The organism is Tenacibaculum sp. IMCC1 (assembly GCF_054906355.1).
The window spans coordinates 2,135,415-2,250,757 of sequence record NZ_CM142818.1; the positions used below are offsets into that span (position 1 = coordinate 2,135,415).

101 protein-coding genes, 1 tRNA gene and 2 pseudogenes (2 of these 104 cut by a window edge) are annotated in these 115,343 nt (G+C 31.2%); 50 read left to right on the forward strand and 54 right to left on the reverse strand.

Annotated elements, in window-relative coordinates; genetic code table 11:
• The 5 genes from moaA to ACXIHB_RS10010 all read left to right on the forward strand — a co-directional run.
• On the forward strand, positions 1–613 hold the 3' portion of the coding sequence (moaA, locus tag ACXIHB_RS09990) for a GTP 3',8-cyclase MoaA (RefSeq protein ID WP_462098161.1). 377 nt of this gene lie to the left of the window's left edge; only the last 613 of its 990 coding nucleotides appear in the window; its start codon lies off the left edge, out of view; its stop codon occupies positions 611–613.
• A gap of 60 nt (positions 614–673) precedes the next feature.
• On the forward strand, positions 674–1,870 hold the full coding sequence (locus tag ACXIHB_RS09995; protein ID WP_437823522.1) for a molybdopterin molybdotransferase MoeA: 1,197 nt from the start codon (positions 674–676) through the stop codon (positions 1,868–1,870).
• 34 nt (positions 1,871–1,904) lie between these two features.
• Entirely contained in the window at positions 1,905–2,144 is a 240-nt protein-coding gene (locus ACXIHB_RS10000; protein WP_317039771.1) for a four helix bundle protein, read from the forward strand.
• 143 nt (positions 2,145–2,287) lie between these two features.
• Complete coding sequence (gene moaC, locus ACXIHB_RS10005; RefSeq protein ID WP_239178276.1) at positions 2,288–2,764, forward strand: cyclic pyranopterin monophosphate synthase MoaC; 477 nt, start codon at positions 2,288–2,290, stop codon at positions 2,762–2,764.
• Positions 2,757–3,875 carry an NTP transferase domain-containing protein gene (locus ACXIHB_RS10010; protein ID WP_462098162.1) on the forward strand — a complete coding sequence of 373 codons (1,119 nt, stop codon included), beginning with the start codon at positions 2,757–2,759 and terminating at the stop codon, positions 3,873–3,875. The genes moaC and ACXIHB_RS10010 overlap by 8 nt, the downstream gene beginning before the upstream one ends.
• A gap of 99 nt (positions 3,876–3,974) precedes the next feature.
• Here the strand turns inward: ACXIHB_RS10010 and katG are convergent, their stop codons facing one another.
• Complete coding sequence (katG, locus tag ACXIHB_RS10015; protein WP_462098163.1) at positions 3,975–6,257, reverse strand: catalase/peroxidase HPI; 2,283 nt, start codon at positions 6,255–6,257, stop codon at positions 3,975–3,977.
• A 327-nt stretch (positions 6,258–6,584) separates the two neighbouring features.
• Between katG and ACXIHB_RS10020 the strand changes: the two genes are divergently transcribed.
• On the forward strand, positions 6,585–7,853 hold the full coding sequence (locus tag ACXIHB_RS10020; RefSeq protein WP_462098164.1) for a tyrosine-type recombinase/integrase: 1,269 nt from the start codon (positions 6,585–6,587) through the stop codon (positions 7,851–7,853).
• Between the two features lie 628 nt (positions 7,854–8,481).
• Here ACXIHB_RS10020 and ACXIHB_RS10025 read toward each other — a convergent pair.
• The 15 genes from ACXIHB_RS10025 to ACXIHB_RS10095 form a co-directional block, all read right to left on the reverse strand.
• On the reverse strand, positions 8,482–9,114 hold the full coding sequence (locus ACXIHB_RS10025; RefSeq protein WP_462098165.1) for a hypothetical protein: 633 nt from the start codon (positions 9,112–9,114) through the stop codon (positions 8,482–8,484).
• Entirely contained in the window at positions 9,101–10,681 is a 1,581-nt protein-coding gene (locus ACXIHB_RS10030; protein WP_462098166.1) for a hypothetical protein, read from the reverse strand. The genes ACXIHB_RS10025 and ACXIHB_RS10030 overlap by 14 nt, the downstream gene beginning before the upstream one ends.
• A gap of 149 nt (positions 10,682–10,830) precedes the next feature.
• Positions 10,831–11,007 (reverse strand): hypothetical protein, encoded by a 177-nt coding sequence (locus ACXIHB_RS10035; RefSeq protein WP_462098167.1) that lies wholly within the window; start codon positions 11,005–11,007, stop codon positions 10,831–10,833.
• Between the two features lie 80 nt (positions 11,008–11,087).
• On the reverse strand, positions 11,088–11,276 hold the full coding sequence (locus tag ACXIHB_RS10040) for a hypothetical protein (RefSeq protein WP_462098168.1): 189 nt from the start codon (positions 11,274–11,276) through the stop codon (positions 11,088–11,090).
• A gap of 144 nt (positions 11,277–11,420) precedes the next feature.
• Entirely contained in the window at positions 11,421–11,771 is a 351-nt protein-coding gene (locus ACXIHB_RS10045; protein WP_462098169.1) for a hypothetical protein, read from the reverse strand.
• A gap of 40 nt (positions 11,772–11,811) precedes the next feature.
• Complete coding sequence (locus ACXIHB_RS10050) at positions 11,812–12,531, reverse strand: imm11 family protein (protein WP_462098170.1); 720 nt, start codon at positions 12,529–12,531, stop codon at positions 11,812–11,814.
• Between the two features lie 71 nt (positions 12,532–12,602).
• On the reverse strand, positions 12,603–13,112 hold the full coding sequence (locus ACXIHB_RS10055) for a hypothetical protein (protein WP_462098171.1): 510 nt from the start codon (positions 13,110–13,112) through the stop codon (positions 12,603–12,605).
• Between the two features lie 3 nt (positions 13,113–13,115).
• Positions 13,116–13,247 carry a hypothetical protein gene (locus ACXIHB_RS10060; protein ID WP_462098172.1) on the reverse strand — a complete coding sequence of 44 codons (132 nt, stop codon included), beginning with the start codon at positions 13,245–13,247 and terminating at the stop codon, positions 13,116–13,118.
• A gap of 119 nt (positions 13,248–13,366) precedes the next feature.
• Entirely contained in the window at positions 13,367–14,086 is a 720-nt protein-coding gene (locus tag ACXIHB_RS10065) for an imm11 family protein (protein ID WP_462098173.1), read from the reverse strand.
• Between the two features lie 41 nt (positions 14,087–14,127).
• Complete coding sequence (locus tag ACXIHB_RS10070) at positions 14,128–16,095, reverse strand: AHH domain-containing protein (RefSeq protein ID WP_462098174.1); 1,968 nt, start codon at positions 16,093–16,095, stop codon at positions 14,128–14,130.
• A gap of 286 nt (positions 16,096–16,381) precedes the next feature.
• The gene (locus ACXIHB_RS10075; protein ID WP_125068567.1) at positions 16,382–17,005 is read right to left on the reverse strand and encodes a JAB domain-containing protein; all 624 of its coding nucleotides are present in this window, start codon (positions 17,003–17,005) and stop codon (positions 16,382–16,384) included.
• A gap of 86 nt (positions 17,006–17,091) precedes the next feature.
• Positions 17,092–17,721: a hypothetical protein gene (locus ACXIHB_RS10080; protein ID WP_462098175.1), complete on the reverse strand. Its 630-nt coding sequence runs from the start codon at positions 17,719–17,721 to the stop codon at positions 17,092–17,094.
• Positions 17,722–18,062: 341 nt separating this feature from the next.
• A complete protein-coding gene (locus ACXIHB_RS10085; RefSeq protein ID WP_462098176.1) occupies positions 18,063–18,944 on the reverse strand; it encodes an IS3 family transposase in 882 nt (293 codons plus the stop codon).
• Positions 18,941–19,360: a hypothetical protein gene (locus ACXIHB_RS10090; RefSeq protein ID WP_462098177.1), complete on the reverse strand. Its 420-nt coding sequence runs from the start codon at positions 19,358–19,360 to the stop codon at positions 18,941–18,943. Before ACXIHB_RS10090 ends, ACXIHB_RS10085 begins: the two co-directional genes overlap by 4 nt.
• A gap of 11 nt (positions 19,361–19,371) precedes the next feature.
• The gene (locus ACXIHB_RS10095; RefSeq protein WP_462098178.1) at positions 19,372–19,596 is read right to left on the reverse strand and encodes a hypothetical protein; all 225 of its coding nucleotides are present in this window, start codon (positions 19,594–19,596) and stop codon (positions 19,372–19,374) included.
• A 111-nt stretch (positions 19,597–19,707) separates the two neighbouring features.
• Here ACXIHB_RS10095 and ACXIHB_RS10100 point away from each other — a divergent pair, with 111 nt between their 5' ends.
• A complete protein-coding gene (locus ACXIHB_RS10100; RefSeq protein WP_462098179.1) occupies positions 19,708–20,406 on the forward strand; it encodes a S24 family peptidase in 699 nt (232 codons plus the stop codon).
• A gap of 136 nt (positions 20,407–20,542) precedes the next feature.
• On the opposite strand, the gene ACXIHB_RS10105 is transcribed toward ACXIHB_RS10100, so the two are convergent.
• Positions 20,543–20,626 (reverse strand) — tRNA-Leu (locus tag ACXIHB_RS10105).
• Between the two features lie 111 nt (positions 20,627–20,737).
• Here ACXIHB_RS10105 and ACXIHB_RS10110 point away from each other — a divergent pair.
• From ACXIHB_RS10110 to pth, 3 genes are all read left to right on the forward strand, one after another.
• Positions 20,738–21,679: a ribose-phosphate pyrophosphokinase gene (locus tag ACXIHB_RS10110; protein ID WP_462098180.1), complete on the forward strand. Its 942-nt coding sequence runs from the start codon at positions 20,738–20,740 to the stop codon at positions 21,677–21,679.
• A gap of 21 nt (positions 21,680–21,700) precedes the next feature.
• Positions 21,701–22,276, forward strand: a complete 576-nt coding sequence (locus tag ACXIHB_RS10115) for a 50S ribosomal protein L25/general stress protein Ctc (protein WP_173359005.1) — start codon at positions 21,701–21,703, stop codon at positions 22,274–22,276.
• Positions 22,277–22,344: 68 nt separating this feature from the next.
• A complete protein-coding gene (pth, locus tag ACXIHB_RS10120) occupies positions 22,345–22,980 on the forward strand; it encodes an aminoacyl-tRNA hydrolase (protein WP_436411295.1) in 636 nt (211 codons plus the stop codon).
• Positions 22,981–23,011: 31 nt separating this feature from the next.
• Here pth and ACXIHB_RS10125 read toward each other — a convergent pair whose 3' ends face one another.
• Positions 23,012–23,461, reverse strand: a complete 450-nt coding sequence (locus tag ACXIHB_RS10125) for a 6-pyruvoyl trahydropterin synthase family protein (RefSeq protein ID WP_462098181.1) — start codon at positions 23,459–23,461, stop codon at positions 23,012–23,014.
• An 815-nt stretch (positions 23,462–24,276) separates the two neighbouring features.
• The gene (locus ACXIHB_RS10130; RefSeq protein WP_462098182.1) at positions 24,277–24,651 is read right to left on the reverse strand and encodes a lipocalin family protein; all 375 of its coding nucleotides are present in this window, start codon (positions 24,649–24,651) and stop codon (positions 24,277–24,279) included.
• A 154-nt stretch (positions 24,652–24,805) separates the two neighbouring features.
• Here ACXIHB_RS10130 and ACXIHB_RS10135 point away from each other — a divergent pair, with 154 nt between their 5' ends.
• Complete coding sequence (locus ACXIHB_RS10135) at positions 24,806–25,675, forward strand: AraC family transcriptional regulator (protein ID WP_462098183.1); 870 nt, start codon at positions 24,806–24,808, stop codon at positions 25,673–25,675.
• Positions 25,676–25,941: 266 nt separating this feature from the next.
• Positions 25,942–26,811 carry a sterol desaturase family protein gene (locus tag ACXIHB_RS10140; protein ID WP_462098184.1) on the forward strand — a complete coding sequence of 290 codons (870 nt, stop codon included), beginning with the start codon at positions 25,942–25,944 and terminating at the stop codon, positions 26,809–26,811.
• A 73-nt stretch (positions 26,812–26,884) separates the two neighbouring features.
• Here ACXIHB_RS10140 and ACXIHB_RS10145 read toward each other — a convergent pair whose 3' ends face one another.
• The 3 genes from ACXIHB_RS10145 to ACXIHB_RS10155 all read right to left on the reverse strand — a co-directional run bounded on the left by ACXIHB_RS10145 (position 26,885) and on the right by ACXIHB_RS10155 (position 29,460).
• Entirely contained in the window at positions 26,885–27,652 is a 768-nt protein-coding gene (locus ACXIHB_RS10145; RefSeq protein ID WP_167712630.1) for an enoyl-CoA hydratase/isomerase family protein, read from the reverse strand.
• A 24-nt stretch (positions 27,653–27,676) separates the two neighbouring features.
• The gene (locus ACXIHB_RS10150) at positions 27,677–29,011 is read right to left on the reverse strand and encodes an MATE family efflux transporter (protein WP_462098185.1); all 1,335 of its coding nucleotides are present in this window, start codon (positions 29,009–29,011) and stop codon (positions 27,677–27,679) included.
• Positions 29,012–29,082: 71 nt separating this feature from the next.
• Positions 29,083–29,460, reverse strand: coding sequence for a Fur family transcriptional regulator (locus tag ACXIHB_RS10155; RefSeq protein ID WP_159488636.1), 378 nt, complete (start codon positions 29,458–29,460; stop codon positions 29,083–29,085).
• Positions 29,461–29,539: 79 nt separating this feature from the next.
• Here ACXIHB_RS10155 and ACXIHB_RS10160 point away from each other — a divergent pair, with 79 nt between their 5' ends.
• Both ACXIHB_RS10160 and folE read left to right on the forward strand, forming a co-directional pair.
• Positions 29,540–29,941: a MerC domain-containing protein gene (locus tag ACXIHB_RS10160; RefSeq protein ID WP_173359012.1), complete on the forward strand. Its 402-nt coding sequence runs from the start codon at positions 29,540–29,542 to the stop codon at positions 29,939–29,941.
• 12 nt (positions 29,942–29,953) lie between these two features.
• Complete coding sequence (gene folE / locus ACXIHB_RS10165; RefSeq protein ID WP_462098186.1) at positions 29,954–30,613, forward strand: GTP cyclohydrolase I FolE; 660 nt, start codon at positions 29,954–29,956, stop codon at positions 30,611–30,613.
• An 8-nt stretch (positions 30,614–30,621) separates the two neighbouring features.
• Here folE and mutS read toward each other — a convergent pair whose 3' ends face one another.
• Positions 30,622–33,231, reverse strand: coding sequence for a DNA mismatch repair protein MutS (gene mutS, locus ACXIHB_RS10170; RefSeq protein ID WP_159611140.1), 2,610 nt, complete (start codon positions 33,229–33,231; stop codon positions 30,622–30,624).
• 104 nt (positions 33,232–33,335) lie between these two features.
• On the opposite strand from mutS, the gene ACXIHB_RS10175 reads away from it, so the two are divergent.
• From ACXIHB_RS10175 to ACXIHB_RS10205, 7 genes are all read left to right on the forward strand, one after another.
• Complete coding sequence (locus ACXIHB_RS10175) at positions 33,336–33,866, forward strand: RNA methyltransferase (protein WP_159488644.1); 531 nt, start codon at positions 33,336–33,338, stop codon at positions 33,864–33,866.
• 232 nt (positions 33,867–34,098) lie between these two features.
• Positions 34,099–34,227 carry a hypothetical protein gene (locus ACXIHB_RS10180; protein ID WP_462098187.1) on the forward strand — a complete coding sequence of 43 codons (129 nt, stop codon included), beginning with the start codon at positions 34,099–34,101 and terminating at the stop codon, positions 34,225–34,227.
• A gap of 84 nt (positions 34,228–34,311) precedes the next feature.
• On the forward strand, positions 34,312–36,171 hold the full coding sequence (locus ACXIHB_RS10185) for a tetratricopeptide repeat-containing sensor histidine kinase (RefSeq protein ID WP_462098188.1): 1,860 nt from the start codon (positions 34,312–34,314) through the stop codon (positions 36,169–36,171).
• The gene (locus tag ACXIHB_RS10190; protein ID WP_159488648.1) at positions 36,140–36,817 is read left to right on the forward strand and encodes a response regulator; all 678 of its coding nucleotides are present in this window, start codon (positions 36,140–36,142) and stop codon (positions 36,815–36,817) included. Before ACXIHB_RS10185 ends, ACXIHB_RS10190 begins: the two co-directional genes overlap by 32 nt.
• 711 nt (positions 36,818–37,528) lie before the next feature.
• Entirely contained in the window at positions 37,529–39,013 is a 1,485-nt protein-coding gene (glpK, locus tag ACXIHB_RS10195) for a glycerol kinase GlpK (protein WP_462098189.1), read from the forward strand.
• An 11-nt stretch (positions 39,014–39,024) separates the two neighbouring features.
• On the forward strand, positions 39,025–39,579 hold the full coding sequence (locus ACXIHB_RS10200; protein ID WP_253055604.1) for a pyridoxamine 5'-phosphate oxidase family protein: 555 nt from the start codon (positions 39,025–39,027) through the stop codon (positions 39,577–39,579).
• A 100-nt stretch (positions 39,580–39,679) separates the two neighbouring features.
• Positions 39,680–39,814: a hypothetical protein gene (locus ACXIHB_RS10205; RefSeq protein ID WP_255724753.1), complete on the forward strand. Its 135-nt coding sequence runs from the start codon at positions 39,680–39,682 to the stop codon at positions 39,812–39,814.
• 84 nt (positions 39,815–39,898) lie between these two features.
• On the opposite strand, the gene ACXIHB_RS10210 is transcribed toward ACXIHB_RS10205, so the two are convergent.
• On the reverse strand, positions 39,899–41,077 hold the full coding sequence (locus tag ACXIHB_RS10210) for an acyl-CoA dehydrogenase family protein (RefSeq protein ID WP_047788017.1): 1,179 nt from the start codon (positions 41,075–41,077) through the stop codon (positions 39,899–39,901).
• Positions 41,078–41,188: 111 nt separating this feature from the next.
• Here ACXIHB_RS10210 and rnpA point away from each other — a divergent pair, with 111 nt between their 5' ends.
• The 4 genes from rnpA (at position 41,189) to purD (ending at position 46,368) form a co-directional block, all read left to right on the forward strand.
• Positions 41,189–41,608 carry a ribonuclease P protein component gene (gene rnpA, locus ACXIHB_RS10215; protein ID WP_239178283.1) on the forward strand — a complete coding sequence of 140 codons (420 nt, stop codon included), beginning with the start codon at positions 41,189–41,191 and terminating at the stop codon, positions 41,606–41,608.
• Positions 41,598–43,223, forward strand: coding sequence for a S41 family peptidase (locus tag ACXIHB_RS10220; RefSeq protein WP_462098190.1), 1,626 nt, complete (start codon positions 41,598–41,600; stop codon positions 43,221–43,223). Before rnpA ends, ACXIHB_RS10220 begins: the two co-directional genes overlap by 11 nt.
• A gap of 40 nt (positions 43,224–43,263) precedes the next feature.
• Positions 43,264–44,943 carry a DUF6909 family protein gene (locus tag ACXIHB_RS10225; RefSeq protein WP_047788019.1) on the forward strand — a complete coding sequence of 560 codons (1,680 nt, stop codon included), beginning with the start codon at positions 43,264–43,266 and terminating at the stop codon, positions 44,941–44,943.
• 150 nt (positions 44,944–45,093) lie between these two features.
• Complete coding sequence (purD, locus tag ACXIHB_RS10230) at positions 45,094–46,368, forward strand: phosphoribosylamine--glycine ligase (RefSeq protein WP_462098191.1); 1,275 nt, start codon at positions 45,094–45,096, stop codon at positions 46,366–46,368.
• A gap of 39 nt (positions 46,369–46,407) precedes the next feature.
• Here the strand turns inward: purD and ACXIHB_RS10235 are convergent, their stop codons facing one another.
• Together ACXIHB_RS10235 and ACXIHB_RS10240 are read right to left on the reverse strand one after the other, a co-directional pair.
• On the reverse strand, positions 46,408–47,454 hold the full coding sequence (locus ACXIHB_RS10235; RefSeq protein ID WP_173359021.1) for a sensor histidine kinase: 1,047 nt from the start codon (positions 47,452–47,454) through the stop codon (positions 46,408–46,410).
• A gap of 145 nt (positions 47,455–47,599) precedes the next feature.
• Positions 47,600–48,298, reverse strand: coding sequence for a response regulator transcription factor (locus ACXIHB_RS10240; protein WP_047788022.1), 699 nt, complete (start codon positions 48,296–48,298; stop codon positions 47,600–47,602).
• Positions 48,299–48,470: 172 nt separating this feature from the next.
• Here ACXIHB_RS10240 and ACXIHB_RS10245 point away from each other — a divergent pair, with 172 nt between their 5' ends.
• The 3 genes and pseudogenes from ACXIHB_RS10245 to ACXIHB_RS10255 all read left to right on the forward strand — a co-directional run bounded on the left by ACXIHB_RS10245 (position 48,471) and on the right by ACXIHB_RS10255 (position 52,259).
• Entirely contained in the window at positions 48,471–50,228 is a 1,758-nt protein-coding gene (locus tag ACXIHB_RS10245; protein ID WP_462098192.1) for a DUF4153 domain-containing protein, read from the forward strand.
• A pseudogene (locus ACXIHB_RS10250) lies at positions 50,218–50,580 on the forward strand (3'-5' exonuclease family protein); the annotation flags it as partial. The gene ACXIHB_RS10245 and the pseudogene ACXIHB_RS10250, both read left to right, overlap by 11 nt.
• 65 nt (positions 50,581–50,645) lie before the next feature.
• Entirely contained in the window at positions 50,646–52,259 is a 1,614-nt protein-coding gene (locus ACXIHB_RS10255) for a recombinase family protein (RefSeq protein ID WP_159611158.1), read from the forward strand.
• Positions 52,260–52,362: 103 nt separating this feature from the next.
• Here ACXIHB_RS10255 and ACXIHB_RS10260 read toward each other — a convergent pair whose 3' ends face one another.
• The 3 genes from ACXIHB_RS10260 to ACXIHB_RS10270 form a co-directional block, all read right to left on the reverse strand.
• Positions 52,363–53,613, reverse strand: a complete 1,251-nt coding sequence (locus ACXIHB_RS10260) for a hypothetical protein (RefSeq protein WP_159611160.1) — start codon at positions 53,611–53,613, stop codon at positions 52,363–52,365.
• 64 nt (positions 53,614–53,677) lie between these two features.
• Positions 53,678–53,836 (reverse strand): hypothetical protein, encoded by a 159-nt coding sequence (locus tag ACXIHB_RS10265; RefSeq protein WP_159611162.1) that lies wholly within the window; start codon positions 53,834–53,836, stop codon positions 53,678–53,680.
• Between the two features lie 75 nt (positions 53,837–53,911).
• Positions 53,912–54,085: a hypothetical protein gene (locus ACXIHB_RS10270; protein WP_201284724.1), complete on the reverse strand. Its 174-nt coding sequence runs from the start codon at positions 54,083–54,085 to the stop codon at positions 53,912–53,914.
• 195 nt (positions 54,086–54,280) lie between these two features.
• On the opposite strand from ACXIHB_RS10270, the gene ACXIHB_RS10275 reads away from it, so the two are divergent.
• Genes ACXIHB_RS10275 through ACXIHB_RS10285 form a run of 3 tightly spaced genes read left to right on the forward strand, consistent with a single transcriptional unit; the run spans position 54,281 to position 56,076 of the window.
• Positions 54,281–54,964 carry an RNA polymerase subunit sigma gene (locus tag ACXIHB_RS10275; protein WP_159611164.1) on the forward strand — a complete coding sequence of 228 codons (684 nt, stop codon included), beginning with the start codon at positions 54,281–54,283 and terminating at the stop codon, positions 54,962–54,964.
• On the forward strand, positions 54,951–55,295 hold the full coding sequence (locus ACXIHB_RS10280) for a hypothetical protein (protein ID WP_159611166.1): 345 nt from the start codon (positions 54,951–54,953) through the stop codon (positions 55,293–55,295). The genes ACXIHB_RS10275 and ACXIHB_RS10280 overlap by 14 nt, the downstream gene beginning before the upstream one ends.
• Positions 55,285–56,076: an ImmA/IrrE family metallo-endopeptidase gene (locus ACXIHB_RS10285; protein WP_159611168.1), complete on the forward strand. Its 792-nt coding sequence runs from the start codon at positions 55,285–55,287 to the stop codon at positions 56,074–56,076. The genes ACXIHB_RS10280 and ACXIHB_RS10285 overlap by 11 nt, the downstream gene beginning before the upstream one ends.
• 17 nt (positions 56,077–56,093) lie before the next feature.
• Here the strand turns inward: ACXIHB_RS10285 and ACXIHB_RS10290 are convergent, their stop codons facing one another.
• Positions 56,094–56,336 (reverse strand): helix-turn-helix domain-containing protein, encoded by a 243-nt coding sequence (locus tag ACXIHB_RS10290; RefSeq protein ID WP_159611170.1) that lies wholly within the window; start codon positions 56,334–56,336, stop codon positions 56,094–56,096.
• 104 nt (positions 56,337–56,440) lie between these two features.
• On the opposite strand from ACXIHB_RS10290, the gene ACXIHB_RS10295 reads away from it, so the two are divergent.
• Positions 56,441–57,145: a hypothetical protein gene (locus ACXIHB_RS10295; RefSeq protein ID WP_159611172.1), complete on the forward strand. Its 705-nt coding sequence runs from the start codon at positions 56,441–56,443 to the stop codon at positions 57,143–57,145.
• Positions 57,146–57,366: 221 nt separating this feature from the next.
• On the opposite strand, the gene ACXIHB_RS10300 is transcribed toward ACXIHB_RS10295, so the two are convergent.
• The gene (locus ACXIHB_RS10300) at positions 57,367–58,752 is read right to left on the reverse strand and encodes a hypothetical protein (RefSeq protein WP_462098193.1); all 1,386 of its coding nucleotides are present in this window, start codon (positions 58,750–58,752) and stop codon (positions 57,367–57,369) included.
• 511 nt (positions 58,753–59,263) lie between these two features.
• Positions 59,264–59,854: a recombinase family protein gene (locus ACXIHB_RS10305; RefSeq protein WP_159616568.1), complete on the reverse strand. Its 591-nt coding sequence runs from the start codon at positions 59,852–59,854 to the stop codon at positions 59,264–59,266.
• Between the two features lie 39 nt (positions 59,855–59,893).
• Here ACXIHB_RS10305 and ACXIHB_RS10310 point away from each other — a divergent pair.
• A pseudogene (locus ACXIHB_RS10310) lies at positions 59,894–60,253 on the forward strand (ribonuclease H-like domain-containing protein); the annotation flags it as partial.
• A 7-nt stretch (positions 60,254–60,260) separates the two neighbouring features.
• Here ACXIHB_RS10310 and ACXIHB_RS10315 read toward each other — a convergent pair.
• From ACXIHB_RS10315 to ACXIHB_RS10330, 4 genes are all read right to left on the reverse strand, one after another.
• On the reverse strand, positions 60,261–62,123 hold the full coding sequence (locus ACXIHB_RS10315) for an ABC-F family ATP-binding cassette domain-containing protein (RefSeq protein ID WP_462098194.1): 1,863 nt from the start codon (positions 62,121–62,123) through the stop codon (positions 60,261–60,263).
• A gap of 75 nt (positions 62,124–62,198) precedes the next feature.
• Positions 62,199–66,446, reverse strand: coding sequence for a GEVED domain-containing protein (locus ACXIHB_RS10320; RefSeq protein ID WP_462098195.1), 4,248 nt, complete (start codon positions 66,444–66,446; stop codon positions 62,199–62,201).
• Between the two features lie 240 nt (positions 66,447–66,686).
• Positions 66,687–70,175 (reverse strand): M4 family metallopeptidase, encoded by a 3,489-nt coding sequence (locus tag ACXIHB_RS10325; protein WP_462098196.1) that lies wholly within the window; start codon positions 70,173–70,175, stop codon positions 66,687–66,689.
• Positions 70,176–70,242: 67 nt separating this feature from the next.
• Positions 70,243–72,939: a GEVED domain-containing protein gene (locus tag ACXIHB_RS10330; protein WP_462098197.1), complete on the reverse strand. Its 2,697-nt coding sequence runs from the start codon at positions 72,937–72,939 to the stop codon at positions 70,243–70,245.
• Between the two features lie 305 nt (positions 72,940–73,244).
• Here ACXIHB_RS10330 and ACXIHB_RS10335 point away from each other — a divergent pair, with 305 nt between their 5' ends.
• Genes ACXIHB_RS10335 through ACXIHB_RS10360 form a run of 6 tightly spaced genes read left to right on the forward strand, consistent with a single transcriptional unit; the run spans position 73,245 to position 80,053 of the window.
• Positions 73,245–74,906, forward strand: coding sequence for an ABC transporter ATP-binding protein (locus tag ACXIHB_RS10335; protein WP_159488671.1), 1,662 nt, complete (start codon positions 73,245–73,247; stop codon positions 74,904–74,906).
• Between the two features lie 57 nt (positions 74,907–74,963).
• Complete coding sequence (locus ACXIHB_RS10340) at positions 74,964–75,980, forward strand: sugar phosphate nucleotidyltransferase (protein ID WP_047788030.1); 1,017 nt, start codon at positions 74,964–74,966, stop codon at positions 75,978–75,980.
• Positions 75,958–76,956, forward strand: a complete 999-nt coding sequence (locus ACXIHB_RS10345) for a tetratricopeptide repeat protein (protein ID WP_462098198.1) — start codon at positions 75,958–75,960, stop codon at positions 76,954–76,956. Before ACXIHB_RS10340 ends, ACXIHB_RS10345 begins: the two co-directional genes overlap by 23 nt.
• A gap of 20 nt (positions 76,957–76,976) precedes the next feature.
• Positions 76,977–77,744, forward strand: a complete 768-nt coding sequence (locus tag ACXIHB_RS10350; RefSeq protein WP_047788031.1) for a lipoprotein insertase outer membrane protein LolB1 — start codon at positions 76,977–76,979, stop codon at positions 77,742–77,744.
• 2 nt (positions 77,745–77,746) lie between these two features.
• On the forward strand, positions 77,747–78,964 hold the full coding sequence (locus tag ACXIHB_RS10355) for a murein hydrolase activator EnvC family protein (protein WP_172644825.1): 1,218 nt from the start codon (positions 77,747–77,749) through the stop codon (positions 78,962–78,964).
• 54 nt (positions 78,965–79,018) lie between these two features.
• Positions 79,019–80,053 carry an AI-2E family transporter gene (locus tag ACXIHB_RS10360; protein ID WP_073182341.1) on the forward strand — a complete coding sequence of 345 codons (1,035 nt, stop codon included), beginning with the start codon at positions 79,019–79,021 and terminating at the stop codon, positions 80,051–80,053.
• A 6-nt stretch (positions 80,054–80,059) separates the two neighbouring features.
• Here the strand turns inward: ACXIHB_RS10360 and ACXIHB_RS10365 are convergent, their stop codons facing one another.
• The gene (locus tag ACXIHB_RS10365) at positions 80,060–80,572 is read right to left on the reverse strand and encodes an acyl-CoA thioesterase (RefSeq protein ID WP_047788033.1); all 513 of its coding nucleotides are present in this window, start codon (positions 80,570–80,572) and stop codon (positions 80,060–80,062) included.
• A gap of 59 nt (positions 80,573–80,631) precedes the next feature.
• On the reverse strand, positions 80,632–81,522 hold the full coding sequence (locus ACXIHB_RS10370; protein ID WP_462098199.1) for an HU domain-containing protein: 891 nt from the start codon (positions 81,520–81,522) through the stop codon (positions 80,632–80,634).
• A 95-nt stretch (positions 81,523–81,617) separates the two neighbouring features.
• On the opposite strand from ACXIHB_RS10370, the gene dprA reads away from it, so the two are divergent.
• Both dprA and ACXIHB_RS10380 read left to right on the forward strand, forming a co-directional pair.
• Positions 81,618–82,715 carry a DNA-processing protein DprA gene (gene dprA / locus ACXIHB_RS10375; RefSeq protein WP_159488673.1) on the forward strand — a complete coding sequence of 366 codons (1,098 nt, stop codon included), beginning with the start codon at positions 81,618–81,620 and terminating at the stop codon, positions 82,713–82,715.
• Positions 82,716–82,727: 12 nt separating this feature from the next.
• On the forward strand, positions 82,728–83,813 hold the full coding sequence (locus tag ACXIHB_RS10380) for a hypothetical protein (RefSeq protein WP_047788036.1): 1,086 nt from the start codon (positions 82,728–82,730) through the stop codon (positions 83,811–83,813).
• On the opposite strand, the gene ACXIHB_RS10385 is transcribed toward ACXIHB_RS10380, so the two are convergent.
• The 8 genes from ACXIHB_RS10385 to ACXIHB_RS10420 form a co-directional block, all read right to left on the reverse strand.
• A complete protein-coding gene (locus ACXIHB_RS10385) occupies positions 83,810–84,670 on the reverse strand; it encodes a DMT family transporter (RefSeq protein WP_173359033.1) in 861 nt (286 codons plus the stop codon). The two genes, ACXIHB_RS10380 and ACXIHB_RS10385, sit on opposite strands and share 4 nt — an antisense overlap.
• Before the next feature lie 521 nt (positions 84,671–85,191).
• A complete protein-coding gene (gene mfd / locus ACXIHB_RS10390) occupies positions 85,192–88,566 on the reverse strand; it encodes a transcription-repair coupling factor (protein ID WP_462098200.1) in 3,375 nt (1,124 codons plus the stop codon).
• 85 nt (positions 88,567–88,651) lie between these two features.
• Positions 88,652–89,923, reverse strand: a complete 1,272-nt coding sequence (locus ACXIHB_RS10395) for a DUF6161 domain-containing protein (RefSeq protein ID WP_462098201.1) — start codon at positions 89,921–89,923, stop codon at positions 88,652–88,654.
• 72 nt (positions 89,924–89,995) lie between these two features.
• Positions 89,996–90,334, reverse strand: coding sequence for a hypothetical protein (locus ACXIHB_RS10400; protein WP_462098202.1), 339 nt, complete (start codon positions 90,332–90,334; stop codon positions 89,996–89,998).
• A gap of 448 nt (positions 90,335–90,782) precedes the next feature.
• Positions 90,783–91,070: a GIY-YIG nuclease family protein gene (locus tag ACXIHB_RS10405; RefSeq protein WP_462098203.1), complete on the reverse strand. Its 288-nt coding sequence runs from the start codon at positions 91,068–91,070 to the stop codon at positions 90,783–90,785.
• A 150-nt stretch (positions 91,071–91,220) separates the two neighbouring features.
• A complete protein-coding gene (locus ACXIHB_RS10410) occupies positions 91,221–92,450 on the reverse strand; it encodes an RNA methylase (RefSeq protein ID WP_462098204.1) in 1,230 nt (409 codons plus the stop codon).
• Between the two features lie 244 nt (positions 92,451–92,694).
• The gene (locus ACXIHB_RS10415) at positions 92,695–96,264 is read right to left on the reverse strand and encodes a hypothetical protein (protein WP_462098205.1); all 3,570 of its coding nucleotides are present in this window, start codon (positions 96,262–96,264) and stop codon (positions 92,695–92,697) included.
• A 367-nt stretch (positions 96,265–96,631) separates the two neighbouring features.
• A complete protein-coding gene (locus ACXIHB_RS10420) occupies positions 96,632–97,129 on the reverse strand; it encodes a nuclear transport factor 2 family protein (RefSeq protein ID WP_437823548.1) in 498 nt (165 codons plus the stop codon).
• A gap of 404 nt (positions 97,130–97,533) precedes the next feature.
• On the opposite strand from ACXIHB_RS10420, the gene ACXIHB_RS10425 reads away from it, so the two are divergent.
• Both ACXIHB_RS10425 and ACXIHB_RS10430 read left to right on the forward strand, forming a co-directional pair.
• A complete protein-coding gene (locus ACXIHB_RS10425; protein WP_047788045.1) occupies positions 97,534–97,968 on the forward strand; it encodes a tellurite resistance TerB family protein in 435 nt (144 codons plus the stop codon).
• A gap of 56 nt (positions 97,969–98,024) precedes the next feature.
• On the forward strand, positions 98,025–98,618 hold the full coding sequence (locus ACXIHB_RS10430) for a transporter family protein (RefSeq protein ID WP_047788046.1): 594 nt from the start codon (positions 98,025–98,027) through the stop codon (positions 98,616–98,618).
• Between the two features lie 52 nt (positions 98,619–98,670).
• Here the strand turns inward: ACXIHB_RS10430 and gltX are convergent, their stop codons facing one another.
• The 3 genes from gltX to ACXIHB_RS10445 form a co-directional block, all read right to left on the reverse strand.
• Positions 98,671–100,188: a glutamate--tRNA ligase gene (gene gltX / locus ACXIHB_RS10435; protein WP_073182349.1), complete on the reverse strand. Its 1,518-nt coding sequence runs from the start codon at positions 100,186–100,188 to the stop codon at positions 98,671–98,673.
• 354 nt (positions 100,189–100,542) lie between these two features.
• Entirely contained in the window at positions 100,543–101,388 is an 846-nt protein-coding gene (locus ACXIHB_RS10440; protein WP_159610584.1) for a hypothetical protein, read from the reverse strand.
• 129 nt (positions 101,389–101,517) lie between these two features.
• On the reverse strand, positions 101,518–101,751 hold the full coding sequence (locus tag ACXIHB_RS10445; RefSeq protein ID WP_047788049.1) for a hypothetical protein: 234 nt from the start codon (positions 101,749–101,751) through the stop codon (positions 101,518–101,520).
• 200 nt (positions 101,752–101,951) lie between these two features.
• Here ACXIHB_RS10445 and ACXIHB_RS10450 point away from each other — a divergent pair, with 200 nt between their 5' ends.
• From ACXIHB_RS10450 to ACXIHB_RS10465, 4 genes are all read left to right on the forward strand, one after another.
• Positions 101,952–105,245: a DUF4175 family protein gene (locus tag ACXIHB_RS10450; protein WP_462098206.1), complete on the forward strand. Its 3,294-nt coding sequence runs from the start codon at positions 101,952–101,954 to the stop codon at positions 105,243–105,245.
• 87 nt (positions 105,246–105,332) lie between these two features.
• Entirely contained in the window at positions 105,333–105,749 is a 417-nt protein-coding gene (gene ybeY, locus ACXIHB_RS10455) for an rRNA maturation RNase YbeY (protein WP_253679261.1), read from the forward strand.
• A 30-nt stretch (positions 105,750–105,779) separates the two neighbouring features.
• Positions 105,780–107,657: a tRNA uridine-5-carboxymethylaminomethyl(34) synthesis enzyme MnmG gene (gene mnmG / locus ACXIHB_RS10460; RefSeq protein ID WP_462098207.1), complete on the forward strand. Its 1,878-nt coding sequence runs from the start codon at positions 105,780–105,782 to the stop codon at positions 107,655–107,657.
• 61 nt (positions 107,658–107,718) lie between these two features.
• Positions 107,719–108,612 carry a class I SAM-dependent methyltransferase gene (locus ACXIHB_RS10465; protein WP_462098208.1) on the forward strand — a complete coding sequence of 298 codons (894 nt, stop codon included), beginning with the start codon at positions 107,719–107,721 and terminating at the stop codon, positions 108,610–108,612.
• A gap of 143 nt (positions 108,613–108,755) precedes the next feature.
• Here the strand turns inward: ACXIHB_RS10465 and ACXIHB_RS10470 are convergent, their stop codons facing one another.
• The gene (locus ACXIHB_RS10470; protein WP_167712598.1) at positions 108,756–109,154 is read right to left on the reverse strand and encodes a DoxX family protein; all 399 of its coding nucleotides are present in this window, start codon (positions 109,152–109,154) and stop codon (positions 108,756–108,758) included.
• 132 nt (positions 109,155–109,286) lie between these two features.
• Between ACXIHB_RS10470 and ACXIHB_RS10475 the strand changes: the two genes are divergently transcribed.
• Both ACXIHB_RS10475 and ACXIHB_RS10480 read left to right on the forward strand, forming a co-directional pair.
• Positions 109,287–110,213 carry an SPFH domain-containing protein gene (locus ACXIHB_RS10475; RefSeq protein WP_047788054.1) on the forward strand — a complete coding sequence of 309 codons (927 nt, stop codon included), beginning with the start codon at positions 109,287–109,289 and terminating at the stop codon, positions 110,211–110,213.
• 2 nt (positions 110,214–110,215) lie between these two features.
• Positions 110,216–110,533, forward strand: coding sequence for a heavy metal-binding domain-containing protein (locus ACXIHB_RS10480; RefSeq protein WP_167712597.1), 318 nt, complete (start codon positions 110,216–110,218; stop codon positions 110,531–110,533).
• A gap of 64 nt (positions 110,534–110,597) precedes the next feature.
• Here the strand turns inward: ACXIHB_RS10480 and ACXIHB_RS10485 are convergent, their stop codons facing one another.
• The 4 genes from ACXIHB_RS10485 to rnr form a co-directional block, all read right to left on the reverse strand.
• The gene (locus ACXIHB_RS10485; RefSeq protein ID WP_047788056.1) at positions 110,598–110,789 is read right to left on the reverse strand and encodes a Sec-independent protein translocase subunit TatA/TatB; all 192 of its coding nucleotides are present in this window, start codon (positions 110,787–110,789) and stop codon (positions 110,598–110,600) included.
• Positions 110,790–110,822: 33 nt separating this feature from the next.
• On the reverse strand, positions 110,823–111,500 hold the full coding sequence (locus ACXIHB_RS10490) for a head GIN domain-containing protein (protein WP_239178306.1): 678 nt from the start codon (positions 111,498–111,500) through the stop codon (positions 110,823–110,825).
• Between the two features lie 78 nt (positions 111,501–111,578).
• Positions 111,579–112,199 carry a hypothetical protein gene (locus ACXIHB_RS10495; RefSeq protein ID WP_159488701.1) on the reverse strand — a complete coding sequence of 207 codons (621 nt, stop codon included), beginning with the start codon at positions 112,197–112,199 and terminating at the stop codon, positions 111,579–111,581.
• 19 nt (positions 112,200–112,218) lie between these two features.
• Complete coding sequence (gene rnr / locus ACXIHB_RS10500) at positions 112,219–114,414, reverse strand: ribonuclease R (protein WP_462098209.1); 2,196 nt, start codon at positions 114,412–114,414, stop codon at positions 112,219–112,221.
• Between the two features lie 116 nt (positions 114,415–114,530).
• Between rnr and ACXIHB_RS10505 the strand changes: the two genes are divergently transcribed.
• Positions 114,531–115,343: the 5' portion of a diacylglycerol/lipid kinase family protein gene (locus tag ACXIHB_RS10505; RefSeq protein ID WP_462098210.1), read on the forward strand. It continues 99 nt past the right edge of the window; the window shows 813 of its 912 coding nt (coding positions 1–813); the start codon lies at positions 114,531–114,533; its stop codon lies beyond the right edge, outside the window.

The window sequence follows — 115,343 nt, forward strand, 5'->3', positions numbered from 1 at the left end:
ACACCCTGAAAAGTTTGCTAAAATTACCCGTAGAGATGTTTTCCCAGAAGTATATAAAACCTTTGAGTTATTAGAAAAAAGTTCGTTGAATTTAAAACTGAATGTAGTTGTTCAGTCTGGATTTAACACTGATGAAATTAACAATTTTGTGCAGCTTACTAAAGACAAGGATATTGCAGTTCGTTTTATTGAAGAAATGCCTTTTAATGGTAGAGGACAACGAAATGCAGAAGAGGTTTGGAACTACCACAAAATCTTAGATGAAATCCAGTCTCAGTTCACTGTAACTAAGCTCCCCTCAAAAAAATCATCTACTTCTAGAAATTTTTCAATAGAAAATCATAAAGGAACTATAGGGATAATCCCTGCATTCACTCGTACTATTTGTAATGATTGCAACCGAATTAGGATTACCTCAACAGGAACTTTTAAAAATTGCCTGTTTGATGATGGCGTTTTCAACCTACGTGACTTTATTAGAAATGGTGCAAGCAATGAAGATTTAAAAGCCTTGTTTTTATCATTGATAAAAGAAAAGCCTAAAAATGGTTTTGTTGCTGAGGCAAATAGAATAGAAAACGTAACCGAAAGTATGAGTACTATTGGAGGATAATGTCAATTAGATAATTTGAAATTGTAACAATTAAACTTTTTAACAGTTACACTTTAACATATGATTACAGTAAAAGAAGCCAAACATATAATTTTAGAAAACACACAAGATTTCGGAATTGAAGAAATTCCTTTTTTAGAAGCTGTCGGAAGAGTTTTAAAGGAAGATATTGTTGCCGACAGAGATTTTCCTCCATTCAACCGAGTGGCAATGGATGGTATTGCTATCAATCATCGTTTTTTTGAGCACGGTGTTCGCGATTTTAAAATTGAAGGAGTCCAAGCTGCTGGAAGTCCACAACAAACACTGGATAATGCCGCCAACTGTTATGAGGTTATGACAGGAGCTGTATTACCTAACAATACTGACACGGTAATTCGCTATGAAGATGTTGATATTAATACGTTAGTCGCTACTATAACTATTGATGAAATTAAAGAAGGACAAAACATACATACACAGGGTTCTGATAAAAGTGAAGGTACAATTCTAATAAAAAAGAACACTATAATTTCTGCTGCTGAAATAGGGGTTTTAGCTACTGTAGGTAAAGCCACTGTTAAAGTTGCCAAACAACCTAAAGTAATGATTGTTTCTACAGGTGATGAATTGGTTGATGTAAATGAATATCCGTTAGACCACCAAATTCGTAGAAGCAATGTATACACATTAGTTTCCTTATTGAACGATTTAAAAATCCCAGCAGATACAGCTCATATTACTGATGAAAAACAAATTTTAAAAGAAAATATAGCGTCTTTTCTACAAGAATATGACGTGCTTTTATTTAGTGGTGCTGTTAGTAAAGGTAAGTTTGATTTTTTACCTGAAGTTTTAGATGGATTGGGTGTTAAAAAATTATTCCACAGAGTTTCGCAACGACCAGGGAAGCCATTTTGGTTCGGCACTACAGACAACTGCAACGTGTTTGCTTTTCCTGGAAATCCAGTTTCAACCTTTGTAAATTGTTTGGTCTATTTTTATCCTTGGTATTATAAATCTATAGGTGTACAACAAGAAAAACAAACAGCAACTTTAGCAAAAAACATTACTTTTAAACCTAATCTAAGCTGTTTTTTACAAGTAAAATTAACCTCGGAAAACGGACAAGTATATGCAACTCCAATACAAGGAAATGGTTCTGGTGATTTAGCTAGTTTGGTTGAAGCTGATAGTTTTATTGAACTTCCAAAAACTGAAGAGATAGAATTTAAAAAAGGAAGTGTTTTTCCGATACTAACGTATCGGGGTTTTTAATTATTAATGTTTAGTTTTGAGTTAAAAATTTAAAATGAAGGAAAGTATTGTTCAAGGCAAGAGTTTTCAATTCTCTTTAAAAATAATTTCTCTGTACAAAAAACTACAACAAGAAAAAGAGTTTATAATTTCAAAACAGCTTTTAAGAAGTGGAACTTCAATAGGAGCAAATATAGAAGAGGCTTTAGCTGGTCAAAGTAAGAGAGACTTTATTTCTAAAATGTCTATTTCTTCAAAAGAAGCTAGAGAAACTAATATTGGTTACGTTTATTAAAAGAAAGTGACTTAACAAATATTGATATTACAGATATACTTTCGGACATTCACGAGCTAATTAGGCTATTAACAGCAATTGTAAAAACATCACAACAGAGTTTAACTAAAAATTAAAAACTCAACATTTAAAATTTATACAGAGTGAGCAACTTTTCCCACATAAACGAACAAAATCAACCTAAGATGGTAAATGTTTCTGATAAAAAAATCACGAAACGTATAGCCATTGCTAAAGCTACTATGTTTTTAGGTTCAGAAATTGTGAGTCATTTTAAAAATGATGAACTCATCACTAAAAAAGGACCTGTTTTTCAAACCGCTATCATTGCTGGAATTCAAGCAGTAAAAAAAACCTCTGATATTATTCCAATGTGTCATCCTTTGTTAATCAATGGAGTGGATATTGACATCAATATTGTAGACGATGAGTATGTAGTGGTTTTTTGTAAAGTAACCATTGAAGGAAAAACAGGAGTAGAAATGGAAGCGCTTACAGGAGCTTCTGCAACTTGTTTAACCATTTACGATATGTGTAAAGCAATCAGTCAAAAAATGGTGATTCAAGAAGTGAAGTTAGTAGAAAAAACAGGCGGAAAATCAGATATAAAAAATGGATAAAAAACATACTAAACATACAAATCTAGTTAAGAAGTATAATGATAATTTTGCGCCTAATGAAGTAGCTATCTTAGGAACCAAATGTGGAATTATTGCTGATTTGGTTCATAAAGTTTCTGCAAAATTATCACAATACAATTTAGGATATTTTGATGCTTCACATGCTAAAGATGTCGAACAAAATACGTTAGCTGAATATACCTTTCATCATGAAGGAAATTTACAAATAAACACTTCTTCACCTGTAAACAAGTACGAACAACGTTTACAGTTTTACAATCACGATTTTGTCTTTATTAATGGAAATCATTACGAAGGGGCGAAACAAATTTTGATTTTAGATGATGAGAAAGAAGCTTCTGTAAAAAAAAGGTTAGATCAATTAACAAACATTCAGTTTATAGTTAAGTTGAATAAAAACTCAAGATATTTTGATTGTTTGTTAGAACGTTTTCCAAACATCAAAAATAGCACCTCTTATACGATTAATGAGATTGATAAAATATCTAATCATATACATAATCTCATTAAAGAAAATATTGCTCCTGTAAAAGGGTTGGTTTTAATAGGCGGGAAAAGTACTCGAATGGGTCGTGACAAATCGGAATTATTGTACTATAAAAAGCCTCAAAAAGAACATGTAAAAGAGTTACTAGAAAACAACAATTTAGAAACTTTTTACTCTGTAAGAGATTTATCTACCTCTCCAGAAACGACAAATGAAATTCACGATACCTTTTTAAATCTAGGACCTTTTGGAGGTATTTGTTCTGCTTTTCAAAAAAATCCAAACTCAGCATGGTTGGTAATGGCTACAGATATTCCATTTGTAAATAATGAGCTTATTCAATTATTATTACAAAAAAGAAATCCATCTAAAATAGCAACTACAGTTAAAGGAAAAAACAAAGAATTTCCTGAACCTTTAATCACAATATACGAACCAAAAGCTTACGGAAAATTATTAGCCTATTTAGCACAAGGTTATTCGTGTCCTCGTAAAATGTTAATTAATTCTGATGTTGAAATTATTGAGGTTGATGATAATTTAATTAGAAACATCAACACTCCAGAAGATTATAAAGAAGCTATAAAAGAGGTTAACTCTTAAAAGCTACAAACAAAATTAGATTTAATAAGAAAACCTATACCAGAAACATCTTGGTATAGGTTTATATATTTATAATATTTCCTTCTTGTACTGTATTATTTAAGACTTCAAATCAAACCTATCTAGGTTCATCACCTTAACCCAAGCTGCAATAAAATCTTTTGCAAACTTTTCTTTTGCATCATTACTCGCATATACCTCAGCTAAAGCTCTTAATTCAGAATTAGATCCAAAAATTAAATCTGCTCTAGTTGCTGTCCATTTTACCTCATTTGTAACTCTATCTTTTCCTTCAAAAATTAATTGTTCTTCAGAGATAGGCTCCCAATACGTATTCATATCCAACAGATTTATAAAGAAGTCGTTTGTCAACACTCCTAGTTGGGTTGTAAAAACTCCTTTTTTTGAACTATCATAATTTGCATTTAAAGCTCGCATACCACCAACCAACACCGTCATTTCAGGAGCTGTTAGAGTTAATAATTGTGCTTTATCAACTAACAATTCTTCTGGTTTAAGTGTGTATTTCTTTTTTTGATAGTTTCTAAAACCATCAGCCATTGGTTCTAAAACAGCAAAAGATTTTACATCGGTTTGTTCTTGCGTAGCATCCATTCTACCAGGATTAAAAGGAACTTTTATTGAAAACCCTGCTCTTTCTGCTGCCTTTTCTACTGCTGCGGATCCTCCTAAAACAATTAGATCAGCCATGGAAACTTTTTTCTCCTTTAACGATTCATTGAATTTATTTTGAATTTTCTCATAAACTGCCAACACCTTTTTTAATTGCGCTGGATTATTACTTTCCCAATTAACTTGTGGTTCTAAACGAATACGAGCTCCATTTGCTCCTCCTCTTCTGTCAGAACCTCTATAAGAAGATGCTGAAGCCCAAGCTGTTTCTATTAACTGATTATAAGGAATTCCCGAATTTAAAATTTCTTTTTTAAGAGAATTGATATCTGCTTCGGTTATCAGTTTATGAGTACGTATAGGAATAGGATCTTGCCAAATAAATTCTTCTTGTGGAATATCTGATCCTAAGTATGTTGTTTTAGGCCCCATATCTCTGTGGGTTAATTTAAACCATGCACGAGCAAAGGCTTTATCAAAAGATAATGGGTCTTCTAAAAACTTCTCACAAACTTTCTTATATTCAGAGTCAAACTTTAAAGCTAAATCTGAAGTTAACATCGTAGGTCTATGTCTCTTATTTTTATCAAAAGCATCTGGAAAAACCTCTCCAACGTCTTTTGCTACCCATTGATGTGCTCCTGCAGGACTCTTGGTTAGTTCCCATTCATTATCAAATAACGTATTTAAAAAAGCATGACTCCAACGAGTAGGCGTAGGCGTCCAAATAACTTCTAACCCAGAAGTAATAGCGTCTTTCCCTTTTCCTAATTTGTAGCTACTTTTCCATCCTAATCCTTGTTCTTCAATGCCAGCAGCCTCTGGTGAAGGTCCTACGTTATCAGCTGATCCTGCTCCATGAGTTTTTCCGAAGGTATGTCCCCCTGCTATTAAAGCAACTGTTTCTTCATCATTCATTCCCATTCTACCAAATGAAATACGTATGTTTTTTGCTGATGCTACTGGGTCTGGGGTTCCATCTGGACCTTCAGGGTTTACATAAATCAATCCCATTTGTACAGCTGCTAGAGGGTTTTCTACTTCTAAATCTAGCTCTCCATCCTCATTTAACCTTCTGCTTTCTAACCAGCCTGATTCAGAACCCCAATACACATCCTCTTGTGGTACCCAAACATCTTCTCTTCCTCCTGCAAACCCTATAGTTTTTAATCCCATAGACTCTATAGCTACATTTCCTGTTAAAATCATCAAATCAGCCCAAGAAATTTTCTTGCCGTACTTTTGTTTAATAGGCCATAACAATCTTCTAGCTTTATCTAGGTTAGCATTATCTGGCCAACTATTTTGTGGAGCAAAACGCTGAATTCCCATACGGGTTCCTCCTCTACCATCTCCTGTACGGTATGTTCCGGCGCTATGCCACGCCATACGAATAAATAAAGGTCCGTAGTGTCCGTAATCAGCAGGCCACCAATCTTGAGAATCTGTCATTAACTTAGTTAGGTCTGCCTTTAACGCTACATAATCTAGCTTATTAAATTCATCAGCATAATTAAATTCTTCACCCATCGGATTCGATAATTCCGAGTTTTGTGCAAGTACATCCAAATCTAACTTATTGGGCCACCAATCTTTGTTTGACTTAGTTTCTTTTAACTGTTCTTTTTTGTGTCCTTTGTCAAAACCAAAAGGACATCCTCCCTTTTCTTTTTCTTCTCCATGGTTTTGTTTACCACTGCAAGAAAAAAGCAAAGAAGCTGTTACTACGCTTAAGATTATTTTTTTCATTATAAATTATTAATTGATTTTCAGCAAATCTATATTTGAAATAATTATGTTTTTTAGATTTTAAATAGAAATAATTTATATTAATGTAGTTTAGATTTATTTTTGAGCAAGTGGTAATTCTCTACTTTTAAATTAGGCGCATAAAAAAAGCACACTATTTTTTAAAAAAATAGTGTGCTTTTGTACCAAAGGTGGGACTCGAACCCACACGCCCTTGCGAGCATCGGATTTTGAATATAACGTTTTTCGTTTTTAGAACAAAGTTCAAGAGTCTTAAAAAATCAATTATAAATATGTTTATCAGTCATTTATAAATTAAAAATATAAATGATGAAAAATTTTATTTTCTTTGACAAAGAAAAAGTACCTACAAAAGCACCTGTAATTTCAATAAAAAAAATGTTTTCTGAACCTAAACTTTATATCCCAAAGATTAAAGGAACTAATAAACCTAATATAAATAAGCCATGGTATATATGGTATTATTATAGAAATCCATTCACTGGGGCTATGGATAAAATAATTGAAAAAAGAGGTCTGAATAGGATTAAAACTATAACAGAAAGAAAAATAATAGGTAATGCATTAAAGAAAGCTAGACTCCGTTTGCTTCAAGAAGGTTATAGCCCTTTTGAAGAAAAACAGGAAGAAATTTTGGACAAGAAAAGCTATACTATATCAGAAGCTTTAGAGTTAGCTTTAAACGAAAAAAATAAAGTTTGGGCTGAAAAAACAAGATATGGAAACTCTAGCATGTATAACATCTTTGTTAAGTGGATAACAGAAAAAAATCTTGCCAATAAAGATATAGACCAACTTACTAAAAGACATATTATAATCTTTTTAAACCACATCTCAGACACTTCATCTAACACAACTAGAAATAACTTTAAAAGGCTTATTTCTTCTTTATTGTCTCAATTAGTGGCTGATGATATTTTAAGCTATAACTTTGTTAAAGATATTCCATCATTAAAAGCTAAGCCTGAAAAAAATCAACCTTTCACAATACAACAATTAGAAGCAATAAAAAACTATCTTGTAAAAAATGATAAATATCTTTATCAATACATGAAATTTGTCATTTATGCTCTAATGCGAACAGTTGAAATTTGTAGATTGAAAGTAAAAGATATTGATTTACAGAACAACACTATATTATTTGCAGAGACAAAAACAGAAAGGGCAAATATTCTGATAATTGAACCTTTAAAAGAGGTTTTTCAAAAAATGAATTTAGAAAATTATAATGCTGATGATTTTTTATTTACCAAAAAAGAAATCCCAGGGAAATGGGATGTAAAAAAAGAGTCTTCTAAAAATGAGTTTTTTAGTAGACGCTTTAAGAAGTTAAAAGATGACATAGGAGAAGAAATTAACCTAAATGATAACCATAGTATTTATTCTGCAAGACATACAGCTGCAAAAATACTATTTACTTCTTTTAAGAAACAGGGATTAACTGACTTGCAGGCAAAACATAGGTTAATGACTATAACAAGGCATAAATCATTAAGTGGATTAGAAAATTATTTAAGAGATATTGGAGCTTCTTTACCTGACGATTATACAGAAAACTATAGTATTAAGTTTTAAATATGTTCTTTTATTGTTTTTTGTTTTTTCTGATGATAATAGTATATGCTACCATTGACAACAATACTAAAACTAATAAAACTGAAGACAAGTAAATATAGCTTATGACATAATATGTATCACGTATATTTATAACTAAGTTTTTATCAAAAAATAAGCTTAGTAATAACAAAACTATTGGTAATAATAATATTTTATATTGTTTATTCATATCTTACTTAATTTAAAAAAATGAAATCCTGTAATAATCTGCAAAAAAAGCTTGTTTAAGATTAAACTCTTCATTTATTATTAAGTTTGGTATTGTTTTTTCCAAATACTTCGAAGGAAATACATTGTAGTTTAAGAATTAATTTATTATTCCTTCTACCTCGTTGTTTATATCTAAAATATAATATACTTTTCTTGTCCCTAAATCCTCTTTCAACTCAACTATATCATAAAACGGGGTATAAAAAAACGTAGTTAATACTTTCTTTTTGATTTCAAAATCTTATTTAGATCTTTTATAAAGGAAAAAAAACCATATAAAAAAAATAATACAAAGATTATAATTGGTATAATTTGTTTTGATGTAAGTGTAAAATATACATCAGCAATATTTATGTCTATTTCCATGCTTTTTAGTTTAAGGAAAACAATAATAGTCGTCTAAGAATAACGCGTTAAAAACTGTAAACCTTCCTTTGTTTACAGCCTCGTTACATAAGTCTGGTATTATTTTTTCTGCAATATTTGTAGAAATTTTACTATAATTTGTATGTGTAGTTAAGTAGTCTTCAATTTTAATTATTAATTGAGTAAAATCCTCTCTATTTTCATCAATTTTACCATTATTTCTTTTCCATGTATAAGAACTTGGTAAAGTTAGGTTATCAAAAGAGACATCTACATCGATTATATAATAATAATATACTGGGCATAAAGTACTAAAAACAAAACAAACTGGGTAATATTTAAGTTTTTCTTTGAAAAAAAAACCACTGTATTGTATATTATGTGCTCTGTCACCCATATGAAAATTACTTATATTTCTCAGTTTTATATTATAAATAGTATTCAATTCAGAAACGAGATAATCTCCGAAATCTATCTTTTCTATCATCGATAAATTATTGACTAAGTTTTTATTTTCTTTTGTGTCAATATATTTCTCATTTATACTATTATCCTCGTTATAAAAGTTAATTCCTTTAGGATAAAACTGATATATAATATCTAATATTTCTTGATAATTCATTTTATAGTTAATTACAATCATCTGTATTAAAATTAACTCCTCCAATGCTAAAACCACTTGATTTATAATCTGTTATTTTCGAAACCAAATGATGGCTAGGTCTTATTCTAACTCTTGCTCCTGGTATATGCACAGGGTATAATCTTATTAACTCTTGTTCAAAATATCTTTCTACATCTCCCACATTAGTCCAAGGTCTAGATTTAATATAATCTTTAGTGTTATCCATAGCTTCTTGTAGAGCAATTGCGCTTATCTCAGCCAGAACATTGGACTTGAAAACATTGTTAAACCTGTCAAGATATGGAGCTCCAAATTCAATAGCATTATCATATCGTATGTATTCTTTAATTTTCCCATCTGTACTTAGAACTATAAACTTTATACCCTTGACATATGAGTATTGATAATTTCCAACTTTTGTAAAATTAAAACTTTTACAACTTGGAGGAACACTCTCTTCAACATATTCTTCAAAAGTACTTACAAGCCCATTAATCAAATAATCAACTCCTTTCTTTGCAAAAATTCTAGCTTCTATAGTGCTATTGACAACTAAAAAATCTTTAACAGCTTTAACTTCTTCACTCTCTTTATTATTAAATGCCCAAACAAAGCTTTCATAATTTAAACCTAAGCTAAATCCAAACTCTAAATTCAACATTGCTTCAAATTTTGAGAAATCTGAAAACCCCTTCTGTATTAAGTAGTTATTGATTGTATTGGTAATATTACTATTAGATGTATAGTACGATTTAACTCCTTCAGCAGCTAAATTTAAAGTACCACTTACAAATTGCTTTAACTCTTGTGTATATGGAGTAGTATCTGGTGCGGTTACAATACCTCCATCTGCTCCTCCTCCTGAACTTCCTCCCTCTGAAGGATCTGTTGGATTAATAATTACACCATCATCATTCCCCCCATTATCACATTCTCCGTATTCTAAATCAATAACATATTCATAACTTGTAGCGTTACAAGTGCCTGGTGCATGATTAAATCCAAAAGAGCACTCCCAGTAAGTAGTTCCTCCTGTTAAACAGTCAGCGTCTTTAGCAAAAACTAAATTGCTTGTATTAAACAAATTATTATTTACTAAAAATACTTTTCCTATAAAATAAGAAGATGGATTGACTCTCCACTCATTAGAAGGTATGTATTTTAAAATATGTGACTTGTAAATTTCATTATTGCCATTAACGTATACAACTAAATTATAAATAGAATCATCATTGTTATTCGTTAATACTCTAAAGGTATAGGTACTAAAACCGTCTTTTTTTATTCTTGTTATATTATTGGTAAGTACTATGGTATCTGATGAGTTAGAGGTATTCTTTTGTGAAATAGTAGAATGACTCTGGTTCACATCAAAAAAGAGAGAAAATTTTTTAAAAGATGAATTTTGGATTATTTTCTTTTTAAATTCATCTAAAGGAATATGAGTAACTGTTTGTTCTTGTTGAATTTCTTTTAAAAGTACTTTATCTTCCTCTTGCTCACAATTCCATAGCAACAACGAAACCCCGAACAGGAAAACGCTTATTTTTAAAAGGTTAGCAATTTGTTTCTTTCTTTTTTTCATTATATATACATTTAAATTAGTTACAATTTTTAAGGCTTTCAAACTAGGTTACAAAACAGCTTGTAAAACTAAAAAAAGAAAGAAAAAGAACAATGTGGTTTTATGTAAGGTTTATACGGTTTTAGCTTTTTGTTCATAAGCGAATCTTTCTATTCCAGCGGGTATTCACTATCAATTAGAGAATCATGTTTTTGTTTAAAATTAGATAAGTCTTTCTGAGAAATTTCCATTGATTTTTTGAAAACAAAATATCTACTACTGTTTGTTTGTGCAATTAATAAATATCCATTCAATAAGAAAACTATTAAAACAATAACTTTTTTCATATACTCTCTTTTTTAATATATTTAATAAGGGAGTTGTCTATTTTGAGAAACTCCCTTTATTAACATGCAAATTATAAAATTTAATAAATTACCTCTACTCTGTCCAGCTCACTTACCTCTATAAACTCCATACCTGTAAAACCGCTTTCTTCAATGGCATTTTTTAACCTTTCGGATACAAAGTAACCTCCAGGTGGTGCATTAACGATTCTAAACATATCTTCAGTAGCCTTACTTAAATCTAAATAAACTTTTTTTTCAAGTAACATTAACTTATCTTTTCGTAATCTTTCTTTTTCAGAAACATATTCATCATAATCGTTTACCGAAACAGGTTGTTGAGCACTTGAATTATCCCAATCTCCTAATTTTTTAGAATAAAACTCACTTTTCGAAAAGTCTACATACTCTGATTACTTTGTGTTATTTATAAGAAATAAATTGTACTTATCTATTAATTGTTTGTTTTGCCAAGTGTTTATTTTCCAGTGTTGGTAATCTACTATTTTAAAGTCTTTTATAAAGTTTAAAAAAACATCATCAATCACTAAAAATGTAGTTCGAATGAATGCTACATCTAATAGAGAAACTTGTTTTGCCTTTTTTTCAAGATAGGGTTCCGGTAATGTAAAGTCAAAATCAATTTTTCCTTCCCAAGGAATAAAATCTTGTTGGATATCTCCGTGGTTTCCTGTTTGACTTTGAGGCTTTACACCGACCTCTTTTCTATCTCTACTTGTTGATATTAAGTTATAATATTTCATCTTTTATGGATAATTAATTATATCTGCTATCTAATATAAATTAAGCTTTACCATATATTTTTTCTCTCTCAGTAGTAAGCCATTCATTTAAACTGATTCCAATAGGCATAAATTCAATACCTGTACACTGTGCAGTTTCTATTTCTTTTTTTAATTTTTCAGAAACCATATATTTTACTCCTCCCTCAACATCTAAAAGAGCAAAAAAGTCCATTATTTTATCTGCTCTTATTTTTATTTTCTCTATAGAAATACCATTAGGGTATCCTTCTTTTTCTATCTCTTCTTTGTACTTTTTAAACTCAAATACATTTTTTACATCAAGCTCCATTAAATTATCAAAATAATTAGTTTTAAAAATAACGGATTTTTTAAAGTCTATCATATCCATATTAATCTCATACATATTTAAAACCCAATAATCATTTATTAACTTATTTTTATAATAAACAGGAGATTTAAAAAATTGCATTCCTGATTTTCTGCTACTTTCTAAAATTTGCTTTAGTTTTCCTGAAACTAAAAGTTTTTTGGTAAATCCCATTATTGGTGCGCTTATGAAATCAGTAAGTTTTGAACCTTTCTTTAAAATAGCATTAGAGGTTATAGGTGAAAAATCTAATTTTTTAAAGAAATTTTGGTCATAATCTATAAATAATGGGTCGTCCCAAACATTACAATTATGCTGAGCCTCTTCTACTTGTTGATAATTACCTGTTTCTTTCTTGTTTAAAGAATGTCTAATTGAGTAGTATTTCATGTTATCTAAAATCTTTTAATTAAAAAATAGGCTAAGAATGAAACTTCACACTTAGCCCTTAATAAAAAGTTTTAATAATTAACTTCTAATCTATTATCCAACTCAGTTATTTCTTTAAATTTCATTCCTGTAAAACCATTTTCTTCTATGGCTTCTTTTAAACGTTGAGAAACATAATAACCACTTCCTCCAACGATTTGAGGGGTATCAGTTATCCTAATCGAATCTTCAGAGGATTCAGAAAAATTAATTTTAAGACTATGACATTTGAGTATTAATTTTTGATTTCTTAATTGTTCTCTTTTTTCCAAAAAATCTTTATAACTCGAAACAATAATATCTTTTCCTACCCATTTATAATCTTTTATATTGGCAGTATAAAAAATACTATTGGCATAATCAATGTACTTTTCTTGACTTGGATATGAGAGATGAAATAATTGATATTTATTTATTACTTCTTTTCCGAAATGTATTTTCATATTCCATAGTTGAAAATTACCAACTTCATATTTCTTTAAAAAATTAACAAAATCTTTATCTAAAATTAAAAACTTATTTGAATTTATAGTAGTACTCAAATATCATGTTAATTTTGCTTTTCTTTCTAAAACAGGTTCTGGAGTGATTAATCCTTCTATTATGTTATCTTCATAATTTATATTTCTAATTGAACCATACGTTTTGGCTGTTTCACTTTGAGGGAATTTACCCACTTCTTTACGGTTTATACCCAGTAATATTTCATAATGTTAAGGGTATTGTATTAAGTTGGCTATTTGTCCAGAGTTTAAAGTCCTTATATTATTTGCAAATCCAAAAACAAAATAAAGTATTATTTTCTAATACTTCCATCAGGTCGCATTTGTGGCACACGACCATAAACTTTTTTTCGTAAACCATTTGAACCAAACCAATCATTTAAACTAACCTCAATTGGTTTAAATTCAATACCTGTTATTTCTTGCTTTTCTATTTCGTTTTTTAGCTTTTCAGATGCAATACCTAAACTTGCTCCTTCAAAATTTCGAAGAAAGAAATAGTCTAAATTCATACTCTCAATAAATGAGATATTTTTTAGAAAAAGTATTTTAGGATATTTCATTGTTTCGGCCATATTTAAAAATTCTTCTTTATTAGAAACTCTTTTCAAATAACTTTGAATGGGTTTCCTGTTTTCATCTCTGTCTTTTAGTAAAAGGTCTGTATTTTTAAAATCTATAAAATCATATGGAACATCATAAATATGGGTTTGCCAATAATTTTCAATTTTCTTGTCTTTATGAATTATATATGTTGAAAAAAACTGAATTCCAAAGCAATTAAATTGTTCCAATATAGTTTTAAGTTTCTCGCTAATTATCATTGAACCATAAGAGAAACCCATACCTGCATTTTCAATTAAATCTGTTAATTTTGCTTTTGCATACAAATCCAGATTGGATAGAATGGGGTTAATTTCAATTTTTGTAAATGGAAATCTATCAATAAAATCAGGGTTATCCCAAATATGACAATTATGAACTACCTCTTTTACTTGAGGTAGTTTTCCCATAATTTTTTCATTTAGGCTATTATGCATTGAAAAATATTTTATCATGGTAATACTAAATCATTTAAATGTGAATTTGGGTTACTAATTACCCAATCTCTTATATCTCCAATTAAATCACTAACAAAATTATATGCCTCATCAACAGTTGCATTAGGGTTTAAAGATAGAAAATTATCTAGCTTTGATTTAACTAAGTTAGTATATGTAGGATGATTTGGTTGGTTTCTCCATGAAGCAACAGCGATTCCATTTAAGGCTTCATTCATATGAAAGGCATGTTTAGAATTTGCGGCTTTTTGAATTATATTATGATTTCTAATGGATTCAGCCCATGGCATAATATGATGAGCTTGTAAGGCGGAATCGGTAATTCCTAACACTTTTCGTAACGTTCCTCTACTTCCAAACTCTACACCATTGGCAGTAATTTTCCATACCAATTTAACCCTAGTTCCTATAGTGCTAGCTTTTACAATTTTTAACCCGTACTTGGTAGCAACACTTCCGTAACCCACTACAGGGATTGCACTTGCAAAACTTAAGGTTGCGTTTACTCCGTCTCCTTCAATTGCATAAAGTGCTCCATTAGTTAAATCTGCTATTTCTCCTACAACGGGTACTAAACCAAAAACGTCTAAACTAATATGAACTACATCTTTTGTAGCTTCCCAAAATACTTTGGTTTTTGACCAATTAGGATTTAAAGCCCTTAACGTAGCCATTTTAAAGATGAAATGTTGTACAATAGGATCTGTATTCTCCATACTAGAAATATCAACATCCATGTATTGATTAACAGATTCTAAAAAACTATGGTCTAACTCATTAGATATTTTATTTTGGTTAAAGGCTTCAAAAACAAAAGATAAAGCGTTATTATCAACATTTGATTCTAAACTAATGATATCAGTAATTTCTTTAGTAAAACTTTGAGCTTCAGAAAAATTATTGTTAGCTCTTAGAAAATCTTTAACAGCTTTAACTTCTTCGCTTTCTTTATTATTAAATGCCCAAACAAAACTTTGGGGATTTAAACCTAAACTAAATCCAAACTCCAAATTCAACATTGCTTCGAATTTTGAAAAGTCTGAAAACCCCTTTTGTATTAGGTAGTTATTAATAGTATTGTAAATATTACTATTTGAAGTATAATAGGATTTCACACCTTCCGTAGCTAAATTCAAAGTACCACTTACAAATTGTTTTAAGTCTGTGGTGTATGGAGTGGTATCTATAAGAACAGTAGTGGTAGAAGAGTCTCCACCAGAGGTAGAAGTAGGTTCACCATCTGTGGTAGAGCTAGAATCATTATCTCCTCCTGGGGCAATCCATTCACAGGTACTAGAAGTTGTTACCCATTCGTAATAATAGCCAGTACCTCCATTTATTATACAATCAGAACTCTCTCCTCTACATAAGTCTCCACCACAACATCCTACTTTTACTTGTGTTTGAGAGTCTATACATACGAGTTGTTGTGTTTTAGCCTGTGTATTTATAATTTGTGAGGTATCAAAATCAATCGGTTTGATAATTACTTCTTTTGAACTAAAATCATTAAAATTCATATTAGATTTTTCTTGGCTAGAAAAACCGTAAGAAACAATATAGGTGTTATACCCTCCTTGATTGTTTGATGATAATAGTAGGTTTTCGAGAGTATTGTTGTTCCTATCAATAAGAAAAGTATAAGAATGTTGTGTTCCGTCAGATGATTCAACATATTTAGAAAAACTAGTATCGATATAAAAATCTTGATAATTGGCTACTGATTTAGCCTTTAAATTCTTTTCATACTTTTTTGATTTTTTAAGGATTTCTTTTACTTTTTCATTTTTAGAAATTTGTTCTGAATTTAATGTAGTTATCTTAAAGTTTGTAGTAGAAGAATGTTGTTCTGGCAGTGAGGATATTTCGTCACTTTCACAGCTCGATAGCAACAGCGAAACCCCGAACAGGAAAACGCCTAGTTTTAAAAGGTTAGCAATTTGTTTCTTTCTTTTTTTCATGATATATACATTTAAATTAGTTACAATTTTTAAGGCTTTCAAACTAGGTTACAAAACAGCTTTGTAAAACTAAAAAAAGAAAGGAAAAAGCAATGTGCTTTTCCGCAATTTAAATTGTGGATTTATGCAATATTTGTACGATTTTAGTACGAAATATTATGAAAAAAAGATGTTTTTGAGCAGAAAAGTTATAAGATAAGATTATAATGTAAAGCGGTAAACTTGTAGATAATTTAAATGTTTTCTATGTAAATAAGCTTAATTATTGGTAATAAAGAAAGAGTTTTTACACTCTTTTTACTCGTAGTTTTTTAACTTCTTCAATAGTTAAACCAGTAGCAAAAACAATCGTTTCATTATCGACTCCTTTTCTTTTTAACTGTTTAGCTATTTCAATATTTCTATTCTTTTCAATTATTTTTGACATTTCCTTTTTTATCTGTTCTTCTAAAACATATTTAGGAACATACCTTTTGCTTTTTTCTAATTCCTCTAAAAGACCTATATTTTTAAAACTCATATAACTCTTATCAGAGATAATCAAATGGTCTATTACATGGGTATTAACTATAATACCTACTTGTATCAATCTATCGGTTAAATTCTTATCGTTGTCCGATGGTGTTAACTCTCCGCTAGGGTGGTTATGACATAACACAATTTTTACAGCTCTTTTTTGTAAAGCAAGACTAAAGACCTCCATAGGCTCTACCAAGGTTGCATTGACAGTCCCTAAACTTATGAGCTCTATAAAAAGAATACGGTTGTTGTTTTCCAATCCTATAATCCAAAAATGTTCTCTGTTTTGGTCTATCTTACTTTCACGGAGTAATACTTTTTGCATGATTCCGTAAATATCATCTGAATTTAGAATTTTTATTTTTTCCGCTTCTGTCAATTTTATATCCATAAAAACAAAAGTAAGGTTTTATTTTATTAACTCTTAGTACAAAAAAATCCCGCAAAACGATTGTAAATCATCTTGCGGAATATATCCTAAAATTCCACCTCTTTCGGCATCACATTTTCTGTAACGACTTCTTCAGACACAATCGGGTCGAGTTTCCCTGAATAAATATTGTACTTCAACTCATCGAGTGGTTTATCTTGGTAACGGTTTTTATCCGTGTAAATAAAGTTTGTTTTGTAATGGTTTGTTTTCTCGGTAAAGAAAATACAATCCCCGTCAAAGCCGCTTTTAGCACCACCACGCATTTTACCGTCTGCCGTTTGTTGGAAGATGATAAAAAACAATTTCCCGTCATACTTCTTTCGTAAGTCTTTATCGATTTCAAATTTGCTATCCAGTTCCTTTAACTTAGCAAAACTATCAATCACAATCACATCGTTTTTTCTAATCAGCTTGTCTAATTGGTCTAGGTTTTCAATATCAGGATTGGACAAGTTTCGTTCTGCCACCTCGTTAAAATACATATCTGCTTTGTCCCAATACAAGGCACTTTCAGGGTGCTCTTCCATAGAAGCATGACCGACCTTGTATTTTTGAGCTAGTACATTGATAAACTTAAACGCAAAGTGTGTTTTACTTGAACCTCGTTTCCCTGCTAGGGTAATCACTAAACTTTCTTTGGTTTTTATCTCTAGCTTCCCTAAAAAGCTTGCCAATACAGCATCCTCAATTTGGTAATACTCAAAGGTTCTATGTCGTAGTTGCTTTCGTTTATAAGCTACCGAGTTTGTATTGAGATTCCCTGGTACTTTGTTTTTGGGTCGTGACTCTGATACTTTTTTGACGGGTCTGTTTAAAGCAGGTATTTTCGTTGGTTTTGGGCTTGCTTTTTGACTGGTTTTTACTAGTGCTTTGTAAAACTTGGGTTCTTTGTTCGTGTCTACTTGTAAGAGATAATCTGTGTCGTCCTAAAATAAGTTTACACATTTTTATGTTAATCCTAGTATAAGTTTACAACTTGTTTTTAATCCTAAAATACCTTTACAGTATTTATTTTTTAATAATAATTTTTCCATTTTCTATCTCCTTTCTTTAATTGATTTGAATGTACCTTCTCTGGTACTAAATTTCCTATACTCATATGAGGTCTTTCATTGTTATATAAATTAATTACTTGTTCTAATAATCCTTTAGCTTCTTTGAATGTATCTATCTCATAGCAGCTTAAATACTCTTCTTTTAATATTCCATTGACACGCTCGGCTATGGCGTTCTCCAGTGGATCTCCATTTTCTGTCATGCTAATTTGTATCTGATAATCCTGTAATAGCTTTACATACTTATAACTACAATACTGAACACCTCTGTCTGAATGATGTATTAAATATCTATTAGCATTCTTATCAAGAGATGATAAAGCCATTTGAAGTGCCTTGATAGAGTGTTCTGCCTCTAAAGTCTCAGACAATTCATAACCTACTATTTTGCGACTATAAGCGTCTGTTATTAGATGGATATACAAATAGGTATTAGCAATCTTCCAATAAGTAATATCACTAACATAAAGCTCATTAGGGCTAACAGGTACAAAATCTTTTATTAGGTTAGAGTACTTCTTTAACCAATGGTGTGATTGCGTTGTTTTAACTAATCTTTTGCGCCTACGAATTAATAATCCATAAGTTGAAAGTAAATCAAACAAAGCATCTCTACCCATTTTTATTTGATGTTCTAGCATAAAACCTTCTAACAATACATAAAGCTTTCTTGTACCTATTCTTGGATGATGTGCTCTAATTTTGATAACTTCTTGTACAACTAACTCATGCCATAACTCTGTATCTAAGCTACGATTTAGATGTTGATAATATGCCTGTCTTGTAACACCAAACAATCGGCATATTCGATTCAATCCTATATTTGTATGCGTCATTCTCATTTTATAGATCGTTTGGTATAGTACTTTTTTCTAATATCAATTTTGTATGCTTCTTCAGCAATTTCTATCATGGTTTGCAAACCTTCAACTTGAAGTTTACTCTCCGTTAAAGCTTTTTTAAGCTCTGCTATTTCTAACTGAGCATGCTTACCTGGTAAAGTTGTAGAGACTTCTCTATTTAACATAGTATCAAATTTTGAAGTATCTAATTTACGCCACTTAACAGGTATCTCATACCCTAAAGCTCGCATCCATCGTAATATGTAACCATGCTCTTGTTCCAATCCTGTATGCTTTTTCCAAATAGCTTTTTTGGTTAAATTACTTCGTAGATATTCATCTACTATTAATTTTCGTTCTGCCTTGCTAAAATCTTTGGGCTTTTTAAATCCTGAAATATCTTTACGTTTTTCCATAAATCTACAGTCTAAAACTGTAAACCTATTTTAGGACAAGACACTTCTTCATTATGCTTTTTCTTCAATAATTGATAAAAATATTCTTCATCATATTTATGCTTTTCATTCTTTTTTGTAGGCTTTTCTTTTGGTTTTACATTATCATTTATAATAACAGACAAAAACAACTCTCTTTCGGAAGCTGTTAGTTTTCCGAAGTGCTGCATCGTTAATGTCAAGTTATTTTGTAGCATATATTAATTAAATGACGAGTTTTCACGCATTTATACCTTTTTTTTTGTAAATTCGTCGAAATTCAGAGCGTAAATATAACGATGATTTTCGCTTATTTAAAATTTATAACGATGATTTTCGCTTCTTCAAAACAAAGATTAAAGCATTATCTTGATACTAAAGGTATTAGTAAAGCTAAATTTTACAGAGATACTGGTATTAAAAGAGGTTTTCTTGATTCTGACAAATTAAATAGCTCAATCTCTGACACCTTTTTAGCAACAATTACAGATGTCTATAAAGATTTAAACTTATCGTGGTTGATAGCTGAGACAGGTAAAATGGAAGTAAACAGTACTGATGCTAAATGGATAGAATATGGACAGTTTAAATTAGTTCCATTAATAAGTAAAAGGGCTAGAGCTGGTTTTTTATCTGGTTGGGAAGACGACGAATATATAGAAGAACTACCTAAAATTCCATGGGAAGTGGATAGAGAATATAAAGGAAACTATCTTACATTTGAAGTTGTTGGAGATAGTATGGAGTGTGATAACCCAAGAGAAAGTATATTAGAAGGTGATTTACTTTTGGGGAGAGAAATAAGAAATGAATATTGGACAAGTAAACTACACATTCATAAATGGGATTTTATCATTGTTCATAAAACTGAAGGAATTCTAGTAAAAAGAATTATTGAACATGATGTTTCAAATGGTAAATTGATACTAAAAAGTCTTAATCCCTACTATGAAGACCAAACAGTTTACATGAATGACTTAACGGGAATATTTAATATTGTAGATATAAAACGTTCAAGAAGAAGATAATTTACTATAATTAAAGTATTTGAATTAAGTTTTAAAATAAAGAAGAGTACCTTTAAAAGTACCTGTTATTACAAAAAAGATATAAAAAAAAACAATTACAAAAATGCTGACTAACACTTATATAATTGATTTTTAGTACCAAAGGTGGGACTCGAACCCACACGCCCTTGCGAGCATCGGATTTTGAATCCGACGTGTCTACCAATTCCACCACTTTGGCTTTTGGTGAGTGCAAATCTATAAAATATTTCATTTAAAATATCTTTTAAACTCTTAAAATAGTTTTATTTTTGCCTCAACAACAACACTAACTAAAAATATTTTTTTGTAAATGGCTACAAATCAATTAAGCCCAAAAATCTTTGCGTGTTCACAAAGTATTGAACTAGCAGAGGAAATTGCCAGTGCCTACGGAACCAAACTAGGAAATGTAATTACCACACATTTTAGTGATGGTGAATTCCAACCAGCTTTTGAAGAATCAATCAGAGGAAGAAGAGTTTTCATCGTTGGATCAACCTTTCCTTCTACTGATAACTTAATGGAAATGTTATTAATGTGTGATGCTGCAAAACGTGCATCGGCAAGACATATTACCGCTGTAATGCCTTATTTTGGTTGGGCTCGTCAAGACAGAAAAGACAAGCCTCGTGTAGCAATTGGCGCTAAATTAGTGGCTAAATTATTAGAAACTGCAGGAGCAACTAGAATTATGACCATGGATTTACATGCTGATCAAATTCAAGGTTTCTTTGAAAAGCCAGTAGATCATTTATATGCTTCTACAATTTTTTTACCATATGTTAAAAGTTTAATGCTTGATAATTTAACGATTGCTTCTCCTGATATGGGAGGTTCAAAAAGAGCTTATGCTTATTCCAAATACTTGGAAAGTGATGTTGTTATTTGCTACAAGCAGCGTCAAAAAGCCAATGTAATTGCTCATATGGAACTCATTGGTGAAGTAGAAGGTAAAAATGTAATTCTTGTTGATGACATGATTGATACAGGAGGAACACTTACAAAGGCAGCCGATTTAATGATGGAACGTGGTGCAAAAAGTGTACGTGCTATTTGTACACACCCAATTCTTTCAGGAAATGCCTACGAAAGAATTCAAAATTCACAGTTGACAGAGCTAATCGTTTCAGATACAATTCCTTTAAAAAAGAGTATTTCTAAAATAAAAGTTGTATCTTGCGCCGCTTTATTTGCTGATGTGATGCATAAAGTTCAAGACAATACATCTATTAGCGATAAGTTTTTAATGTAAATAAATTTAATAAACAAAGTAATGAAATCAATTACAATCAAAGGATCTCAAAGAGAAAGCGTAGGTAAAAAAGCAACAAAAGCCTTACGTAATGCTGGAAAGGTTCCTTGCGTATTATACGGAGGAGACAAGCCTGTTCACTTTTCAGCTGACGAAAAATCGTTCAAGCCATTAGTATATACTCCAGACGTATTTACTGCTACGATTGAATTAGATGGTGTAACATATAGCGCTGTATTACAAGACATACAGTTTCACCCAGTAAATGATAGCATTTTACACGTAGACTTTTACCAATTATTTGAAGACAAGGCTGTGACTATGGATATTCCTGTACGTTTAGTAGGATCTTCTAAAGGTGTTATGGTAGGTGGTGCTTTACGTCACAACTTACGTAAATTAAAAGTAAAAGCATTACCAGCTAACTTACCAGATTTTATTGAAGCTAATATTACTGAGTTAGAAATTGGTAATAAATTATATGTTACTGAGTTAAAGAATGACAACTATACGTTATTACACCCAGATAACACAGTGGTTGCTCAAGTTCGTATGTCTCGTAACGCCGCTAAAGCAGCAGCTGAGGCTGAAGCATAGACTGCAAAACAATAATCATACAAAAGCGTTACCATGTGTAGCGCTTTTTTTATTTTTGATGTATGATTATTACACCTTTTTTTAAACAATTATTTGGTTTTTCTACAAAACAATTAACAGATAAAGAAGACGATTCTATGAAGAAATTTTTAATTGTAGGCTTAGGTAATATTGGCGAAAAATATGACAATACACGTCACAATATAGGTTTTAAAATCGCAGATGCTTTTGTTAAAGAGCATGAAGGCTCTTTTGAAACCGAAAAGTTAGGAGATATAGCTAAACTTAAAATTAAGGGTAAAACAGTACTTGTTTTAAAGCCTAATACTTATATGAATTTAAGTGGTAAAGCGGTTAAATACTGGATGCAAAAAGAAAACATTCAAGTTGAAAACTTGTTAATTATTACTGATGACCTAAATATTGATTTTGGAAAAATTCGTATCAAAGGAAAAGGAAGTTCTGGCGGACATAACGGTCTAAAAGACATCCAAGATAAGTTTAATACAGGTGCTTATCCTCGTTTTCGCTTCGGTGTAGGAGCTGAATATAGTAAAGGTCGTCAAGTAGATTACGTTTTAGGCAAATGGAATCCTGATGAGGAAAGCGCAATGATTGAACGTATTCCTTTTTCTGTAAAAGCGGTTACTTCTTTTATTACAGCTGGTTTAGCTAATACCATGAATGAATTTAACGGAAAATAGTTAAGTTTTACACCGTTAACTTATTCAAAAATTAATTATCAGAAGCATACCATTCAGCAAAACTAGTATCTGTTTCTTGTAGCTTAATGCCGTGTAATTTTATGTTTTCCGGAAGTCTACTTTGAATTTTCTTAGCAAAATCAATCACCATCATTTCGCTTGTTGGTTGATAATCTACTAAAATAACATGATGCCCACGGTCTTTTAACTCTTTGGCTAACTCTACATGGGGAGTATTCTTATTGAATACCGTAGCATGGTCAAACACATCGACAATCTCTTCTTTTACAATCTTCTTTAAATCTCCAAAATCAATTACCATTCCGTACTTCACATTGGATGTATCAGTAATTGGAGAGCCTATCACTGTAACCGAAAGCTTGTAACTATGCCCATGAACATTTTTACACTTTCCATCATAACCATACAACGCATGTCCAGTTTCAAAAGTAAACTGCTTGGTAATTCGAATCTTACTCATAAATATCTATCTCTAAAGTGAAATAAACTTAAAAAATTACTTCTCTTTTAACCTGCCTTAAATGACAACTAAAGATGTGTATTGACTCTTATTTTCTTTTAAACTTTTTGTTTGCTCTGTATTTATTAAAAAAATAAACTACAGCTACACCCGCCGCTAAAATGGCAAATAAATAATCTCCACCCATAATATTTTACTTTTATTCGCCGAAAGTACGAATTTGATTTTAAATGTTATTATTTTTTCACTCTCTAGAGAATAAAATCTTTAAAAATTAACACCTAACTCCAATTCAAGGTTAAATTCTTTATTTAATACATTAGAATTGATAAAATGCTGTTTGTAATTTATACCTAAAACTATACCTAGCTCTTCCCAAGGAATTAACCTTATTCCTTGTTTAGATTCAAGCCCAATTAAGAGTTTGGATTTTTTTTCGTTATTCAGACCCCTAGTTGTTTCATATCCAAAAGGAACATTTATACCAACACCTACATAAATACCTTTGTAAAATTTAATAAACCCATCTAAACCAGCTCCTAATAAAAACTGATTAAAGCTTTTATACCCCTTACTCTTTAAAAGGTTGGGTTTTAATTGATAGTTATTGAATGAAAATACAGTTGGAATTATAAAATCCTCCTCTGTATCTAAAACTCAGAGTACTTTATTTTAAATCCTTTATAGTGTTTACTAAAAACAGTATTGTAAGAAAGTATATGAATTGTTCTTGGGGCTTTTTTATTACTTATGCTAGGGTTTTGAGCATGAACGAAGCTAACAAAAAAAATTAACCAAAATAAGCAGCGCATATTTTATTGTTTTTTATAGTGAAAAATAATGTAGTTTAATTCTTTAGTGTTGTACTTTATAGTTAAAAAATCTGAGGTAATTTGTAATACAGTAGCATCTAAAATTTCATTATTGTCTACTATCAGAGATATTTTAGTCTCCCCGTTTAGTCTCCAAGTTCCTTTATCATGATATCCTTCAGAGAAGGCTTCAAAAAACATGTCAGTTTTAAATAAGATATAATCATTACTCTCTTTTAAAGAAGGTTGATGCACTTCACCAAATACCTCATAGTTTTGAATGCGCCATTTTCCAATTAATTTATATTTTAGACTTTTTTGAGAAAAAAGAGATAGAGATATTAAAAACAAGATGACAAGTAAAACAATTCGATACATATTACAAGTGGTTATTAAATTCCAGGTAAAAGTATAAGGCAAGTAAAATGTGAGTTTGTTTATTTAAGACAATAATTTTTTTTTACCTTTTGTCTTAAATAGACAAGCTATAAAGTAAGAACCTATTGTAATTTTGATGGATAAAGCATCACAAATGAAAAACTCAACACAAATAGAGCGATATAATAAGTTGTTAGATTTTTTAGAAAAGCGTTTTAAAACATCAATTCACACACATGAAATAGAAGATGTTTCCTTTTACTCTTATCGAAATATTAATAGAATATTTTTAGCGTTACAACATGAAACTATTGGTCAATTTCTTAAAAGAAGAAAACTAGAAAAAGCTGCACAATATTTAAAATTTTCAGATATTGAAATTTCAGATATTGCCCTAGAAGTTGGGTATAGTGATGTGGCAGCTTTTAGTAAAGCTTTTAAAAAACATTTTCGCTGTACACCTTCTAGCTTTAAAAGCTCTTATACATTTCAACAAAAAATTACGAATCAAATTTTAGAAGAACCTAATAAAAAAAATGATTCTTTATTACAGTTTGAAATTGAAATTATACCACCATTTCAAATGTTGTATTTACAATATCAAGGAGCTTATGAAGATGTAAAAGGGATTGAAAGAACATGGAAACAGCTTTTAAAGTATGCTGATAAGCATGATTTATTAACTGATAAAACTATTATTGTTGGTGAAATTTTGGATGATGATGAAATAACAGAGTTTGTTAATTGTAGGTATAATGCAGGGATTATACTTACAGAAGCACAAAAAATTGAAGTTAAAGGAATGTTTAAAGTTAAAGAAGTTACTTCTCAAAAATATGCCAAGTTTGTTCATAAAGGTAGTCATGAAAGCTGTTTTGAAACATACAATACAATTTATGCACATTGGATGTATGATGTCAAATTAGAGTTTGCGGACGCACCAATTTTAGAGTTTTATTTAAATGACGATAAAAATACTCCTCAAGAAGAATTAATAACAGAAATTTACATTCCTATTGTTTAACGCAAAACCAACAAATAAAAATTAATATTTTTTCTTTGAAATTTATACTTCCTCTTTGTCCTAAATAAACAAACACACCTACATTTTCCAGCCTACTTTTGTGTTATTAAACAAATAAAACACATGAAAAGTTACAAATTACACAAGTATTGGCACATAGATTCTTACCTTCTTCTGGGATTGTATAATTGGCTTTTCTCAAGGAAACAATTCTATTTTGGTTTTCTTGTCCTATTCCTAAATACATAATTAAAAAAAGTTAAGAAATGAGTTTTGCTAAATTAATATCACTTTTTGAAGAGTCTACAATCATGTTGTATATCGGTTACTTTTTTTTATTTAATACAAGTTTAATAGTATTGGAAATAATTATTGATGTGCTGTTTAGAAAAAAGAGAAAATGGAAAGATACCTTAGCCAATATATCTATTTTTTTTATAAATCAACTTATAGAAAAAACAATTATAGGATCGATTGGTGTAATTTGTTTAATGCCTTTTCATTGGATAACACCAATAACGATTCCTAGTAATGTATATACATGGATCCTGGCTTTTATTATAGCAGATGTAACGTATTATTGGATGCATCGTTTAGAGCATGAACATCGAATATTATGGGCTAGCCATAGTGTTCACCATTCTTCAGAAGATTATAACTTAACTATTTCTATGCGATTAAGTATTGTAGAAGGATTGTTTGAATGGGCTTTTTTAATACCGATGGTACTAATAGGTTTTTCACCATTTCAGGCTATTGTAGGATTAATATTAGTCGCACAATTTCAAACATGGATTCATACGGAGCGAATTGGTAAGTTAGGGTGGTTAGATGAAATATTCAACACACCATCCAATCATAGAGTACATCATGGATCTAACCGAAAATATTTAGATAAAAATTACGGAGGTGTTTTTATTATATGGGATAAACTTTTTGGAACATTTCAAAGAGAACAAGAAAAAGTAGTTTATGGGCTTACAAAGAATATAAAAACTAACAACCCTATTAAAATTAATTTTATAGAATATATTAATATTTACAAAGAAGTAAAAAGGTGCAAAACACTAAAACATAAGCTAAAAATAATTTTTGGAAACCTAATTTGGAAGCCTGATTATTTTAAAAGTAAATAAGTTCAGCTTAAGCTTACTATATATTTGGAACGGTATTAGTTAGTTTAAAGTTTATACCTAATACCGTACTTTTTTACTTCTTAAATTTTTCTAAGGCTTTTTTGGTAAACTCAGATAAAACAAGCTTTCCAGAAGTCTCTGCACGTTCTATTAACAGTTCTTCCCAGTGCTCGGTTCCAATCCACAACGCTCTTTTCATTTCAACCAATGCTTCTGGGTTATACGAAGCTAATTTTTCTGATAATATTTCAACCTCTTTATCTAATTCACTTTGTGTTTCAAAAACACGCGCATACAACCCTTTTTCTTTCGCCCAATACGCATTTTTCCAGCTCGTTGCATCTAAGGTTAACTCTGCCAATCCGCTTACGCTTATTTTGCGTTCTACGGCAGGTGCAATTACAAACGGACCAATACCTATCGTAAACTCAGAAAGTTTAATAGAAGCGTGCTCTGTAGCTAATACATAATCACAAGCAGCTGCTAATCCAACTCCACCGCCCACAGTTTTTCCTTGTACTCTACCAACAACTAGCTTCGAACAACGACGCATCGCATTAATTACATTGGCAAACCCTGAGAAAAAAGCTTTCCCATCTTCTAAATTATCAATTGCTACCAATTCATCAAAAGAAGCTCCAGCACAAAAAGCTCGTTCTCCTTCTGATTTTAGTACAATTACTGAAACTTCATTATTAATTGAAAGCTTATCAAATTCATTTGCTAAACGTTCTAATAACACACTTGGAAAGGAGTTACTTGCTGGATGCCCAAATTCAACCGTAGCAATCTTATTTTCAATATGTGTATATAAACTTCCGTTTTCTCTAGTTGTAGTCATTTGTTTATTGTTGTTTGCTCAAAATTACGTTTTTTGAGCAAGTGGTAAAAACTTTCTTCTGAACTTTATAATTAATGGAGTTCCTCTAGCAATCATCCACAGGAAAAAAGCAATCCAAATAGCATACAGTTTATAATCTAGTGAATCAAAAAATAATAAGGTTGGGACGAATACGAATCCTGTTGCTAATAATAAAACGTTTCGTAAGTACTTCATTTCTCCCATACCTTTAAACATTCCGTCATAAATAAAAGCGATAGAACATACAGGTTGCATGAGTAAAATAATCCAAAAAGTATTGTAAAATTGTTTTAAAACCTCAGGTTCTTTCGTGAATATTTTTCCTATAAATTGATATAAAACAAAACCTACAACTGTGAGTAAGAGTCCGAAAAGGAATCCGTATGTAATTAATCGATTTCCTAACATGACTAAGGTTTTATATGCTTTTGCTCCTAATAATTTTCCTGATAATATATTTCCTGCAGAAGAGTAGCCGTCAATCATAAAAGCGCCCATAAGCCATAAATTGAAACCAATCGTATAAGCTGCGATATAAGCGTCGCCATAATCAGTAGCATAGGAAGTACCAAAATATAAAGCAACATTTAACGCTATAGTTCGCACAAATAAATTTAAAACCATGTTTATAAACTTTGGTATTTCAGCATTAAGAGGCAGGCTGAACCTTAATGGAATATCTGTCTTCTTTAACAATAATACCACCGAAATTATTGCCATAGTAGCTTGTGCTACAACACTTGCATAGGCTGCACCTTGAATATGCATTGCAGGAATCAAGCCTTCTATTCCATATACCAATACAACATCCAACCCTATATTAATAAACGTACCTATGAGTGCTATTACCATCGGATAATACGTGTTTTGCAACCCTCTAAACGTACCAAAAACAGCAATCGTAAAAAGCGTAAACGGGAATCCGAAAACACGAATTTTGTAATACGAAACAGAATAGTCTAAAATGGTTCCTGAAGCATTATACAACTCAAAAATTTCTTTTGCAAAAGGGTAACTGATTCCTAAAATAAGCGCACTTACTCCTAACACAATAACAATAGCTTGTGCTGGTAGGTTTTTTATTTCGTCAAGTTTATCAGCTCCTAAATATTGAGAAACGATAGAAGAAATTCCGCTACGTGTTTGCCCAAATACCCAAATTAACATGGATAAAAAAGCCCCTACAATACCAATCGCAGCAATACTTTCGGTAGCATTGTGCTCAATGTTACCTACGATGGCTAAATCTGTGGTAGAAAGTAACGGTTCAGCAACACCTGCAATTAATGCAGGCATTGCTAATTTATTTATGTGTTTAAAACTAATGTTGTGTTGCATAATAGTTAACAAAAATAACTATTATTGAAGTTGGAAAATGAAATTGCAGTGTATTGTTTTATTAATGTTATTTAAGAGCAAATCTCACATTTACCTGTTAAAAAAACAGTAGCACTCTCTATGATATGATTTTCAACCTGAGGAATTGAAATATCAACTGATAAACATGTTACTTTTTTGCAGTCAGTACATTGAAAATGAGGATGTATATCATTATGATGATGCGAAGAACAACTAGTACATTTAGCATACCATTTTACACCTTCTTTCCCCATAAAAGAATGTATAACGCCATCGTTTTCCAGACGATCCAAAACTCTATAAACCGTAGTTTTATTCATTTCGTCATTTAATTTGCTTACTAAATCAACAGCAGCAATTGCTGAGACTCCAGACTCAAATAAGCTTAATAATTTTTTTACTGCTTTTGTTTTCCTAATAACTCCCATAAAACTAATTAATGCAACGTTGTTGCAATTAAAAAAATAACGTACTTTTGCTTTTCAAAATACTAAATTAAGAAAATCAATGGTACTCAAACAAAAATCAGATACATTAGGAGCTTTGTCGAGCGGTCTATGTTTGGTACATTGCGTATTTACACCTTTTCTGTTTGTTATACAATCTCATGCTACTTGTTGTAGTCATGAAGCAGTTCCTTTTTGGTGGAAAAGTATAGACGTTTTATTTCTAGTCATTTCATTTTTTGCTATTCAAAAATCCGTTCAAACTACTTCAAAAAAATGGATGCAGTATGCTCTTTGGATTACGTTTTTGATTTTGTTTATAATCATTTTAAACGAATATACACAAGCCATGAAATTACCTGAAGAAAGTATTTATGTACCATCATTAGGTTTAGTGTTTCTACATATATATAATAGAAAGTATTGTCAATGTGCAAACAACACTTGTTGCGCTAATAATTAAATAGTTTAAGTAATGAACAAGCATGATTACATAGGTGATAATCACATTTTAACAAATATTAAAACACCTTTAACACCAAACGCTTTTGATAAATCAGACGAAGAAAAGATTGTAAATATTCAAGGTCATTTTGCAAAAATAATGGAGGAGCTCGGTTTGGATTTGACAGATGATAGTTTGTCTGGGACACCTTATCGTTTTGCTAAAATGTATGTTAAAGAGTTGTTTTATGGATTGAACCCAGCTAATAAACCCAAAGCTTCTACTTTTGATAATAAATACGGTTATAGTAAAATGTTAGTGGAACAAAACATTACTATCGATTCTTCATGTGAACACCATTTTCTTCCTATTAGTGGCTATGCACATATTGGTTATATTCCAAAAAATAGGGTTATCGGGCTTTCGAAAATTAATCGTTTAGTAGATTATTATTCACACAGACCACAGGTACAAGAGCGATTATGTTTACAAATCTTAACAGATTTACAAGAAACTTTGGAAACGGAAGATGTAATTGTACTGATGAATGCAAAGCACCTATGTGTTTCTTCTCGCGGAATTAAAGACAAGAATAGTTACACAACAACTATTGAGTACGGAGGAAGTTTTAATGATTTAGCTTTTCGTAATGAGTTTTTTAAAATTTGTGAGTTTGAAAATAGAGAATAATTAACCTATTACTTCTTCGTTAACATTCGTTTTATTTCATTCAGCTTCATTAAAGCTTCAATAGGTGTTAGTGTATCGATGTTTGTAGTTAAAATTTCTTCTCGAATATCTTCTAACAACGGATCATCTAACTGAAAAAAGCTCATTTGCATATCTTCATGCTGTGCTTCTTTCAGGGTTTCTTTTACCTCCTTGTGTGAATGTGAGTTTTCTAACTCTTTTAGAATTTTGTTTGCTCTATGAATTACCATACTTGGCATTCCTGCTAATTTCGCCACGTGAATTCCAAAACTATGATTACTTCCTCCAGCTACTAACTTACGTAAGAAAATAATACTATTATCTAGCTCTTTTACCGATACATTAAAGTTCTTAATACGTTCAAACGTGGAAGTCATTTCGTTTAACTCGTGATAATGCGTTGCAAATAGTGTTTTTGCTTTCGATGGGTGTTCGTGTAAGTATTCCGAAATTGCCCAAGCAATAGAAATTCCGTCATAGGTAGATGTTCCTCTTCCAATTTCATCTAACAACACCAAACTACGATCAGAAATGTTATTTAAGATCGATGCGGTTTCATTCATTTCAACCATGAATGTCGACTCTCCCATCGAAATATTATCACTCGCACCTACTCTTGTAAAAATCTTATCCACCATACCTATTCGAGCATTTTGAGCAGGAACGTAACTTCCCATTTGTGCCAATAATACAATCAATGCTGTTTGACGTAAAATTGCTGATTTACCCGACATGTTAGGACCTGTGATCATGATAATTTGTTGCTGATTACGGTTCAGCACCACATCGTTCGCTATGTATTCTTCGCCTATTGGTAATTGTTTTTCAATAACCGGGTGGCGACCATTTTTGATTTCAATATCGGTACTATCGTCCATTAAAGGGCGCACATAATTATTCTCGGTAGCTAAGGTTGCGAAAGATTGCAACACATCAATCTTAGCTACATTTTGTGCATTTTGCTGTACTGGTTGTACAAAGCCTATAATGTACTGTACTAACTTGGCAAAAATCTCCGTTTCTAATTGCTGAATTTTCTCTTCTGCTCCTAAAATTTTTGCTTCGTATTCTTTTAATTCTTCAGTAATGTAACGCTCTGCATTCACTAAAGTTTGCTTACGAATCCACTCTTCAGGAACTTTATCTTTATGCGTATTTCTAACTTCAATATAGTATCCAAAAACATTATTAAACGCAATTTTTAAACTCGGAATCCCTGTACGTTCCGTTTCACGAGCTAGCATCGTATCTAAATACTCTTTTCCAGAGTTTGAAATGTTACGTAATTCATCTAACTCTTCTGAAACTCCGTTTGCAATCGCATTTCCTTTATTTATATTTACAGGGGCTTCTTCTAAAACAGTCTCGGTAATTTTATCAATTAATTCATCACAAGTATTAATTTTTTCTCCTAATAACCTAACGGCAGCGTTTTCGCTGCTTTCTGCGGATTCTTTTATCGGAAGAATCGCTTTTAACGAATTTTTCAACAAGATGACCTCTCTTGGAGATACTTTACCCGTAGCAACTTTCGATATCAATCGTTCGATATCAGAAATTTGTTTTAATTGGTAGGTTACAGTTTCAGAAAAAGTATCGTTATCAATTAAAAACTTTACTAATTCGTGTCGCTGCTGAATTTGGTCTAAATCTTTTAACGGAAGGGCTAACCAACGTTTTAACAAACGCCCTCCCATTGGAGAAATCGTTTTATCAATTACATCTAGTAACGAAACCGAGTTCACCGAATTCCCACCGTATAACTCTAAGTTTTTTACGGTAAAGCGATCCATCCACACATAATTATCTTCCGCAATTCTGCTAATAGATTGTATGTGTTCTATTTTGTTGTGTTGTGTTTCCGATAAATAGTACATGGCCGCACCACCTGCCACAATTCCATATTCTAACTCTTCAACTCCAAATCCTTTTAACGTTTTTACCTTAAAATGATTTCGAAGTAATTCATCACCATATTCTTTTTGAAACACCCAATCATCCAAATAAAAAGCATGAAAACGATTGGTAAAAGCTTCTAAAAATCGCTGCTTATACTTCTTTTCTACCAAAACTTCACTTGGTGTAAAGTTTTGTAAAAGCTTATCTATGTATTCTTCATTTCCTTGTGCTATGAGGAATTCTCCAGTAGACACATCTAAAAACGAAACCCCTAATAGCTTTTTCCCAAAATGAACTGCTGCTAAAAAGTTATTCGACTTCGATTGTAATACCTCATCGTTCAACGCAACTCCAGGAGTTACCAATTCCGTCACTCCCCGTTTCACAATCTTCTTAGTCATTTTTGGATCTTCTAACTGATCACAAATAGCAACACGCAATCCAGATTTTACTAATTTAGGCAAATACGTATTTAAAGAATGGTGCGGAAACCCTGCCAATGCTGTTTCACTTTCGCTGCCACTTCCTCTTTTGGTTAAAATAATACCTAAAACTTCTGACGCTTTTACAGCATCTTCTCCAAAGGTTTCATAAAAATCGCCTACTCTAAATAATAACATCGCATCCGGATATTTTGCCTTGATTCCGTTATACTGCTGCATTAATGGAGTTACCTTTTTTGCCTTTGTTTTTGCCAAGTTTCTAGATTTTTTGGGTTAGTTTTGCGAAGATAGAAAAGTTTAGAGTTTCTTTTGTTTCAAGTTATCCACAACTTTAAACTTTTGAACCTGAAAACCACTTTATGAGAAAATTAAAAAACAGCGAACTAGGCAGGAAAACAGTTGAAGAGTTTAAGCAAACTAACAAAACTCCCATCATTGTAGTATTGGATAATATTCGTAGTTTGAATAACGTAGGTTCTGTTTTTAGAACTTCGGATGCTTTTTTGATTGAAAAAATTTACTTGTGTGGTATCACTGCTACGCCCCCTAACAAAGAAATTCATAAAACTGCTTTAGGTGCCACTGAATCTGTAGATTGGGAATATGTTGAAAATACTATAGACTTGGTTGAAAAATTACAAGCAGAAAACGTAAAGGTCTTATCTATAGAACAAGCAGAAAATAGTACAATGTTAGATACTTTTACTCCTGAAATTGACCAAAAATACGCAGTAGTGTTTGGAAATGAAGTAAAAGGTGTACAACAAAAGGTTGTTTCTGCTTCTGATGTTTGTATTGAAATTCCGCAATTAGGAACCAAACACTCGTTAAATATTTCGGTAAGTTGTGGTGTGGTGTTATGGGATTTGTTTACCAAAATGAAAAAGTAATGTCATTATTAGCAACAATAATAACTAAGTAATTTACTTAATTAGAGTTCATAATTCAAAGATTACTTCACTTTAACCTGTCTTTAGCGACAGTCGAAAGATTCGTAATGACAATATCATTCTTTTAAAGTAGAGTGTTAAATTTTTGAATTTATCCTAAAAACCTACTATATTAGGCACTTGATTACCCCATCCCCCAAGAGTTATTTTGTAATTAAAAACCCTATTTAATATGGAAAACAAGTACTTAAAAGAAACAGCAATGAATTTATGCCCTGGTGGAGATACTGAAATTACTGAAGGAGGTAGTGATACAGGAGGAACTGGTGGAGGAGGAACAGGAAGTCAAGGAGGAGATTAAGTTTAGCTCTTTTCTTAATTTAACAAATATTATACTTAACTTAAAAACCATTACTTTTGAAAAGTAATGGTTTTATTTATAACTATGAAAAGCTTACTCTGTATTATCCTACTCTACTCTTCTTTTATTTTTCCCCAAGAAAGTAAAGAATATCTTTCTAAAAGAGATACACTAATAGAAACAGGAAGACAGGCTTATTTTGACAATAAACTTCTTTTGTTAAAAACAGTTACAAAACAAGTTGACTCATTATATCAAAAAACGAACGACTCTATTTTGTTGGCTAAGTATTTTCATTTTAAAGCTCTGCAAAGTAAACTTGCTTATACTAATGACAGTGCTTTTTACTATTATCACCTTTCAAAAGACATCTCTAAAAAGATACATGATTCTTTAGCAGTTGGAAGGCGTTTATTAAGTTTAGCTATTTTGCAAAAAGAGGCAAAAGATTTTTTAGGTAGTGAAGTAAGTTTAGTTGAAGCCTTACAATATTTAGAACCCATTAACTCAAACATATATTTAGAAATTGTTTATAATAATTTAGGAATTGTTTCTGAAGAATTAAAACAACAAAGTGAGGCTTTATCAAACTATAATAAAGCTCTAATCCATAATAAAGAAAATAAAAATAATGGTGGTTATTTATACATTATTAATAATCTGGGCTTTTTTTACCAAAACCAAAACCAACATAAAAAAGCAATTACTTATTTTAACAAAGGTTTATCTCAAGATAGTATCAAAGAAAAGTTTCCTGTTCAATACGCTTTATTATTAGAAAATTTAGCGTTCAGTAATTACTCTTTAGGTAAAAAGGAAAATGTACTTAGACAATACGAAGAAGTCTTATCAATAAGAGAAAAACTAAATGATTTAAGTAATTTGAGCATGTTGCATATTAACATTTCTAACTATTACAAAGATTTAAATCAACTAAAAAAAGCTCAACACCATTCTAGCGAAGCTTTAAAATATGCCGAACAAACCCACAACAATAAAAAATGGTTAGAAGCTTTAAAAAACCTTTCAGATTTAACTAGCGGAGAACAATCAAAACAATATTTAGAAGAGTATATTACCTTAAATGATAGTCTATTCCAAAATGAACGCAGGTTAAAAAATCAATTTGCTAAAATTAGATATGAAACGGATAAAAAAGAAAAAGAAAACTCTGTTTTAAAAACTGAAAACGAGAAAAAACAGGCAGAAATACTTCAACACAAACAACAAAAAACTATAGGTTGGTTATTGTTCGTTCTTAGTTTATTGTTATTTGGAGTAGGAGTACTGTTTTATTTTAACAGAAAAAGAAAACTACTCTATCAAGCCCAGTTAGAAAGAATTCAGGCAAGAGAACATGAACGTAAACAAATAGCTAAATCTTTACATGATGAGGTTGCTGGTGATTTACGTTTACTACATCGTAAATTAGAGAAATCTAACTTATTAGAGGAAGCTCAAAAATTAGATGCAGTAAAAGAAAATGTGCGTAATTTATCACATCAACTAAGTAGTGTTAGTTTTGATAAAGTTTCCTTTAAAAATCAAATTATCAATTTAGTGAGTGATTATTTTGAACCTGATTTTAAAATAAAAGTGAATGGATTGCAAAACTACGATTGGACGACAATTAATAATTCTATTAAGCGTTTACTTTACTTAAGTATTCGCGAAAGTATACAGAACTGTAAAAAACACGCAAAAGCGAGTAAAATAACTATCAATTTTTCTGTACGTAAAAAATACGTACATTTGGGTATTATTGATAATGGTATTGGCTTTAATACCACCGTTAATAAAAAAGGAATTGGTTTACAAAACCTACAAGAACGCATTGAAGAGTTAAATGGTAAATTAACTATTAATAGTGAAGTAGGTAAAGGAACCCAAACCAGTATTCAAATACCCTTAAATGGCTGGACAAACAAAAATACTTTTAGTTGATGATCATCAATTGATTTTGGAAGGAATTCTTTCATATCTAAAAGATATAGATAACTTAGAAATTGAAACAGCTAATTCATGCGATGAAGCTTTTTCTAAAATAAAATCAAGTTTAAGCGAAAATCCATTTCATATCGTTTTTACCGACTTGAGTTTTGACAACCAAAACAAAAATGTTATTTTAGATGGAGGAGAAGCTTTTATAAAATCTATACTTAAAGAAGCAATTCCTATTAAAGTAGGTGTAATTACAGGACACTCTGAAACAAATAGAATTTTTAATGTTATACATAATTTAAACCCTTCTGCCTATATTTTAAAGGGAAAGTGTAGCACAGATGAACTAACCTTTGCTATTCAAAAAATGTTAAAAGGTGAAATATACTATACGCACGAAATTCACCAAAAACTCTTAAAAAGGGCTTTAGTTGAAATACAAATGGATGATATTGCCATCCAAATTTTAAAAGAGCTACCTAAACATGCTAAAATTTCTAACTTAGAAGGCTTAATTAAAAAGGACGATGGATCATTAATAAAAGTCAGATCCATAGAAAGCAAACTATCTAAACTAAGAACAGACTTACAAGCCAATAATAATACAGACCTGGTATTAAAAGCAAAAGAATTAGGAATTATAGATTAAGCTTAACCTCTTTTTGCGGAAATACACATTTATTTTTGCGGTTATCCCATTTTACAAATTACAACTAAACAGTAATTTCGCAATGGAATTCAAACCATTGTTGGGAAGAATCTTGAAAAGAGAGAGAATGTAAAAAAAGCCTTTAAATATTTAAAGGCTTTTTTATGCTACCTATCTCGCCCTAAAATATGCTATTGTAAAATTGACTTATTTTTTCTCTTGCGGAAAACCACACGTTTTTTTGCGGAAATACCCTTTTTTAACCTTTAATCTCTCTTTACATTTGTGGCATCTTCTTTTCAAGATTAATTGGAAAAAGACATTTAAGGGGAATAATGAACCTTCTAGAAATTCTAGAAGGTTTTTTTTATGCTATTTCGGAAAATTGCACTTTTAACTTCGGAAATCCCTTTTTATACTCCTGATTATCAGTATATATTTGACATGTTCATTATTTAATGACAATTAATTAAAGGGGAATTAATTAAATCATTTTAAAAATGGGGAAACTACTATTACGTAAAATGAGCAGAGGTTTTAACACTTTACTTTCAGTTCTAGCCGAATTCGGTAAAGGTGCTGGATATGCTCTAAGACACTAAAAGTTAATTAACCAAACTTAAACGTGTAAACCTTCTTGAAATTCTAGAAGGTTTTTTTTATTACCATTACTAAAATTGTAAATTAGGCGTTCAATCATTTTATGCCTAAATGACTCAAAAATATATTATTGCTCTAGACCAAGGAACAACTAGTTGTCGTACCGTAATTCTTAATAAAGAGGAAAAGATTATAGCAAAAACTCAACAAGAGTTTCAACAAATATTTCCACAACCTGGTTGGGTAGAACATGATGCTAATGAAATTTTACAAACTCAGTTAAAAACCTTACAACAAGCTATTGAGCAGGCTCAAATATCACTTTCACAAATAGCAGGAATAGGTATTACTAATCAGCGTGAAACAACTGTAGTTTGGAATAAAAACACAGGTAAACCAATATACAATGCTATTGTTTGGCAAGATAAAAGAACAGCTGATACTTGTGAGTTACTCAAAGAAACTGGACTCGAAAACTATGTGCGTAAAACTACTGGACTGGTAATTGACAGTTATTTTTCTGCAACTAAAATTCATTGGATCTTAAATCATGTAAAGGGAGCTCAAAAAGAAGCTGAAAAAGGAAATTTGTTATTTGGAACTATTGATTCTTGGCTTTTATGGAACTTAACCAATAAAAAAGTTCATGCAACAGACTATAGTAATGCCTCACGTACCATGCTATACGACATAAAAAACTTGTGTTGGGATGAAACTTTAGTAAAAGAACTAAACATTCCAATTTCAATGTTACCTGAAGTAAAACCCTCATCTTTTCATTTTGGAAACTACGAATTAGAGGGAGTTCAAATTCCAATTGCTGGAATAGCAGGAGATCAGCAATCTGCTTTATTTGGACAAGCATGTTTTAAAAAAGGAGAAGCAAAAAACACCTACGGAACAGGGTGTTTTATGTTAATGAACACAGGTGAAAACTTAGAATACTCTGAAAACGGTTTAATTTCTACAATTGCTTGGGGAATTAACAACAAAGTGTATTACGCTCTTGAAGGAAGTGTTTTTGTTGCTGGTTCAGCAATTCAATGGTTACGAGATGGACTACAAATTATCAATAATGCAGAGGAAAGTGAACTTTTTGCTGAAGAAGTTACCGAAGAAAACCCTGTTTACGTAGTTCCTGCTTTTGCTGGCTTGGGCGCTCCGTATTGGGATATGTACGCTAGAGGTGCTGTTTTTGGTTTGACTCGTGATACAGGAAAAAATCACTTAATTAAAGCCACATTACAATCATTAGCTTATCAAACCAAAGATATTTTAGATGTTATGCAAAAAGATAGCATGCTTCAACTCTCTTCTTTAAAAGTAGATGGCGGAGCATGTGCTAATAATTTACTGATGCAATTTCAGGCAGATATCTTAAATGTAGCTGTAGAGCGTCCTGAAGAAATTGAGACCACCGTAATGGGAGCTGCTTATTTGGCTGGATTCTGTGTTGGTTTTTGGCAACAAAACGATATTGTTAACAAAAGAAAAATAGATAAAACATTTACTCCTTCTTTCTCTAAACAAAAAAGAGAAAAATTATACCGTACTTGGCAAAAAGCTGTTGAACGTACTAAAGATTGGATTGATTAAAAATAAAAATCATGGCAAAGTTTTACGATAAAATAACAACTAGAATTCAACAGTTTATTGAAGCACAAAAGCTCTTTTTTGTTGCTACAGCAGCAAAAGAAGGACGAATTAATCTTTCTCCTAAAGGAATGGATACCTTTAGGATACTTAACGAAAATACAGTAGCTTGGTTAAGTGTTACAGGAAGCGGTAATGAAACCTCTGCACATTTGTTAGCTGATAACCGAATAACAATTATGTTTTGTGCTTTTGAAGGAGCTCCAAACATACTAAGACTATACGGAAGAGCAGAAGAAATTCTTCCAATTCATGATAAATGGGAAAATTATGTCAAGTTATTTCCTAATCTTCCAGGTACTCGTCAAATATTTATTGTTTCTGTTGAAAGTGTACAAACCTCTTGTGGAATGTCTATTCCTTTTTATGAATACCAAGGAGAACGAAATCAATTAAATGATTGGGCTATTGAAAAAGGTGAAGAAGGAATTAAACAATATTGGAATGACAGAAACCAAACTAGTATCGATGGCTTTGATTCTTTATTAAAAGAAGAAACATCTTCTTAAATTATTTAAAAAAATATCTTCTTTTTTCAAAATCCTGATAAAAATCATGTTTTTACTTAAACTATGCTTGTACTTTTGAGACAGTAAAGTATAAGAAGAAATGGTACAATTAATGAACATCCCAATGGTATCTTGGACAAACGGAACCATTATGATGGTTATTTTCGGTTTGGTTTGTATAGGTTTAATAACCGCTCTTTTAATTCTTGTTAATGGTGGCAAGAAGAAAGAGTAGGTAAATTTAGTTTTAATAGTTGATTGAAGAAGCACTCTTTAATAATGTGTTAGTGGTTTAACGTTTGAGTGCTTCTTCTTCTTTTTATTTGAATGCGTTTAATCCTGTGATATCCAATCCTGTGATTAATAAATGTACATCGTGCGTTCCTTCGTAGGTTATTACACTTTCTAAATTCATTGCATGTCTCATAATTGAGTATTCTCCAGAAATACCCATTGCACCTAACACTTGTCTTGCTTCACGTGCTATTTTTAATGCCATGTCCACATTGTTTCGTTTCGCCATAGATATTTGAGCAGATGTTGCACGACCCTCATTTTTTAATACTCCCAATCGCCATGTTAACAACTGTGCTTTGGTAATTTCGGTAATCATTTCCGCTAGCTTTTTTTGTTGTAACTGAAACTGTCCTATTGGTTTTCCAAATTGTGTACGTTCTTTCGCATAACGTAACGCTGTATCATAACAATCCATCGCAGCACCAATAGCACCCCAAGCAATACCATAACGTGCAGAATCAAGACACAACAATGGTGCTCCTAACCCAGATTTATTAGGTAATAAGTTTTCTTTTGGAACTTTTACATTATCAAAAATTAACTCCCCAGTAATGGATGCTCTTAACGACCACTTGTTGTGAGTTTCTGGTGTAGAAAAACCTTCCATACCACGTTCTACTATCAAACCATGAATACGACCTTCTTCATTTTTTGCCCATACAACTGCTACATCACAAATTGGTGCATTTGAAATCCACATCTTTGCTCCATTTAACAAGTAATGGTCTCCCATGTCTTTAAACTTAGTCTCCATTCCTCCAGGGTTACTACCATGATTAGGTTCTGTTAACCCAAAACTCCCCATCCATTCACCAGAAGCTAATTTTGGTAAATATTTTTGTCGTTGAGCTTCCGTTCCGTAGTTATAAATAGGCCCCATAACAAGAGAAGACTGTACTGAAGCAGTAGATCGAATTCCACTATCACCTCTTTCTAGCTCTTGCATAATTAACCCGTAAGAAATTTGGTCTAACCCAGCACCTCCGTACTCTTCAGGAATATAAGATCCAAAAGCTCCCACTTCTGCCAATCCGTTAATTAATTCCTTTGGAAACTCAGCACGTTGTGCATATTCTTCTATAATTGGAGACAAGTTTTTCTTAACCCATTCACGAGCTGTATCACGAATAAGTTTATGTTCATCGGTTAATAAATCGTCTACTTGATAATAATCTGGCGCTTGAAATAAATCAGACTTCATAAATATGTTTTAAAATTAATTTTTACTAATTGTATAAGAGAAGTGTAAAATTAATCGCGGTTTGATTTTATGTGATTTCTTAAAAGAATTGTTTCAAAAATACTTAAAAAAATGGTTATTCGTGCAGGTTTGCGTATGTTTGTACTAATGAGATTTACTTTAGGAAAAGAGGAGCGCTTAAAAAGCAAAAAGCTCATAGGAAGACTATATGAAGAGGGAAAAGTGATAAAAGTTTTTCCACTAAGAATGGTATATGTACAAACCGAACATACCTCTAAGTTTCCTGCACAAGTTGGAGTTTCTGTACCTAAACGTAATTTTAAAAAAGCGGTGGATAGAAATCGTATTAAACGATTACTTCGTGAAACTTACCGTAAAGAAAAGCATACTATTTATGAGACTGTAGATAAACCGTATGTGTTTATGATTTCTTATCTTGCAAGAGATGAATGGAAATATGCCGATATTGAGCATAAAATGAAGAAATTATTAACACAGTTTATTACAGAAGTTACTCAAGATGAAAAATAGAAAATTCCTTTTTTTTGGTTCCCTTATAGTCATCTCCCTTTTCCTTTCTTTTCAATCTCGTTTTTTTGAGATTGCTAAACAAATAGAAATCTACAACAACCTTTTTAAAGAGTTGAACATTAATTATATTGATGAAATCAACCCTGGTGATTTAACTGACAAGGCGATAAAAAACACCCTTAAAAATTTAGATCCATACACTAATTTTTATAACGAACAAGATGTTGAAGATGCACGTATTCGTCGTGAAGGTGAATATGGAGGTATTGGTATTTCTACATTTTACACCAAAAGAGGAATTGTGGTTTCTGAAATTTACAAAGGTTTTTCGGCCGATAAAGCTGGCTTAAAAGCAGGTGATATTATTACTAATGTAAATGGGCAAGAATTAGCTGCTTTGGAAAGAAGTCAATTTTCACAAATGCTAAAAGGTGTACCAGGAAAAGAGCTTTCTTTAAAGGTAGAAAGAAACGGTCAAACAAAAAGTGTGTCAGTTAAACTTGACAAAGTTATTTTAGACCCTGTCCCTTTTTACGATATGATTGATAACGAAACTGGGTATATTGTTTTAACACGATTTATCAGTCAAAAAGCTACCGAAAGCGTTGTCAACGCGTTTAGTGATCTTAAAAAAAGAGGGATGAAAAAATTGGTTTTTGACTTAAGGTACAATCCTGGTGGCTCTTTATTTGATGCAGTAAACATTACCAATTTATTTATTCCTAAAGGCTTGAAAGTTGTAGATACTCGTGGAAAAACTCAAAAAAACAGTAGAACCTATAAAACAAATAAAGCTCCTTTAGATGCTGAAATTCCTATTGTAGTTTTAATTAATGGTCGATCGGCTTCTGCTTCAGAAATTGTTTCAGGTGCTTTGCAAGACTATGACCGAGCTGTAATTATGGGGGAGCGTTCTTTTGGAAAAGGACTGGTGCAACGTTACTTTGATTTGAGTTACGGAACACAAATGAAAATAACAATTTCTAAATATTACACCCCAAGCGGACGTTGTATTCAAGAATTAGATTATGCCAACAGAGATTCTAAAACAGGTAAAGTTCCTAAGTTTTCTGATACTACTCTTAATGAGTTCACAACTCAAAACGGACGAAAAGTATATGATGGTGGAGGGGTAACTCCAGATATAACAAGTGAGTTTTCTAAAAAAACAGAAGAAACAGATGATTTACTAAAATCAAGAGCAATATTCAATTTTGTAACAGATTTCACATATCAAAATCCTAATTTATCTACTGAAAACTATACTTTTTCTTCTTCTGATTTCAATAACTTTAAAGAATATTTACTTCGTAAAGACACTGCTTTTGTATCTAAAGAAGAAAAGCTTTTCCAAGAAGCATATGAATCAGTAGAAAACAACAAAAAAATCACTTCTGAATATAACGCGATTATCCAACAATTAAAAGCAGCTAAAGTTGCTAAAGTTTTGGTAAATGAAGATCTTTTATCAAAAGAAATTGAAAATGAAATTATTGAGCGTTATGCGTACAAAGAAGGAATGTATAAGCATTTATTTAAAAATGATATAACTATAAAAAATGCTGTTAACTTGCTAAATAATCCTAAAAAATATAGCAGTATTTTAAAAAAATAGCTTCTTTAACATAATTTGTATATTTGTACTTTAAAAACATATGTCAAAACCTATCCTAAAAGAACGTACAAGAGCCCAAGAATCTACAAATGCTATTGAGCGTTTATACATTTCAATGCGACACTTATTTAGTCGCGGTTTTTACAAACCAATGGGTGTTTCTGGTGAAACCTTACGAAAATCACTATTATCTTTACGTCCAGAAATTTATGGTTCTATTGCAGAAAACAAAACTGAGTTAAACGGACTGGTATACGTTATTGAACGCTTACCTGAAGGAATTGAAGAATGTCAGTTTATATATTTAACCGCAGATGAGGGATATCGTAACTCAAAATTTAAGGCTATCGTTCCTCCTAAAAGAAGGAGAAATTGCTATCGCATTGATAAAGATCAAATGAATATTGAAATTACTAGAGGACGCTCAGAAATTTACGATATTCTTACACACTTAACTTTTCTATTTATTGAATCTCACAAAATTAAAGACCGTGTAGTTTTTAATAATGGAGAAAGCTTTATTCGTGAATGGCTATTATTAGAAGATATTGTAATACACAATAAAACACTTACGGATGAAGAAAAAGATGTAATTGTTGTACATCTTGGTAATATTTTAGGAAGAACTTACGATGAGGTATATGATGCTTATAACACATTTTCAACAAAAGAGAACCCTAACAGGTTTTTCCATCTAATTTACTGGTTAGGTAAATTAGCTATTAATGAAACACTGTATGACCAAAAACGTTCTATTAAATTCAGTTCTGTTCTAACTCAAGAAATAGGACACCATTATTATGGAGAAATGTGGGCTAACAATATTAAAAAAGTATTGTTAGACAACGAGTTAATAGAACGTCCTATCCATATCATTAGTGCAAACATGCACAGTGTAATGAATAGTATTTACGCTCAAAATGCTTTACCAAAAGAAGCTAAAAAACATAAAGATTTTCAACTTTTTGAAGTATTGAGTAATGCTAATAGCAGTACTTTACAGTCTGCCGTTAAAAATTATGCTTCCGAAAACGGACTGATATATATCAAAGATACATCTGGGACTAACATTAATGTTCAGGTAATTGATACCCAAAAAATTAATTTTGAAACGAACTCTTTTAACAAAGTTAATTCTATTGGAAAAGACCCTGTAATTATTGTGATGGACTATGCCTTTGGTGAACAGGCTTTTGAAACTATGGATGAATTGTTAAAGCCTTATAAAACAAAAGGAGAAAAAATTCATTTAGATGTTCAATCTGTTTCTATCATGGGAAAAGCAGGTATTTTAGAAGGTGGCAAAGGAGATATTATGATTCCTTCTTCACATATTTTTGAGGGAACTGCTGATAACTATCCATTTAAAAACGAATTATCAAAAGAAGATTTAGAAGGTTTTGGTGTTCACGTTTTTGATGGTGCAATGATTACTGTGTTAGGAACTTCATTACAAAATAAAGATTTACTACGATTCTTCCACGATTCAACTTGGGATGTAATTGGATTAGAAATGGAAGGTGCACACTACCAAAAAGCCATTCAATCTGCCTCGAAAATTAGAGGAAATATTTCAGAAAATGTGAAAGTACGTTATGCGTATTATGCTTCTGACAACCCGCTAGAAACTGGTGCTACACTTGCTTCTGGAGGTCTTGGAATGAGTGGAGTAACACCAACTTACGCTATTACACAAAAGATACTAGAACAAATATTTTAGTCATAGAACGACTATCAAAAACTTAGTTATACTACAAAAAAGCATCATTTCAAATGAAATGATGCTTTTTTATGCAATTTTAAAGACTGGTTTTGTTCATAGCCTTTTTTCTTATTTTATATTTGCACCTACAATACAACAACACACACAATGAATATTCTAATTTTAGGATCGGGCGGTAGAGAACACGCCTTTGCTAAAAAACTTTCAGAAAGCACGAAAATCAACAACCTTTTTGTAGCTCCTGGTAATGCAGGAACTGATGCAATTGCTAAAAATGTAGCCATTAATCCAACTGATTTTGCACAGGTAAAAGAAACCGTTTTACAACACGACATCAACATGGTAGTTGTAGGTCCTGAAGCACCTTTAGTTGAAGGAGTTCACGACTTTTTCTTAGCAGATGAAGAGTTGAAAAACATTCCTGTAATCGGACCTAAAAAAGATGGTGCTTTATTAGAGGGAAGTAAAGATTTTTCGAAGCAATTTATGGAAAAACACAACATTCCAACAGCTCGTTACCAATCTTTTACTACTGAAACCTTAGCTGAAGGAAAAAAATTCTTAGAAAGCTTAGGCGCTCCTTATGTATTAAAAGCGGATGGATTAGCTGCTGGAAAAGGAGTTTTAATCTTAAATAATTTAGACGAAGCCAAAGCTGAATTAGAAGAAATGCTTTCTAATCAAAAATTTGGAAGCGCTTCATCAACAGTCGTTATTGAAGAATTTTTAAAGGGAATTGAATTATCTGTTTTCGTTTTAACTGACGGAAAAAATTATAAAATCTTACCTTCTGCTAAAGATTACAAACGTATTGGAGAAGGCGATACAGGGCTAAATACAGGCGGTATGGGCGCTATTTCTCCGGTTCCTTTTGCTACAGATGATTTTTTAACGAAAGTGGAAGAATTAATCGTTAAACCAACGATAAACGGTTTGCAAAAAGACGGTATTGATTATAGAGGATTTATTTTTATCGGATTGATGAATGATAATGGAAATCCATCTGTTGTTGAATACAATGTTCGTATGGGAGATCCTGAAACAGAAGTAGTACTACCTCGTATACAATCAGATTTAGTCGATTTATTTGAAGGAGTTGCAACGCAAACTTTAGGAGAAAAATCATATGAAGTTACTCCACAAACAGCAACTACCGTTATGTTAGTTTCTGGTGGATATCCTGAAGCTTACGAAAAAGGAAAAGAAATTACAGGTTTTAATACTGTGGAAGATTCTATTGTTTTTCATGCAGGAACTACTTTAAAAGATGGTAAAGTAGTTACTAGTGGTGGACGTGTTATGGCAATTACTTCTTTTGGAGATTCTATGGAAGAAGCCTTAGAAAAATCATACAAAAACATTGATAAAATAACTTTTGATAAAATGAATTATCGAAAAGATATTGGGTTCGATTTAAAATAAATAACAATAAAAAAAGGAGTTGACTATCAACTCCTTTTTTTATTTCATTGCTTTTTCTAGCGTAAACGAGAATTCAGAACCTTGACCATGTACACTCTTTAAAAGAATTGTTTCATTATGTGCTTCAATAATATGCTTAACAATAGAAAGTCCTAATCCAGACCCTCCTTGTTCACGAGACCTACTTTGATCTACACGATAAAAACGCTCAAATAAACGTGAAAGGTGTTCTTGCTTTATTCCTTCACCATTATCATTTATTTTAATGATAAGCTTATGCTGGTTATAGGGTTCAACACTTACAGTAGTAATTCCTCCCACTCTACCATATTTAATAGAATTTACAACAAGGTTAATTAACACTTGTTCTATTCGCTCAACATCACCTTTTACCAAATGCGGAAAGTCATACACACGATCAAAACGCAATGTAATATTTCTCTTTTTTGCTTTCATTTCAAACAAGTCAAATACGTTTTGAATTAGCTCAATAATGTTAAAAGTTTGCATATTCATTTTCATTCCCTCTGTTTCTAACTTAGCAATCATATCTAAATCTTTCACAATTGAGGTTAATCTTTCCACTCCTTTATTAGCTCTTTCTAAATATTTTTCAAGAATTTCTTTGTCTTCAGCAGCTCCTTCAATAAGGGTTAAAATATAGCCTTGTACGGTAAAAAGTGGCGTTTTTAACTCATGAGCAACATTACCTAAGAAGTCTCGACGAAATGAATCTCGTTGTGTTAAACTAGCAATTTCTTCACTCTTACCTTCTACATATTCTTGTACACTTTTGGTTAACGCTTCTATATCTGTAGTTACTTTATTTCTTTTTAAGTCATTCACATCTAAAATAGAGATATCTTCATACATCTTTTTTACTCGTTGGTAAATAAAGTGTTCTGCTCTATATTGAATTACGAAAAAAGAGATGATAAACATTGCAATACCAAAAATTACAATGGTTATTACTCCTAAGCTATTTAATAAAAATAAATACGATAATACTGCTATAACTATAGATAATAGTGTTGAGTATAAAGCCGACCAAAGTGCGTAGTTATATGTTTTTTTTATTTTTTTCATCTGTTTATTTTCTATTCTTTTTAAATATCAGATGTAATTCGCTAATAGTTATCTTGCATAATATCAAGAATTATTATAGCTCATTTCATGATAAAAAAATAGATTGCTAGCTAGCAATCTACTTATTAATTTTTGAGTTTAAAAATTATTTGTCTGTTTCGTCTAGCACAAACTTGTATCCAACTCCTTTTACTGTTTTAAAATAGTGATCTCCTATTTTCTCTCGGAGTTTACGTATGTGTACATCTATAGTTCTCCCCCCTACAACTACTTCATTTCCCCAAACACTGTCTAAAATAACTTCTCTTTTAAATACTTTTCCTGGTTTTGAAGTTAATAAAGAGAATAGTTCAAATTCTTTTCTTGGTAAAGATATTTTTTCTTCTCCTTTAAAAACTACATATTCATCTCTATTGATGACTATATCTCCAATTTTTGTAGTAGTATCTGCTTTTTCTTCTGTCTTTAAACGACGTAGTAAAGATTTAACCTTACTTATTAGCACTTTTGGTTTTACTGGTTTAGTTATATAGTCGTCTGCTCCAGCGTCAAAACCTGCTACTTGTGAGTAGTCTTCTCCTCTAGCGGTTAAAAAAGAAATTATAACGTCTTCGAGAGATTTTACGTTTCTAATTTTTTCACACGCTTCGATACCATCCATCTCAGGCATCATAATATCTAATAAAATTAAATGTGGAGTTACTTTTTTTGCTGTTTTAACAGCTTCTGCACCATTATTTGCAGTAAAAACCTGATATCCTTCTGATTTTAAATTGTATCCTACAATTTCTAAGATATCTGGTTCATCATCAACTAGTAAAATTTTAATGTCGCTAGTGTTCATTATTCATTTTTATTGTGTTACTCAAAAGTAATCATAAAAAAATAAACCCTTTATATGCATGCTTAACTTAACGTTCATTTAATATTTACTAAACTTTTGCTTAAAAGAAATACAAGAAATCTTTTGTTTTTCATTTTTTGTCGTTTTTGTATCTTTATACAAATTGTTTACTATGAAAATCATTTCTTCTCTTGGGGAAATTACTTCCAGAGCTAAAAATACTTTTAAGCGGTTCCCTATAACATTGTTCTGGGCAATTGTAGGTACCTTATTTACGTTATTTGCAATTGAAACTGATACTTTTGATAATGCTTTTTACGGCAAGGTTATTTTAACTTTTATCTTAGGAGTTAGTTGGTTGATTGCAACTCGTTTTTTTGAAGAACAATTTAAAAAAGATAAAACTTGGATATTCTTACTAACTTTAGGTTTTCTAAGCCTATTCTATATTAGTATTGAGGTTGATGGTTTTGAAATTCATCAAAACTCAATCATTCGTTTTGTTCTTTACTTCATAACTGGGCATTTACTTGTAATGGTAACTCCTTTCATATTCAGTTGGAATAAATCTGCGTATTTTAATTATTTAAAATCCCTTTTTATAGCCTTAGTTAGAAGTCTTTTTTTCTCTCTGATTTTATATTTAGGAATTGTATTAGCACTTCTGGCTATTAAACATTTGTTTGCTATTGATTTTAAAGGAGAACGATTTTTTCAGGTTTTTGTGTTTTGCATAGGAATTATAAATACCTGGATTTATCTTTCTGATTTTCCAAAAGATGTTCATAATCAACTTGCTATTAACTACACCAAAGCTTTAGAGGTATTGGTTAAGTACATCTTAATTCCGCTAGTAATTTTATACCTTATCATTTTATATGCCTATAGTTTAAAAATAGTGATTAACTGGAACTTGCCTAAAGGATGGGTTTCTTATTTAGTTATTGCTCTTTCTTTCTTAGGGTTTATTGTTCAAATACTTATCAATCCTATTCAAAAAACTATAGATTCTCGCACAATTAAAAAGTTTTATCCCTGGTTTTATTATTTATTATTACCGTTAATTGTTTTACTTTTTATTGCCATTTTTAGACGTATTAATGAATATGGTATCACCGAAAACCGTTATTTCGTATTTGTTTTAGCTTGTTGGATTTTAGCCATGTGCCTCTACATACTTTTTAGTAAACGTAAAAAAATTAAGATATTTCCTTTTAGTTTGGCTCTTATTACTTTTCTAGTTTCTTTTGGGTTTTGGGGCGTTTTTTCGGTATCAACTAAAAGTCAACTTCTTCGATTTGAAAAGGTATATACTGATATTAAAAAAGATAACTTTTCTACCACGTTTGAAAAGAAAAATCAACTTCGTTCTATTATTAGATACTTAAACAATAAACATGAATTGCATAAAGTAAAGAACATCTTAGGTTATAACCCAAAAACAACTTTTAAAACTGATAGTCGTTGGCAATTACAAAATAGATTAATGGATAGTTTAGATATAAAAGTAACTGATAATGTAACTCACCCCTATACAAATCATTACTATAGTATTGATGAAAATAATGCTATTAACATTAAAAACTACGATATTTTAAAGAAACTTTATATCAACAGATATAAAAAACAAAATTCTATAAATGGATATCATTTTTCTTTAAGTAAAGAATCAAATATTGTTGAAATAACTAAAAATGAGATCTTAATAGGGAAAGTTAATTGTTCTGAAATGATAAAAAAACTTAAGGCTCAACAAAAAAACCATAATATATCACCTAATTTAATGACTATTGAACAGCATTTTAAAACACTAAGTGTAAAGTTTATTTTCAAAAGTATTAGCTTGTCAAAAATAGATGATGGTGCTACCGAAAATTATTTATCTAACGCTGATATTTACGCCTTAATCAAAGAAAAAAATGCTGAATAAAATCAACTTACAAAACATCTTGTTTTTAGATATTGAAACCGTTCCTGAAGTAGAATTGTTTGCTGATTTATCTCCTGAAATGAAAGAGTTGTATGCTTTAAAAACACAATATCAACGTAAAGATGAATTTACTCCTGAAGAGTTTTACCATCGAGCTGGTATTTGGGCTGAGTTTGGGAAAATAATCTGTATTTCAGTCGGGTATTTTGTAGAACGTAAAGGTGAAAACCAACTTCGAGTTACCTCTTTTTATGGTGATAATGAACACAAGCTTTTGGTTGATTTTAAAAATTTGTTAGACACACACTTTAATCATCCAAACCATCTTTTATGTGCACACAACGGTAAAGAATTATCCAAAAATATTTATATCTAGCATAAAAATATTAACTTCGTTGCTATATTAATTTTTTAAAAATGAAAAGCTTAGCGGTATCATATGTTAGAGTGTCCTCAAAAGACCAGGATGTAGATAGACAGAAAGATGAATTAAAAAGTTTCTCCCAAAAAAAAGACTTACAAATTGTAAAATTTTTTGAAGATAAAATTTCTGCTACTAAGTCTAACATTAACGAAAGAACAGGGTTCAAAAAATTAAAGAAGTTTTTATTAGATGATAATAACAACGTTAAAAACCTTCTAGTTCATGAGGTTTCTAGGTTAGGCAGAAAAAACCATGAAGTTCAGAGTATTATAGAAGATTTTTCTCAATTAGGGGTAAATATTCATTTCATGGACTTAAATCTTTCAACACTAGATGAAAATGGTTTAAAAAGTCCTGAATCTAGTATTATAATATCTATTTTAGGTAGTATGGCTGAAAATGAAAACAGGTTGTTATCTAAGAGAATTAAAGGAGGGTTATTAGCCAGTGCAAAAAAGGGTTTAGCTTTTAGTGATAAAATAACAGGTTATAAAAAAGGAAAAGATGGAAGACCTATTATAGATGAAAATCAAGCTCCAATTGTAAGGAGGATGTACGAAATGGCATCTAAAAACACTACTTTATATTTTATCTCAAAAAAAATAAAAGAAGAGTTCGGTACTAACATAAACTCAAAAACTATAAGTGGTATTATCAAAAACCCGTTTTACAAAGGCGAAAGAATGTATTTAGGAGAAATTATAAAGGTGGATGCAATTGTAAGTAAAGAAAAATGGGAATTAGCAAATAAGTTTCTAAACAGTAGAAAAGTTTTTACTAAACGACACAGAGTTTATGAGAATATATTAGAAGGCAAAATTGAGTGCTACAACTGCAGTAAACCATTATATCAATACATTGTCCCTAAAAGTCGTTCAAACCTTTATAAATGTAGTCAAAAATGCTCTGGTATTAGTGTTAATAGACCTTGGCTTTTCCAAATGATTAGATATGTTGTTGAAAAACATACTGAAAAAGTTAACGACAAAAAATTTAAAGAAGATTTACAAAATAAAATAGCAGAAAACCTTAAATATATTGAAGACCTGAAGATACAACAGTCAACAACTGAATCTGCTCAATTACAAAACTATGATAGATTCCTTAAAGGGAAAGTTAAAGAGGTTATTTACGAAAAAACCAATGATAACTATGAAAAGCAATTAAAAACCATAGAACTTAAATTAAATAATTGCTTAGAAAAAAACAACTCTTTTAAAAAAGCTTTAAAATCAAAACCCAAACACTTTAGTAACGATTTAAAGACTTTCAAAGTTCAAATTCAAGATATACTAGAATGTGTTGAAGTAGACGAAAACTTTGTAATTATTAACATACAAGATGTAGTTAAATACAAAATACCTAAAATAAATGGAACTGAATTAGGTTGGATTAAGAGAAAAAATAAAGGAAAAGATGTTAAATTTGATAGCCCATTTAAAACAGGAATAATAACTAAACGCTGTTTTAGTGATACAGATTTAGAAGCTTTAATATATGAACATCAAAATCCTAGATATAATTTAGAGGTCGAAGATTATTTCAACTCTAAAGAGTATAAAGACAAAATTAAAGGTATTGGTAGCTTAGGAACTAATATGTCATAAGGGGAAAACACGTGACAATAAGGGTCTATTGCCACGCATTTTTTAATAGTAAAAACAGATTAAGTAATTCCATTTTTTTAGTAGTTTTAATTAGTTGGATAACTTATTGACTATCTCTTTTTCCTTTTACAAGAACTTCATACAGTTTGTATTTCCAATAATCTTTAGCTTTAATATCTGAATCATCAATCAATAAATCTACTTTATTCATTAAATCTAATAACTGATAGAAGGTGTTTACATTCTCTTCTTCAATCATTTTTTGAACCTCTTTTTTATACTTCTCTCTAAACTCCTTTTGCTTAGAGTTTTTCACTTTAAGGTATAAATATTTTTTTAATTCTTCGGGTGATTTTGACTTATTGACAAACTTAATATCATTATACATTACTGCTATAAATTCATCAATTGCCTCAGGTAAACCTTTAAGTAAGTTAGCTACTTTTTTTACACCTATTTTATGTGAAAAATTAATAATCTTTGCATTAATATCTGGTTTTAAAGAGACTGTTTTAGTGTTATCATATACAATACTAAACAACCCATTAAACTTAACCGCCTCTCTCTTAATCTCATCGTTTACTAGTTCTAATTCAAAACCAACTTCAATACCATTAGTAACCTTCTTTCTTTCATTTCTTCTAAAAACTACTCTTATATCTGACTCACTTGCACTAGAATATCTAACATAGTATTCTTCTTTATGGCTTTTAGTTAATCTGTATAATGATATCAAAGCAATAAACACAGAAAACCTAATATTATAATCTTTATAACTATCAACTGAGGTTATAGCTCTAACATAACAATCATTGCTTCTGCTTTTCAATAATCTAAACTGCTTATCCAATTCAGAATCTTCATTGTTCTCTTCTATGTACTCTAAACTTTCCTTAATAAACTCCTCATAACCTCTATTGTGACAATAGTTTAAATACTTATCAGCATTATAAATTTTATCTAGGTAATCAGATTTAACAGAATATCTTGTAGTAGCTTTAAAAATATCAGATCCTGTTATTTTAAGAGCTTCAATGTCTTCTACGTTTGAAAATTCTAACACTGCATTTTTTGTATCCAATAAACCGCTACATTTGACATCTTTTAATTTAGATGTTATATCAAATTTTGTGAACCTTTTATCCATTTGCATAACAAGCTTAATAAGACTCGTTGCTCCTTTTATTGGGATAAACTCATTCTCAATAGGTTTAATTCTCATGCTTTCATAAACTTCATCATAATAAGGACTATTTTCGATTAATTTTAAGGCGTCCTTAACCTTTACTCCATTATCACTTGGAGATAATTCTGAATAATAAAAATGCTCTCTTGAGCCAACTTCGTAAGTCATTATTTTAATTTTTAAATATTAATAATTTATTTAACAAGCCCCTTATGGGGCTTTAACCTTTGGCTTACTTTGAAGCCTCTAATAAAGTAGATATCCCCGAAACAACTAAGAATAAAGCAATACCAAAGGTTACAATTTTTGCATTTTCACCTTTGATATTTAAACAGTTGTTATTATGGCATACGCTCACCTTATTTTCTGAAATAATGATGTTCTTTTTCATCAACTATAATTTATTTAGGTTGCTCCTAACTTATCGACCTAGAAACTTGGACGAGTATAAATAAAGATTATACTATCACTTTTCTTTTCTAACACCTTTAAAAGGTTTGTCACTTGATGTCTTAACATCCATAAACCTTCCTGTGTTAGAATCTCTTTTAACCCACTTATTAGTCTTTGGATTAAAAACTTGAGAGCGATCTCTTACTGCTCCCTTTCTACTACTATCTTTTGGTGGATTTGTAGCCATTTTATCTAAAGTTTTAAATTAATAATATGTCTCTCACATATATTGACCGAAAGACTTAGTCATTTTACGGTTTCCCCTCATGCTTTTAAACCAAATTTTCTTTATTTTAACAGTCTAAATACTAGCTGATTTAAACTTATGAGAGTCACTCTCATATACATACTAAATCCGTTACTAACGCTTTTAGGTATATAGATGAAAACAATTGAAATTGAAGAAGTAGATTTTAGAAACACCCCAAGTATTGAGCTTTTAGAGTATATTTCTTGGAAAGAGGAGTTTCCTAAAGAAGCTGAAAAAGCTTTTACGGAATTTTGTTTACGATTTGAAAGAAGCATTATTAGAAAAGCAGAAATTTATGCTAATAAGTTTAATTATAGTGCTACTGTTGCACTCGAACTGGCTAACTGCACATTTGCTAGAGTATGGAAATACCCGACTTTTAAACTAGAACAAGCTAGAGTTAAAAACGTCAATAAAGCTATAATTAAATGGATGATTCGTATTCTCTGGACTCAACTGGTAATGTTAAAAGATAATGATACTTGTGCTCAACCAGATGAAGAAGAAGACTTATCTTTAATAAATGATATAGATGGTTTACTAGAACATAAGGGTATAATAAATGTAGAAGCAAAAAGAGATCTTAGAATTAGATTCGAAGTAATAGAAAGTGCTTTGAGTAGGTTAACTCCAAAACATAAAATTATTTACCTTACCTATAAAGCATATGAAAGACAAGGGAAAAATATTCCTAGAAAGTTATCCGCTAAATTAAGAGAACAACTTCAATTAACCCAAAACTCAATAAGGGTTTATAAGAAAGAGGCTGTAGAACAAGTAAAAAGTTATATAAATGATTTAAATGGCAATAGGTAAGAATCATATAGGAAAGGTGACAAATGAAAATCTAGATGATTGGCTTTCATCGTTAGGTTTTTTATACCCCGTGTCTGATAAGCAACTAGACCGTTTTGAAAAGCTTTATGAAAATTATCCATATGAACTAGAAGACAAATCAATAGATGTTAGTTCTATAATAAATAATAAAGTCGTTAGAAAAATCAAAGTCTTTAATCTAAAAATTGATCCAATGGATGAGGAAATAGAAACATTAAAAATGGTTGCAAGAAAGGGGCAAAAGAAAATACCTCAACATATTATAGATAAAATGAAAAAGAATCATCAGAAAGGTAAAGATGGTAAGTAGCTCAAGAAGTCAAATAAAAAAGCTAGCTGAGTTTATTGCTCTACAATATAATAGTAAAATTACTCCTTTAGAAAAAATCATTGAAGATGAATCTTTAGACATCTATTATGATAATTATGGGAGAAATACTTTTGATGGTATGACTTTATTTCACAATGATTCATTTTCTATACATATTAATAAGGATAATGGGAATAAGATAAACTCACCACGAGGTCGATTTACGACTGCGCATGAATTAGGACATTATTTTATAGACTCACATAGAATAGGTTTAACTCAAGGTTTATTAGAACCACATCCTTCTTTTACAAATAATAAACAATATAACAAAATAGAAAGAGAAGCTGATTATTTTGCCTCTTGTCTGTTAATGCCAGAGGAAAGATTCAAAAAAGATATATTCAATAAGAAATTTGATATCCAATTAATTGATTCTCTTAAAGAAGAGTATAATGTAAGTAGAACTGCATGCGCGTTTAGATATGCAAGTATTGGCGAACACCCTTTATTCATAATTTTTGCGGAAAGTGGTAAGGTAAAATGGACACATTATAGTGATGACTTTCCTTATAAGTATTTAATAAACGATGATATTGTTCCTAAAAATACAGTAATTGGCGAGTATTTTCTTAACATAGATACTGAAGTTTTTAAAACTGAAGAAATATGGGCTATCGATTGCTTTAAATACGTTAAAGATGACAACATACAGCAAAAATTTTATGAACATTGTATAACTTATAAAAACAAAGCCTTAAGTATAATTTGGGAAGACTAAAATTAGAATTTAAATATTTACCTCCTTTCTTTTATTCCTAATAACTCATTAAAATCAATCTGAAAGGCTTCTGCAAATTTAATTATGGTTCTCAATCTGGGCTCCTGTAAGCCTTTTTCGTATTTCCTAATATTCTCTCTATCAATACCTAACAAAGCTCCTAAATCCATTTGAGAAAGCCCTCGTTCTTTTCTAAGTTTAAAGATGGTTTCTCCAAATTTTAACACCTCTGGATGAGGTTTCTTCTTATTAACTGCCATACCTAATTTATTTAGCCGTCAATATGAATACTATTCCGTGTTAACAAGGGATTGTTTACTCGGCATTTTTATTACTTTTGCAATAAATAATTAAAAAATAAATTATGAGAATCAATTTATGTATTACAGTAGTTTTTTTATTAACTATAACTTCAAATGCACAAAGTAGGAAAAATCAAGAAAGATTAACTTTTGTAAAAAACTCAGAGAAAATTGTCGAAGCAAAAGGTTGGTGCTTGAGTTATAAAACAAATCAATGGGTAGAAAATAGAAATGCTATAGACTATCAAAAGGTAGAATCTTTTTGGGTTAGTCATTTATCCCAAAATTTTAAATGGATTCAATTTTCAAAATTGAATTATAATCAAAAAGAATATTATGTATTCATTTATGAAAAATTAAGTGGTGAGTACAAATATCCATACATTAAAAAAGACTGGATTAAAGAGAATCAAACCCATGTTTTCATACTAGGAAAAAATCAATACTTGAATTTAAAAAATAGAATAAGTAAACAAGATGGTGTTACTTATGAAATTAGAACAAAACTTAAAGGTTTTATTACAGATAAGTATAACTCACTAGGAGGAAATTACTCATATAACACTGAAAATATATTATTTAAGATTCAAAACTTATTACAAAACACTACCTATAAAGATTATTGCTTAAGTTATAATTCACAAGTTATAGATGGAAAACCTGTTGTTAGATTCAAACTTCCCACTGAATGTGGTTATTCTAAAGAGAAATTAGATAAAGAGTATTTTGAGATTAGTTTAGAATTGTTTGATAAAATCTTACTTTAGTAATAATTTAGGGTATACTTTAAATATTAATAAGAAAATATAATAATGTATACCCTAAATTACTGATATTTTGTGGTAAAAAATCTTAAAGTTATACTACCCTAAAAAATAACAATTTGAAAACGATTATTCATAAACACGCCACATATATAGTATAGGTAAAATATTATGTTATATCTATAAATTATATTCTATATTATTTTAGTGTTCTTTTTGTACAATCACCAACTTTTTTTAGTGATTAGCCTATCATTTTCTATATTAAAATAATATTTAAATCTACTTATAACAAAATTTTGTACTTCATCTATTATGGAGTTGTATGTTATTAATGAATCATGCTTTGAGAACAATGGAATTTTCTTAAACCTACAGTCAACCTCTTTAGCTATCAAATCTAAAATAACATGAGCTTCGAAACTCTGTAAAAAATGAGATAAGTTATTTTTAGATTGAGACACCTTTTTATATTTATTTATAATATTCACTGAATCAAAAATTGATGGAAATAGTTTTCTGAACTCATACACCTCATCTCCTTTACCATTGTAAAGACTTCTCATCACCACATTTTTTATTAAGTCTCTTTTAGTATCAAAATATTTTTCAGAAAATTCTTTACTAGATTTATCTATATAGTAAAAACCAAGGTCTGTTTTGGGGTTGATTTTTATATTCTCAGCTACATGTAGATAAATATCTTTATTGATTATAATGTTACCAAATTCATTTAGTTCATCTAAATTAATACCATTATCTTTTAATTTTTTAATTAGCTCAGCACCTAGTTTTTTGGATATAAATGTGTTAATAACATTATTATAAGGTTTTTCAAAAACACTTTTTAGCATCAAAAATAAAAATAATGGTTGACTTGTTTTAAAATCAATTTCGCCCAGTCTTTTACCTCTATAAGTTATATGTTTTAGTAGTTTTTTATTTGTCCTAGTTATTATAGTATGTAGCCTGTTATCTGTGTTTTTTTTTATATTATAACTCCATACTTGACTTTGATATTGATAGATAGTTATACTATTAAAATCCACTAATTGTTTATTAAGATTTTTTATTTCCTCAAGAGCTTTTGCTAGGTCAATTTTTAAGTTTTCATCAAAACTTTTTACTAAATGATTACGTTCTCTTTTACAAAATTCATTGTTTAAAATTTGTTCTTCAGTTAGACCTATTCCATTTAGTTTCTTTAATAAGTTTACATTAGTTATTTGATAAGTTATATATTTTGAATCTAAATCATAAAAAGTATTCGTTAACCCATAAAAATTAGATCGATTACCAACAATATACTTTTTTCCAAGAATGATAAAATCAAGGTCTTCCAAAAAACTTAAATAAGGTTTGTAGTCATATAGGAAGTTCTTTTTTAGATTCTTAGAGTTTAAATAAATGCCGTGCCCTTCCTCTTCAGTATACTTTATCAAGTAGAAAATTAAATAAATGACTAAGTCTTTTTGGAGATTAGACTTTATTTTCTCTTCTTTACCCTTGGCTCTGTATTCATATGGTAAAACTTTTCCATTATTGAATTTATTTTCAATATATTTCAAAACACCTTGTCTTATAGGAATGGGTAATCCAACCTGTTTCATAACTATTTAATATTAATATTACTTTTCTTTTCAAAAGGAAATAGATAGTAGTATAATTTTACTAAGCTAAGATACCATTATACGAGTAAAATAAGGTTAAAAATAAGTGGATTTAAGCTATAATATTTTGAAATCATTGATTTGTTTATAGTAAAAATATTACTGTTTAAAACAGCCTAATTTTAATTGTTTCAGGTAAAATGATTAAATGTTTGATTTATATTGTTTTATAGGAAGATTAAAAATAAGAATGGTTTTTTTAAAAAAAACTCTTTAGAAACATATTTTTGTTAACTTTTTTATAAATCTGATATAACAATTTAGGTTATAATATCTGTAAGGTAAGGCTATCAACTAAGATGCCTTACCTTATAATTGTGTCAACTTATCTGCATCTATCGATGGATAATTTTCTTTAACATACTCCTGAAACTCTAATAAAGAACCATTGTATGTTTTTACGAATTCAATTAAATCTCCTTTGCTCTTTTTGTATGCCTTATGGATATTTTTATGTACTTAAAGCTTTTTTCACACGCTTAACAGTTGTATATGCTTTACCTGTAAGTTTTGATGTTTTAGAAATAGATATTCCATCATTTAATAATGATATAATATCCTTATGCCGCTTAAGATAATTCTCTTTACTCATTACAGCTCCTAATTTCCTTCCTTTATATACTCCTTTAATTTTTGCAATTTTAATGCCTTGAGATTGTCTTTCCCTGATAGCTTCAATTTCAAGATTAGAAATAGAGCTTAGTAAATCAATTATTAGTTTAGTTATAAGATTAATTGAACCATCACTATTTAACAAATACATTTGTATGTTTTCACAAAATATTTGAACTCCATTTTCTATAAACCAATTTAATTGTTTCTGTATATCAAATATGTCTCTCCCTAATCTATCAATAGATTGTATAACAACTAAATTAACCTTCTTCATTTTAATATCTGCAATTAGTTTTTTAGCAGATTTTCTTTCTCTAAAAGGGATTAAACCAGAAACTTCATCAATATAAAGTGTGTAATTGTTTTCTATTTGCCTTTCAATATTCTGTTCTTTTGTACTAACTCTTATATATTTTGCCTTTAACATACTGTTTTATATTTATTTATATGCAACATACTAATAAATAAACTTTTTGACTTTCCGTATATCGCACGACGTATGATTATCAATCAAATTGAATTGCCTAATAAACTCAATTTATTTGGTAAAAAACCTTGGGAGGTTCCGCATTTAGATACGATGGATTTATGGAAATTTGGCGATTATAAGCACTACACTTCTTTAAAATTACTGACTGCTATTTTAGGAATTCCATCACCCAAACAAGATATCGATGGAAGTGAAGTTGCTAATGTGTATTACCAAGAAAAAAATCTATCTCGTATTGTTGAGTATTGTGAACGAGATACCGTAGCGGTAGCTCAGTTGTTATTACGCTTTTTAAATAAACCTTTGGTTAATGAAATTGATATTATAAAGGTGTAATATCAACCTATTCTCCTTCTAACTTCATCGAAAGCTCAAACCAACGTTCTTCTTTTTCTTCTAAACTCTCTATAACCTCTTGTAGCTCTAGGGATTTTTCATTGATATCATCCATCGTTATTTCTCCGTTGGTGAATTGCGCTTCTAATTTTGCTTTCTTTTTTTGCAACTTTTCAATATCTACTTCTAATTGACCAAACTCTCGTTTTTCGTTATAACTTAACTTCCCTTTCTGTGGTATTTTTTCTTGCTTTTCAGCTACTTTCTTCTCTTCCTTAGGTTCTGGTGGTAAAGAGCTTTCATATGCTCTGTAATCTGAGTAATTTCCTGGAAAGTTTTCTACTTCTCCATTTCCTTTAAAAACAAATAAACCGTCTACTATTTTATCCATAAAATAACGGTCGTGCGATACTACCATTAAGTTTCCGGGATAATCCAATAAGAAGCTTTCTAACACATTTAACGTTACTACATCCAAGTCGTTGGTAGGCTCATCTAGAATTAAAAAGTTAGGGTTTTGAATTAACACCGCACATAAATACAAACGCTTTTGCTCTCCTCCACTTAACTTCTCTACAAAATCATGTTGTTTTTTTCGGTCGAATAAAAAACGTTCTAATAATTGAGCTGCAGAAATTCTTCTTCCTTTAGTTAACGGAATTTCTTCTCCAAACTCTTTAATAACTTCTATTACTTTTTGACCTTCTTTTATTTGAATTCCTTTTTGAGTGTAGTACCCAAACTTTACCGTTTCACCTACAATTACTTTTCCACCATCAACAGGAATTTTACCTGTTAACATATTTAAGAAAGAGGATTTTCCTGTTCCGTTTTTCCCAATAATTCCTATACGTTCTCCTCTTTTAAAAACGTAATCAAATCCATCTAAAATAACTTTATCTCCAAAGTTCTTTTTTAATTTATGAAGCTCTACAATTTTGCTTCCTAAACGCTCCATGTTAATTTCTAACTGAACTTCGTGTTCTTTTCTACGTTGATGTGCTTTCTTTTTTATTTCAAAAAAGTCGTCAATACGTGATTTAGATTTGGTTGTACGGGCTTTTGGTTGACGACGCATCCAATCTAATTCTTTTTTAAATAAGCTTTTAGCTTTACTTAAATTTGTGGCTTCTAAAGCCATTCGTTCTTCTTTATTTTGAAGATAGTACGAATAGTTTCCTTTGTATTTATATAGTTTTCCGTTGTCTAATTCAATAATCTCATTACACACTCGCTCTAAAAAATAACGATCGTGCGTAACCATAAACAACGTAATTTTTTCTTTTGCAAAAAAGGCTTCTAACCATTCAATCATTTCCAAATCTAAATGGTTTGTTGGTTCATCTAGTATTAATAAATCAGGTTTATTAATTAAAATAATTGCTAACGACAATCGCTTCTTTTGTCCTCCAGAAAGATTTCCTACTTTTTGTGATAAATCATCAAGTTTTAACTTGAATAAAATTTGTTTGTATTGTGTTTCGAAATCCCATGCATTGTGTTGCTCCATCAATTCAAATGCCTTTTGATATGCTTCTGCATCATCAGGATTTTGCAATGCTTTTTCGTATTGCTGAATAATTGGCAGAATAGTGTTTTCTGTAGAAAAAATCGTTTCTTCAATGGTTAAATCTGGGTTCAAGTCATCGTCTTGCGCCAAATAAGCAATATTAATTCCTTTTCTGCTTATAACTTGTCCTTCATCTGGTGTACCCTTTCCAGCAATAATGTTTAAAATAGAGGTTTTTCCGCTACCATTTTTAGCAACAAAGGCTATTTTTTGATCTTTATTAATTCCAAAAGAAATATCTTCAAACAAGACCTTTTCACCATACGATTTTGCTATATTTTCTACTGATAGGTAATTCATTCTCTATAATTTTATGCAAAGAAACAAAAAACCCGAGCAATTGCTCGGGTTTTATTATAATTAAAAGAAATGCTTTTATTTCTTCATTAACTTAATGGTTTCTGATTTTTTACCATCATTTGCTTCTAATAAATATATTCCCATTTTTAAGTTAGAAACATTTACAGTACCATTAACTGTTTTACCTGTTAACACAACTCTACCAATTGTATTTGTTATTTTATAACTTACATTTTCGTTGCTTCCAAATTTTACAGTAACATTACTTACAGCTGGATTTGGATATGCTGTTAAGCTTGATTTTGCTTCTTTATCTAATGGTTCAGCAAACTCATCACTTGTACCTGAGACTGCTACTGAAGATGATGAATTAACAATATTCACTGTATAATCTTCTACCTCTCCATCTGCAAAAGTTTCACAAGCTGTTGATGCTCCGTTATATTTCATAGAAACACGCATTCTTGTTTGTCCTAATAACGCATCTGCTGGAATAGAGATATTAGCTGATCTGTTTGCTGCTGTACTAGACGAACCTAAAGAAGTTTGTTCACTAGCCTCAAAAGTTCCATTACGGTTGTAGTCAATCCAAACGGTAAAATACTCAGTATATGAAGAACCACTAAATCCTGCACTTACAATAATTTGATTGGTTGTTCCTTGAGTAACTGTTGCTGTTTTACTAGTAAAGTCACCATATCCTCCATTTGCAGCAGTAGTATTCGTCATTCCTCCAAAAGAAACATAATCTATCCATTCATAAGTAACTCTATTTCCTTTTGAAGCACAATAAGTAACAACATTATCTAATGTAGTAACATTTACTGTATTGCTTGCTGCAGAAATATTCCCTGCTGCATCTGTTGCTTTTACAGAGAATGTATAAGCTGTATTAGCGGTTAATCCTGTTACGTTGTAAGATGTTGTTGTAACAGTTGTTAACTTAGTTGCTCCTTGATATACATCATATCCTGTAACACCTACATTATCTGTTGATCCTGTCCAAGATAAAGTTAGTGTAGTTTGTGCAACGTTTGATGAAGCTAAACTACTAGGTGCAGTTGGTGCTTGAGTATCTGCTACAGCAGCTGTAATATTTACTGTATAATCTTCTACTTCACCGTAAGAGAATGATGCCTCACAAGCTGTTGGTGTTGCATTATACTTCATAACAATTCTCATTCTTGTAGCTCCATCCATCGCTGAACTAGGCACTGTAAATGATGCACTTACAGGAGTATCTTTCGATTTAGCTTTTGTCCAAACCGTTTCTCCGGCATCAGAAAAATCTCCATCTTGGTTGTAATCAATCCAAACTCCATACCCCTCGTCATAACTATTTCCTGTCCATTTTGGAGTAATTGTAATTGTGTTTGATTTTCCTTTTTCTAAATCGGTAGAAATTGAAGTATGGTCAGAGTATCCGTTTCCTCCTCCTGAAGAATTATCGATACTTCCTAACTGAACTCTCCCAATATACTCATCTGAAACGCTATTTCCTTTAGACGTACAATACGTAACTGTTGCTGCTGTGGTAGTAGCATTTGCTGTATTACTCACTGCTGAAATATTTCCTGCAGCATCTTTTGCTTTTACAGTAAATGTATATGCTGTACTTGCTGTTAAACCTGTTACGTTATATGAAGTTGTTGTTGAGCTTCCTATTTTGGTTGCTCCTTGGTATACATCATATCCTATAACACCTACGTTATCTGTTGATGCTGTCCAATTTAACGTTAAACTTGTTGCTGTTATAGAACTCGCAGCTAAATTAGTTGGAGCAGAAGGTGCTTCTGTATCGGCAGCTGCATTACTTGTAAATGAGCCTGTAAATACTCCTCTACCATAAGTAGAAGCAATTACTTTGTTAGTAACATGATCTCCACTTACGTTCCAGTAATCAAATGAAGTAACACTAACATCGCTCATTCCATTATACGCTTGATTCCAATTAGGGTTTGCATCATTAAAGTTAGATGTTGACCAAACTCCTAATTGTGTTGCTAAAATAGCTTCTGTTCTATCTAATGGATTTTGTAAAATATCTCTTACAGGAATATTTGGTAAGTTTCCTTCTTTACTCACCCAATTTGCTCCTCCATCTGAAGTAGCCCAAACACTCGTTACTCCATAGTTATGTATCGTTACGAAAATATCATTTTCTGTAGCTCCAAACCTTACTGAAGATACTGAACCAACAAAAGGTGTATTGATATTTGACCATGTAGCACTAGAATTTGTAACATTCGTTAACTTTAATAGTTTACCATTCGCTAATCCTACAAACCATGCATTATTTGTAAAAGGAGATGCTTGAAAAGCAGTTGGGCTTGCATCTAATAATGCGTTTGTAATATTTCCTTTTGAATTTGATGCTACATTAATACTCAAAATTGACTTCGCAGAACTTGTTGAAGCGTTTGATAATAGACGGTTTGCATCATTATCGTATCCCATAGGGTTTACAAAGTCTCCCGTATTTTGATCGCTTGATAATGTTGTTGCTCCTCCTTGTCGTCTACCTAATCCGTTCCAAGGTAAGCTAAACCTATATATTACATTATTTACATAGGTTGCAATCATATAGTCTCCATCTTTATCAACAAAGGTATAGAACCCATCACCATCACTTAATTCAGTTGAACTATTAATTCCTGCTACTGCATTTCTGAATGCTTGTGTTCCATTGTCTTGAGCACCCGCACTAAAAATTCCATTAACATCTCCTGCGCCATCAGGACCAATTCCTGCTTTTACAAACTGAGTTACATTATAGCCTTTGTTTCTTACACTAATTGTACTTCCTGCATTTCCTGAATAATAGATTCCTCCATCATTTCCGAATAATATTTTAGAAGAGTCATTATTTCCAAAAGCCATTGAATGTTGATCTGCGTGAACATTTTGGTGACCAAAACCTCCATACCAGTGTGATAACTGAGACCAAGAAGAACCTCCGTTTGTCGTTTTAAATAAATCAATACCTCCAACATATACTATGTTGTCATTTGTTGGATCTGTTTCAATTACTAAATCATAAAATGCTTGTCCACGACAAAAATCGTTCGCCGCAATTCCAGTATCTGCATCATTCGGTAACGATGTTGCACTTGCTGTTGAAAAAGCATTGGTTGTTTTATAAATATGAACAGGCGCTGTACTTGTTGTACCTTGTGTTAATGCGTAAATTTTATTTGCATCGGTAGCAGAAGGTTCAATTTCTACTCTATTAGATTCAGTTAATGGAGATGCAGCTGCTTCTGTCCAAGTACCTCCATTTGTAGAGCTAAACACTCTACCTCCGCCTTGACCTAAAGCAGAACCAATAGTTCCCATCCATAGTGTATTATTTGCACTTACTTCTAAATCATTAGCTATGTAATAATAGTCTCTTCCTCCAAAAGCATACTTCATGTTAGCAGATTCTATTCTGTTCCATGTAGCCCCATTATCTGTAGAACGATACAACCCTGCAGACTGTAATCCTAACCAATTTCTAGGACTAGAAGAATCTCCATACACATGTGCTCCTACTGCAACAAATAATTCTGTTGAAGCTCCATTATCCCATGCTAATACATCGTTAACATAATGAATTCCTGATAAGAAAACATTACTTGCATTGTGATTAATAATTGCTTCTCCAGCTGCTGGTATATTAACTGCATTCCATGTTGTACCACCATCGGTAGTTACATAAACACCATTTCCTACTACGTCTCCTGCTGTATATTGTTCTCCTGTACCTACATACCATCTGTTAGAATTTCTTGGATCTACAGTGATAGACGTAACAGATAAGTTTCCTGGTACGTTTTGTACTCTTGTCCATTGCGAATTCGCATTACTGATGTCTGTATTTTTCCATAAACCACCACTTACTCCACCAGCATATACAGTATTGTTTGTAGCATCATTTGGGTCAAATAAAACGACTCTTGTACGGCCTCCTACATTATTAGGCCCTCTTTCTGTCCAAGAGTTTCCATTGTCTCCTGGGTTTTTTTGTTGTGCTCGTTTTTTTAACAGATCTTCTCTCAATCCTGCTAGACTTCCATCTTCCATTTTTCCTGTAGCTGGGTTCATGGTAAGTAATTGCATTTGATCGAAATACCTATTGGGTGGTAATCCTCTAAGTTTTCTTTCTTTTTTCCCCCATTTTAACGATTCATTCAAAGGACTTTCCTTTAAAAAAGTACTATGTACTTTACGTTGTTCGGCCAGTTTATCAGCAACATCTTGCTTTTTAAGATAATCTGAACCAATAATTGAAACTGCTGCAACAGACAGCCCTCCAATCAGAAATTTAAACTTTTTGTTCATTTGAATTAATTTAATTAAATAATTAAGTTTTTATTTCCTAGCTCTTTTATAATACTACCTTTTCTTCGTCTCTTACCTTTTTGAATAGACTCATTTTTTAACCCTTTATAAACCAACTTTAATAGTTCAGCCACCCCTAGCTAAGTCAAAGATTTTATTCTCAATGGTATTTACAATTTAAAACAAGCAAAAGCCTGAGTAAAAACTCAGACTTTTGTTTTTCTTTAATGTTTTTAAAACTTACTTTTTAAACAGTTTTGTTGTGAGTAGTTTTTGTCCGTCATTTATTTCTAAAATGTACATTCCAGTATTTAATTTTGAAACGTCTAGATTAGAAGATTTTAAACGACCTTCTTTTATTACTTTACCCACAGTATTTATAAGTTTATAATGTATTTTTTCTGCTTTTGAAGCTAGTTTTACTTGTACAAAATCTGCTGCTGGATTAGGATATGTTAGTAAGTCTAAACTTTCTTCATTTCCTATTGCTTCTCCATTAATATTTGCTGCAAAACCAGCTATTGTAGTTACTGAAGAGCCAGAAGAAATGTTAACAGTATAATCTTCTACCTCACCGTAAGTAAATGTTTCACATGCCGTTTGAGCACTATTGTACTTCATAGAAACTCTGAGTCTTGTAGTTCCTGAAACATTCGATGGTATTGTAAAGTCTTCATAAATATCTCCTGCACTTGATGAAGAACCACTTAACACAACTTCTGTATCTTCAAAAACACCATCTTTATCGTAGTCAATCCATGCTTTCCAGTACTCGGTATAAGAAGAGCTATTAAATCCAGCACTCACATATAGTCGATTAGCTCCTTGGGCTACATTCATAGTTAAGTTTGTATAATCTTTATAACCACCATCATTTCCTGTAGTGTTATCAACTCCTCCCATAGAAACTCTGTCAATCCATTCGTAAGAAGAATTGTTTCCTTGAGAAGTACAATATTCTACTACAGATACATCTTTGGTTGTAAAAGTGGCTGTATTACTTGCTGCTGAAACATTTCCTGCAGCATCTTTAGCTTTTACTGTAAAGTTATATGTAGTATTTGCAGTTAATCCAGTTAAGTTCATTGATGTACCACTACTAACAGTTCCTGCACTTGTAGCTCCATTAAATATCTCGTAACTAGTTACTCCGACATTATCTGTTGACGCTGTCCAACTTAATGTCGCTGTTGTTTCTTCAATATTAGATGCAGTTACTGAAGAAGGCGCTGTTGGTGCTTCTGTATCTGGTGTAGCATTTGTAATATTAACTGTATAATCTTCTACTTCACCATAAGAAAATGTTGCTTCACAAGCCGTTGGTGTAGCATTGTATTTTAATACAATTCTCATTCTAGTAGTTCCTTCGGTTGCTGAAGCTGGCACTGTAAATGATGTACTTACAGGAGTATCTTTTGATGCTGCTTTTGTCCAAACTGTTTCTCCAGCATCAGAAAAATCTCCATCTTGATTATAATCAATCCATACTCCATAACCTTCACTGTAAACAGTACCTGTCCATTTAGGAGTGATAGTTATTGTATTAGATTCACCAATAGATAAATCAGTTGAAATTGTAGTGAAATCAGAGTACCCACCACCACCATCAGAAGTGTTATCTATGCTTCCTAATTGGACTCTTTCAATATATTCATCAGCAACACTATTTCCTTTTGAAGAACAATAATTAAGTGGTGGTGTACCTGTTGTCGTTACATTTAATGTTGCTGGTGTTCCTGTTCCACCTGCTGTACATTTAGCAGCTACAGATACAGTATATTCTGTTCCGCTTAATAACCCTGTAGCATTAAATGTTGTTCCTGCTACATTTGTTGTATTTCCTCCAATGGTAACATCGTAAGAAGCTGCTCCTGAAACTGCCGTCCAAGTTACTGTAAATCCATTATCACCAATATTTGATGAATTTAAGTTTGTTGGTGCTGCTAAAGCACAAGTTTGTACAAATTCTTCTCCTACATTAACTGCATAAAAAGCATTTGTTGTAGAAATTACCTCTTGAGAGTTTGCTCCGTATAAATCAGTAGCTGCTTGAATTGCTGCTGTTCTTGCGTCAGCATATGTTGAATTAGCTGATAAGTAATTAGCTTCTGTGCGATATGCTATTTTTGCAGCTTTTGCCATACCAATTCCAGTAACATTGTATGTATCAGACGCATCATTTGTTCCAGAACCTCCAACAGTTAATAAATAAAACCATTTATTTAAAACTCCTGAGTTTGTATGAACTCCACAGTAGTCATTAAATCTTGTAGGTGTTCCACAGTTTGGGTTCTTCCAATAAGTTCCTCCGTAAGTATCTGGTTGCCCTTGTGATTTTGGATCGTTCATAGAACGTAAAGCAGCAGAACCACTACGCCTGTCTATTTCGTCTCCAATTAACCATACAGAAAGGTCTGGGTTTGAATCATTCCCATTCCCTTTAGCAAAATGTTCTACTGCTGCTCCCCAAATATCTGAAAAAGCTTCATTTAAAGCTCCTGATTCTCTTTGGTAAGCTAAGTTTGCTGTATGGGTACAAACTGCGTGGCCTATTTCATGAGCAGCTACATCAATAGAAGTTAACGCATCAAAGTTTCCATTTCCTTCTTGTCCGTTAGAAGAACCGTCTCCATAAGACATTACCGAACCATTCCAAAAGGCATTATCATAGTTAGTATCAACATGTACATAACTTCTAATTTGAGCTCCACTGTTGTCATAGCTATTTCTATTGTGTTTTTGTAAAAAGTACTCATATGTCATTATAGCTCCCCAATGAGCATCTAAGGCTGCATCATCTTTATTTGCACTATGTTCAGCTGTAGTCCAATTATTATCATTATCAGTAAACTGGTCATAATTTGTAACATAGGGATAAGTAGAACCTGGAGCTTGGTTTTTTGCATCTCTTGTATGGATTTTTCTTCCGGAGTCACTCAAAATGTAATTCCCTCCACTTAGTGATGTTTCTATTGTTCTAGTTCCGCTGTAACGAGTTTGTGCAGTACCTGATGCTAATGTGGTAGTAATAGCTTCTGCTACTTTTTTACTTTTTTTAGCATGCTTAGTAAACTCTCCAACATGACCAAATTTATCTGCATGTTTAATTATAGCGTTATAAAATAACGTTTCTCCTGTATGAGCATCTATGTATAAATACCCTCTGCTTAGCGGTTTTGTAGCAAAAATGTCGAATTTATAAGCTAGCCTTGCTTCTTTTTTCCCTATAACTTCTCTAGGAAGAATTAATAACTCTCCTTCAGGTTTTTTATAGTTATCCATTTCTTTAGCAGCATCAGGAAATTCCCATAAATACTTTTCTGCTCCTGTGTGTGATAAAGCTTTTCGAAATGCTTGATCTTTGGATAATTTTGGGCTTATATTAACCTTTCCAACATCGTAAAACTCACCATTCATGCTCATTAAAGCACCATTTTTTGCGTGGGCTGTATAAGTGGCAAATTCTACTTTTATTCCTTTAAATTTTTGTTGAAATTTCTCGTGTGTAAAACCTAAATCATCTCTATTTGATTGGATTTTTTGTAAGCCATCATTTTTAAATAGCTTTAATTTTTTTCTAATTAAATCTGGTGCCTTTTGTAAAGACAGTTTTGAAGATTTGTTGAACTTAAGGTGTTTTAACTCTCTATTTTCTTGGGCATTTATTGTATAAACTCCTGCGAATAGAAAAGCAGATAAAAACACAGTTCTTGCATAATTGTGTTTCATTTTTGAAGGGTTTAGTTAATTGATTTTAATTAAAAAGCCTGAGAAATAACTCAGGCTTTTGTAAGATTTATTTTTTAAATACCTTAGTAGTTAGTAGTTTTTGACCATCATTAACTTCTAAGATATACATACCTGTATTTAGTTTAGAAACGTCGATATTTGATGAATTTAAACGACCTGATTTCATTACTCTACCAATTGTATTTACAATTTTATAAGTCATATTATCAGCCCTAGAAGCTAATTTTACTTGTATAAAGTCTACTGCTGGATTAGGGTATGCCATGAAGTCTAAACTGTTTTCATTGCCCAATCTTTCTCCACTCACACTAGCTGAATGGTTTTGTCTTGTACTAGAAACAATATTTACAGTGTAGTCTTCAACTTCTCCATAAGTAAATGTTTCACACGCTGTTTGAGCAGAGTTATACTTCATAGAAACACGCATTCTTGTTGTTCCTAAAGCGGCTCCTGCAGGAACATCAACCGTAGATGTTAAGTTATTAGCACTTGATGAAGATCCTGTTACGACTTTTTCACTGTTCTCAAATGTTCCGTTTTGATTAAAATCAATCCAAACAGCCCAATGTTCTGTATATGAAGAGCTATTAAATCCTGCGCTAACAGTCATTTGGTTTGAACTTCCAACTGCCAATGTTGCTGTTTTAGAGGTAAAGTCTGCATACCCTCCATTATTTCCAGTTGCATTCGTCATTCCTCCTAACTCAACGTTATCAATCCACTCATACGAAGAATTATTTCCTTTTGAGTCACAGTATGAAACGGAGTTTGATAAAGTTGTTACGTTTATTGCACTACTAGAAGCAGAAACATTTCCTGCTGCATCTTTTGCTCTTACTGAGAAAGTATAGGCAGTAGCAGCTGATAATCCTGTTACATTCATTGTAGTTGCTGTTACAGATCCTATGTTTGTTGTTCCTTGATAAACATCATAACCTGTTACCCCAACGTTATCTGTTGAAGCAGACCAATTTAGTGTTAATGATGTTTGTGTTACACTAGAAGCTGCTAAGTTTGTTGGTACAGTTGGTGCTGTTGTATCTGCTGTTCCTGCTCCTATTACTACTGTATAATCTTCTACTTCACCGTAAGAAAATGAAGCTTCACATGCCGTTGGAGTTGCATTATATTTTAAAACTATACGCATTCTTGTTGCTCCATCTGTAGCTGTAGCTGGCACTGTAAAAGATGTACTAACTGGTGTGTCTTTTGATGGTGCCTTTGTCCAAACTGTTTCTCCGGCATCAGCAAAATCACCATCTTGGTTATAATCTATCCAAATACCATATCCTTCATTGTACACTGTTCCTGTCCAAATTGGTGTAATAGTAATTGTATGAGAAGTTCCTTTTGCTAAATTTGTTGAAATGGCTGTATGATCTGAATATCCATTTCCTCCTCCTGTGCTATTATCAATAGTTCCTAATTGTACTCTTCCAATATACTCATCAGAAACACTGTTTCCTTTTGAGGAGCAATAAGAAAGTGTAACTTCAGGAGTAGTAAAAGTTGAAGATGCACTATACGCTGAGTTTGATCCATCAGAACACTTACTACGCACCTGTACTTCATATTGAGTTAAAGCTGATAATCCGCTTAAAGATGTTGATGTTCCTGAAACTGCATTAGTTGTCCAAGATGATGTTCCTGTTTGGCGGTATCTTACATCATAAGTAGCTCCTGAAACTACTGTCCAAGAAACTGATGCTTCAGATGAAGTTACACCAGATACTGTTACTCCTGTTGGTACAGTTGCTGTACATGAAGTAGAACCTCCTGTTTTATCAGATAATGCTAAGCTCCTACGTACGCCACCAGATTCTAAAACAGCACGCATTCTGTTTTTTTGTCCAAGTGTATATAAATTCATACAAGAGTCATCTGAGTAATCCATATAATTTTCAACCATATCCTCTGAACCACAAGATGTGTGTCCTGTTGAGCATCCATAATTTGCAGCGTCAGACTCTGGAGTATCAGAAACAAAATCATCAACACCACAGCCTCCATCACCCCAAATATGTCTTAGGTTTAAAAAGTGACCTACTTCATGCGTAGTTGTTCTTCCTTTGTCAAAAGGAGCTGATAAGTAAAAACCTGATCCTTTATCTGAACTACCAAAATATTGTGGACTCATTACAACTCCATCGGTAGATGCACTACCTCCTGGAAACTGTGCATATCCTAAAATTCCACCACCAATATTACATACCCACATATTAAGATACTCAGAAGTATCCCATGGATCTACTCCTCCTTGTGAAGATTTTTTCATTGCATCATTAGTTCCCCATGAAGTTCTAGTAGAAGACTTTCTTGTTATTCCATTTGTTGGATTACCACTTGGATCAACTTGAGCTAAATAAAACTCTATCTCTGTATCAGCTGCTTGTGACCATTTGTTTGTTTTATCTGAATTAGTTCTTCTAAAGTCTTCATTTAAAACATCCATTTGTGATTGAATTTGTGCCACACTAATATTCTCTTGAGAATTATTATAAATTACATGGACAACTACAGGAATTTGAATTATATTTCCTACTATTTTTCCTTGTTGATTCTTCTTTTCAGCTAGTCTCCTCTGGGTAAAGGATTCTATTTCTTGCATTTTACTTTTTAAAGAAGGATTGAGGGATTGTCTGTACTCAAGGTTTTCCATTGAGTGGCAGTTTCTTTTTTCTTGGGCATACAAAGCACCAACAAAAAATAAGCACATAAGTGCTAGAGTAATTTTGTTTTTCATTTTGAAGGGTTTTTAATTGAGTTAATAAAATTTAAGAGCTTTTTTATTTCGACTCTTAATTATTTGTTAAAACATTGACAAATATATAAAAAAAGATAAAAAAATATAAATTTAAAATAGTTAATTAACTGTTTATATTCACTTTACAAAACAAAAACATTGTTTTACACCAATTAAACACTAGGTTTTATAGGATATAGAGAAAGTTTTTTATTATTACTCACTATCAAATAGTTATAGCAAAATCTTCTTTCAAGGAAAGAAAATGGAAATATTAATCGTATTTTTATTAAAATTTATAATTAATGCTTCAAGTTAAAGATTTAGAAATATCCTTTAAAAACTCTCTACCCATAGTTCAACAAGTTTCTTTTAGCCTTCAAAAAAACAAAATACTAGGAATTGTTGGTGAAAGCGGTAGTGGAAAATCAATAAGTTCTTTAGCTATTTTAGGATTACTTCCTAAAACTGCTTCCATAAGAGGGGAGATACTTTTTAACAAACAATCTTTGTTGGGTTTTAATGAGCAAGATTTTCAAAAAATACGTGGTAACCAAATAGCCATGATTTTTCAAGAACCTATGAGTTCTCTGAACCCTACATTAACTTGTGGTGTTCAAGTTGCTGAAATGCTACAACAGCATACACAATTATCTAATCAAGAAATTAAGGAGGAAGTTATTTCCTTATTCTCAAAGGTAAAACTTCCCAGACCTGAAACTATTTACGATTCGTATCCTCATCAAATAAGTGGCGGGCAAAAGCAACGTGTGATGATTGCTATGGCAATTGCCTGCAAGCCACAATTACTTATTGCTGATGAGCCTACAACAGCATTGGATGTAACCGTACAAAAAGAAATTATTTTACTTTTGAAAGAACTACAACAAGAGTTTGAAATGGGAATTATTTTTATTTCACACGATTTAGCATTGGTTTCTGAAATTGCAGATTCTGTTGTGGTAATGCATAAAGGAAAAATAGTAGAAAAGGGAAGTGCTAATCATGTTTTTTTACACCCAAAAGAAAGTTATACAAAAGCTTTAATCAACTCAAAACCAAATACAGAAAAACGATTAAAAACTTTACCTACAGTTAACGATTTTATTAATGAAACTATAAACTCTACAGTGTATACAAATGAGGAGCGCACTGCTTTTCATCAAACAATATATAATAAACCTCCGTTGTTAGAAATTATTGATTTGCATAAAGATTTTATCAGCAATGCTTCATGGTTTTCAAAACCAACTGTTGTAAAAGCCGTGAATGACGTTTCTTTTAAAATTTATAAAGGTGAAACTTTAGGACTGGTAGGAGAGAGTGGTTGTGGAAAAACCACTTTAAGTAGGACTATTTTACAACTAGAAAAAGCCACTTCGGGAAGTATTCTATATAACGGAAAAGATATTACTAAACTCTCGAGAAAAGACTTTAAAAAACTTCGAAAAGAAATTCAGATTATATTTCAAGATCCGTTTTCTTCATTGAATCCAAGAATTACTGTTGGTGATGCTATTTTAGAACCGATGAAAGTTCATAACATTTTAAATTCTAATAAAGAGCGAAAAGAATATGTCTGCAACCTATTAGAAAAAGTAGGTTTAGAAGCAACTCACTTTAATCGTTACCCACATGAATTTTCTGGCGGACAGCGCCAACGTATAGGAATTGCTCGTGCTATAGCTCTACAACCAAAACTAATTATTTGTGACGAATCGGTTTCTGCACTCGATGTATCAGTGCAAGCACAAGTATTAAACTTATTGAATCAATTAAAAACAGAATTTAATTTTACTTATATATTTATTTCTCATGATTTATCTGTGGTAAAATACATGGCAGATCAATTAGTTGTAATGAACAAGGGTAGAATTGAAGAAATAGCTGATGCTGACGAAATTTACCAACATCCAAAGACAAAATACACCCAAACTTTAATAGAAGCCATCCCAAAAGGGCTGTAACTTTTTTCACTGCGTTATTAATGGTATATTGCACCGTTAAAAACGAAAAGAAAGAATATGAAGATTATAGTACCAATGGCAGGAATTGGGTCTCGTTTAAGACCTCATACATTAACAACTCCTAAGCCATTAACAGTTATTGCTGGTAAATCAATTGTACAACGATTAGTGGAAGATATCACTTCTGTTGTAGATCAACCTATAGAGGAAATTGCTTTTATAATTGGACCTGCTTCTAAAGGGTTTCCTGCAGATACAAAAGATAAATTAATAAAAATAGCCGAAAACTTAGGAGCAAAAGGTTCTGTATACGTGCAAGAAGAAGCATTAGGAACTGCTCACGCTATTTATTGTGCTAAAGAATCATTAGGAGGTTCTTGTGTGGTGGCTTTTGCCGATACCTTATTTAAGGCTGATTTTACATTAGATGCTAACGCTGATGGGGCTATTTGGGTGAAGCAAGTAGAAGATCCTAGTGCTTTTGGTGTAGTAAAATTAAAAGACGGATTTATTACTGATTTTGTTGAAAAACCAAAAGAATTTGTCTCTGATTTAGCAATTATTGGTATTTATTATTTTAAAGATGCTGATAAATTATTAGAAGAGATAAAATATTTAATTGATAATGATATCAGACCTTCTGGTGAATATCAACTAACAGAAGCTCTAGAAGCTTTAAAAGTAAAAGGAGCCAAGTTTATTCCTGGAAAAGTAAATACTTGGATGGATTGCGGTAAGAAAGACCCTACAGTAGATACCAACAAACAAGTTTTAGGTTTTGAACAAGCAGACGGCAACAATTTAGTATCTGAAGACGTTGTATTAGAGAACGCTGAAATTATTCAACCTTGTTATGTTGGAAAAAATGTAGTGTTAAAAAACACTAAAATAGGTCCTTTTGTTTCAATTGGTGAAAACAGTGTTGTTGAAAACTCAACAATTACTAATTCTTTAATTCAAACAAACGTGCATATTTCAAATGCCAATTTAGATAATGCTATGGTTGGTAACCATGCAAAATACAATGCTAATTATACATCGGTAAGTATAGGTGATTATACAGAACTTACATAAAAACTCAATAGAAAAGAGAAGAGAGAAAAGAGAAAAAAAGTTTTTTTCTAAAGCAATACTGTCTTTTTTCTTTCTCTTCTTTTCATACTTTCTAAACGCTCAAGATAGCATTCCAGCATCAATTAACATTGCTGAAAAAAACAATATTGAATTTCAACAATATTTTTTTAAAGCGCTTTCAAACAAAGCTATTTTTAATTACCAAAAAGCTATACAAAATTTAGAAGAGTGTAACAGAATACTTCCAAATAATAAAGCTGTTTTATTTGAACTTTCTAAAAGCTATGAAAAATTAGGTAGAAATCCTGAAGCTCTATCTTACATTGATTTAGCTTTAGAAACAGAACCTAATAATGTTTGGATGCTTGAACACAAAGTGTTTATTTTAAGAAAGTTAGCTGATTTTGAGGACGCTATTATTACGCAACAAAAAATAGCTACAACAAACCCAAAGAAAAAACAGTTACTTGTTTTCTTACATCTCCAAAACAAAGATGTTACCTCTGCTAAAAAAGTATTAACAGAGTTAAAAGAAGCTAAATTATTAAATGCCAGACTTCGCTCTATTGAAAGAAAAATAAATGCTCGAAAAACAACCGAGGCACAACCAAAAAAAATCACTGAAAACCTTGATCCAAAATCACTTTTTGAGAAAGAAAAATCTTATACCAATTTAAAAACGTTACTAGATAAGTTGGCCGCAAACAATGATACTGACTTATTAAAATACAGTGAACAAGGTTTAGTTCTTTTTCCTGCGCAACCTTTTGTATATTTAATGAACGGAAAAGCGTTTAATAACAATAAAGATTATAAAAAAGCAATAGAAACCTTACAGAACGGCATTGATTTTGTTATTGACAATAATGAAATAGAAGCTAAATTTTACTTAGAAATATCTAAAGCTTACCAAGGATTGAATGATATTAAAAAAGCCAATTCTTATAAAAACAAAGCTGAAAAGATTTTAAAATAGGTTTCGTTAGTATAAAATTTATGAAATACACCACTTTATTACTTATATTATTTTTAGGTTTAACTTCATGTAAATCTACCAAAAACGTTACTGGTGATGTCGTTATTAAAGAATTATCGGCACGCAAAGTAGCTAAAAAACACATTGCCTCAAATTTTGACAAAAAAACGGTAGATGCTCGTTTAAAAGTTAATTACAAAAACAATAAAGAAAGTTTAGGCTTTTCAGTAAGAATGAAGATTAAAAAAGACGAAGTTATTTGGTTGAAAGGAACCAAAATCATCTCTATTTTTAAAGCTAAAATCACTCCTACCAAAGTGCAATTTTACTCTCCATATGAAAAAAGCTACTTTGATGGAGATTTTATGATGCTAAAAAAATTATTAGGAACCGATATTAATTTTAAACAGTTACAAAGCATGTTATTAGGTGAGGCGTTGATGGATGTAAAATCTGAACGTCAAGAAGTTCAAATTCAAGAAAAATCATATCAATTGTCTCCTAAAAAACAACCTACTTTATTCGACTTATTTTTTTATGTAAACCCTAAACACTTTAAACTAAACAAGCAATTAATAGTAAACTCGTTAAAAGACCAACGTTTAGACATTAGTTATCCAAAATATCATAAGAAAAACACTACCTTTTTTCCTGAAAAAATTAACATAAGAGCTAAAGAAAAAAATAAGTTTACTATTATTGATATTACAACTCGTTCAGTAGAATATAACACTAAGTTAAATGTAAGTTTTAATATCCCTAACGGTTATAAAGAAATTCAATTATAATTATGAAGTACCCTGTTTTTTACATCTCTTTTTTATGCCTATTTTTTGTAGGAATTTCTTCTTTTGCTCAAAGTAGGAAAGAGCTTGAAAATAGGCGAAAGAAACTTAAAAATGAAATAGAGCTAGTTAATAATCTTTTGTTCACAACAAAGAAAAAAAAGACTAGTGCTTTAGACGATTTAAAAGACTTAAATCAAAAAATAAGTGTTAGAGAGCGTTTAATTGAAACTATTGAGTTAGAGACAAAATTACTTTCTCAAGAAATCAATACAAACGAGCAGCAATTAAAAAAATATAATGACGAGCTAGAAAAATTAAAAAATGACTATCGAGATATGGTCGTTAAATCTTACAAAAGTAAATCGCAACAAAGTAAAACCATGTTTTTATTGTCTTCAGAAAGCTTTTATCAAGCTTATAAGAGATTAAAATACATGCAACAATATAAAGACTACAGAAAAAAACAAGGAGAAGAAATTATAGTTAAAGCGAAAGAAGTAGAACAACTAAACGACTCGTTAACTGCGCAAAAAAAATCAAAAGAAGCGTTACTTTCTGACGAGAAAAGTCAGAAAAAAGAAATTGAAGACGATAAGAAAAACCAAGAAAAACTCATCTCTAAAATTAAAAAAGAAGAGAAAAAATACAAAAGCGATTTACAGAAAAAACAACGAGAAGAAAAAAGAATTGCTGCCAGAATTGATAAGTTAATTAGAGATGCTATTGCTAAAGCAAACAAAGGCAAAAAAACTACAAAAGGTAAAACCAAAAGCTCTGGTTTTATTTTAAATGCCGAAGAAAAAGCTTTACTTGCTAACTTTGAGCAAAATAGAGGTAATTTACCTTGGCCTGTTAAAGGTGTTATTACACGAAAATATGGAGTTCAACCACACCCTACATTTCCTGGAATTACTATCAATAGCCACGGGTTATACATTGCAACCAAAGCAAATACCGATGTAAAGAGTATTTTTAACGGAAAAGTTTTAGTTATTCAATTACATCCTGATGGAAGAAAATCAGTTTTAGTACAACATGGTAACTATATTTCTGCATACAATAAGTTAAAAGAAGTTTATGTAAAAAAAGGTGATGCTGTTAAAACTGGCGACAAACTAGGAAAAGTATTCACTAACAAAGTAACAGGTAAAACACAACTTAGTTTTATGTTGTATAAAGACCGAAACCGATTGAACCCTGCACAATGGATTCGTTCTTAACACAATTAAAACAGTTATAAATTTTATTTTTAAATTGTAACCAAATTTAAACGTGTGAAAAACGCATCAAACTTTATTATTGTAACTGTAGCAATTATTGCAACATTAGTCATTGGCAAAGGGATTTTAATTCCTTTTATTTTTGCTATTATTTTTTGGTTTTTAACACGTGAAATCCGAAAAACAATATATAGAATACCTTTTGCAAAACGATTTATTCCATTTTGGTTAAGTAATGTTTTTGTATTTACATTAATTATACTTGGTTTTGGTTTTATTTCTGAAATTATAACAAATAGTATTTCAAACTTAACCACATCATATTCAAAATATGAACCAAATATTGATGCTATTATAAAGCGTTTTAATGCTTACTTTCATATAGATATTGTTACATCACTTAAATCTGTTATTGGAGATTTTGACTATGGCTCTGTTTTAGGTGATATCGCAAACGGAATCAGCAGCTTGCTCGGTGATACCTTTATGATAATAATTTATGCTTTATTTATCTTTTTAGAGGAAAGTAACTTTAAAAAAAAGTTACAAAAGGTTTTTTTAGATACCTCAGAGAATTCAAAAGGTTTTCAAGCAATTTTAAAAAAAGTAGAAACCTCTATTTCTAATTACTTACGATTAAAAACATATGTAAGCCTACTAACAGGTGTTTTAAGCTACTTTATTTTATTAATGGTTGGAGTAGATGGCGCTCCTTTTTGGGCTTTCTTAATCTTCCTTTTAAATTATATACCAACTATTGGTTCATTGGTAGCTACAGCTTTTCCTGCTATTTTTTGCCTAATACAATTTGGAGAGTTTGCTCCTTTTTTAATTGTTGCTATAGCAGTAGGAGCCGTTCAAGTTATTGTTGGTAATGTTGTAGAACCAAAAGTTTTTGGAAGGTCGCTAAACTTAAGCCCACTTGTAACAATACTTTCTTTAGCTGTTTGGGGAGAAATTTGGGGAATAACTGGTATGATATTATCGGTACCAATTACAGTAATTATGATTATTATTTTCTCTCAGTTTGAAAAAACAAAAAACATTGCCATCTTTCTATCAGAAAATGGCAATGTTGATGACATATAAACGATTTTAATCCATAAAAATAGATTTCAACTCCAAAGCCTCCTTAGGATCCATTTTACCTGCTAAAACTAAGCTTAATTGCTTTCTACGTAATGCAGCTTCATAACGTTGTTTCTCTAATTCGGTTTCTGGTTCAATTTGAGGAATTGGTACTGGTTTTCCTGTTTCATCAACAGCAACAAACGTATAAATTCCTTCATTTACCTTCGTTTTTTCACCCGATTGACGATCTTCAATCCAAACATCTACATAAATCTCCATTGATGATTTAAAAGCACGTGAAACCTTTGCTTCTAAAGTTACCACACTTCCTACAGGTACCGATTTGGTAAAGGCTACGTGATTTACAGAGGCTGTTACTACAATTCTTCTCGAATGACGGCGTGCAGCAATACTACAAGCTCTATCCATACGAGCTAATAACTCTCCTCCAAAAAGGTTATCTAAATAATTTGTTTCTCCTGGTAAAACTAAATCGGTAAGTACAGTTAACGATTCTCTTGGTGATTTTGCTCTCATCAATTAAATTTTGATGCAAAGATACAGCAACAAAAAAATCTACCTAAAATAAATGTAGTTTATTTAACCAATAACCAAGCGTCTTCGCTAACAGATTCTTTAATAATTTCTAGAGCTTTTCTAGCTTCTTCTTTAGTTGCATAGCTTGCAAAAGCTACTTGAGTTAAGCCTAATCTGTTCTTTCCAACAATAGAAGCATCATAGCCCTTATCTTCTAACTCTGTTAATTTGTTTTCAGCATTATGCTCTTCTTGAAAAGCTCCAGCTATGATATGAAAGTTTCTATCTTCTTTACTAACGTTTAAGTTAATTGTTGGTAACGGATTCTCTATTACAAAAGTTGCTGATTGAATTTTCTTCTCAACAGCTTCTTCTTGATTTGCTAATACTTGTTGTTGATTTTGAACACCATTCCAACCCACATAGGCAATTCCTACAAAAACAGCTGCAGCAGCAGTCCTTTTTAAATACAACGGAATTGTTTTTCTGTTTTCTTTAGTAGTAGGTAATGACTTAATTGTTACTTCTTTTACTCTTTCTACAGAAGGTGTTGAAACCTCAGCTAATCCAAAAGATTCTTTTAAAAAGTTACTTGATGGATTTGGTTCAAAAATAATTTGTTTTGCCTCATTTAATGACAAGCTTCCTACAGAAGCAACAGTAACAGTTGCTGTTGCTAACTTTTCTTTCCATTGTGCAACTTCCTCTGCAATAAAAGCAGTAGCTTCTTCAAAAGAAATATTTTTACTCGAAGCTATATAATTTGCCAATAAACCGTCATTATGCTGTAAATATCCATTAAACGTGAGTTGTTTTTTTGGCGGATAAAAAGTGTGAGTAGTTGTATTTACTCTAGCACCAATTTTATTGGTTACAAATCCTCCAAAATTAGGAACAATTACGCAATCGTATCTATATAATAAATCGTTAATGTAGTTGGCTAATGTCATAATAACAAATATAGTTTTTTAGTGAATTACTTTCAAGTAATCTTGTAATTTTTATCAACAGTTTTTTGTATATTGATACTCAAATTATTGCTATCATGAATACAAAAAAATTACTTGCTATTTTACGTTTACAAGCAACTAAAAACATAGGTGATATTTTGGCAAAAAGGCTAATTACCTCTGTAGGAAGTGTTGAACAAGTATTTTTAGAGAAGAAAAATGTACTCCATAAAATTAACGGAATAGGAACTCATGTAACTCAATATCTTTTTGATGAAAGTAACCTGAAAAGAGCAGAGGAGGAGCTGTATTATATTCAACAAAACAACACTACTTTTTCTTATTTTTTAGATGACAATTATCCGCAACAGCTAAAACATTGTATTGATGCTCCAATCTTACTTTTTAAAGACGGCAACCTCAACTTAAACAATGATAAAATTATTTCGATTGTAGGAACTCGGAAAATGAGTTCGTACGGACGCGATTTCTGCAATCAACTTATTAAAGACTTAAAAGAATACAATCCTATAATTGTAAGTGGTTTTGCTTATGGAGTAGATATTTGCGCACACAAAGCTGCAATAAAAAACAACCTGCAAACTATTGCTGTCTTAGCACACGGATTGGATGAAGTATACCCAAAAACACATAAAAAATATATTCATCAAGTAAATGAGAATGGTGGTTTTATTACCGAGTTTTGGCACGATGAGCAACCTATGAGAGAAAACTTTTTAAAACGAAATCGTATTGTAGCTGGGCTATCTAAAGCAACCATTATTATTGAATCTGCTAAAAAAGGAGGGTCGTTAGTTACTGCTGATATTGCCAATTCGTACAATCGTGATGTGTTTGCGCTACCGGGTAGAGCAACCGATATATATAGCAAAGGTTGTAACAACCTCATTAAAAACAATCAAGCACATTTATTAACCTCTGCTGAAGATATTGTAAAAATGCTTAATTGGGATCTGCCGAGAGCCTCGGCACCTATTCAAAACAAGCTTTTTGTTGATTTGAATGAAACCGAACAAAAAATACACAATTACTTACAACAAAATGGTAAACAGTTGTTAGATGTTATTGCGTTAGATTGTAATCTTCCTACTTATCAACTATCCTCTATTTTGGTTCAAATGGAATTAAAAGGGGTTATAAAACCTTTACCCGGAAAAATGTTTGAAGTTTAGTACCTTTGAAGCATGTCAGAATATAAACTCATATCACAAAAAAAACCAGCTTTTCCTGTTACCAAAAAACTAGGAAACTACTTAAAAAGACATAACAGAACTATAAAAATTCCTATTTTTTATGATGATTTGTTGCGTTTTCAAGGTTCGGTTGCTGTGTATGATAAACACGATAATGATACCTTATGGATACGTGTTTTTTATAATGAGTTTGAGCGGGCTGAAATTGATTTATACCTAAAAAAAGTATATAATATCTTACACTCTAACGGTTCTGACGCCAGTATTAAGCATTTAAATGTTGATGCTATCGATTTTTGTACGTTTGGTAACTCTAAACCTTTTCGTATAAAAATTCGAAATATTTTAAATGATAACTACACCTATTTTTACGTAAAGAAAACCGATGCTTCTCGTATTTACGGACTAGAGTTAGAGGATATTTTATCTCCTTACAATCTAAACTTTTTGGTATATGAAGACACGTTGATAGAAGAGCATATATCAGGAATTCCTGGTGATGTTTTCATCAATGATTATTTAGATGATTGTTTAGACATTGAAAAAGCACAACTAGCTAAAGAGTTTGTTAAATTTAACGAGCGTTGTATGATTCGTTTGTTGGGCGATATGCGTTCGTATAACTACGTAGTAGTACCTACACACGATTTTGAAAATGTTGTGTATAAAATTCGTCCGATAGATTTTGACCAGCAATGTTACGAAGGTAAATTTAAAGTGTATTATCCACAGTTTTTTAAAGAAAATTTAAAGCTCGTTCAACTGGTAGGAGATAAGCTTACTTCAGAATCTATTGAGCAATATCAAATAGAAGAGCGATCAATTGTTGCTAAAAGAATTTTAGGTTCTCGTTCTCGATTGAATCGTTTGCTTTCCGCTATGAAATCAGATAATATTTCTATACCAAAAAATATCGAACAATTAAAATCAGAAATTTTTGAATTTACAGGAGATATTAATTTTAGAGATAGTGATGGTATGGGTGAAGTTTTAGACAGTGCACTAACTTTTGTTCGTAGAAATTACGAAGATGTGAGTATGAAAACCATTATTCAACAACAGCAAAGATTACACTAGCCTTTTCTACTTCGAATACTTTCAATAATCACTGTTGCTAAAATTAAGCTTCCACCAATAAACGTGTTCCACGTAGGAATTTCGTTTAAGAAAATAAACGCTAACAAAATTCCGAAAACAGGTTGAATGCTACTAATTATACTTGCGGTTGATGCCGAAAAAAACTGTAGTGAATGTACCATTAAACTATGTCCGATAGCCGTAGTTAACAAGGCTAATAATAGTAAATAGGGGAGTTGCTCTTGAAATCCGGAAACATCCATAAAAAATAAAACGGGAACTAAGGTTACGGTAATTATTACCACTTGATAAAACATCAACATTACTCCATTGTATTGTTGTACATATTGCTTTAAAATTAAAATTCTGATGGAATAACATAATGCAGAAAGCAAGCCAAATAACACCCCTTGCACCTGTGTGTTTTTAATATCAAAATCAGGGGCTAGAATGTATAAACCTAGCAACACCATCAACCCTAAAACAATATGAATCGGGTTGAATTTTATTTTTAAAAACAGGGGTTCTAAAAAGGCAATCATGACCGGAAAGGTGTACAATGACAACATTCCAATAGCTACATTGGACAGTTTTAACGCATAGAAATAAGTAATCCAATGTGCACCCATAAAAATTCCCCCCATTAAAGAAGGAAACAAATGTTTTTTTGATTGTATGGTTAAATCAATCTTTTTGAATCGGCAAAAGACATACAAAATCACCATAGCAATCACCGAACGAAACCACACAATAACTTCTGAAGGCATTGCAATATACTTACCTAACACACCCGATGTACTGATGAATAAGGTAGCTAATAATAGCCCTGAAAGGTTTTTTATATGGTTAGTTTGCATGAGGGTAAATGTATGTCATTTCAACCAGAGGAAGAAATCTTAAGAAGATGAGTTACTCAATTGAATGAGATTTCTCGCTACCGCTCAAAATGACGTTTTGTTTGTTCTCGTCATTGCGAATGGACACTGAGCGGAATCGAAGTGGAAATGAAGCAATCTTTTGGTTGTTAGTTACCTACAAACAGATTACTTCAGTCGTAACTCCTTCGTAATGACGGTTTGCTTTTTTTGTCATTGCGAGCGGAGCGCGGTAACCTTTTGATTATGAGTTTACATTGTCACATCGAGTGAATTTCTTTTTCAATAGAGGAAAGAAATTTATATCGAGATGCATATAAACTAGTTCTCGATACAATTTTCACTCTTTCCAATCGTGAAAACCACTCGAACTGACAACTTCTTTGTACCGTCATTGCGAATCTTTCGACTGTCGCTCAAGACAGACTAAAGTGAAGCAATCTCTAAGTCGTGAGTTCTTAATAAACAGATTACTTCGCTCGTTCCTCGCTCGCAATGACGTTTTATACTTTCTGTAAGGTTTCTAACGCCTTGTGTACACTATCAATTTTAATAAATGTGATGAGTAAGCGCAATCCGTTTTTGGTTTTCTTTTCTTTCATTACACAACTCTTCGGGTTTTGCTGTACATACCTCAACATTTTGGTAAATGCTTCGGTTTGATAAAAAGCACTTTGCTGATCGGATACAAAATAACCTAACATGCGTTTTTGCTTTAAAATTACCTTTTCTAAACCTAATTCTTTCGCCAACCATTTAATACGAACACTGTCTAATAAATCGGCTACTTGAGTTGGATATTCTCCAAAACGGTCGATAATTTCAGTCTCAAAGGTTTGTAATTCCTCTTCCGTAGTTAAAGTTCCTAATTTGTTGTATAAACTCAAACGTTCGGTAACTGAATTCACATAATCATCTGGGAATAGAATTTCAAAATCGGTATCAATTTGTACCTCTTTTACATACTCTTTTGGCGCATTTTCATCCGTAGGATATAAGTCTTTGAATTCATTTTCCTTGAGTTCTTCAATGGCTTCATGTAAGATTTTCTGATAGGTATCAAAACCAATATCGTTGATAAATCCGCTTTGCTCTCCACCTAATAAATCTCCAGCACCACGAATCTCTAAGTCCTTCATGGCAATGTTCAATCCGCTTCCTAAATCAGAAAACAACTCTAATGCCTGAATTCGTTTACGTGCATCATCGGTCATATGATGATACGGTGGCGTGATAAAATAACAGAAGGCTTTTTTGTTCGAACGTCCTACACGACCACGCATTTGGTGTAAATCAGACAGTCCAAAATTGTTGGCGTTGTTGATGAAAATCGTATTCGCATTCGGTACATCCAATCCACTTTCAATAATGGTGGTAGACACCAACACATCAAACTCATTGTTCATAAAACCAAGCATGAGTTCTTCTAACTTTTTTCCTTCCATTTGTCCGTGTCCAATGCCAATTTTTGCACTTGGCACCAAACGTTGTAACAATCCTGCTACTTCTTTGATGTTTTCTATACGGTTATGAATAAAAAATACCTGTCCACCACGAGAAATCTCATACGAAATCGCATCGCGAATAGTTTCTTCACTAAAGCGAATCACGTTGGTTTCTATGGGGTGACGGTTGGGTGGTGGTGTTTTAATTACCGATAAATCACGCGCCGCCATCAAACTAAACTGTAAAGTACGCGGGATCGGCGTTGCTGTTAAGGTCAACGTATCTACATTTTCTTTAATGGTTTTTAGTTTGTCTTTAGCTGCTACCCCAAACTTTTGTTCCTCATCAATAACTAACAATCCTAAATCTTTAAACTGGACTGCTTTATTGGTTAACTGGTGCGTTCCAATCACAATATCTACACTTCCATCAGCAACCCCTTCTAACACGCCTTTACGCTGTTTTGTGGTTCTAAAACGGTTTAGGTAGTCAATCGTAACCGGAAAGTCTTTTAATCGCTTAGAAAAGGTTTTAAAGTGCTGAAATGCTAAAACTGTAGTTGGTACAAGCACCGCAACCTGTTTTCCGTTATCTACCGCTTTAAAAGCCGCTCTAATGGCAATTTCTGTTTTTCCAAAACCAACATCACCACACACCAAACGATCCATCGGTTGTTCTTTTTCCATATCAGCTTTTACTTCTTGGGTAGAAGAGAACTGATCGGGTGTGTCTTCGTATAAGAAACTCGCTTCCAACTCGTGTTGCATATGCGTGTCGGGTCCGAAAGCAAATCCTTTTTGTAGTTTTCGTTTTGCGTATAACTGAATTAAGTTGAACGCAATATGTTTTACACGGGCTTTGGTTTTTTGCTTGACTTTTTTCCAAGCATTCGACCCTAGTTTATATACTTTAGGCGGTTTTCCGTCTTTTCCGTTGAATTTGGAAATTTTGTGTAGCGAGTGAATACTTACGTATAAAATATCACGATCGCCATAAATTAACTTAATGGCTTCCTGTTTTTTGCCTTCTACATCTATTTTTTGGAGTCCGCCAAACTTTCCAATTCCGTGGTCGATATGAGTTACATAATCACCTACATCTAATTTGGTAAGTTCTTGTAGGGTGATAGATTGCTTTTTCGCGTATCCGTTTTTGAGTCGGAATTTGTAATAACGTTCAAAGATTTGATGATCGGTATAACAAACAATTTTACTATCAATGTCTACAAATCCTTGATACAACGGAAACACAATGGTTTCATAAGAAACTTCTTCTTCGTGGTCATCAAAAATATCGTGGAAACGTTGTGCTTGCTGTTCGTTAGAACATAAAATATAATTGGTAAATCCTTTGGCCGAAAATTCGTTGAAATTCTGAATTAAAAGGTCGAATTTTTTGTTGAAAGACGGTTGTGGGTGGGTATCGAAGTTGATGCTTACGTTAGTGAGATTTAGCTCCGCTGAACCTTGCGGTTTCTCACTTCGTTCAGAATGACGGTTTTTACCAATGTCAACCGTTGTAAAATCTTGTAGTTGATTTCGAATGAGCTCACCGTTGCAAAACAATTCTTCGGGTTTTGCGTGTTTGATTTCGGTAGATAATTCGTTAAACGATAGTTCTGCTTTTCGATAGAATTTATCCAGTGAATCACTTAGTAAATCTACATTCTTAACGAAAACAGCGGTTTTAGCCGATATGTATTTTAAAAAGCTTTCTCGTGATTCCTGCAATGTTTTGTTTTCTACATTGGGCATAATACTCACTTTCTTCAGTTTTTCTTTAGAAAGTTGCGTTTCTACATCAAAGGTTCGGATGCTGTCTACTTCATCGCCAAAAAACTCAATACGATAGGGTTCGTCGTGAGAAAACGAAAACACGTCGATAATTCCACCACGTACTGAAAACTCTCCTGGTTCGGTTACGAAATCGACCCGTTTAAAATGATATTCAAACAGTACTTCGTTGACAAAATCGAGCGATACTTGCTCGCCCACCACCACTTTAAGCGTGTTTTTTTCCAGCTCTTTTTTGGTCACCACTTTTTCGAACAGGGCAGTAGGATAGGTAACAATAATCGCAGGTTTTTTTCGAGAATTGATACGGTTTAACACCTCTGAACGCAGAAGCACATTGGCATTGTCGGTTTCTTCTATCTGATACGGTCTGCGATACGAACCCGGATAAAACAACACGTTTTTATCGCCCAATAACTGCTCTAAATCGTTTAGATAATAAGCAGCTTCTTCCTTATCGTTAAAAATTAACAAGTAGGGTTTATCGGCTTGTTTAAAAGTTTCGGAAATGATAAAAGACAACGAAGAACCGACCAAATTCGTTAGTTGAAAATGGTGTGGATCTTGTTGAAGCTGATGAACAATCTGTTTTACATTCTCAGATTGTTGATAGTGATTTACAATTGCTTGCTTGCTCAACGTACAAAAATTTTACGCAAATGTACGAGGATTATTTTTTGTTTTTACTCTAAAAAAACTGTACTTGGAAATTTTACTATTAAATCTAGTTACTTTTTGAAATTACTTTCTCTAGCAGGCTTGTTGATGGCATTGTTGGAGATGAATCATCCTTTAAAAGACCTGTTTCTGATCTACTAAACAAAGATTGTAAAATTATTATTCTCTCATTTTCAGAAATAGCATTTTCATTTAATAATGATAAATATACATAAACTAATTGTTTTCTTTCTTCTGCATCTCTTGCTAAGTGATATGAACTAAAAGTAAGCTTTGAAAAAATTTTGATTCCAAAAGCTAAAAGTGAGATTATTGAAATAAAGACAATTGACCACTTTATGCCGCTTCCTACATTAGAAAATAATTCAATAATGGTATTATCTGATATTTTAAATATTATTATTAATAATATTGTTAATGCTAATATTATTGAAAGACTTAAACTTTTAATCCATAAACTTGCCTCCTTTTTTAATTTTTGTGCTCTTTCATCCCAATACTCAGCAGGTTTGGATAACATTAACTTGTTAGAATATAAACTTTCTAACTCTCCAATCTTATCGAGGTTTTTTAATTGTTGATTTTTAAAATTATCTATACTTTTGTTAAAACGCTCATCTTCTTTTATTTGGGATTTTTCAAACCATTTTAAAATTTCTTTTTTTTGGTTTTCAAATTGATTCTCTTGATTTTCAATCTTCTCAAAAAATGATTTTTCTGCATTTATAAATAATTGTCTAAAATCATTTCTCAAACGACTCAAGTTACTACGTTCATTTCTTACTCTACTTGTTTTTTTATCAGGATCCTGATCTTCAAATTCATATGCTTTTTGAATTCCTTTATAATAAAGTTTATTTTTTATTTTATTATTATTAATGTTATCATAAATATAGTCATAAGCACCATTAAAACACTCACTACCTAATATATTAACATTAATTAAGAAAGAAGTTATTGGTGAGTCATAAGTAAATATATTTGACATGCTAAATTGAGAATATCTTCCAGAGGTTAAAAAAGGATTTTCTATGAGGTTATACCAGCTGCTTTCTGCATTTTCTTTACCAAGTAGCGTTTCAATATTATCTAAGAATTTGTTAAAATAGTCTATACTTACAGTTAAGTTCGTTGGTATTTCCGTTTCAATTTTATTCCACCCATTTCTTTGCTTTCTCACATATATAAACAACTCAAATAATCCAATTAATTTAGTAGAAATATTTACTTTTTGTAAATTAATATTAACCTCTATTCTTTTTAGAAAATCACTAGATTCATTTTTTTCTATAAGATTATTTACTTGTTTGTTTGTCATTTGATTTTTATTCTTAGCTTTTCTGTTCCTATAAACACTCTTTTTCTATAAAATTAAAATTTTAAAAATATATTAACTCCATGGAAAATTCACATTGATAGGTATTCTATCAGGGAATCGTTCACCTATTTTAGGGGTTAAAATATCAGACAAATATTTTTCAACTCCTTGCATTTGATTCCCATTAATCTTTGCCCAAGTAACCTTCAAATTTGAATAAGCAATTATTTCTGAATTGTTACGATGGTCTGCTATCCTATCTTTTATACTTCCACTTCCTAGCCTTACAACAGTTTCTCCAGACCAAATAATATATACACCTTTCAAATCATTAAAGTGTTCATGATTCAAGTTCACTGTTGAGAAATTACACCAGTTATTATTTTCACATTTAATCCAATCTACCTCCATATTTATATTTTTTATCACTTAAACTTTGCAGTTTAAAACTAAACGTATACAACCACAATACTTTACGGAAAACCATAAAGAAGTGCTTGTTTTTACTTTTTAAATAAAAAAATAGTTGAGATAAGGGGTAGTACTACTTTTTACTTTTTTTAGCGTGTTAAACATAGTAAAAAAAGAGGAGGGAGGCAAGGGTTATTTATTTGTGTGTGAGTTTGTAAGGGTGTTTTTGACTTTTAAGAGTATTTGTAACTCCCATGAGTAAGATTTCTCCCTGCGGTCGAAATGACAGGACACCATGCAATCTCAACGTCATTTCGAACTGGAGTGCAACGGAAGTGAGAAATCTTATTCTTGTGTATTGAGCACTTTCAAGTGTATTTGTAACTCCCGTAAGTGAGATTTCTCCCTGCGGTCGAAATGACAAGGAGAATTCGAATGGTTGTATTAATTAAAACACTTCATTATTCAAAAAACGCCACTCAGGATTGAAACTGTTAATCAAGTTTTCTTTCTTTTCTCTACGCCATTTTTTTAATTCTTTTTCTCTGTGAATTGCTTCGTTTATCGTTTCAAAAGCTTCATAATAAATCAAATAATAGCAATTATACCTTCCTGCAAAGGATTTTTTAGCATGCTCGCTATCAAAATAATGTTGAGATAATCGTTTTTGAAGGTTGTTTGTAACGCCAATATACAACGTGGTTTTATTCTTGTATACAACGTATTTGTTTAGCATTTTTCTTTTAAAGATAGAATAATTTTTTTTAGTGTCATTTCGAAGGAGGTGACGACTGAGAAATCTTAAAATTGCGTGTTAAGTACTTTCACAGGTATTTCTGACTCCCTTGAGAGAGATTTCTCGCTATCGCTCGAAATGACAGTAAGGTTATCCCTTATAAATAACAATCGCTCCAACTCGTGCTAACTGACTTACAAAATCAAATACATCCATCAATTCCCAAGTAGGAGTGAGGTGATTTTGTAATTCTTCAAAGCTTATGGTTTCTCCTATGTTTAGCTTTTCTATAATTGTGTTTAGTTGTGAGTTATTACTAACAACAACTTCATTTCCTCTTGCCATTATACAGGTTTTCTCTGTGTTTTCTGTATGTATTAACAACGGAAAAATTGTCTTTCCCTTAATTTGAAATGGCGGGTTGGGTAAACTTTCTTTGTTCTCAACTATTGAAGGTTGTAAAACTCCTGCGTTACTTTTTAGCATAGTAATATATTTTGAAAGTACTTTTTTGTATTGCTGCTCCCACGTTTTACGGTTTAATAAGCTATTCCAATCCAATTCTTCGGTGGTTACATCTACTGGTGGTAAATACCCTACATTCGGATTTTTTTGTAGCTCTTTTGAGGCTATTTGTGTGGCAATTGTTTTTTCTAAATAATCTCTCGACGGATTTATATAATCCATTACCACACTTAGCGAAAATTCATCAGTTTTTGCAATATGATATACATGATGCGGAATAAACATCGCTGATTTTACTTTTAACGGATATTTTGTAGATGTTGGCAGCATTGTATCTACCTCGTGGAACACTTGCGTATTATGTTCTATTTTATTGTATTCTTCAATATCCCAAGTATAAAAGTCTTTATGGTTGGGACCTAAATGAAACAAGAAACCTTCTTCTCCTTTGGCTTCTTTATGAATTCCGAAAGGGGTAAAACCATAGTTTCCCATAAAAAATAAAAAAGAGAGTCCGCCTAAAGGCATTCCTGCTTTTTCAAGTAGTGGAGAAACAATGTGACACATTCTCTCGGTAAACTCATTGCTAAAGCTTTCTAAACTATTGAAAACAACTCCGAATTTCTGATCTCCAAAAAGTTTCATACACCATTGCTCAATAGTTTCCTCTTCTTTTGGTCTATTGGCTACCATTTCTTCTGCTATTCCGTTTTGAAGTTCGTGGTTTATATATACTTTGATGCCTTTGTGCAATTCTCCTCTGTCTAAAAACCGATTGATGATGTTTTTTAATTCTTGTTTTAAAAAGATTACATCGTCATCAGAAAGTATGTTATCTACAGAGGTTGGTTTGGTGAGTTCTTGTGAGTTTTGGTAGAGTTTTTTCCAAGTTTCAGAGTTTTTCTCGTTGTTCATAGGTTGGTTTTAAAGCTTATGTTGATAAAATTAAGGTATTTTGAAAATTATTTTTACGCTTTTATTCCTTTATTTTAATCAGTTATACCTGCTCTATGTTATTATGATGTAGGTGAGGGGTGAAGTAATTTGTTTGTTTGGAACAAACGACTGAAAGATTGCTTCGTTAGCACTCGAAATGACGGTTTAAATGACAATAAAGGTATGAATAAAAAAGCTGTCTAAAATAGACAGCTTTTTGTTTTTACATCGTTTCTGAAGTATTTAAGACACTTTCTGCAGCATCTCTTACCATTCTGGATGCATCTTCTAAAAAAGGTTTTAAAACATTTGTAGCTTCTTCAGATTCGGAAAGCATTTCTATTAGTTCTACACGTTTGTCAACTGAAAAGTTTTGTGATAAATCAAACAGTTTTTCTGCTCCTAAAGCAATAAACCAATGTTTTGAGGCTTCATTATATTCATCAAGTGCTATATCTGCAATGTATAATGGATTAACCTCTAAACTATCTAAAAGGTTTAGTAGGTATGTAAATGCTGCTTCTTTGTACTCTTCTTCTTCTGATTTTTCTCTTATTTCTTCTAAGCTCACTTCTTTTTCACGTACTTTCATTCGTAAAAATGCTTTGGTAAAGTCTCTCGTCAACATTTTGGTTCCTTCGAGGCTGTGATTTGCAAAAAGTTTGATAAAACGATGTTGTTTTTCCTCAGATAGCATCCAAATAAATTGCTGAATTGTCATCGCTGAATAATTTCTATCATAGGCGTTGAAATCTTCTTTTTTGAGCATTTTATTACATAATGATGCCATATCTGCATAACTCACCTCATCATCTAAATATTCTTGTAATTTGGTAACTAACATTTCAACATCTTCTGCATCGGTAGTTTGGTTACGAATGGCGTTTAAAATTGCTTCTGTATCTATTTCTTCTGGAAATAACACAAACTGACCGTATGGTAATGATACTTTTTTTGATGTTATTTGTGAGTCTTCAAGCCTATGGTCATTATACGCTTTGTCTAACTGTAAAATAACAAGTTCTTCTCCTTTCTTTTGAAGTAATTGGACTTGGTTATAGTCGTTAATTTTTGTGGAAAGGTTAGTAACTGCGTTTGGATGAAATGATATTGGTAATTTTTCTAAAGCAGAAGTTTCTTTATTTTCATCGTTGTAGTAATTATAATAACTTTTGCATACACTGGCATTGTATGTAGCCAATCTTTTATACCACGGTACTAAGTTTTCTTGAAATAATTTACTTACTGTTTCTTTAAATGCTTCTGGTTGATTGAAAGGAAAACGTTCATTTTGTAACGATAAATCGATAAAATATTCAATTCGTCTATATGCATCAATGTAGTGCATTCCTTCATCTAAGGCTAGTGCACGCTTTTTATCTATTACATCAAACATACCTGTTGCAGTACTGTCTATTTCATTATATTTATCTAACCATACTAAATATGGGGCTTTATCTCCTTCCCAACTATTATGAAACATTTTTTGAGCTACTACCATTTGAAAAGCAATACTTTGTGATTTTGGTACTCCATTTTTTTCAATTCTATCGTAAAAATCAATTTCTTTTAATGGGTTTTCAAACGAATAGTCGTATTCATCGTCTGCTGTTATTTTTGCTAATAATTGTATTACTTTTTGTGGAGCTAAAGCAACCCATAGTTTCCACAATCGCTTTGCTTGATGCTGACTTGGTAATGGCATTTGTGATAACCAATAACAAATAAGTACTGTACGTTGATTGTCTTCATAAGCATTATCGAATAAATCGTACTTTTTTTGTTTAATACTTGCTTCTTTTCCTTCTTCTACCAAAAGTATTCTACTAAAAGCTTCTAACGCTTCTTCTTCTGTTAACGTGGTATTTGCCTCAGTGATATATCGTAAAGCTTGCTCCTTAATAGGATCTAAGTCTTTATTTTTTTCATCAATAGGATTTACCAATGATTCTTCTACCATTTTAGCTATCAACGTCCAAACATTTTCATTAACGTAGTTAAAAAGTCTTTGTGTATAATCATCTCCAACACGTTGTTGAAAGTCTTGAAAGAGTAGGTACGTTGCTAAAGCACAACATCCTAAATTGTCTTTTGGCCACCAAGAGCAATCGCGTCGTTCTCTTTTTTCTTCAAAAACAAAAGCTGCATCGTCAAAATTCTTTTTAGAAAGTTTTGTATCAAGATCTGCAAACTCTCGTAATACTTCTATTATGATATTTTTTTCATGCTTTTCTTTCTCTTCTGGTGTTGCTCCTTTTGAAAGCTGCGGATGATAACGTTGCTGATATTCTTCAACACTTAATAAAGGATCGTTTTTAGTTACAACATCTTTAATATCGTCATCAAACGGTTTTTTACCAAAGGCGTAATAAAACACATCTAGTATACGTAAATACATAGCGTTACGTTCTTGTTGTCTTTGTGCTACTTCTGTATCTTCTGGTGTACCTGTAGGTCGTGTTTTAATGGTAAGAATTAGACCGTTTTGATAGATTTTTTCAACATCATCTTCTTCTAATGACAGCAATTCTGCTGTAACATCACTAATAATATTTTCTAGAGATTCACGAACTTCATTTTCATCACGATAACCACCTGTGAAATACAGCATTCGTAAGTACATAACACGAGCATGCTCTTTAGCTAAGGGTAATAAATCTGTCTGTGGTAAATCGTTTAAAGCTTCTTTATGTTGACCTGTTTGTACATATTTCCAAAGATCTGCACCACGATGTAAATGTAAGATTAACTCTTTTACACTTTTTAAACCGTCTCCATATTCATAATTATCAAAATAGGCTTCTCTTTCTTCGTCTTCGTCCTTTTCTCTTTGCGCCTCTTCATTAATTTTACTTAAAGGTTTTTGAAGTGTATTTTTAATCTTTTTTTCTAAATCAAATGCCTCATTTTCTAAGGTGTCTTCAATAAAATGTTCTTGTAATACCTCTTCATTATCCTCTATCGACTCAGCCCATTCTTCAGCAACAACTACTAAACTGAAGTAAATATCTAATACAGGATGCGTTTCTTCTGGGTCATCATCACCGTAAGGTAATAGTACTGGTTCTTCTACAAATCGCTCTTGAAGCGCTCGTTTAAAATAGGTATATTCTTCTGGATTTGCTTTTAAATAATTTCCTAATGATTTTTCTTGTGATGTTACAATTGCTTGTCTAAAATAACTATTATCACACCAAATAAAAGCTTTAATCATAGGTCTATTCCATCCATTTTTTTGGAATAAATCGCGTAAATACTCTTCGTAACCTACAGCGTGTTCATCATCCCAATAAGGAATTAAAAATTGCGATAATAAGTAGGTATAATTAGCATCTGTTCGCGCTAGCATATACAACGCCTCGATACCAAAAACACGCATATCGTCTATCCATAAATTCCAAGTATCATTAAAACGCCTACTGTGTGCTACTATTGCTTTTGCGGTGGTAACTACCGCTTCTTTTAATGAAGGATACTCTAGTGCAATGGCAAAAAAGAGTACTTCTGAAATATAAATTTCATCAGTATCTCTAATATGGTTTGGGTAATAGCTTGGACCTCCATCTGGTCCCATGTTCAGTGCATTTTTTACCAACTTTTGATTGTTGGTATCTGCTACTTGAATACGACGTTGAGTATCGTTTTCAATAATTTTAAACTCTACATCAAACACCTGGTTTACGACTGCTTTATTGCTGTCTAATAGTTCTTTGTACTTTACTAGAGCTTCTTTAATAGAGGTTTCGTTTCCTAAATAAAAAGGAATGATTTGATGCTTATCAAATTGATTCATTTACAATAAAATTTTTAGTTTTCTTTTCAATTTTTTTGAGAAGAGTGACTGAATAGAAACTACAGCAATGTTTTTGCTATTCTTTTTTTAAGCTGAAGTAATTAACAATCGTGGGGAACTCTGCGCAAAACTCTACACAAATTTACGTTTTCGTTCAGGTTTTACACTTAATAAAATTCAAATTTTACAATACTTTAACAGATGAAAAAAAGGTGTTTTTCTTAGTTATTTAGTTTTGAATTAGATACATTTTTTTAAGCCAGCTTCAGTTTTCATAGGATGTTTGCTACTAAAAATTAAAACAGACTTCTCTTTAAAGTCGAAATAAAAAATGTAGAATAAGAGAACTTAAAAGTTATTATCTAATTCACAAACATTTACCTGACTCAAAATCTTCTTTGGTAATTGATTTTCCATTTATAGTGTCAGTATCCCAATCTTGTGCAATTAACCAAGTATTTTCCTTTTTTTTTAGTACCACGTGGAACCTACCATATACTGTGCGAGGTTCTTTATATTTTTCAGTATATATGACCCGATAATACCCTACTTCATAACCTGTGTTTTCTTTATAGATTCTTTGATTAAAACAAAAATCTATTTGTCTTTTTTTTGTTGTTGGTTTTTGATAGGATGTTTGTATTGAATTCTTGTATTCTTCTCCTTTGCGTATTCCGTACTTATTTACTCTTAACACATCGTTAGTATGTAAATTATTAAATGATTCCCAATCTCTAGCTTCAAAAGATTTTTTAAATGGTTGCCATATTTGTTGATTAACCTCTTTTTCTATTATTCCATTGTTTTGTGAAAAACTCAACGCAACCGAAACTAATAAAATTAAAATAGTATATACCGTTTTCATTTTTGATAAGATTAGAATTTCATTTGTTAACAAGTTAGTGATTTTTAAAGAGTAAAAACTACTTTAAGTTTTATCAATTGTTATTTTTAGTTTTATAAGTATTATTTATTCTTTTATTTTTTCTCTATCTTTTTTATTTAAACTAACGTAATCGGTGTTTTAAAGGGTTTAAAAAAGCTGCCCTAAGGATTTGTATTAGCTAAAAATAAAAAGCCTTTAAATCAGATAAAAAAACACTGTTTTAAATTAACATATCTTATGTATTTATAAATTACGATAAGAAAAAATAATACTTCGTTTTTGACTAGAATTGTTAACTTTCGGCGATATTTTTGTGACTTTATTTAAAACTTGTTTTTAAATAAATACACTTTACTTTCAATTAAAAAAATTAAAAAAAAATTATGTCAATATCAGATTTATATTCAAGTGGAAAACATAAACAAGAAATAGGACACTTTGCTAGTATAGTTAAAATTGCTAAAACTGATGGAGTAATTTCTGAAGGAGAACAATTACTATTGGACAGAGCTGCAAAAAAATTAAATATTAACGAGGAAGAATATAAAGGTATTTTAAAAAATCCTGAGAAGTATCCAATAAATGCACCTATTAGTTACGAAGAGCGTATTGAACGTTTATTTCATTTAACAAAAATGATTTTTGCTGATGAAAATGTAGCCAAAGAAGAAGTTGGTATACTACGTAAAATAGCTATAGCTTTACATTTCTCTACTGATAATGCTGAAAAAGTTTGCGATGAAGCCGTTCATTTAGTTTTAAACAATAACGACTTAGATAATTTTACCGAAGCTATTAAAAAGGTAAATGCCAATTAAAATAATTATACTAAAAACTTATTAAACCAGTTATTACTCTAAACACTTATCTCCCGATGAAACATAAAATTTTATTCATAGCAATACTTACCTGTTTAACAACGTCTGTTTTTTCACAAAATTTAAACGACTCTTGGCAAATAGGTGTAGGTTTTGGAATAACAAAATTTAGTGAAAGTGACGCCGCTTTTATTGGTGATCAATATTTATTTCAAGTGCCTACTGTAAGTTTAACCATGCCTATTGGCGATCGTTTTTCTTTAGATGGTGCTGTATCTTTTAATACTATTGATGACGTTGGTTTTATCAAAAACTCTGCAAAGTATTTTTCTATGGATGCTTCATTTCGTTATAACTTAAATGCTATTTTTAACAAGTTTGCTCCGTATGTTTTTATAGGAGGTAGTGTAGTAGATTCTGAACGTAAAATGACACCTACACTTAATGTTGGTGCTGGTGGAATTTATTGGGTTAGTGATAATATTGGTATTAACCCACAACTATACTACAAACATTCTTTTGAAGGTTATGAAAGTATGCGTTCACATATCCAAGGAACTCTAGGTGTTGTATTTAAACTAAATTGGAACAATGGAGGTGATAACAATGCTCGTAATGCTGCAAAACATTTAGGAGGTTGTATGTTTTAATCTTCTAATTTAATATACAAAAAAGCCGCTTTAAAAGCGGCTTTTTTTTGCTTTATGATAACGCGTTAATCGCGTTTTGTATTCTGGTAATAGTAGTTTCTTTGCCTATCATTGTCATGATATCAAACAAATCTGGACCTGCTAGTTTTCCTACCAAACTTAAACGAAGTGGTTGCATTACTTTACCAAATCCTATTTCTTTAGAAGTAATCCATCCTTTGATTTCTGTTTGAGTATTTTCAATTGAAAAATCTTCTATTTTAGAAATTACTTCTACTAATTCTTGCATTAATTCACTCGTAGTATCTTTCCATTGTTTTTTAACCGCTTTTTCATCATATTCTGAAGGGTTTTCAAAGAAAAAGTTAGATAACTCCCAAAAATCAGCTACAAACGTCGCACGCTCTTTTATTAAAGAAACTACTTTTTCTGCCTGATCTTTATCTTTTGTTATGCCTTTTTCTTCAAGAATAGGTATGAATAAGGCTGTAAGCTCTTTGTTAGACTTTTGTTGTAAATACTGTTGGTTAAACCATTTTGTTTTATCTGGACTAAACTTAGCTCCTGATTTACTTACACGCGCTAAATCGAACGCTTCTGTTAATTCCTCTAAACTAAAAATTTCTTGTTCTGTTCCTGGGTTCCATCCTAAGAATGCTAACATATTTATAAATGCATCAGCAAAATAACCGTCTTCTTTGTATCCACGTGAAACATCACCTGTTTGCTCATTGGTATATTCTAACGGAAATACTGGAAAACCTAGTTTATCGCCATCACGCTTACTTAATTTTCCTTTTCCTACTGGTTTTAAAATTAATGGTAAGTGTGCAAATTTTGGTGCTTTCCAATCAAATGCACGATATAATAACTCATGAAGTGGGAGAGAAGGTAACCACTCTTCACCACGAATTACATGTGAAATTTCCATTAAATGGTCATCTACAATATTTGCTAAATGATATGTTGGCATACCATCAGATTTAAACAATACTTTATCATCTAAGGTGTTTGTTTCCACTTTAATCGTACCACGGATTTCATCTTGTAAAATTAAGGTCTCGTCTTGTGGAGTTTTAAAACGGATCACATACTTTTCTCCTGCATTTATTTTTTCTGAAACTTCATTAGCAGAAAGAGCCAACGAATTGTTTAACTTTAAACGATTATGCCAATTATAAATAAAGGTTTTTCCTTTTTCTTCATGATCTTTACGGTGTGCATCTAATTCTTCAGCTGTATCAAAAGCATAATATGCCCAACCAGATTCAATTAACTGATCTGCGTATTTTTTATACAAATCTTTACGTTCTGACTGACGATAGGGTCCGAATTTTTCGTTTTTACCTGGACCTTCATCAAACGGAATGTTACACCATTCTAAAGAATCGATTATGTATTTTTCTGCATTAGCTACATAACGTGTTTGATCGGTATCTTCAATACGTAAAACAAAGGTTCCGTTATGTTTTTTAGCAAATAAATAATTGAATAAAGCAGTTCTTACACCACCTATGTGTAATGGTCCTGTCGGACTCGGAGCAAAGCGTACTCTTACGTTCTCAGTCATTTTTTTATTGATTTGAAAGCGCAAAGATAGTTTTATGTTAATAGAAAAGAAAAGGGAGGTAAGAGAAAAAAAGAAAAAAGCGAGTTAAACTCGCTTTTAAAATTTTATTTATACTGGCAGTAGCCATGAAAACAATACATATCTCTTCTTGGACAGTCTTGATCATATTTACACCTGGTAAGTCCGAAACCTCCATTAATATTTTTCTGCTCTGTCTTTTTTAAGGTAGTACCTAAATTTGAAATGTGTTTTAACATCTTTAAAGTTTTTAAAATTAGTAGTAGCAATTTAATTTAACTTTAAAAATTCTTCGTTTATTTTACCGTACAAAATGTAAGGAAAAGCCTTACTTTTTTAAAACTTATGATACAATCCGAAACTCAATGCTGGAGCTTTAGCTACATTTCTTCCCGCAAAAGCACCTCCGAAACCAACATTAGCTCCAAAAGATTTATTGAACTCACCTATAAGTTTTAATCCAAAGGCAGCATAGCTTTGATCGTTTACATACAAACCTGTAGCCAAATTTTCTTGAGGCAATATAACGTCTCCATTTTTTAAAGAAGCAACACCGTCTAAAAAGCCTGCTACCCATAACCAATTTAGTGCTTTATAACCAATTTCTCCTCCTAATTTATAGTTAGAGCTATAGTCGTTTGTTCTAATATCAAATCCTGTAAATGCTTGTATATACCATGAATCAAAACCTCTTCCTGTTAAAAACAACGGTGTGAATGTCCACGCATCATAGCCACTTCGTATTCCTGAATTTTCTTTATAACTGCTTGTATTCGCTTCAATAGAAAGTTGTCCTGATAACAACCATTTGTTATTAGAAAAGTTGTGTTTTATTCCTAATTGAATATTTCCTAATAAGGTTTCAGAAGTTTCTTCAATAGTAAAAGAAGGAAAAATTACAGACATATCTTCAGTAAAGTCACCTGTTTTAACCATTTTCAAAGGAATGTTAGCAAATAGTGTTGTTTTGTCTGTTACACCATATTCTCCGTACAGTTGTAATGTATTGTCGGTGATTTCTCGTTGGGGTTTGTAGTCTGGATTACCATAGATTTTATCATAACTTCCAATAGTAGTAAATGAAGCTTGAAGATATCCTTCATTTTTATTTTTTGTCCATGGACTTTGAGAAAAAGCATTAAATGTAATTAAAAATAATGCTGGTAAAATTAGTTGTTTCATGCTTAAAAGATTTTATAATTAGTTTACAAAAGCTTTCATTCCTTACAAAAGGACATTATTTTTTATAATACCTTTCTAAAAAATAAAGTAGTATTTTAATTAACACTACTTTCATACATTTTCTGGATCTTAGCTTATACAACATAAATCATTTTGTATAATCCCTGTACAACTTATTCCTGTCGGTGTATCAAACGCACATGGATTACCTTCTCCAAAACCTACATATCCATTTCCTCCCGGATACCTTTCATGACAACCTGTAATATCACATCCATTATTTCCTGAAAAGAAACCTCCTTTTATGTTTTTTTGTGCTACCTTATTAAGTAAAACACCTAAGCTTGAAATGTTTTTTAACATCTTTAAAGTTTTTAAAATTAGTACCAGCAATTTAATTCAACTTTAAAAACTCTTCGTCTTTTTTCCCTTATAAAAGGTATGGTAAATCCTTATTTTTTATTCAAATAACATATTTAAAGGGGATTATTAATGAAAAATAGGGGTTTAAATAAATCTTTAACTAAAATTCTCTCTTAAAACACGTATTTTTATACTTAGATATGGAAGATTTTAATAAAATACAGCAAAAGCTAAAGCAGTTTAGTAAGAAATTTTACACAAATGAATTGATAAAAGGAAGCATTTTATTTGTTTCTTTAGGATTAATTTATTTGCTCTTTACTCTGTTTATTGAATACTTTTTGTGGTTAAAACCAACCGCCAGAACTTTTTTATTTTGGTTATTTATTATAGTAGAAGTGTTCTTATTTTTCCGTTTTATTTGTTTTCCTATTTTTAAAATTGCAGGTTTACAAAAAGGAATTTCTTTTGAAGAAGCTTCTAAAATTATCGGAAATCACTTTCCTGAAGTAAAAGATAAATTATTAAATGTTTTACAGCTACAACAAAACAATCAGCAGTCTGATTTATTAGCTGCTAGTATTGAACAAAAATCGAAAGAATTACAACCTGTTTCTTTTAATAAGGCCATTGACTTTAGTAGAAATAGAAAGTATGTAAAATATGTTTTAATTCCTTTCTTAATTTGGGGAATTTCATTACTTACAGGAACCTCAAAAAAGCTCTCACAAAGTTTTAATCGTGTAGTAAATCATTCGGTAGCATATAATCCTCCAACTCCTTTTTATTTTAATTTAACCGCAAAAGATTTACGTGTTATTAAAGGAAAAGATATAACTGTATATATACAAACAGAAGGGGAGGTGATACCACAAGGAACCAAAATTCATTTTAATAGTCAACAATATTTTATGGAAAATGAAGGAAATGGTTTGTTTTCATATACGTTTTCTGAAGTTCAAAACCCTATTACTTTTTATGCTAGTGCCAACGGAATTGAATCTAATGAGTATACTATAACGATTATTAAAACTCCATCGATTCAAAATATTTCATTAAATCTAACCTATCCATCATACATAGGAAAAGCTTCTGAAACAATTAACAACACCGGAAACTTAAATGTTCCACAAGGAACAATTATAAAATGGGATATTAAAACTTCTGAAACCGATACAGTTACCTTTATAGAAAAAGAAAAAAGAACAATTTTTAAACAAAAAGAAAATAACGAATTTGAGCTTTCTAAACGTGTACTGAATAATACTAATTATCAAATTACAACATCTAACAAAAATCTAACAGATTACGAACAGCTACAGTTTTCTATTAATGTAACTAAAGATGAATATCCAACTATCAATGTAAATTCAAATATTGATAGTATTTCTCGTGGAAATGCCCAGTTTGTTGGTCAAATTGCTGATGATTATGGTTTTAAGAGGTTAGAATTGGTTTATTACGATAAAAAAAATAATCAAAATACTAATAATCAAGTAATTAAAATAAATAAAGAGAACATTCAAACCTTTTATTTTGAATTTCCTGGAAGTTTGGATTTAAAAGAGGGAATAGACTATGAAATGTACTTTCAAGTATACGATAATGATCTTGTAAATGGTAGTAAAAAAGCCATGAGTAGAAAGTTTAGCTACCAACAAAAAACAAAAGAAGAAATAGAGGAAGAGCTATTACAAGAACAAAAAAACTACATAGAAAACATAACTAACTCACTAGATCAACAACAAAAAAGTAAGAAAGATTTAGAGAAAATACAGTTTGATTTACAAAACAAAAAGAATATTAACTGGAACGATCAAAAGAAAATTCAGAATTTAATAAAGCGTCAGGAACAATACAAGCAAATGATGCAACGTCAAACACAAAAATTACAAGAGAATTTTTCTGAAAAGAAAGAGGAAAATGAAACTCTTGAGCAGAAAAAAGAAAACCTTAAAAAACGTATTGAAGAACTTAAAAAGTTAGAAAAGCAACAAAAATTATTAGATGAATTACACAAGCTAGCAGATAAACTTAAAAAAGAAGATTTAATTAAAAAGACAAAAGAACTAGCTGAACAAAACAAACAACAAGAACGTAGTTTGGAACGTATTTTAGAAATGACTAAGCGCTTTTATGTAGAACAAAAGATGAATCAATTAGCAAACAAACTAGAAGATTTATCAAAAAAACAAGAAGAGTTAAGTAACAAAGAATCTAGTAAAGAAGAACAGCAACAAATTAATGAAGACTTTCAAAAGGCAAAGAAAGAGTTAGATGATTTAGAAAAAGATAATCAAGGTTTAAAACAACCCATGGAAATGCCTTCTATGGAAGATTTAGAAAAACAAACTCAAGAAGAGCTTAATAAAGCTGAAGAAAATTTAGATAAAAATAACGCTTCTGAAACAAAGAAAAATCAAAAAAAAGCTGCTAAAAAGATGCAGGAAATGAGTCAGAAGATGCAACAATCAATGCAATCGATGAGTGCAGAAATGGAAGAAGAAAACATGGAAGGTTTACGTCAAATATTAGAAAACCTTATTACTTTTTCATTTGATCAAGAAGCTTTAATGAATGAATTTTCTTCCTCAAATTCATCACATCCTAACTTTGGTAAAAACCTTCAGAAACAACACCAACTTAAAACCTATTTTGAACATATTGATGATAGCTTATTTGTGCTTTCAATGCGAGTTCCTAGTATATCTTCAAAAATTCAAGATCACTTAGCACAAGCACATTATAACTTAGATCAATCTTTAGAAAATTTTGCAGATAATTATTTTCAAAACGGAATCTCTAATCAACAGTATGTAATGACTTCAGCAAATACATTAGCGGATATGTTGAGTAATACTTTAGATGCTATGCAAAATCCTAAACCTGGAAATGGAAAAGGGAAGGGGAAAGGTAAATCGTTTAGCTTGCCAGACATCATTCAAAAGCAAAGTGAATTAATGGAAAAGATGAAACAAGGCATGCAAAAGAAAAATCAAGGAAACCCAAAGGATGGAAAAGATGGTAAAAATAAAGGTGAAAAAGAAGGACAAAATGGTGAACAAAGTGATGATTTAGATGGTGAATTATATCAAATTTACAAAGAACAATCACAACTTAGAGAACAGTTAAAAAATGCTATTAACGAAGGAAATGCAGGGAATAAAGAAGCTAAAAAAGCTTTAAAAAAGATGGAGGAGTTAGAAAATCAAATTTTGGAAAAAGGTTTTACACAAGAGAGTATTAATAGAATGCAGCAATTAAACTACGAGCTACTTAAATTAGACAAAGCTACATTCGAACAAAACAGAGATAAACAACGTAAATCAAACACCAATTTACAAGAGTTTAATAACAATACAACTAAGGAATTGAAGTTTAAAAAGTTGTTTTATAACCAAACTGAGATATTAAACAGACAATCACTACCTTTGCGCCAAAATTACAAAAAGAAGGTGCAAGAGTACTTTAGCCTTCCAAAGGATAGAAAATAACGTATTAAAAAGCCTTTAGATTATAAAAAATACTATTGCTTTTTAATTATGTTTTTAAATAATAACAATAGTATTTGATATAAAAAAATGATCGCATTTAATTACGAAACCAAGTTTCAATTAAACAATGAAGAAAATACTTCTAAATGGATACAAGAATGTATCGAAAAAGAAGGTTTTGAATTGGGAGAAATCAACTATATTTTTTGTGATGACGCTTATTTACATAAAATAAATATAGAGTTTTTACAACACGATACATTAACTGATATTATTAGTTTTGATTACACGTTAGGTAAGTTAGTTGGAGGTGATATTTTTATTTCAGTAGAAAGAGTAGAAGAGAATGCAAAGGAGTTTAATACTTCTTTTGAAAATGAATTACACCGCGTAATAATTCATGGTATTTTACATTACATGAAATACAAAGATAAGACGGATGAGGAGAAGCAAATTATGCGCTCTAAAGAAAATGAATGTTTAGAAATTTTAGATAAAAAATAAAAGAGTTCCACGTGGAACTGATTATAAAAAATGAGTTTATTTAATACAACATACGATGTAATTGTAGTAGGAGGTGGACATGCTGGTAGCGAAGCTGCAGCAGCAAGTGCAAACATGGGAGCACACACTTTGTTAATTACAATGAACTTACAAAACATTGCTCAAATGAGTTGTAATCCTGCTATGGGTGGAATTGCAAAAGGGCAAATAGTTCGTGAAATTGATGCATTAGGAGGTTATAGCGCTATTGTAACTGACAAGACAGCGATTCAATTTAAAATGCTAAATAAATCTAAAGGGCCAGCTATGTGGAGCCCAAGAGCTCAATCAGACAGAATGCAATTTGCAGAGTGCTGGAGAACCATGTTAGAGCAAACAGAAAACTTAGATTTTTATCAAGATTCTGTTAATGGATTATTATTTGATGGCGATACAATTATTGGTGTTAAAACTGCCTTAGGTTTAGAAATAAAAGCTAAAACAGTAATTGTTACAGCAGGCACTTTTTTAAACGGATTGATTCATATTGGTGAAAAAACGTTTGGTGGTGGTAGAGCAGGAGAAGGAGCTTCAACTGGTATTACTGAAGATTTAGTAGCTAAAGGTTTTGAAGCTGGAAGAATGAAAACAGGAACTCCTCCTCGTGTAGACGGACGCTCTTTAGATTACTCTAAAATGACCGAACAACCTGGTGACGATGCTCCAGAAAAATTCTCTTATTTACCAATAACAAAAACATTAACAAAACAACGTTCTTGTTATCTTACTTACACCAATCCTGAAGTACACGATTTACTTCGTGAGGGTTTTGAACGCTCACCAATGTTTAATGGTAGAATTAAATCTACAGGACCACGTTATTGTCCATCTGTAGAAGACAAAATCAATCGTTTTGCAGAGAAAGAACGTCATCAAATTTTTGTTGAACCAGAAGGGTGGAACACTGTTGAGATTTATGTAAATGGATTCTCAACATCACTTCCTGAAGACATTCAAGACAAAGCTATCCGTTCTATTCCTGGATTTGAAAACGTAAAATTCTTTAGATACGGTTATGCAATTGAGTACGATTATTTTCCACCAACACAATTAAAACACAACTTAGAAACTAAGTTAATTGAGAACTTATTTTTTGCTGGTCAAATTAATGGTACAACAGGTTATGAAGAAGCAGCTGCTCAAGGTTTAATGGCAGGTGTAAATGCAGCGTTAAAAACTCAAAATAAAGGGCCTTTTATTCTAAAAAGAAGCGAAGCCTATATAGGTGTTTTAATTGATGATTTAATCACAAAAGGGACAGAGGAACCTTATCGTATGTTTACTTCTCGTGCTGAATATAGAACTCTTTTACGACAAGATAATGCAGATTTACGCTTAACAGAAAAATCTTATAAATTAGGATTAGCTTCTCAAGAAAGAATGGATAGAGTAGAAGAGAAGAAAAACAAGACTCAAAACTTAATCGATTATATTAAAGGATTAAGTGTAACAAAAGAGGATATCAACCCTATTCTAGAAGAGAAAAATTTAGCAACTATTAATCAATCTATGAAATTGTATAAAATTGCTGCGAGACCTCAATTAACGTTTTCTGATTTTAGATCTATTGATAAGCTTGAAAATTATATTCAGGAAAACGAAATTGATAATGAAATTATAGAGCAAGTTGAAATCCACTTAAAATACTCTGGTTATATCGAAAAAGAAAAGAATAATGCAGACAAATTAAATAGATTAGAAAACGTGCCTATTCCCGCTACTTTTGATTATAGTAAAGTGAAATCTTTATCATATGAAGCTAGAGAAAAGTTATCTAAAATACAACCTACTTCAATATCACAAGCAAGTAGAATAAGTGGAGTATCACCAAGTGACATTTCTGTATTACTTGTATATATGGGTAGATAAAAATAAAACGTTCCATGTGGAACGTTTTATTTTTTTATGTATAATTGTTCGATTAAAACTAATGTTCCACAAGGAACACTCAACACAACATATTAATTTGATTACAGAAAAAAAGTTATATAAAGACTTAAAACCTTTTTTAAATTGTATCGATCATACAGTATCTAAAGAAAGTTATGAGGTAATGAAAAATGAAGAATACGATATATTAGTAACTTCACCTGTACCTAATAATTTAGATAAATATTATGCTAGTGAAGATTATATTTCACATACAGATAGTAAAACATCTCTTTTTGATAAAACATATCAGTTTGTAAAAAACTATACTTTAAAAAAGAAACTAAAATTAATTAACTCTTTTAACACAGAAGATAAATTAATTTTAGATGTTGGTGCTGGTACTGGTGATTTTTTAAAAGTATGTGAAAATGGTGGTTGGAAAATTGCTGGTGTTGAACCTTCTGAAAAAGCAAGAAATTTTGCTAAAAATAAAAACATAAATCTTTTAAAAGATCTTTCAAAAATAGAAGGCAAACAATTTGATGTTATTACTCTTTGGCATGTCTTAGAACATATTCCTAATTTAACAGAATACATACAACAATTAAAATCACTTTTAAAAACAAATGGTGTTTTAATTATTGCTGTTCCTAATCATAAAAGCTTTGATGCAAAACACTACAAAGAATTTTGGGCAGCTTATGATGTTCCAAGACACTTGTGGCATTTTTCAAGAATATCAATATCAAAAATATTTTCATTAGTTGAAATGAAAGTAGAAAAAACACTTCCAATGAAATTTGATTCTTTTTATGTTTCTTTATTATCTGAAAAATATAAAACAAAAAAATCAAGACCAATTCGTGCTTTTTTAACTGGATTGAAATCAAATTTTAAAGCAAATCGTTCTGGTGAGTATTCATCTTTGATTTACGTCTTAAAAAACAAGTAAAACTTAATTTAACATTGTTTTTAACTACTTTTAAAACTAAGATATACAAATACCTTATTAAAATTTAAAAACCTCTTAAAAAGCACTTTTTAAGAGGTTTTTAAATAATAAAAAATTATATCAAATATAAGTATATATAATTTTTATCTATTTAATAAATAAACAGCTAAAATTGCAATTATAAAGTAAACAGCTAATGTCATAGCTCCTGCATAGTCTTTTGCTAATCGCTGACCAATTAATAAAAAGATTAAAGTTACTGCTGATAACTCAGCACCAATTAAAGCTATATTGTGGTTACCTGTTGTTGATAAATGAAAAATTCCAACAAACATTAATGCACCAGCTAATAATTCCATTACTAAAATTATAGCAAGTAAAAGAGGTACCGAATTTTTTAAGGGAGAATCTTTAAAGTGCCCTCTGATAAAAGATAAATTTCCTTTCCAGTCTGTTACCTTATCTATTCCCGATTGTAAAAAAGTAACGATTAAAAAAAGTAAAAGTAAGATTTCTGTTATGCTTTGTTGTATAAGTTCCATATAATTGATTTTTTACAAATATAAATTTTAAATAAGAATTGTAACAATTCAAATAAAATTCGTCTAATAATTATCTACTATTAATATAGTATCTTTATCAAAAAAATTACTAACATTTAAAAATTAAAAACTATGTCAATTTATATGTATCCGGTTATTGTTATCGGGATTCTAGTATTTTTATCATTATTCTTTATTGTTAAGCAACAAACAGCAGCTATTATTGAGCGTTTTGGTCGCTTTCAAAGCATTCGTCATTCTGGTTTACAATTAAAAATTCCTATTGTGGATAGAATTGCTGGTAAGTTAAGTTTAAAAATTCAACAGCTAGATGTAATTGTGGAAACAAAAACCTTAGACGATGTATTTGTTAAGTTAAAAGTTTCTGTACAATACAAAGTAATTCGTGATAAGGTGTACGATGCTTTTTATAAGCTAGATTATCCACACGATCAAATTACATCTTATGTATTTGATGTGGTGCGTGCAGAAGTACCTAAAATGAAGTTAGATGATGTATTTGTTAAAAAAGATGATATTGCAATCGCTGTAAAAACTGAATTAAACGATGCCATGGCTGATTATGGTTATGACATTATAAAAACTTTAGTAACTGATATTGATCCGGATGCACAAGTAAAAGCAGCAATGAACCGTATTAATGCTTCTGAACGTGAAAAAATAGCAGCTCAATTTGAAGGAGACGCACAACGTATATTAATTGTTGAAAAAGCTAAAGCAGAAGCTGAAAGCAAACGTTTACAAGGACAAGGTATAGCTGATCAACGTAGAGAAATTGCTCGTGGTTTAGAAGAATCTGTTGAAGTTTTAAATAAAGTAGGAATTAACAGTCAAGAAGCATCAGCTTTAATTGTTGTTACACAACACTACGATACTTTACAATCAATTGGTGAAGAAACTAACAGTAACTTAATTTTACTACCAAATTCACCACAAGCAGGTAGTAATATGTTAAATGATATGGTAGCTAGCTTTACAGCAAGTAATCAAATAGGTGAGGCAATGAAGAAAGCACAAGAAAATAAAGACAAAGAATAATTATGATACTATCAACTACACCTTCAATAGAAAATAAACCAGCTAAAGAATATCTAGGTATTGTTACTGGTGAAACAATTATAGGTGCAAACATTTTTAAGGACTTCTTTGCCGGTATTAGAGATATAGTAGGAGGTAGGTCTGGTTCTTATGAAAAAGTTCTAAGAGAAGCTAAAGAAATAGCTTTGAAAGAGATGGAAGAGAGAGCTCTAAGATTGGGAGCTGATGCAGTTATAGGAATCGACTTAGATTATGAAACCGTTGGCGCCAATGGAGGCATGTTAATGGTTACTGCTTCTGGAACAGCGGTAAAACTTTAATTAAATAAAAAACCGAAACATTAAATGTTTCGGTTTTCTTTTTATTGTTAATAAGATAATGATCTTATTTCTTTTCTTCTACTTTATCAGTATTCTCTTCATCTTTAGTGGCATCTTTGAATTCTTTAATACCAGTACCTAAACCTCTCATTAATTCAGGAATTTTTTTTCCTCCGAATAATAATAATACTAATGCAACGACTATAGCTATTTGCCATGGTCCAATAATTCCTAAAAATATAGTAAGTAAATTCATTTTTATTAAATTTTGCGCTACAAAGATACAAAATTAACTTCGGTGTTCTATTACTCCGCCAATTACTTTTTTGTCTCTAAATACTTCTGGTTTTCCTTTATAAAAAATAGAGCCTCCAAACGATACTTTAGCATCTAAGGTTTCTCCAGCTTGTACTTCAACCTTAGAACCAGATCCTGCTTTTACAGCTGTCATTTCTTCTACCGATAATTTGTAACCGTGATACATTCCTCCTAGATCAGCATTTACATTTTGATTCTTTGTTACTCCAGAAAGCCTAATAACCGCTCCTGAAGAACTTTTTACATTCAAATGCTTAACATTGACCACAAGGTTGATAAAAGCTCCTTCTTGAGCTCTAATTTCGACTTTTTGTTGGTTAATGTCTTTACCTGTAATCGTTGCTCCTTCATTTGCATCAATAATTGATAAAGTTTTATTGTAATATAACGTTGCTTTAACTTTACCATCGGCAGTAGTTTCTGGGAACCTTAATAATACTTTTAAGGTCGTTCCATCCAACTTAATTTTAACTTTGTCTGTTTTTTCGCCAGTAACTATTATTTTAGATTCATCAGATTTTACTAGTTTTAAATCTATGCCATTGTACACTTTTACTATTGAAAAGTCTCCTAAATTCTTAGTTATGGTTGTTTGAGCTGATGCTAAAACGGTCATCAAGAACAAACTTAATATTGCTAACTTCTTCATAATAAATTCCATTAGTTAATTGAGTATAACCAATAATTATACCAATACTATAAAGGTAAATACTTAAAAATATTGTTTTTAACTGAATATTAATTCTGTATTATTCTTAAATTTTATAATTTCTCCTACTTTAGGTTTCTTAATTGTATTAACAAGGCCTACTATAAAAATAAGTATAAAAATTCCTCCAATTATTAATACTCCAGTTGGTCCCAAAAAGTCTGCTACTCCTACAAAAATTTTTTTTATTAAACCTCTTCTGCCACTTGTGTTTAATGTTTCACCATTTTGTAAACTTAGAGCAGTGTTATGTAGGATCCAGGTAACAACTCCAAATAATAATAAACCAAATATATAAGATTTAATTTGTTTGAAAAGTGAATAATTTTTTACTACTATACCTTTTAAATTATTTAATAAATATGTTTTAATTTCAGAATAAGTAGCTGAATTAATTATTATTTCAATTTCATTTTCCTTATCATCCTTTAAACTAATTGTTATAATCTGATCTGTATCATTTAATAAAATTTCTTTTATTTCTTCAAATCTTATAATAGTAGTATTTGTTAACTTCTGTTCTGAAATTAGATTACTAACATCAACTTCAACAGGTTGTTCTGTTATCCACAGGGATTTCTTATTAGCAATTAGATAAATATTATTTTTTTCTTCTTCAGTAGTAATCCAAATTTTCATAGTTTTTTATATATAATTTTTAATGTGATATTAAGTTAAAATCTAAATGTTTACGTTCTAAATCGGTATGTTTTACTTTTACAACAACTTCATCCCCTAATTGAATAATGTTTTTAGTTGACTGTCCAACCACAGCATATTGTTTTTCGTCAAAGATATAATAATCATCCTTAATGTCTTTAATACGTACCATACCTTCGCATTTATTGGATTTTATTTCAACATAAATTCCCCATTCTGTAACACCTGAAATTACTCCCTCAAATTCTTGATCTTTATGATCTTGCATGTATTTAACCTGCATATATTTAATGGAATCTCTTTCAGCTTTTGAAGCTAATTCTTCCATTTTAGAAGAATGTTTACACTTTTCTTCATAAATTTCGGCTTTAGGTGAGTTTCCGCCATCTAAATAGTGTTGTAATAAACGATGTGTCATCACATCAGGATAACGACGTATTGGTGAAGTAAAATGGCTGTAATAATCAAAAGCTAAACCATAGTGACCTATATTTTGTGTAGTATATTCAGCTTTACTCATTGAACGAATGGCTAAGGTTTCTACCATGTTGGCTTCTCCCTTGCCATGAACGTCTGATAATAATTTATTTAAACTATCCGATGTTTTTTGGCGTGTTTCTGTATTGATTTTATATCCAAATTTACTAACAATATTTTGTAACGATGCTAGTTTTTCTACATCTGGTTCATCGTGTACACGGTAAACAAAAGTTTTCTTACTTGGTCTCCCTGCAGAAAGCCCTATAAATTCAGCTACTTTTTTGTTTGCTAATAACATAAATTCTTCAATCAGTTTATTAGCGTCTTTAGCTTCTTTGAAGAAAACTCCTGTAGGGTTAGCATTTTCATCTAAATGAAATTTAACTTCAACTCTATCAAAAGAAATAGCTCCTGATTTCATACGCTTTTTACGCATTTTTTTAGCTAGTTCATCAAGTTTTAATGTAGCTTCAACAATAGTTTCATCAACTTCATATACTTCTCCAGTTAAAGAAACATCAGCAGGAATTATATTATTTTTATTCTCAATGATTGCTTGTGCTTCTTCATAAGCAAAGCGTTTATCAGAATAAGTAACAGTTCTTCCAAACCATTGGTTAATAACTTGTGCTTTCTCATTCATTTCAAATACTGCTGAAAAAGTTAATTTTTCTTCATTTGGTCGTAAAGAACAAACTCCGTTACTTAACATTTCAGGTAGCATTGGTACCACTCTATCAACTAAATATACTGATGTAGCACGATCATAAGCTTCATCATCTAAAACAGTTTTTGGTTGTAAATAATGAGAAACATCAGCAATATGAATACCTATTTCATAATTTCCATTTTCAAGTTTTGTAAATGATAAAGCATCGTCAAAATCTTTAGCATCTTTAGGATCTATGGTAAATGTTAAATCTCCTCGCATATCTCTACGCTTAGCTATTTCATCCTTAGTAATTTCAATAGGTAATTCAGATGCTTCTTTCTCTACTTCAGTAGGAAATTCATAAGGTAAACCATATTCTAATAAAATAGAATGGATTTCTGTATCGTGATCTCCTGGTCTTCCTAAAACTTGAGTAATTTTTCCAAACGGATTTTTAGAATTCTCTGGCCAATCAGTCATTGTAGCAACAACCTTATCACCATCTTTTGCGCCATTAAGTTTACTTTGAGAAATAAAAATGTCTGCATACATTTTAGTGCTATCTGGTATAACAAATCCGAAATTTTTATTCATTTGTAATACACCAACAAATTCAGTTTTTGCTCTCTCAATAATTTCTACAACATCGGCTTCAAGTTTATTACTTCTACGCTTTTTATACACATAGGCTTTTACAGTATCATTATGTAAACCTTTACCTAAGTTTACTGAAGGCACAAAAATATCGTGTTCAAAATCATCACAAATAAAATAAGCATTGCCATTAGAGGTAGCATCTAAAGTACCAACATGGTATTTACGGTCTTCATTTATTTGATATTTACCTCTATCAACTTCTTTAATTTTCTTATTAGCTGTTAATTCTGCTAATTTTTTTATAATCTGATTTTTACCATCAGTATCAGAAACTTTCAATTTAGAAGCAATCTGTTTGTAATTGTAATATTTATTACTGTCTTCGTTAAGTATTTTGAAAATGTTACGGGTAAGATCTTTGATAACTTTACCCTTTTTTTTGTAGATTTTTTTCTTTCTAGTCATTAATCTTTCGTCTTATTTAATTTTCAACCAAAGTACGAATAAAATTAATGCTAGTAATTTAAATAACTGTTATAAATTGATTTCGTACTTTTCCAGTCTTTATTTAAAGTGATGGTATGAATAATTCTTGGTTTGTTATTGTTAATCCTGTAGCTGGTAATGGTAAGTTCAATAAATATTGGTCAGATATTCAACAGGAATTAAAATTTAATAATATAACCTATGAATATGCAAAAACTGAATATTCAAATCATGAAAAATTAATTGTTCAACAAGCTATTAACAAAGGTTATAAGAAAATAATTTCTGTTGGGGGTGATGGTACTTTACATCATGTTATTAACGGAATTATGACTCAAAATACTATAAAACCTGAAGAAATAACTATTTCTGTTATTCCATTAGGTACTGGTAATGACTGGATTAAAACATACAATATACCTAAGAATATAAAAGCTACCGTTAGTTTTATAAAACACGGAAAAACTATTTTTCAAGACATCGGTTACTTAGAATTACCTGATACTTCTTCCTATTTTAATAATGTAGCTGGTATTGGTTATGACGGATATGTTGTTAACAAGTTGAATAAATTAAAGAGATTTGGATCTATAGCCTACTTATTGAGTGGGATAGCGGGTTTATTACTCTACAAAAGAACTACTTTTAACATAACTATTAACAATAAATCTGTTGAAACAAAGTGTTTAATGACTTTGTTTGGTATTTGTAAATATTCAGCAGGAGGTATGCAATTAACTGATTATAAAGGTTCTAATAATGGTTTATTTGATATAACAATAGCTAAAAACCTGTCCTTTTGGGACTTACTATTTTCAATTAAAAAATTATACAACGGAAAAATTCTTCAGCATAAAAAAGTAGAAACGCATTTGGCTAACTCATTGTTAATAACTCCTAAAAACAAT

What these genes read in the sequence shown, in the direction of transcription:
- ACXIHB_RS10085 (WP_462098176.1), bottom strand. Translation starts at nt 18,944, where the DNA reads ATGAGAATGACGCATACAAATATAGGATTGAATCGAATATGCCGATTG.
- ACXIHB_RS10275 (WP_159611164.1), top strand. Translation starts at nt 54,281, where the DNA reads ATGAAAACAATTGAAATTGAAGAAGTAGATTTTAGAAACACCCCAAGT.
- ACXIHB_RS10265 (WP_159611162.1), bottom strand. Translation starts at nt 53,836, where the DNA reads ATGAAAAAGAACATCATTATTTCAGAAAATAAGGTGAGCGTATGCCAT.
- ACXIHB_RS10150 (WP_462098185.1), bottom strand. Translation starts at nt 29,011, where the DNA reads ATGCAACACAACATTAGTTTTAAACACATAAATAAATTAGCAATGCCT.
- ACXIHB_RS10135 (WP_462098183.1), top strand. Translation starts at nt 24,806, where the DNA reads ATGAAAAACTCAACACAAATAGAGCGATATAATAAGTTGTTAGATTTT.
- ACXIHB_RS10235 (WP_173359021.1), bottom strand. Translation starts at nt 47,454, where the DNA reads ATGAAAAAAATAAAAAAAACATATAACTACGCACTTTGGTCGGCTTTA.
- ACXIHB_RS10300 (WP_462098193.1), bottom strand. Translation starts at nt 58,752, where the DNA reads ATGAAACAGGTTGGATTACCCATTCCTATAAGACAAGGTGTTTTGAAA.
- purD (WP_462098191.1), top strand. Translation starts at nt 45,094, where the DNA reads ATGAATATTCTAATTTTAGGATCGGGCGGTAGAGAACACGCCTTTGCT.
- ACXIHB_RS10325 (WP_462098196.1), bottom strand. Translation starts at nt 70,175, where the DNA reads ATGAAACACAATTATGCAAGAACTGTGTTTTTATCTGCTTTTCTATTC.
- ACXIHB_RS10490 (WP_239178306.1), bottom strand. Translation starts at nt 111,500, where the DNA reads ATGAAGAAGTTAGCAATATTAAGTTTGTTCTTGATGACCGTTTTAGCA.
- ACXIHB_RS10355 (WP_172644825.1), top strand. Translation starts at nt 77,747, where the DNA reads ATGAAGTACCCTGTTTTTTACATCTCTTTTTTATGCCTATTTTTTGTA.
- ACXIHB_RS10130 (WP_462098182.1), bottom strand. Translation starts at nt 24,651, where the DNA reads ATGTATCGAATTGTTTTACTTGTCATCTTGTTTTTAATATCTCTATCT.
- ACXIHB_RS10350 (WP_047788031.1), top strand. Translation starts at nt 76,977, where the DNA reads ATGAAATACACCACTTTATTACTTATATTATTTTTAGGTTTAACTTCA.
- ACXIHB_RS10470 (WP_167712598.1), bottom strand. Translation starts at nt 109,154, where the DNA reads ATGGAACTTATACAACAAAGCATAACAGAAATCTTACTTTTACTTTTT.
- ACXIHB_RS10430 (WP_047788046.1), top strand. Translation starts at nt 98,025, where the DNA reads ATGAAACATAAAATTTTATTCATAGCAATACTTACCTGTTTAACAACG.
- ACXIHB_RS10285 (WP_159611168.1), top strand. Translation starts at nt 55,285, where the DNA reads ATGGTAAGTAGCTCAAGAAGTCAAATAAAAAAGCTAGCTGAGTTTATT.
- ACXIHB_RS10175 (WP_159488644.1), top strand. Translation starts at nt 33,336, where the DNA reads ATGAGAAAATTAAAAAACAGCGAACTAGGCAGGAAAACAGTTGAAGAG.
- ACXIHB_RS10445 (WP_047788049.1), bottom strand. Translation starts at nt 101,751, where the DNA reads ATGTTAAAAAACATTTCAAGCTTAGGTGTTTTACTTAATAAGGTAGCA.
- ACXIHB_RS10280 (WP_159611166.1), top strand. Translation starts at nt 54,951, where the DNA reads ATGGCAATAGGTAAGAATCATATAGGAAAGGTGACAAATGAAAATCTA.
- ACXIHB_RS10025 (WP_462098165.1), bottom strand. Translation starts at nt 9,114, where the DNA reads ATGATTGTAATTAACTATAAAATGAATTATCAAGAAATATTAGATATT.
- ACXIHB_RS10020 (WP_462098164.1), top strand. Translation starts at nt 6,585, where the DNA reads ATGATGAAAAATTTTATTTTCTTTGACAAAGAAAAAGTACCTACAAAA.
- ACXIHB_RS10160 (WP_173359012.1), top strand. Translation starts at nt 29,540, where the DNA reads ATGGTACTCAAACAAAAATCAGATACATTAGGAGCTTTGTCGAGCGGT.
- ACXIHB_RS10065 (WP_462098173.1), bottom strand. Translation starts at nt 14,086, where the DNA reads ATGGGAAAACTACCTCAAGTAAAAGAGGTAGTTCATAATTGTCATATT.
- ACXIHB_RS10440 (WP_159610584.1), bottom strand. Translation starts at nt 101,388, where the DNA reads ATGAAACAACTAATTTTACCAGCATTATTTTTAATTACATTTAATGCT.
- ACXIHB_RS10155 (WP_159488636.1), bottom strand. Translation starts at nt 29,460, where the DNA reads ATGGGAGTTATTAGGAAAACAAAAGCAGTAAAAAAATTATTAAGCTTA.
- gltX (WP_073182349.1), bottom strand. Translation starts at nt 100,188, where the DNA reads ATGACTGAGAACGTAAGAGTACGCTTTGCTCCGAGTCCGACAGGACCA.
- ACXIHB_RS10035 (WP_462098167.1), bottom strand. Translation starts at nt 11,007, where the DNA reads ATGAAAAAAGTTATTGTTTTAATAGTTTTCTTATTGAATGGATATTTA.
- ACXIHB_RS10075 (WP_125068567.1), bottom strand. Translation starts at nt 17,005, where the DNA reads ATGGATATAAAATTGACAGAAGCGGAAAAAATAAAAATTCTAAATTCA.
- folE (WP_462098186.1), top strand. Translation starts at nt 29,954, where the DNA reads ATGAACAAGCATGATTACATAGGTGATAATCACATTTTAACAAATATT.
- ACXIHB_RS10140 (WP_462098184.1), top strand. Translation starts at nt 25,942, where the DNA reads ATGAGTTTTGCTAAATTAATATCACTTTTTGAAGAGTCTACAATCATG.
- ACXIHB_RS10240 (WP_047788022.1), bottom strand. Translation starts at nt 48,298, where the DNA reads ATGAACACTAGCGACATTAAAATTTTACTAGTTGATGATGAACCAGAT.
- ACXIHB_RS10380 (WP_047788036.1), top strand. Translation starts at nt 82,728, where the DNA reads ATGTCAGAATATAAACTCATATCACAAAAAAAACCAGCTTTTCCTGTT.
- ACXIHB_RS10305 (WP_159616568.1), bottom strand. Translation starts at nt 59,854, where the DNA reads ATGTTAAAGGCAAAATATATAAGAGTTAGTACAAAAGAACAGAATATT.
- ACXIHB_RS10110 (WP_462098180.1), top strand. Translation starts at nt 20,738, where the DNA reads ATGGCTACAAATCAATTAAGCCCAAAAATCTTTGCGTGTTCACAAAGT.
- ACXIHB_RS10330 (WP_462098197.1), bottom strand. Translation starts at nt 72,939, where the DNA reads ATGAAAAACAAAATTACTCTAGCACTTATGTGCTTATTTTTTGTTGGT.
- ACXIHB_RS10480 (WP_167712597.1), top strand. Translation starts at nt 110,216, where the DNA reads ATGATACTATCAACTACACCTTCAATAGAAAATAAACCAGCTAAAGAA.
- ACXIHB_RS10205 (WP_255724753.1), top strand. Translation starts at nt 39,680, where the DNA reads ATGGTACAATTAATGAACATCCCAATGGTATCTTGGACAAACGGAACC.
- ACXIHB_RS10365 (WP_047788033.1), bottom strand. Translation starts at nt 80,572, where the DNA reads ATGAGAGCAAAATCACCAAGAGAATCGTTAACTGTACTTACCGATTTA.
- ACXIHB_RS10385 (WP_173359033.1), bottom strand. Translation starts at nt 84,670, where the DNA reads ATGCAAACTAACCATATAAAAAACCTTTCAGGGCTATTATTAGCTACC.
- ACXIHB_RS10335 (WP_159488671.1), top strand. Translation starts at nt 73,245, where the DNA reads ATGCTTCAAGTTAAAGATTTAGAAATATCCTTTAAAAACTCTCTACCC.
- ACXIHB_RS10040 (WP_462098168.1), bottom strand. Translation starts at nt 11,276, where the DNA reads ATGTTACTTGAAAAAAAAGTTTATTTAGATTTAAGTAAGGCTACTGAA.
- ACXIHB_RS10420 (WP_437823548.1), bottom strand. Translation starts at nt 97,129, where the DNA reads ATGAAAACGGTATATACTATTTTAATTTTATTAGTTTCGGTTGCGTTG.
- glpK (WP_462098189.1), top strand. Translation starts at nt 37,529, where the DNA reads ATGACTCAAAAATATATTATTGCTCTAGACCAAGGAACAACTAGTTGT.
- katG (WP_462098163.1), bottom strand. Translation starts at nt 6,257, where the DNA reads ATGAAAAAAATAATCTTAAGCGTAGTAACAGCTTCTTTGCTTTTTTCT.
- ACXIHB_RS10030 (WP_462098166.1), bottom strand. Translation starts at nt 10,681, where the DNA reads ATGAAAAAAAGAAAGAAACAAATTGCTAACCTTTTAAAAATAAGCGTT.
- ACXIHB_RS10090 (WP_462098177.1), bottom strand. Translation starts at nt 19,360, where the DNA reads ATGGAAAAACGTAAAGATATTTCAGGATTTAAAAAGCCCAAAGATTTT.
- ACXIHB_RS10475 (WP_047788054.1), top strand. Translation starts at nt 109,287, where the DNA reads ATGTCAATTTATATGTATCCGGTTATTGTTATCGGGATTCTAGTATTT.
- ACXIHB_RS10125 (WP_462098181.1), bottom strand. Translation starts at nt 23,461, where the DNA reads ATGAGTAAGATTCGAATTACCAAGCAGTTTACTTTTGAAACTGGACAT.
- ACXIHB_RS10100 (WP_462098179.1), top strand. Translation starts at nt 19,708, where the DNA reads ATGATTTTCGCTTCTTCAAAACAAAGATTAAAGCATTATCTTGATACT.
- ACXIHB_RS10190 (WP_159488648.1), top strand. Translation starts at nt 36,140, where the DNA reads ATGGCTGGACAAACAAAAATACTTTTAGTTGATGATCATCAATTGATT.
- ACXIHB_RS10185 (WP_462098188.1), top strand. Translation starts at nt 34,312, where the DNA reads ATGAAAAGCTTACTCTGTATTATCCTACTCTACTCTTCTTTTATTTTT.
- ACXIHB_RS10415 (WP_462098205.1), bottom strand. Translation starts at nt 96,264, where the DNA reads ATGAATCAATTTGATAAGCATCAAATCATTCCTTTTTATTTAGGAAAC.
- rnpA (WP_239178283.1), top strand. Translation starts at nt 41,189, where the DNA reads ATGGTTATTCGTGCAGGTTTGCGTATGTTTGTACTAATGAGATTTACT.
- ACXIHB_RS10465 (WP_462098208.1), top strand. Translation starts at nt 107,719, where the DNA reads ATGTTCCACAAGGAACACTCAACACAACATATTAATTTGATTACAGAA.
- ybeY (WP_253679261.1), top strand. Translation starts at nt 105,333, where the DNA reads ATGATCGCATTTAATTACGAAACCAAGTTTCAATTAAACAATGAAGAA.
- ACXIHB_RS10395 (WP_462098201.1), bottom strand. Translation starts at nt 89,923, where the DNA reads ATGACAAACAAACAAGTAAATAATCTTATAGAAAAAAATGAATCTAGT.
- ACXIHB_RS10180 (WP_462098187.1), top strand. Translation starts at nt 34,099, where the DNA reads ATGGAAAACAAGTACTTAAAAGAAACAGCAATGAATTTATGCCCTGGT.
- ACXIHB_RS10200 (WP_253055604.1), top strand. Translation starts at nt 39,025, where the DNA reads ATGGCAAAGTTTTACGATAAAATAACAACTAGAATTCAACAGTTTATT.
- ACXIHB_RS10145 (WP_167712630.1), bottom strand. Translation starts at nt 27,652, where the DNA reads ATGACTACAACTAGAGAAAACGGAAGTTTATATACACATATTGAAAAT.
- ACXIHB_RS10245 (WP_462098192.1), top strand. Translation starts at nt 48,471, where the DNA reads ATGAAAATCATTTCTTCTCTTGGGGAAATTACTTCCAGAGCTAAAAAT.
- ACXIHB_RS10485 (WP_047788056.1), bottom strand. Translation starts at nt 110,789, where the DNA reads ATGAATTTACTTACTATATTTTTAGGAATTATTGGACCATGGCAAATA.
- ACXIHB_RS10270 (WP_201284724.1), bottom strand. Translation starts at nt 54,085, where the DNA reads ATGGCTACAAATCCACCAAAAGATAGTAGTAGAAAGGGAGCAGTAAGA.
- rnr (WP_462098209.1), bottom strand. Translation starts at nt 114,414, where the DNA reads ATGACTAGAAAGAAAAAAATCTACAAAAAAAAGGGTAAAGTTATCAAA.
- ACXIHB_RS10095 (WP_462098178.1), bottom strand. Translation starts at nt 19,596, where the DNA reads ATGCTACAAAATAACTTGACATTAACGATGCAGCACTTCGGAAAACTA.
- ACXIHB_RS10255 (WP_159611158.1), top strand. Translation starts at nt 50,646, where the DNA reads ATGAAAAGCTTAGCGGTATCATATGTTAGAGTGTCCTCAAAAGACCAG.
- mnmG (WP_462098207.1), top strand. Translation starts at nt 105,780, where the DNA reads ATGAGTTTATTTAATACAACATACGATGTAATTGTAGTAGGAGGTGGA.
- ACXIHB_RS10320 (WP_462098195.1), bottom strand. Translation starts at nt 66,446, where the DNA reads ATGAACAAAAAGTTTAAATTTCTGATTGGAGGGCTGTCTGTTGCAGCA.
- ACXIHB_RS10405 (WP_462098203.1), bottom strand. Translation starts at nt 91,070, where the DNA reads ATGCTAAACAAATACGTTGTATACAAGAATAAAACCACGTTGTATATT.
- ACXIHB_RS09995 (WP_437823522.1), top strand. Translation starts at nt 674, where the DNA reads ATGATTACAGTAAAAGAAGCCAAACATATAATTTTAGAAAACACACAA.
- ACXIHB_RS10450 (WP_462098206.1), top strand. Translation starts at nt 101,952, where the DNA reads ATGGAAGATTTTAATAAAATACAGCAAAAGCTAAAGCAGTTTAGTAAG.
- ACXIHB_RS10295 (WP_159611172.1), top strand. Translation starts at nt 56,441, where the DNA reads ATGAGAATCAATTTATGTATTACAGTAGTTTTTTTATTAACTATAACT.
- ACXIHB_RS10045 (WP_462098169.1), bottom strand. Translation starts at nt 11,771, where the DNA reads ATGAAATATTATAACTTAATATCAACAAGTAGAGATAGAAAAGAGGTC.
- ACXIHB_RS10210 (WP_047788017.1), bottom strand. Translation starts at nt 41,077, where the DNA reads ATGAAGTCTGATTTATTTCAAGCGCCAGATTATTATCAAGTAGACGAT.
- ACXIHB_RS10115 (WP_173359005.1), top strand. Translation starts at nt 21,701, where the DNA reads ATGAAATCAATTACAATCAAAGGATCTCAAAGAGAAAGCGTAGGTAAA.
- ACXIHB_RS10425 (WP_047788045.1), top strand. Translation starts at nt 97,534, where the DNA reads ATGTCAATATCAGATTTATATTCAAGTGGAAAACATAAACAAGAAATA.
- dprA (WP_159488673.1), top strand. Translation starts at nt 81,618, where the DNA reads ATGAATACAAAAAAATTACTTGCTATTTTACGTTTACAAGCAACTAAA.
- ACXIHB_RS10000 (WP_317039771.1), top strand. Translation starts at nt 1,905, where the DNA reads ATGAAGGAAAGTATTGTTCAAGGCAAGAGTTTTCAATTCTCTTTAAAA.
- ACXIHB_RS10370 (WP_462098199.1), bottom strand. Translation starts at nt 81,522, where the DNA reads ATGACATTAGCCAACTACATTAACGATTTATTATATAGATACGATTGC.
- ACXIHB_RS10290 (WP_159611170.1), bottom strand. Translation starts at nt 56,336, where the DNA reads ATGGCAGTTAATAAGAAGAAACCTCATCCAGAGGTGTTAAAATTTGGA.
- ACXIHB_RS10070 (WP_462098174.1), bottom strand. Translation starts at nt 16,095, where the DNA reads ATGAAAAAAAGAAAGAAACAAATTGCTAACCTTTTAAAACTAGGCGTT.
- ACXIHB_RS10410 (WP_462098204.1), bottom strand. Translation starts at nt 92,450, where the DNA reads ATGAACAACGAGAAAAACTCTGAAACTTGGAAAAAACTCTACCAAAAC.
- ACXIHB_RS10400 (WP_462098202.1), bottom strand. Translation starts at nt 90,334, where the DNA reads ATGGAGGTAGATTGGATTAAATGTGAAAATAATAACTGGTGTAATTTC.
- ACXIHB_RS10495 (WP_159488701.1), bottom strand. Translation starts at nt 112,199, where the DNA reads ATGAAAATTTGGATTACTACTGAAGAAGAAAAAAATAATATTTATCTA.
- ACXIHB_RS10315 (WP_462098194.1), bottom strand. Translation starts at nt 62,123, where the DNA reads ATGAATTACCTATCAGTAGAAAATATAGCAAAATCGTATGGTGAAAAG.
- ACXIHB_RS10225 (WP_047788019.1), top strand. Translation starts at nt 43,264, where the DNA reads ATGTCAAAACCTATCCTAAAAGAACGTACAAGAGCCCAAGAATCTACA.
- ACXIHB_RS10220 (WP_462098190.1), top strand. Translation starts at nt 41,598, where the DNA reads ATGAAAAATAGAAAATTCCTTTTTTTTGGTTCCCTTATAGTCATCTCC.
- ACXIHB_RS10260 (WP_159611160.1), bottom strand. Translation starts at nt 53,613, where the DNA reads ATGACTTACGAAGTTGGCTCAAGAGAGCATTTTTATTATTCAGAATTA.
- ACXIHB_RS10340 (WP_047788030.1), top strand. Translation starts at nt 74,964, where the DNA reads ATGAAGATTATAGTACCAATGGCAGGAATTGGGTCTCGTTTAAGACCT.
- ACXIHB_RS10050 (WP_462098170.1), bottom strand. Translation starts at nt 12,531, where the DNA reads ATGAAATACTACTCAATTAGACATTCTTTAAACAAGAAAGAAACAGGT.
- ACXIHB_RS10010 (WP_462098162.1), top strand. Translation starts at nt 2,757, where the DNA reads ATGGATAAAAAACATACTAAACATACAAATCTAGTTAAGAAGTATAAT.